Annotated in this window: 86 protein-coding genes, 1 tRNA gene and 2 pseudogenes (1 of these 89 cut by a window edge); 37 read left to right on the plus strand and 52 right to left on the minus strand. The window is 60.1% G+C overall.

Going from position 1 to position 97,891, the window contains the following annotated elements; all coding sequences use genetic code 11:
- A protein-coding gene (gene rlmKL, locus M5B97_RS09595; protein ID WP_134656998.1) for a bifunctional 23S rRNA (guanine(2069)-N(7))-methyltransferase RlmK/23S rRNA (guanine(2445)-N(2))-methyltransferase RlmL crosses the window boundary here: on the minus strand, positions 1-2,203 show its 5' portion. It extends 62 nt beyond the left edge of the window; 2,203 of the gene's 2,265 nt are visible here — the first part of the coding sequence; the start codon lies at positions 2,201-2,203; its stop codon lies off the left edge, out of view.
- Positions 2,204-2,735: 532 nt separating this feature from the next.
- Between rlmKL and M5B97_RS09600 the strand changes: the two genes are divergently transcribed.
- Positions 2,736-2,951 (plus strand): ribosome modulation factor, encoded by a 216-nt coding sequence (locus M5B97_RS09600; protein WP_002553055.1) that lies wholly within the window; start codon positions 2,736-2,738, stop codon positions 2,949-2,951.
- A 132-nt stretch (positions 2,952-3,083) separates the two neighbouring features.
- On the opposite strand, the gene M5B97_RS09605 is transcribed toward M5B97_RS09600, so the two are convergent.
- From M5B97_RS09605 to M5B97_RS09620, 4 genes and pseudogenes are all read right to left on the minus strand, one after another.
- Positions 3,084-4,109 (minus strand): quinone-dependent dihydroorotate dehydrogenase, encoded by a 1,026-nt coding sequence (locus M5B97_RS09605; protein WP_123715420.1) that lies wholly within the window; start codon positions 4,107-4,109, stop codon positions 3,084-3,086.
- Between the two features lie 86 nt (positions 4,110-4,195).
- Positions 4,196-4,657, minus strand: a complete 462-nt coding sequence (locus tag M5B97_RS09610) for a transglycosylase SLT domain-containing protein (protein WP_248731357.1) — start codon at positions 4,655-4,657, stop codon at positions 4,196-4,198.
- Complete coding sequence (locus tag M5B97_RS09615; RefSeq protein ID WP_248731358.1) at positions 4,650-5,036, minus strand: winged helix-turn-helix domain-containing protein; 387 nt, start codon at positions 5,034-5,036, stop codon at positions 4,650-4,652. Before M5B97_RS09615 ends, M5B97_RS09610 begins: the two co-directional genes overlap by 8 nt.
- A 275-nt stretch (positions 5,037-5,311) precedes the next feature.
- A pseudogene (locus tag M5B97_RS09620) lies at positions 5,312-6,091 on the minus strand (secretin N-terminal domain-containing protein); the annotation flags it as partial.
- A 287-nt stretch (positions 6,092-6,378) separates the two neighbouring features.
- On the opposite strand from M5B97_RS09620, the gene M5B97_RS09625 reads away from it, so the two are divergent.
- From M5B97_RS09625 to cobA, 8 genes are all read left to right on the plus strand, one after another.
- Positions 6,379-7,584, plus strand: coding sequence for a CmpA/NrtA family ABC transporter substrate-binding protein (locus tag M5B97_RS09625; protein ID WP_248731359.1), 1,206 nt, complete (start codon positions 6,379-6,381; stop codon positions 7,582-7,584).
- A 13-nt stretch (positions 7,585-7,597) separates the two neighbouring features.
- Complete coding sequence (locus M5B97_RS09630) at positions 7,598-8,173, plus strand: ANTAR domain-containing response regulator (protein ID WP_123715415.1); 576 nt, start codon at positions 7,598-7,600, stop codon at positions 8,171-8,173.
- Positions 8,174-8,382: 209 nt separating this feature from the next.
- The gene (locus M5B97_RS09635) at positions 8,383-9,594 is read left to right on the plus strand and encodes a nitrate/nitrite transporter (RefSeq protein ID WP_248731360.1); all 1,212 of its coding nucleotides are present in this window, start codon (positions 8,383-8,385) and stop codon (positions 9,592-9,594) included.
- The gene (locus M5B97_RS09640; protein ID WP_248731361.1) at positions 9,594-11,264 is read left to right on the plus strand and encodes a bifunctional protein-serine/threonine kinase/phosphatase; all 1,671 of its coding nucleotides are present in this window, start codon (positions 9,594-9,596) and stop codon (positions 11,262-11,264) included. The genes M5B97_RS09635 and M5B97_RS09640 overlap by 1 nt, the downstream gene beginning before the upstream one ends.
- Before the next feature lie 230 nt (positions 11,265-11,494).
- Complete coding sequence (nirB, locus tag M5B97_RS09645) at positions 11,495-13,948, plus strand: nitrite reductase large subunit NirB (protein ID WP_248731362.1); 2,454 nt, start codon at positions 11,495-11,497, stop codon at positions 13,946-13,948.
- Positions 13,945-14,262 carry a nitrite reductase small subunit NirD gene (gene nirD, locus M5B97_RS09650; protein WP_134657005.1) on the plus strand — a complete coding sequence of 106 codons (318 nt, stop codon included), beginning with the start codon at positions 13,945-13,947 and terminating at the stop codon, positions 14,260-14,262. The genes nirB and nirD overlap by 4 nt, the downstream gene beginning before the upstream one ends.
- Positions 14,262-16,970, plus strand: a complete 2,709-nt coding sequence (locus M5B97_RS09655) for a nitrate reductase (protein WP_248731363.1) — start codon at positions 14,262-14,264, stop codon at positions 16,968-16,970. The genes nirD and M5B97_RS09655 overlap by 1 nt, the downstream gene beginning before the upstream one ends.
- 10 nt (positions 16,971-16,980) lie before the next feature.
- A complete protein-coding gene (cobA, locus tag M5B97_RS09660; protein ID WP_248731364.1) occupies positions 16,981-17,724 on the plus strand; it encodes a uroporphyrinogen-III C-methyltransferase in 744 nt (247 codons plus the stop codon).
- A 60-nt stretch (positions 17,725-17,784) separates the two neighbouring features.
- On the opposite strand, the gene M5B97_RS09665 is transcribed toward cobA, so the two are convergent.
- The 8 genes from M5B97_RS09665 to ppsA all read right to left on the minus strand — a co-directional run bounded on the left by M5B97_RS09665 (position 17,785) and on the right by ppsA (position 25,926).
- On the minus strand, positions 17,785-18,768 hold the full coding sequence (locus M5B97_RS09665) for an OmpA family protein (protein ID WP_123715408.1): 984 nt from the start codon (positions 18,766-18,768) through the stop codon (positions 17,785-17,787).
- A gap of 107 nt (positions 18,769-18,875) precedes the next feature.
- Positions 18,876-19,466 (minus strand): RNA polymerase sigma factor SigX, encoded by a 591-nt coding sequence (gene sigX / locus M5B97_RS09670; RefSeq protein ID WP_034120675.1) that lies wholly within the window; start codon positions 19,464-19,466, stop codon positions 18,876-18,878.
- Positions 19,467-19,553: 87 nt separating this feature from the next.
- Positions 19,554-20,378: a mechanosensitive ion channel domain-containing protein gene (locus M5B97_RS09675; protein ID WP_017527459.1), complete on the minus strand. Its 825-nt coding sequence runs from the start codon at positions 20,376-20,378 to the stop codon at positions 19,554-19,556.
- A 2-nt stretch (positions 20,379-20,380) separates the two neighbouring features.
- Positions 20,381-20,626, minus strand: coding sequence for a hypothetical protein (locus tag M5B97_RS09680; RefSeq protein WP_060756224.1), 246 nt, complete (start codon positions 20,624-20,626; stop codon positions 20,381-20,383).
- A gap of 86 nt (positions 20,627-20,712) precedes the next feature.
- On the minus strand, positions 20,713-21,708 hold the full coding sequence (locus tag M5B97_RS09685; protein ID WP_248731365.1) for a zinc transporter ZntB: 996 nt from the start codon (positions 21,706-21,708) through the stop codon (positions 20,713-20,715).
- 24 nt (positions 21,709-21,732) lie between these two features.
- On the minus strand, positions 21,733-22,224 hold the full coding sequence (rraA, locus tag M5B97_RS09690; RefSeq protein ID WP_248731366.1) for a ribonuclease E activity regulator RraA: 492 nt from the start codon (positions 22,222-22,224) through the stop codon (positions 21,733-21,735).
- A 230-nt stretch (positions 22,225-22,454) separates the two neighbouring features.
- The gene (locus tag M5B97_RS09695; protein ID WP_248731367.1) at positions 22,455-23,444 is read right to left on the minus strand and encodes an alpha/beta fold hydrolase; all 990 of its coding nucleotides are present in this window, start codon (positions 23,442-23,444) and stop codon (positions 22,455-22,457) included.
- Between the two features lie 106 nt (positions 23,445-23,550).
- Positions 23,551-25,926 (minus strand): phosphoenolpyruvate synthase, encoded by a 2,376-nt coding sequence (gene ppsA, locus M5B97_RS09700; protein ID WP_123715404.1) that lies wholly within the window; start codon positions 25,924-25,926, stop codon positions 23,551-23,553.
- Positions 25,927-26,105: 179 nt separating this feature from the next.
- Between ppsA and M5B97_RS09705 the strand changes: the two genes are divergently transcribed.
- Entirely contained in the window at positions 26,106-26,924 is an 819-nt protein-coding gene (locus M5B97_RS09705; protein WP_123715403.1) for a pyruvate, water dikinase regulatory protein, read from the plus strand.
- Between the two features lie 95 nt (positions 26,925-27,019).
- On the opposite strand, the gene M5B97_RS09710 is transcribed toward M5B97_RS09705, so the two are convergent.
- A complete protein-coding gene (locus M5B97_RS09710) occupies positions 27,020-28,444 on the minus strand; it encodes a PLP-dependent aminotransferase family protein (protein ID WP_248731368.1) in 1,425 nt (474 codons plus the stop codon).
- 160 nt (positions 28,445-28,604) lie between these two features.
- Here M5B97_RS09710 and M5B97_RS09715 point away from each other — a divergent pair, with 160 nt between their 5' ends.
- From M5B97_RS09715 to M5B97_RS09745, 7 genes are all read left to right on the plus strand, one after another.
- The gene (locus tag M5B97_RS09715) at positions 28,605-29,498 is read left to right on the plus strand and encodes an EamA family transporter (protein WP_167659642.1); all 894 of its coding nucleotides are present in this window, start codon (positions 28,605-28,607) and stop codon (positions 29,496-29,498) included.
- Positions 29,499-29,536: 38 nt separating this feature from the next.
- The gene (moeB, locus tag M5B97_RS09720; protein WP_134657010.1) at positions 29,537-31,399 is read left to right on the plus strand and encodes a molybdopterin-synthase adenylyltransferase MoeB; all 1,863 of its coding nucleotides are present in this window, start codon (positions 29,537-29,539) and stop codon (positions 31,397-31,399) included.
- Positions 31,400-31,413: 14 nt separating this feature from the next.
- Entirely contained in the window at positions 31,414-32,328 is a 915-nt protein-coding gene (locus M5B97_RS09725) for a cysteine synthase family protein (protein ID WP_248731369.1), read from the plus strand.
- A 37-nt stretch (positions 32,329-32,365) separates the two neighbouring features.
- Positions 32,366-33,358, plus strand: a complete 993-nt coding sequence (locus M5B97_RS09730; protein ID WP_123715400.1) for a serine O-acetyltransferase — start codon at positions 32,366-32,368, stop codon at positions 33,356-33,358.
- 2 nt (positions 33,359-33,360) lie between these two features.
- Complete coding sequence (locus tag M5B97_RS09735) at positions 33,361-34,089, plus strand: alanyl-tRNA editing protein (protein ID WP_123715399.1); 729 nt, start codon at positions 33,361-33,363, stop codon at positions 34,087-34,089.
- A 229-nt stretch (positions 34,090-34,318) separates the two neighbouring features.
- Positions 34,319-36,064, plus strand: a complete 1,746-nt coding sequence (locus tag M5B97_RS09740; RefSeq protein ID WP_248731370.1) for an ABC transporter permease subunit — start codon at positions 34,319-34,321, stop codon at positions 36,062-36,064.
- A gap of 14 nt (positions 36,065-36,078) precedes the next feature.
- A complete protein-coding gene (locus M5B97_RS09745; RefSeq protein WP_123715397.1) occupies positions 36,079-37,401 on the plus strand; it encodes a nitrate/sulfonate/bicarbonate ABC transporter ATP-binding protein in 1,323 nt (440 codons plus the stop codon).
- Positions 37,402-37,460: 59 nt separating this feature from the next.
- Here M5B97_RS09745 and prpD read toward each other — a convergent pair whose 3' ends face one another.
- The 6 genes from prpD to M5B97_RS09775 form a co-directional block, all read right to left on the minus strand.
- Positions 37,461-38,945, minus strand: coding sequence for a 2-methylcitrate dehydratase (prpD, locus tag M5B97_RS09750; RefSeq protein WP_248731371.1), 1,485 nt, complete (start codon positions 38,943-38,945; stop codon positions 37,461-37,463).
- A gap of 125 nt (positions 38,946-39,070) precedes the next feature.
- A complete protein-coding gene (gene prpF / locus M5B97_RS09755; protein ID WP_248731372.1) occupies positions 39,071-40,261 on the minus strand; it encodes a 2-methylaconitate cis-trans isomerase PrpF in 1,191 nt (396 codons plus the stop codon).
- 11 nt (positions 40,262-40,272) lie between these two features.
- On the minus strand, positions 40,273-42,867 hold the full coding sequence (gene acnD / locus M5B97_RS09760) for a Fe/S-dependent 2-methylisocitrate dehydratase AcnD (protein ID WP_248731373.1): 2,595 nt from the start codon (positions 42,865-42,867) through the stop codon (positions 40,273-40,275).
- A gap of 95 nt (positions 42,868-42,962) precedes the next feature.
- Positions 42,963-44,090, minus strand: coding sequence for a 2-methylcitrate synthase (gene prpC, locus M5B97_RS09765; RefSeq protein WP_123715393.1), 1,128 nt, complete (start codon positions 44,088-44,090; stop codon positions 42,963-42,965).
- A 42-nt stretch (positions 44,091-44,132) separates the two neighbouring features.
- On the minus strand, positions 44,133-45,026 hold the full coding sequence (prpB, locus tag M5B97_RS09770) for a methylisocitrate lyase (protein ID WP_123715392.1): 894 nt from the start codon (positions 45,024-45,026) through the stop codon (positions 44,133-44,135).
- An 11-nt stretch (positions 45,027-45,037) separates the two neighbouring features.
- Positions 45,038-45,733, minus strand: a complete 696-nt coding sequence (locus M5B97_RS09775; RefSeq protein ID WP_123715391.1) for a GntR family transcriptional regulator — start codon at positions 45,731-45,733, stop codon at positions 45,038-45,040.
- A gap of 272 nt (positions 45,734-46,005) precedes the next feature.
- Between M5B97_RS09775 and M5B97_RS09780 the strand changes: the two genes are divergently transcribed.
- Genes M5B97_RS09780 through pabB form a run of 4 tightly spaced genes read left to right on the plus strand, consistent with a single transcriptional unit; the run spans position 46,006 to position 50,410 of the window.
- On the plus strand, positions 46,006-46,542 hold the full coding sequence (locus M5B97_RS09780; RefSeq protein ID WP_123715390.1) for an ATP-dependent zinc protease: 537 nt from the start codon (positions 46,006-46,008) through the stop codon (positions 46,540-46,542).
- 5 nt (positions 46,543-46,547) lie between these two features.
- Positions 46,548-48,080: an inactive transglutaminase family protein gene (locus M5B97_RS09785; RefSeq protein WP_134657017.1), complete on the plus strand. Its 1,533-nt coding sequence runs from the start codon at positions 46,548-46,550 to the stop codon at positions 48,078-48,080.
- Positions 48,080-49,066: an alpha-L-glutamate ligase-like protein gene (locus tag M5B97_RS09790; protein WP_123715389.1), complete on the plus strand. Its 987-nt coding sequence runs from the start codon at positions 48,080-48,082 to the stop codon at positions 49,064-49,066. Before M5B97_RS09785 ends, M5B97_RS09790 begins: the two co-directional genes overlap by 1 nt.
- Positions 49,067-50,410 (plus strand): aminodeoxychorismate synthase component I, encoded by a 1,344-nt coding sequence (pabB, locus tag M5B97_RS09795; protein ID WP_248731374.1) that lies wholly within the window; start codon positions 49,067-49,069, stop codon positions 50,408-50,410.
- 65 nt (positions 50,411-50,475) lie between these two features.
- Here pabB and thrH read toward each other — a convergent pair whose 3' ends face one another.
- Positions 50,476-51,093, minus strand: a complete 618-nt coding sequence (gene thrH, locus M5B97_RS09800; protein WP_123715387.1) for a bifunctional phosphoserine phosphatase/homoserine phosphotransferase ThrH — start codon at positions 51,091-51,093, stop codon at positions 50,476-50,478.
- Between the two features lie 150 nt (positions 51,094-51,243).
- Here thrH and M5B97_RS09805 point away from each other — a divergent pair, with 150 nt between their 5' ends.
- The 3 genes from M5B97_RS09805 to M5B97_RS09815 all read left to right on the plus strand — a co-directional run bounded on the left by M5B97_RS09805 (position 51,244) and on the right by M5B97_RS09815 (position 54,660).
- On the plus strand, positions 51,244-51,978 hold the full coding sequence (locus M5B97_RS09805; protein WP_123715386.1) for a phosphoadenylyl-sulfate reductase: 735 nt from the start codon (positions 51,244-51,246) through the stop codon (positions 51,976-51,978).
- A 409-nt stretch (positions 51,979-52,387) separates the two neighbouring features.
- Positions 52,388-53,917: an NCS1 family nucleobase:cation symporter-1 gene (locus tag M5B97_RS09810; RefSeq protein WP_248731375.1), complete on the plus strand. Its 1,530-nt coding sequence runs from the start codon at positions 52,388-52,390 to the stop codon at positions 53,915-53,917.
- A 14-nt stretch (positions 53,918-53,931) separates the two neighbouring features.
- Complete coding sequence (locus tag M5B97_RS09815) at positions 53,932-54,660, plus strand: aspartate/glutamate racemase family protein (RefSeq protein WP_123715384.1); 729 nt, start codon at positions 53,932-53,934, stop codon at positions 54,658-54,660.
- A gap of 4 nt (positions 54,661-54,664) precedes the next feature.
- On the opposite strand, the gene M5B97_RS09820 is transcribed toward M5B97_RS09815, so the two are convergent.
- The gene (locus tag M5B97_RS09820; RefSeq protein WP_248731376.1) at positions 54,665-55,594 is read right to left on the minus strand and encodes a LysR family transcriptional regulator; all 930 of its coding nucleotides are present in this window, start codon (positions 55,592-55,594) and stop codon (positions 54,665-54,667) included.
- A 126-nt stretch (positions 55,595-55,720) separates the two neighbouring features.
- On the opposite strand from M5B97_RS09820, the gene M5B97_RS09825 reads away from it, so the two are divergent.
- The gene (locus M5B97_RS09825; protein ID WP_123714292.1) at positions 55,721-56,467 is read left to right on the plus strand and encodes a 3-oxoacyl-ACP reductase family protein; all 747 of its coding nucleotides are present in this window, start codon (positions 55,721-55,723) and stop codon (positions 56,465-56,467) included.
- A 51-nt stretch (positions 56,468-56,518) separates the two neighbouring features.
- Here M5B97_RS09825 and M5B97_RS09830 read toward each other — a convergent pair whose 3' ends face one another.
- Positions 56,519-57,208, minus strand: coding sequence for an HAD-IA family hydrolase (locus tag M5B97_RS09830; RefSeq protein ID WP_123714285.1), 690 nt, complete (start codon positions 57,206-57,208; stop codon positions 56,519-56,521).
- Positions 57,209-57,316: 108 nt separating this feature from the next.
- Here M5B97_RS09830 and M5B97_RS09835 point away from each other — a divergent pair, with 108 nt between their 5' ends.
- Positions 57,317-57,673, plus strand: coding sequence for a DUF2784 domain-containing protein (locus M5B97_RS09835; protein ID WP_134657022.1), 357 nt, complete (start codon positions 57,317-57,319; stop codon positions 57,671-57,673).
- Here the strand turns inward: M5B97_RS09835 and M5B97_RS09840 are convergent.
- Positions 57,660-58,628: an NAD(P)H-binding protein gene (locus tag M5B97_RS09840; RefSeq protein ID WP_134657023.1), complete on the minus strand. Its 969-nt coding sequence runs from the start codon at positions 58,626-58,628 to the stop codon at positions 57,660-57,662. The genes M5B97_RS09835 and M5B97_RS09840 overlap by 14 nt on opposite strands.
- Before the next feature lie 93 nt (positions 58,629-58,721).
- Between M5B97_RS09840 and M5B97_RS09845 the strand changes: the two genes are divergently transcribed.
- From M5B97_RS09845 to M5B97_RS09860, 4 genes are all read left to right on the plus strand, one after another.
- Positions 58,722-59,606, plus strand: a complete 885-nt coding sequence (locus tag M5B97_RS09845) for a LysR family transcriptional regulator (protein ID WP_134657024.1) — start codon at positions 58,722-58,724, stop codon at positions 59,604-59,606.
- Between the two features lie 55 nt (positions 59,607-59,661).
- Complete coding sequence (locus tag M5B97_RS09850; protein WP_060756253.1) at positions 59,662-60,240, plus strand: DUF4337 domain-containing protein; 579 nt, start codon at positions 59,662-59,664, stop codon at positions 60,238-60,240.
- Between the two features lie 146 nt (positions 60,241-60,386).
- On the plus strand, positions 60,387-60,740 hold the full coding sequence (locus M5B97_RS09855; protein WP_134657025.1) for a gamma-glutamylcyclotransferase family protein: 354 nt from the start codon (positions 60,387-60,389) through the stop codon (positions 60,738-60,740).
- 103 nt (positions 60,741-60,843) lie between these two features.
- Complete coding sequence (locus tag M5B97_RS09860) at positions 60,844-61,179, plus strand: hypothetical protein (protein ID WP_010563783.1); 336 nt, start codon at positions 60,844-60,846, stop codon at positions 61,177-61,179.
- A gap of 964 nt (positions 61,180-62,143) precedes the next feature.
- On the opposite strand, the gene M5B97_RS09865 is transcribed toward M5B97_RS09860, so the two are convergent.
- Both M5B97_RS09865 and M5B97_RS09870 read right to left on the minus strand, forming a co-directional pair.
- Entirely contained in the window at positions 62,144-63,511 is a 1,368-nt protein-coding gene (locus M5B97_RS09865) for a GAF domain-containing sensor histidine kinase (protein WP_248731377.1), read from the minus strand.
- A gap of 184 nt (positions 63,512-63,695) precedes the next feature.
- Positions 63,696-63,785 (minus strand) — tRNA-Ser (locus tag M5B97_RS09870).
- A 335-nt stretch (positions 63,786-64,120) separates the two neighbouring features.
- Here M5B97_RS09870 and M5B97_RS09875 point away from each other — a divergent pair.
- From M5B97_RS09875 to M5B97_RS09885, 3 genes are all read left to right on the plus strand, one after another.
- Complete coding sequence (locus M5B97_RS09875; protein ID WP_248731378.1) at positions 64,121-64,813, plus strand: crotonase/enoyl-CoA hydratase family protein; 693 nt, start codon at positions 64,121-64,123, stop codon at positions 64,811-64,813.
- Between the two features lie 212 nt (positions 64,814-65,025).
- Complete coding sequence (locus tag M5B97_RS09880) at positions 65,026-65,748, plus strand: 1-acylglycerol-3-phosphate O-acyltransferase (RefSeq protein ID WP_248731379.1); 723 nt, start codon at positions 65,026-65,028, stop codon at positions 65,746-65,748.
- A gap of 141 nt (positions 65,749-65,889) precedes the next feature.
- Positions 65,890-66,861 (plus strand): magnesium and cobalt transport protein CorA, encoded by a 972-nt coding sequence (locus M5B97_RS09885; RefSeq protein ID WP_123714278.1) that lies wholly within the window; start codon positions 65,890-65,892, stop codon positions 66,859-66,861.
- Here M5B97_RS09885 and M5B97_RS09890 read toward each other — a convergent pair.
- The 3 genes from M5B97_RS09890 to M5B97_RS09900 all read right to left on the minus strand — a co-directional run bounded on the left by M5B97_RS09890 (position 66,858) and on the right by M5B97_RS09900 (position 71,044).
- Complete coding sequence (locus M5B97_RS09890; RefSeq protein ID WP_134657066.1) at positions 66,858-67,583, minus strand: amidotransferase; 726 nt, start codon at positions 67,581-67,583, stop codon at positions 66,858-66,860. The genes M5B97_RS09885 and M5B97_RS09890 overlap by 4 nt on opposite strands.
- Positions 67,584-67,677: 94 nt before the next feature.
- The gene (locus M5B97_RS09895; RefSeq protein ID WP_248731380.1) at positions 67,678-69,822 is read right to left on the minus strand and encodes a 3-hydroxyacyl-CoA dehydrogenase NAD-binding domain-containing protein; all 2,145 of its coding nucleotides are present in this window, start codon (positions 69,820-69,822) and stop codon (positions 67,678-67,680) included.
- 16 nt (positions 69,823-69,838) lie between these two features.
- Positions 69,839-71,044 (minus strand): acetyl-CoA C-acetyltransferase, encoded by a 1,206-nt coding sequence (locus M5B97_RS09900; protein ID WP_248731381.1) that lies wholly within the window; start codon positions 71,042-71,044, stop codon positions 69,839-69,841.
- Positions 71,045-71,686: 642 nt separating this feature from the next.
- On the opposite strand from M5B97_RS09900, the gene M5B97_RS09905 reads away from it, so the two are divergent.
- Positions 71,687-72,493: a cytochrome c gene (locus M5B97_RS09905; RefSeq protein WP_248731382.1), complete on the plus strand. Its 807-nt coding sequence runs from the start codon at positions 71,687-71,689 to the stop codon at positions 72,491-72,493.
- Between the two features lie 135 nt (positions 72,494-72,628).
- On the opposite strand, the gene M5B97_RS09910 is transcribed toward M5B97_RS09905, so the two are convergent.
- The 14 genes from M5B97_RS09910 to M5B97_RS09975 form a co-directional block, all read right to left on the minus strand.
- Positions 72,629-73,432, minus strand: a complete 804-nt coding sequence (locus M5B97_RS09910; RefSeq protein WP_123714273.1) for a transglutaminase family protein — start codon at positions 73,430-73,432, stop codon at positions 72,629-72,631.
- Positions 73,429-74,379 (minus strand): alpha-E domain-containing protein, encoded by a 951-nt coding sequence (locus tag M5B97_RS09915; RefSeq protein WP_123714272.1) that lies wholly within the window; start codon positions 74,377-74,379, stop codon positions 73,429-73,431. Before M5B97_RS09915 ends, M5B97_RS09910 begins: the two co-directional genes overlap by 4 nt.
- 4 nt (positions 74,380-74,383) lie before the next feature.
- Positions 74,384-75,793, minus strand: a complete 1,410-nt coding sequence (locus tag M5B97_RS09920) for a circularly permuted type 2 ATP-grasp protein (RefSeq protein WP_248731383.1) — start codon at positions 75,791-75,793, stop codon at positions 74,384-74,386.
- Positions 75,794-76,188: 395 nt separating this feature from the next.
- Positions 76,189-76,530 (minus strand): ribonuclease E inhibitor RraB, encoded by a 342-nt coding sequence (locus M5B97_RS09925; RefSeq protein ID WP_060756266.1) that lies wholly within the window; start codon positions 76,528-76,530, stop codon positions 76,189-76,191.
- 214 nt (positions 76,531-76,744) lie between these two features.
- Positions 76,745-76,981, minus strand: a complete 237-nt coding sequence (locus tag M5B97_RS09930) for a hypothetical protein (RefSeq protein ID WP_123714270.1) — start codon at positions 76,979-76,981, stop codon at positions 76,745-76,747.
- A 103-nt stretch (positions 76,982-77,084) separates the two neighbouring features.
- Entirely contained in the window at positions 77,085-77,690 is a 606-nt protein-coding gene (locus tag M5B97_RS09935) for an START domain-containing protein (protein WP_123714269.1), read from the minus strand.
- Between the two features lie 41 nt (positions 77,691-77,731).
- Positions 77,732-77,986, minus strand: a complete 255-nt coding sequence (locus tag M5B97_RS09940) for a YkgJ family cysteine cluster protein (RefSeq protein WP_134657072.1) — start codon at positions 77,984-77,986, stop codon at positions 77,732-77,734.
- A 164-nt stretch (positions 77,987-78,150) separates the two neighbouring features.
- Positions 78,151-78,624, minus strand: coding sequence for a translation initiation factor 2 (locus tag M5B97_RS09945; protein WP_248731384.1), 474 nt, complete (start codon positions 78,622-78,624; stop codon positions 78,151-78,153).
- A 104-nt stretch (positions 78,625-78,728) separates the two neighbouring features.
- The gene (locus M5B97_RS09950; protein WP_123714266.1) at positions 78,729-80,168 is read right to left on the minus strand and encodes a PLP-dependent aminotransferase family protein; all 1,440 of its coding nucleotides are present in this window, start codon (positions 80,166-80,168) and stop codon (positions 78,729-78,731) included.
- Between the two features lie 259 nt (positions 80,169-80,427).
- A complete protein-coding gene (locus tag M5B97_RS09955) occupies positions 80,428-81,240 on the minus strand; it encodes an OmpA family protein (RefSeq protein WP_248731385.1) in 813 nt (270 codons plus the stop codon).
- The gene (locus M5B97_RS09960) at positions 81,237-81,599 is read right to left on the minus strand and encodes a DUF4398 domain-containing protein (RefSeq protein ID WP_123714264.1); all 363 of its coding nucleotides are present in this window, start codon (positions 81,597-81,599) and stop codon (positions 81,237-81,239) included. The genes M5B97_RS09955 and M5B97_RS09960 overlap by 4 nt, the downstream gene beginning before the upstream one ends.
- 9 nt (positions 81,600-81,608) lie before the next feature.
- On the minus strand, positions 81,609-82,424 hold the full coding sequence (locus M5B97_RS09965) for a transporter substrate-binding domain-containing protein (protein ID WP_248731386.1): 816 nt from the start codon (positions 82,422-82,424) through the stop codon (positions 81,609-81,611).
- A gap of 73 nt (positions 82,425-82,497) precedes the next feature.
- Positions 82,498-83,427: an FAD-binding protein gene (locus M5B97_RS09970; protein WP_123714263.1), complete on the minus strand. Its 930-nt coding sequence runs from the start codon at positions 83,425-83,427 to the stop codon at positions 82,498-82,500.
- A gap of 2 nt (positions 83,428-83,429) precedes the next feature.
- Positions 83,430-84,179 (minus strand): electron transfer flavoprotein subunit beta/FixA family protein, encoded by a 750-nt coding sequence (locus M5B97_RS09975; RefSeq protein ID WP_014719538.1) that lies wholly within the window; start codon positions 84,177-84,179, stop codon positions 83,430-83,432.
- Positions 84,180-84,684: 505 nt separating this feature from the next.
- Here M5B97_RS09975 and M5B97_RS09980 point away from each other — a divergent pair.
- Complete coding sequence (locus tag M5B97_RS09980; RefSeq protein WP_248731387.1) at positions 84,685-86,349, plus strand: electron transfer flavoprotein-ubiquinone oxidoreductase; 1,665 nt, start codon at positions 84,685-84,687, stop codon at positions 86,347-86,349.
- Positions 86,350-86,397: 48 nt separating this feature from the next.
- Here the strand turns inward: M5B97_RS09980 and glyA are convergent, their stop codons facing one another.
- From glyA to M5B97_RS10005, 5 genes are all read right to left on the minus strand, one after another.
- Positions 86,398-87,636, minus strand: a complete 1,239-nt coding sequence (gene glyA / locus M5B97_RS09985; protein WP_248731388.1) for a serine hydroxymethyltransferase — start codon at positions 87,634-87,636, stop codon at positions 86,398-86,400.
- A gap of 11 nt (positions 87,637-87,647) precedes the next feature.
- Positions 87,648-88,901 carry a threonine synthase gene (locus tag M5B97_RS09990; RefSeq protein WP_123714260.1) on the minus strand — a complete coding sequence of 418 codons (1,254 nt, stop codon included), beginning with the start codon at positions 88,899-88,901 and terminating at the stop codon, positions 87,648-87,650.
- A gap of 88 nt (positions 88,902-88,989) precedes the next feature.
- Positions 88,990-89,421 (minus strand): Rid family detoxifying hydrolase, encoded by a 432-nt coding sequence (locus M5B97_RS09995; protein ID WP_123714259.1) that lies wholly within the window; start codon positions 89,419-89,421, stop codon positions 88,990-88,992.
- 29 nt (positions 89,422-89,450) lie between these two features.
- Positions 89,451-90,623 (minus strand): FAD-dependent oxidoreductase, encoded by a 1,173-nt coding sequence (locus tag M5B97_RS10000; protein WP_123714258.1) that lies wholly within the window; start codon positions 90,621-90,623, stop codon positions 89,451-89,453.
- A complete protein-coding gene (locus M5B97_RS10005; protein ID WP_123714257.1) occupies positions 90,620-91,825 on the minus strand; it encodes a benzoate/H(+) symporter BenE family transporter in 1,206 nt (401 codons plus the stop codon). The genes M5B97_RS10000 and M5B97_RS10005 overlap by 4 nt, the downstream gene beginning before the upstream one ends.
- A 349-nt stretch (positions 91,826-92,174) precedes the next feature.
- On the opposite strand from M5B97_RS10005, the gene M5B97_RS10010 reads away from it, so the two are divergent.
- Positions 92,175-93,563, plus strand: a complete 1,389-nt coding sequence (locus M5B97_RS10010; protein ID WP_123714256.1) for a PLP-dependent aminotransferase family protein — start codon at positions 92,175-92,177, stop codon at positions 93,561-93,563.
- Here M5B97_RS10010 and M5B97_RS10015 read toward each other — a convergent pair.
- Positions 93,560-94,453, minus strand: a complete 894-nt coding sequence (locus tag M5B97_RS10015; protein WP_123714255.1) for an AraC family transcriptional regulator — start codon at positions 94,451-94,453, stop codon at positions 93,560-93,562. The two genes, M5B97_RS10010 and M5B97_RS10015, sit on opposite strands and share 4 nt — an antisense overlap.
- Before the next feature lie 224 nt (positions 94,454-94,677).
- Here M5B97_RS10015 and M5B97_RS10020 point away from each other — a divergent pair, with 224 nt between their 5' ends.
- Positions 94,678-95,730: an NAD(P)-dependent alcohol dehydrogenase gene (locus M5B97_RS10020; protein ID WP_134657078.1), complete on the plus strand. Its 1,053-nt coding sequence runs from the start codon at positions 94,678-94,680 to the stop codon at positions 95,728-95,730.
- Here the strand turns inward: M5B97_RS10020 and M5B97_RS10025 are convergent, their stop codons facing one another.
- From M5B97_RS10025 to araG, 3 genes and pseudogenes are all read right to left on the minus strand, one after another.
- Positions 95,731-96,534: an IclR family transcriptional regulator gene (locus M5B97_RS10025; protein ID WP_123714253.1), complete on the minus strand. Its 804-nt coding sequence runs from the start codon at positions 96,532-96,534 to the stop codon at positions 95,731-95,733.
- Positions 96,535-96,676: 142 nt separating this feature from the next.
- The gene (gene araH / locus M5B97_RS10030) at positions 96,677-97,642 is read right to left on the minus strand and encodes an L-arabinose ABC transporter permease AraH (RefSeq protein WP_123714290.1); all 966 of its coding nucleotides are present in this window, start codon (positions 97,640-97,642) and stop codon (positions 96,677-96,679) included.
- 17 nt (positions 97,643-97,659) lie between these two features.
- Positions 97,660-97,891, minus strand: a pseudogene (gene araG / locus M5B97_RS10035) (L-arabinose ABC transporter ATP-binding protein AraG); the annotation flags it as partial.

A 97,891-nucleotide genomic window follows, 5' to 3' on the forward strand; every position in this document is an offset into this window, starting at 1 on the left:
TGGTCTTGTCGCTGATTTCCTCGACCGCATAGCGTTCGCTGAGGTTGTCCTCCAACTGGAACTTGCGGAAGTTGTTGGAGAAGTACAGCACGCCGCCCGGCGCCAGGCGAGCCATGGCCAGGTCGAGCAACTGCACGTGGTCACGTTGCACGTCGAAGATGCCTTCCATGCGCTTGGAGTTGGAAAAGGTCGGCGGGTCGATGAAGATCAGGTCGAACTCATCGCGGCTGGCTTCCAGCCAGGCCATCACATCACCCTGCTCCAGGCGGTTCTTGTCGGAGAAGCCGTTGAGGGAGAAGTTGCGACGCGCCCAGTCCAGGTAGGTCTTGGACAGGTCGACGCTGGTGGTGCTGCGCGCGCCACCCTTGGCCGCATGCACACTGGCGGTGGCGGTGTAGCAATACAGGTTGAGGAAGCGCTTGCCGGCGGCTTCTTTCTGGATGCGCAGGCGCATCGGACGGTGGTCGAGGAACAGACCGGTGTCCAGGTAATCGGTGAGGTTGACCAGCAGCTTGACGCCGCCCTCGCTGACCTCCGTGAACTTGCCTTGGGCGCTCTGGCGCTCGTACTGCTTGGTGCCACTCTGACGCTCGCGGCGCTTGACCACCACGCGGCTCTTGTCGATGTTCAGCGCCTGTGGAATGGCCGCCAGCGCATCGAACATGCGTGCAGAGGCTTTTTCCGGGTCAATGGATTTCGGTGCGGCGTATTCCTGCACGTGCACCCAGTCGTGGTACAGGTCGATGGCCATGGAGTATTCCGGCATATCGGCATCGTACACACGGTAGCAGTCCACACCTTCGCGCTTGGCCCACTTGCCCAGCAGCTTGAGGTTTTTCTGCAGGCGGTTGGCGAACATCTGCCCGCCTTCGCTCAAGCGCGGCTGTTCGACCACAGGGGCCGGGGCCGGCTTGATCGGATTACCATTCTTGTTGTACTGGCGCTCTTGCGGCTCGGCCGGGGCTTGATCGTAAGCGGCTTGCTCACGTTCGGCCTGGCGCTGCTCGGGCGTACGGCGCTCGCCAGTGACGAACTGGTCCGGGTTGACCTTGATCAGCAGCAACTTGCAAGGCAAGGCGCCGTTCCAGAACGCATACTGCTTGTGGCTGCGGATCCCCATGCGCTTGCCCAGGTCCGGTGCGCCGGTAAAGACCGCCGCCTCCCAGCCCATGCATGCCTGGCGCAGGCGCTCGCCGAGGTTCTGGTAGAGGTACAACAGGCTGGCTTCATCACCCAGACGCTCACCGTAGGGTGGGTTGCAGATCACCAGGCCTTTCTGGTTCTGGTCCGGGCGCGGCTCGAAGGTGCCGACTTCACCCTGGTACACCTTGATCCAATGGCTCAGGCCGGCGCGCTCGATATTATTGCGCGCGGGTTGGATCAGGCGCGGATCGGCCTCGTAGCCGCGCACCCACAACGGTGGCTTGTTCATACCGATGGCGGCACGCTCGACCGCCTCGGCATGCAGTTTCTTCCACAGCGCCGGAACGTGGCCCAGCCAGGTGGTGAAGCCCCACAGTTCGCGATTCAGGTTGGGTGCCATGTCGGCAGCGATCATCGCGCCTTCCACCAGAAACGTGCCCACGCCGCACATCGGGTCCGTCAGCGCGCCGCCTTCGGCAGCAATGCGCGGCCAGCCGGCGCGAATCAGGACCGCAGCCGCCAGGTTTTCCTTCAACGGTGCGGCGCCCTGCTGCAGGCGGTAACCACGCTGGTGCAGGCTATGGCCGGACAGGTCGAGGGACAGGATCGCCTCGCCACGGTCCAGGCGCAGGTGGATACGCAGATCCGGGTTGATCTTGTCGATGGACGGGCGTTCGCCGGTCGGGGTGCGCAGTTTGTCGACGATCGCATCCTTGACCTTCAGCGCGCCGAAGTGGGTGTTGTCGATACCCGAACCATGACCGCTGAACTCAACCGCCAGGGTGCCATCCGGGACCATGTGGTCAGCCCATTCGATATCCAGTACGCCGTGGTAAAGGTCTTCGGCGTCCTTCATGGGAAAACGTTTGAGTACCAGCAGTACACGGTTGGCCAGGCGCGACCAGAGACACAGGCGATAAGCGGTTTCCATATCGGCCATGCCGCGCACGGCCGAGGTGTGCTCGCGGGCGTCCTCAAGGCCAAGCCCGACGGCTTCCTCGATCAGCAGGCCTTCGAGGCCCTTGGGGCAGGTGAGGAAGAGTTCAAAACGGTCCGACATGGGCATTCCAGGCTTTTCAGCAATAAATGAACGGGCGACGCATCGCCGGCTCGGTTTTCAATCAAGCACTTTTCTCGAAGAGTGCTCGCGTGGCACGAATGTGCCGTTCCACCCCGGCTGTCGGGCTTTTGGGCCTTGATTCGACGGGGCAGATAAACAATTAGCCGTAACAAAAAGTAATATTCCGACCCTTCGTCGAATAATAACCGACTGCAACGGGCGGACATTCTCACTAAAGGATTAAACCCATCCTCTTTGTAAGGCACATCATAGCTGGCTTTGCCCTTTAAATGGGGCGAAAAGCCATCCCAGCTTATGGCTATAGCATCGTTATCGTTACGTGCTTATGACAAAACGATCATTGAATCCATGTGACCTATTGGTTAGAACTCAACACAGGTCGGCGCCGTAACGACGCCGACACATTGGCTCGCCACGCCGGCAGCGAGCCCACCAACGGCAGAAAAACTCTGCCCGGCCTCGGACGAGGCCGAAGGATATCTAGACAGTCAACAAGTGAGGGAAACACCCTATGAGAAGACTTAAGCGTGATCCGTTGGAAAGAGCATTTTTACGCGGATATCAATATGGCGTTCATGGAAAATCCCGTGAGCTTTGCCCATTTACTCTACCGTCGGTACGCCAAGCCTGGATTAACGGCTGGCGAGAAGGACGCGGCGACAACTGGGACGGTATGACTGGCACTGCGGGCATCCACAGACTCAACGAACTTCACGCCGTCGGCTAAATCAGGGGCACTTAATTCCGACAAGCCACCTTTGAAGATGTAATGACTTAACCACGCACGCCCCATTCGGGCGGCGGGCTTCGGCCCAGGGGCTCCTTATGGAGCCCTTTTTATTGAAAGGTGTTTAATCGTTCACGCCTTGGGCAACGCTGCAATTGCATCCACCGCCTCGCGGATCAGCGCCGGCCCTTTGTAGATGAACCCGGAGTACAACTGCACCAGGCTGGCGCCGGCAGCAATCTTCTCGGCCGCGTGCTTGCCTTCGGTAATACCGCCCACGGCAATGATCGGCAAACGACCGGCCAACTCAGCCGCCAGCACCTTGACGATATGCGTGCTCTTGTCCCGTACCGGCGCACCCGACAGGCCACCCGCTTCATCTCCATGGGCCAGACCTTCGACACCGACCCGGCTGAGGGTGGTGTTGGTCGCGATCACCGCGTCCATGCCCGAGTCCATCAGGGCCTGAGCCACCAGCACGGTTTCTTCATCAGTCATGTCCGGGGCAATCTTGATCGCCAACGGCACGCGTTTGCCGTGACGCACCGCCAGGTCTTCCTGGCGCTGGCGCAAGGCTTCCAGCAATTGCTTGAGGGAGTCACCGAACTGCAGGCTGCGCAGGCCCGGCGTATTCGGCGAACTGACGTTGACGGTGACATAGCTGGCATGGGCGTAAACCTTGTCCAGGCAGATCAGGTAGTCATCCACCGCCCGCTCCACCGGCGTGTCGAAGTTCTTGCCGATATTGATCCCCAGGATGCCCTTGTATTTCGCCGCCTGCACCCGTGACAGCAGATGATCAACCCCCAGGTTGTTGAAGCCCATGCGGTTGATGATCGCCTCGGCTTCCGGCAGGCGGAAGATACGTGGCTTGGGGTTGCCCGGCTGCGGGCGCGGGGTCACGGTGCCGATTTCGACAAAACCGAAACCCAACTGTGCAAAACCGTCGATGGCCGCGCCATTCTTGTCCAGGCCGGCAGCCAAGCCGACCGGGTTAGGGAAATCGAGCCCCATCACCGACACCGGCATTTTCGCCGGAGCCTTGCATACCAGGCCATTGAGCCCCAGGCGGCCACCGGCACCGATCAAGTCCAGGGACAGATCATGGGAGGTTTCCGGGGAGAGTTTGAACAACAGCTGGCGGGCCAGGGTATACATGGGCGGGCTAGACTCGGATGGCGGCGAAAGGTGGCGGCGATTATAGCCGGGGTCGCAGGCTGCATGCGAGGCGTGATGCCTGATCGTCAGTAGCGATGCGCGACCAGCTCCTCATAGCGCGCCCAGATCTTCTGTGCGTATTGCAGGCGCAATGCATCGCGCTTGGGCCCCGGCCCCACTCCCACGTTGTAGGAGCCGATGGCCGTCCAGTTGTAGCCGAAACGCTGGATAAACTCGGCGAGTATCGAGGCACCCACCTCGACAGACAGGCAAGGCTCATTCAGCAGCCGCTCTTCGGTGATACCCAGCCTGAGCAAGCGCGGCAAATGGATGCTGTTGATCTGCATCAAGCCGATATCACGCGTGCCATTACGGTTGGCGTAGTTCATCGCTCCCGCACGGTAATTCGACTCGACGGCAGCAATGGCCTGGAGCAACTCCGGTTCGAGGTCATAGCGGCCGGCAACCTCCTCCCAGCAGTAAGCCAATGCCTGATGGCTGCCGATCAACAGGTTCAACAACAGGGCTTTGCCCCACCACCTAAACACGGCTGAGCTGACCACAAGCCGGGCACACGTGAGTTACCCGCCCACGATCAACCTCTTCAACCTGCACCGGGCAGGTAAAGCGATACCCCCGGCCATAGATCGTCTTGATAAACCCCTTGTCGTCCCGCAGATGCTTGCGCAGGGCATAGATGCACCGCGTCAGCGACTCTTCAGCCACCTCTCCCCGAGGCCACACCCGCTCCAGCAAATGGTCCTTGGTGATCAGCGTACCGGCAGAGGCCAGCAGCAATCGCAGCACCTGCCCTTCCTTGGGAGGCAACTGAATGTCCGCCTCCCCTCCCGTCAACCGGCCATCAGCGTGCAAGGTCCAGTGAGCAAAGCAGAGGGACGCCGTCGAGTGCTCAATCACGACGGCCATGCACACCTCCGTATCCGACTACTGACATTCAAATTCTTGTTTCCTGTACCGGCGCGTCGCCTACATCACGACTATAAAAACCTGCCTTACGGCCCGCGTTAGGAATAAACCCATTCAAACAACGCTTTTTGGCCACTACCGGTAAGACAATTCGCTACTGAGTGAATAAACCCGCTTGTTCATGGGGGAAGCTCGCGCCCTGATCGTACAAACGCACGCTGCACGCGCTCATATTGCGCCGTAGTCAGGGGAAGTGGCCCGGTCGCCGGCGTGGGCTCGTCCTGCTCAATGTCCACTCGCCACACCGAAACCTCATACGGTCGCTTGGGTACATCCAACTCCGCCACCAACTTTTCGATCAGCCTCACTTGTGCAGGCTTGCCCTTGATCAACAGGCTGTTGGTGTCCGGGTAGGCGGCCAGGGTCAGACTCCCTTCGGCCAGCAATCCCTTCTGCTCGCTGGACAGCAGCGCCTGGATCATGGAGGCCATCCCCGGCGAATGAACCTTGTTGGCACCGCTCCCATACTGGCGATCCTCCACATGGGTGTTGAACACCTGCACCACCGCGAATGAGTACGCCCCCAGGCGTACTTCCCGGCGTGGCCGATCCATCAGTTGGGTGAGCCGCAACACGTGCTCGACATAGTTCGGCGGCCCCGACACATAAAACGTTCGCGCCCCGCTCTCACGCAGCGGATAGCGCGACTCATCCAGCCCCGTACGACGCATCGCGCCGCGCAGCCTGTCGACAGAGATATGTCGCAGCCCCACCGCCGAGCTTCTTGCCTCTGCGGCACCGTAGACGTACAGCCCTTGCCCGTCGCTGTACCAGATCAAGCCTTCCTGCTCGGCCAACGCCTCCAGGGTCTGTTGCGGCGCCGTAAAGTCGAACGTCCCGCTCACACGCCTGCCGGCCACTTCCCGGCTGATCACGACCGGCAAACCCAATGGCACCGACAGCTCGACCAGCAGGCTATGCAGGCTTTCATCCTTTGCCTGAACGGCCTCGGCCCAGACCGCGAAACAGGCCAGCAACAGCACGGCGCACAACAACCAGTTGCGCAGCCAGGGATGGTGCGTCTTTGCAGGGAAATCAGCGTGCACCTTGGGTTTCCTGGGCTGTGCGGCGTGAAGAAGCGGCCATACTGAAAGGCAGGCGTCGCTCAATCTTGATGAAAAGCTGACGGCAGCCCCGTGGCATGTGCCTTGCTATGCACTCTGTATCAGAGCGCGCACCAACGACGGAGCGGGCTTACGGACAAAGGCGTCGTTATCCTGCAATGGCCTGCATCGCCATCTGAAGGAGCGACGCTTTTTTGTGAGAGAAAAGGTAGGTGTTGATGAAGAGTTCAGATCCGCTGGCCTGGGTCAACGGCAGCGACGCCCCGGAAAAAAGCAGCCTTGACCTTGGGTTCATGGCCCTGACCGATTGCGCCTCCCTCGTGGTTGCCGCCACTCAGGGGTTTGCCCAACCCTATGGGCTCACGCTCAACCTCAAGCGCCAGGCATCCTGGGCCAACCTGCGCGACAAACTGGTCAGCGGCGAGCTGGACGCCGCCCATAGCCTGTACGGGCTGATCTATGCCGTACACCTAGGCATCGGCGGCGTAGCGCCTACCGATATGGCCGTGCTGATGGGGCTCAACCAGAACGGCCAGAGCATCAACCTGTCCCACGGGCTGCAGCAGCAAGGCGTGGTCACTCCTGAAGCATTGGAGCGCCACGTGCACCAAAGCCGAACAAAACTGACCTTCGCCCAGACCTTTCCCACAGGCACCCACGCCATGTGGTTGTATTACTGGCTGGCGAGCCAGGGCATTCATCCCCTTCAGGACGTAGACAGCGTGGTCGTGCCGCCGCCGCAAATGGTCGCACACCTGCAGGCCGGGCGAATCGACGGTTTCTGTGTCGGCGAACCCTGGTGCGCCAGCGCGGTGCAGCAGCGCCAGGGCTTTACCCTGGCAACCACCCAGGCAATCTGGCCGGACCACCCGGAAAAAGTGCTCGGCTGCACCCAGGCGTTCGTCGAGCAGTACCCCAACACGGCACGCGTACTGGTGATGGCCATCCTGGAAGCCAGCCGTTTCATCGAAGACAGCCAGGAAAACCGGCGCTCCACCGCACAGTTGCTCAGCGCCCGCGACTACCTCGACGCGCCGCTCGATTGCATAGAACCGCGCCTGCTCGGTGTGTATGACGATGGCCTGGGCAACCGTTGGCAAGATCCCCACGGGTTGCGCTTTTTCGCCGAGGGCGAGGTGAACCTGCCCTACCTGTCCGATGGCATGTGGTTCATGACCCAGTTCCGCCGCTGGGGCCTGCTGCGTGAAGACCCCGACTACCTCGCCACTGCACGCCAGGTGCAGCAACTGGACCTGTATCGCCAAGCCGCCAGCGCCGTAGGCGTCAGCGTGAACGCCCAGGACATGCGCAGTAGCCAGTTGATCGACGGCAAGATCTGGGACGGCTCCGACCCCGCCGCCTACGCCCGCAGCTTCCGCCTGCATGCCATGGCCGAGCCTGTGAACCGCCAGGTTCTGCGTTGACAGGAGGTGCCCGATGTTGCGAATCCTGTTGATCAATGACACCCCGGGCAAGGTCGGCCGACTCAAGGCCGCATTGACCGAGGCCGGTTTCGAAGTCATCGATGAGTCCGGCCTGACCATCGACCTGCCCGCACGCGTCGAAACGGTGCGCCCGGATGTGATCCTGATCGATACCGAGTCGCCCGGCCGCGATGTGATGGAGCAAGTGGTGCTGTTGAGCCGCGACCAGCCGCGGCCGATTGTGATGTTCACCGATGAGCATGACCCGAGCGTGATGCGCCAGGCGATCAAGTCCGGCGTCAGCGCCTACATCGTCGAAGGCATCCAGGCTCAGCGCCTGCAACCGATCCTCGATGTGGCCATGGCTCGCTTTGAGAGCGACCAGGCCCTGCGCGCCCAGCTCCAGGCCCGTGACCAGCAGTTGGCCGAGCGCAAGCGCATCGAACTGGCCAAGGGCATGCTGATGAAAATGAAACACTGCAATGAAGAAGAGGCCTACACCCTGATGCGCCGCCAAGCCATGAGCCGCCAGCAAAAACTGATTCAGGTGGCGGAGCAGATCATCGCCATGAGCGAATTGCTGGGCTGAACTGGCTCAGCTCTTGCTAAGCATTCATCACAGGTAACCAACGGCGGTTGCCCCTCCACGACAAAGACGTCGCACATCCGGTTTGCCCTCGCAAACCCGGTGGCGGCGTTTTTTCGTTTTGGCCCCAGCGCATGGGGCGGGTGGGGCGGCCTCAGTCGGCAGCTCCATCACTCGGCCTTCTTACTGACTCCCAACCGTTGAGGTGCGTGATGAAATCAAGCTTCTGGAAATCCGGGCACACCCCGACTCTGTTTGCCGCGTTCCTGTATTTCGACCTGAGCTTCATGGTGTGGTACCTGCTCGGCCCGTTGGCGGTGCAAATCGCCACCGACCTGCACCTGACCACCCAACAACGCGGCCTGGTGGTGGCCACGCCGATCCTGGCGGGCGCACTGCTGCGCTTTGCAATGGGCATGCTGGCCGACAAGCTGTCGCCCAAAACCGCCGGGCTGATTGGCCAGGTGATTGTGATCGGCGCATTGTTCGCGGCCTGGAAACTTGGCATCCACAGCTACGAGCAAGCCTTGTTGCTGGGCGTGTTCCTTGGCATGGCCGGCGCGTCGTTTGCGGTTGCCCTGCCCCTGGCCTCCCAATGGTACCCAGCGGAACACCAGGGCAAGGCCATGGGCATCGCCGGCGCAGGTAACTCCGGCACGGTGTTCGCCGCCTTGCTGGCACCGGTATTGGCGGCGGCGTTCGGCTGGAGCAACGTGTTCGGATTTGCGCTGATTCCGTTGGTCCTTACCCTGATCGTCTTCGCCTGGCTCGCACGCAATGCCCCGGAACGCCCGAAACCCAAAGCCATGGCCGACTACTTCAAGGCGCTGGGCGATCGCGACAGCTGGTGGTTCATGTTCTTTTACAGCGTGACATTCGGCGGTTTTATCGGCCTGGCCAGCGCCCTCCCCGGCTACTTCAACGACCAGTACGGCCTGAGCCCGGTGACCGCCGGTTACTACACCGCGGCCTGTGTATTCGGCGGCAGCCTGATGCGCCCGCTGGGCGGGGCCATGGCAGACCGGTTCGGCGGGATTCGCACCCTGCTCGGCATGTACAGCGTGGCCGCGATCTGCATCGCAGCGGTGGGTTTCAACCTGCCCAGTTCCTACGCTGCATTGGCCCTTTTCGTCTGCACCATGCTCGGCCTCGGTGCAGGTAACGGCGCGGTGTTCCAGTTGGTGCCCCAGCGCTTTCGCCGTGAGATCGGCGTGATGACCGGCTTGATCGGCATGGCCGGCGGTATCGGAGGCTTTGCCCTGGCGGCGGGCATGGGCGCGATCAAACAAAGCACCGGCAGTTATCAGATGGCGCTGTGGTTGTTCGCCAGCCTCGGCGTGCTGGCCTGGTTCGGCCTGCACGGCGTCAAACGACGCTGGAGAACCACCTGGGGCTCGGCTGCCGTGACCGCCGCACGCGTCTGATGAGCCTGCAATTGAGCGTCGCCCAGGCCAGCGCTATCGGCCCGCGGGCGGAAAACCAGGACGCGCTGCGGGTGGTCACCCCTCTCGCGGAGCTGGCCGCGAGCAAAGGTTATTTATGCGCCATGGCCGACGGTGTCAGCCAATGTGCCGACGGTGGCTTGGCCGCACGCTCGACCTTGCAGGCCCTGGCCATGGACTACTACGCCACGCCGCAAACCTGGGGCGTGGCCCAGGCGCTCGAACGGTTACTGCTCGCGCAGAATCGCTGGCTGCAAGCCAACGGCGGCGGCCAGCCATTGCTGACCACTCTGAGTGCCCTGGTGTTTCGCGGGCAACGTTTCACCCTGGCGCATGTGGGAGACTGCCGGGTGTATCGCTGGCTCGACGACCAATTGTTACGCATCAGCGAAGATCACGTCTGGGAACAACCGGGCATGCAACATGTGCTCAAGCGCGCCCTCGGGCTTGACCAACACCTGGTGCTGGACTTTCTCGACGGCGAACTGCGTGCGGGCGAATGTTTTTTGCTGCTCAGCGATGGCGTATGGGCCACCCTGGGCGACCACAGCATCCGTGCAATCCTGCGCGAGCAAAGCAATCTCGATGCGGCGGTCAACACGCTGGTCAACGCCGCGCACCTGGCCGGCAGCCTGGACAACGCCAGCGCCCTGTTGGTGCGTATCGACCAACTCGGTGCCGCCACCCTCGGCGATGCGTTGGTGCAGTTGCAGCAATGGCCGCTGCCACCGCCGCTGAAAGCCGGGCAACAGTTTGAAGGCTGGCAGGTTGAAGGCGTGTTGGCGCAGAGCCGACAGTCGTTGTTGTACCGGGTGCGCGACGCCCAGCAGCAGCCCTGGTTGCTGAAAACCCTGCCACTTGACTATGACGATGACAACGAAGCGGGCCAGGCCTTGCTGTCGGAAGAGTGGTTTTTGCGCCGGGTGGCGGGGCGTGCCTTTCCTGAAGTTCACACGGCCAACGGGCGTCAGCATTTGTACTACGTGATGCGCGAATACCCGGGGCAAACCCTGGCTGAATTGTTCCGGCGTCGAGGTCCCCTACCGTTGGCGGAGTGGCAGTTCATTGCCGAGCGTCTGTTGCGCGCGGTGGGCCTGTTGCACCGGCGCCAGATCCTGCACCGCGACATCAAACCGGAGAACCTGTTGCTGGGCGACGATGGAGAACTGCGCGTGCTGGATTTCGGGCTGGCCTACTGCCCGGGGCTCTCGGAAGACCGCGCGCAGCTGCTGCCCGGCACCCCAAGCTTTATCGCACCCGAAGCGTTTAACGGCGAGCGCCCTACAGTCCAACAGGATTTGTATAGCGTTGGCGTAAGCCTGTATTACCTGCTGACGGGGCATTATCCCTACGGCGAGATCGAAGCCTTCCAACGCCCTCGCTTCACCCAGGCGATCAGCGCCAGTCGCTACCGCCCCGACCTTCCGGATTGGTTGCCGCTCAGTCTGGAACGGGCCGTGACGGCCTTACCCGCACACCGTTATGAAACCGCCGAAGAATGGTTGCTGGTGCTGGAACAGGCCGAGCGCCGTGAGCTGAGCGTACGGCCACGCCCACTGCTGGAGCGTGAACCGCTGAAAGTCTGGCAAACCCTGGCGGCGGCGTCGCTGCTGATCAATCTGGTGCTGCTGTATTGGTTGTTGCACCACTAGAGGGCGATTTCCCCCGGCATTTCGAAGCCAGCCCCAATAAAACCGGGCACAGGCCAACTTGGCACAAGCACTGCATTATCGATCCCAAGCACATACATATAGCCATCCTTTCAACGACGAAGGGACGAGCTTCCCGAGAGAACGGGACCGGACAAAGGCGTCCTCGCTAGATCACTGGCGGGGGCGCTTTTTTTTTGCGCACGATTTGTCGAGCCATTGCGGAGAACGACATGAAAAAACTCAAATTGGTCATGATCGGTAACGGCATGGCCGGGGTTCGTACCCTGGAAGAATTGCTCAAGCTGAGCAGTGAGCTGTACGACATCACCGTGTTCGGCGCCGAGCCGCACCCCAATTACAACCGCATCCTGCTATCGCCGGTGCTGGCCGGTGAACAGACCTTCGAAGAGATCGTACTCAACGACCTGAGCTGGTACCTGGATAACGACATCAAGCTGCTGCTCAACCGAAAAGTGGTGCAGATCGATCGCGTCAAACGCATCGTCATCGCCGAGGACGGCACCGAGGCCGAGTACGATCGCCTGCTGATCGCCACCGGCTCCATGCCGTTTATCCTGCCGATCCCCGGCAACACCTTGCAGGGCGTCATCGGCTATCGCGATATCGCCGACACCCAAGCCATGATCGACGCCGCCAAGACCCACAGGCACGCGGTGGTCATCGGCGGAGGCCTGCTCGGCCTGGAAGCCGCCAACGGCCTGATGCTGCGCGGCATGCACGTGACCGTGGTGCATATCGGCGAATGGCTGCTGGAGCGGCAACTGGACAAGACCAGCGGCCAGTTGCTGCAAACCGAACTTGAGAACCGTGGCCTGGTATTCCGCCTCTGCGAACAGACCCAGGCCCTGCACGACGCCGGCAACGGTCGGGTCGGCTCGGTGCAGTTCAAGAACGGTGACATCATCCCGGCCGACCTGGTGGTGATGGCTGCCGGCATCCGCCCCAACACCGAACTCGCGGAAAAATCCGGCATCCCGTGCAATCGCGGAATACTGGTCAACGACACCCTGCAAACCTATGACCCGCGCGTCTATGCCATCGGCGAATGCGCCAACCATCGTGGCACCGCTTACGGCCTGGTAGCACCGCTGTTCGAACAGGCCAAGGTCTGCGCCAATCACCTGGCCCAACTCGGCTTTGCCACCTACAAAGGCTCGGTCACGTCGACCAAGCTGAAAGTCACCGGTATCGACCTGTTCTCCGCCGGCGACTTCATGGGCGGCGAAGGCACCGAGACCATCACCCTCTCCGACCCGATTGGCGGCGTGTACAAGAAGCTGGTGATCAAGGACGACATCCTGGTCGGCGCCTGCTTGTACGGCGACACCGCTGACGGTGGTTGGTATTTCCGGCAGATCCGTGAGAACCACGCCATCGGCGAGATTCGCGATCACCTGATGTTCGGAGAAAATGCTTTAGGTGACGTAGGCCATCAAGGCCAGGACAAAGCCATGAGCATGGCCGACACCGCCGAAGTCTGCGGTTGCAACGGGGTGTGCAAGGGCACCATCGTCAAGGCGATTCAGGAACACGGGCTGTTCAGCGTCGACGAGGTGAAAAAACACACCAAGGCCGCCAGTTCCTGCGGTTCCTGCGCCGGGTTGGTGGAACAGATCCTGATCAACACCGTGGGCGGCGCCGCCGATGTCAAACCCAAAAGTGAAAAAGCCATCTGCGGTTGCAGCGACCTCAACCACGGGCAAATCCGCCAGGCCATCCGCGACCAGCACCTGCTGACCATCGCCGGCACCATGAGCTACCTTAACTGGCGCACGCCCAACGGCTGCGCCACCTGCCGCCCGGCGTTGAACTATTACCTGATCTCGACCTGGCCCGGCGAGGCCCGGGACGACCCGCAATCGCGCCTGATCAACGAACGTGCCCACGCCAACATTCAGAAAGACGGCACCTACTCCGTAGTACCGCGGATGTGGGGCGGTGTGACCAATCCGTCGGAGCTGCGCCGTATCGCCGACGTGGCTGACAAGTACAACGTGCCGATGGTCAAGGTCACCGGCGGCCAACGCATCGACTTGCTCGGCATCAAGAAACAGGATTTGCCGGGCGTATGGAAAGACCTCGACATGCCGTCGGGCCACGCCTATGGCAAATCCATCCGCACCGTGAAGACCTGCGTCGGCAGCGAGTTCTGCCGCTTCGGTACGCAGAACTCCACACAGCTGGGCATCGAACTGGAGCATGACCTGTTCAACATGTGGTCGCCGCACAAGGTCAAACTGGCGGTGTCCGGTTGCCCACGCAATTGCTCGGAAGCGGGCATCAAGGACGTAGGCATCATCGGCGTCGATTCCGGCTGGGAGATGTATATCGGCGGCAACGGCGGGATCAAGACCGAAGTCGCGGAGTTCTTCGTCAAGCTGAAAACCGCCGAAGAAGTCCGCGAGTACAACGGCGCCTTCCTGCAGCTGTATCGCGAAGAAGCCTTCTACCTGGAACGCACGGTGCACTACCTGCAACGGGTAGGCATGGAGCACATCAAGAAAGCCGTATTGGAAGACCCGGCCCGACGCCAAGCATTGAATGAGCGCCTGCAATTTTCGCTGTCGTTCGAACAGGACCCGTGGAAGGAACGCCTGGAGCAGCCACAGTTGAAAAAGGAATTCGAGATCATCCCCGTCAAACAGCTGGAGGTGCCGGCATGAACTGGCTGGATATCTGCGCCCTCGATGAAATCAACGCCCTGGGCTCGCGCATCATCCAAGGGCCGAAAGGCGATATCGCGATTTTTCGTACCAGTGACGATGAAGTGTTCGCCCTTGACGACCGTTGCCCGCACAAAGGCGGGCCACTGTCCCAAGGCTTGATCTACGGCAAACGCGTGGCCTGCCCGTTGCACAACTGGCAGATCGACCTGGCGTCCGGCGAAGCCCAGGCGCCGGATGTCGGCTGCGCTCACCATCACCTCGCCCGCGTGGAAAACGGCCGGGTGATGCTGGCCCTGCGGGACGCAGGTTGATGAACCGCCAGGTCACCGCGTCCACCTGCTGTTATTGCGGGGTGGGTTGCGGCGTGCTGATCGAGCATGACGGCATACAGATCCTGGGTGTGCAAGGCGATCCGAGCCACCCGGCCAACTTTGGCAAGTTATGCAGCAAAGGCTCCAGCCTGCACCTGACCGGCGACCTGGCCGCCCGCGCCTTGTACCCCGAACTGCGCCTGGGCAAACACCTGGCCCGTGCGCGCACCGATTGGGACACGGCCCTGGAACACGCCGCCAATGTGTTCGCCGACACGATCGCCGAGCATGGGCCGGACAGCGTAGCGTTCTATATCTCCGGACAATTGCTGACCGAGGACTATTACAGCTTCAACAAGCTGGCCCGGGGGTTGGTGGGCACCCATAACATCGATAGCAACTCGCGGCTGTGCATGTCTTCGGCGGTGGTCGGCTACAAACGCAGCCTGGGCGCCGACGCACCGCCGTGCAGCTATGAAGACCTGGAGAGCAGCGACTGCGTCATGATCGTCGGCAGCAATATGGCCTACGCCCATCCGGTGTTGTTCCGACGCCTGGAAGAAGCCAAGGCGCGACGCCCGCAGATGAAAGTGGTGGTGATCGACCCTCGACGCACAGACACCTGCGACCTGGCCGACCTGCACCTGGCGATTTTGCCGGGTACGGATGTGGCGTTATTCCATGGGATTTTGCATTTATTGCTGTGGGAAGACTGGATCGACCGCGACTTTATCCAGGCACATACCGACGGATTGGCGGAGCTGAAACGGCTGGTGCATGACTACACACCGCAGATGGTCACGCAGTTGTGCGGGATCAGCGTTGAGCAACTGCACCTGTGTGCGCAATGGGTGGGCACCAGCGACAGCTTCCTGTCGCTGTGGTGCATGGGGTTGAACCAATCCACCGCCGGCAGCGCGAAAAACAGCGCATTGATCAACCTGCACCTGGCCACCGGGACGATTGGCCGAGCGGGCTGCGGGCCGTTTTCCCTGACCGGCCAACCCAATGCCATGGGCGGGCGCGAAACCGGCAGCTTGTCGAATTTGCTGCCGGGCCACCGTGAGGCGGCCAACCCGGAGCATCGGGCTGAAGTCGCCGCGTATTGGGGGATTGATTCGTTGCCGCAGCCAACCGGGCTGACCGCGATCGAACTGTTTGAGCAAATCCAGACCGGCAAAATCAAGGCTCTGTGGGTTGCCTGTACCAATCCTGCGCAATCGCTGCCGGACCAGAACCGCGTACGCGCAGCCTTGGCCGCTTGCCCGTTCGTGGTACTGCAGGAGGCCTTTCGCACCACCGAGACGGCCGCCTATACCGATTTACTCCTTCCCGCCGCCAGTTGGGGAGAAAAGGAAGGCACCGTGACCAACTCCGAGCGACGTATTTCCCACGTGCGCCAAGCCATCGCCCCACCGGGAGAAGCGCGACCCGATTGGGCAATCACCGTGGATTTCGCGCAGCGTCTGGAGCAGCGATTACGGCCTGGCTTGAGCAGCCTGTTTGCGTTCGAACAACCGGCACAGATCTTTGACGAATACAAAGGGCTGACGCGCAACCGTGACCTCGACCTGTCGGGTATCAGTCATGCCCTGCTCGACCAGATCGGGCCGCAGCAATGGCCGTTTCCGATGGGCGCGCAATCCGGAACCACGCGTCTGTACAGCAACGGTGTGTTCCCAACCGATAGCGGTCGCGCGCAGTTTGTCGCTGATCCTTATCGCGCGGCCAAGGAGCAACGCGACGCACGCTTCCCTCTGACCCTGATCACCGGCCGCCTGCGGGACCAGTGGCATGGCATGAGCCGCACCGGCACGGCGGCACAGTTATTTGGGCACGTCAGTGAAGCGTTGTTGAGCCTGCACCCGGATGAATTACGCCGCTATCGCCTCAAGGAAGGTGATCTGGTCAGCCTGAAAAGCCGTCGCGGCAGTGTGATCGTCGCTGTCAGCAGCGATGACAGCGTGCGCCCAGGCCAAGCGTTCCTGCCCATGCATTGGGGCGATCGCTTTCTCAAGGGTGGCGTAAACACCCTTACGCAGCCGGCGTTTGATCCTTTATCAAAACAGCCGGAGCTCAAGCACAGTGGCGTGCGCCTGGAGGCTGTACACCTGCCGTGGCAGCTGTTCGCGCTGATCGAAGGAAATGTGCAACAACACTTCGAGGCGCTGCGCCCACTGTGTGAGGACTTTGCCTACGTCAGCTTGAGTTTGGTCGGCCGTGAACGACCGGCGCTGCTGGTGCGTGCGGCACATGGCGAGGCGCCCGGCCTGCCACTGCTGACCCGTATCGACGAACTTCTCGGGCTCAACGACGGCCCCGTCATGGCCTATGACGACCCACGCCGCTCGATCGGCAAACGCGTGAAGATCGAGAAAGGCCGTATTACCGCGCTGCGCCTGGCGGGTGAAACCCTGGCGCGGCACTGGTTGCAAAGCCTGTGGCTGGAAGGCCGCGCCGATGATCAATTACGCCGGTGGCTGCTGGCCCCTTTAAGTGCACCGCCCGGTGGCACGGCGGCCAGCCTCAAGATCCTGTGCAACTGCAAGAACGTCAGCGAAAACGCGGTGTGCGCAGGCATCGACCGCGGCCTCAACCTGGAGGCGCTCAAACAAGAACTGGGCTGCGGTACTCAATGCGGCTCTTGCGTGCCTGAAATCAAACGTCTTTTGGCCGGCCACCCGCAGCCATTCGCCATCAATGTGTGAGGAGAAGAACATGAACGCAAAAGTCTGGTTGGTGGGCGCAGGGCCTGGTGATCCGGAACTGTTGACCCTCAAGGCGGTGCGGGCCTTGCGTGAGGCACATGTGGTACTGATCGATGATCTGGTCAACCCGCAGGTGCTGGAGCATTGCCTCGATGCGCGGGTGATCACCGTCGGCAAGCGCGGCGGCTGCCGGTCGACGCCCCAGGATTTTATTCACAGGCTCATGCTGCGCTATGCGCGCCAGGGAAAATGCGTGGTTCGGCTCAAAGGGGGCGATCCGTGCATTTTTGGCCGGGGTGGTGAAGAGGCGGTGTGGCTGCGCGAGCGCGGTGTTGACGTGGAATTGGTCAACGGAATCACGGCGGGGCTGGCGGGTGCGACGAATTGCGCTATTCCATTGACCTTGCGCGGTGTAAGCCGTGGCGTAACGCTGGTCACGGCGCATACCCAGGACGACAGCAGCCTGAACTGGCGGGCACTGGCCGAGGGAGGGACGACGTTGGTGGTGTACATGGGAGTGGCGAAGCTGGAGGAGATTCGTCAGCAATTGCTCAATGGTGGCATGGCCGCCGATATGCCGGTGGCGATGATTGAAAACGCCTCGCTGCCCCAACAGCGTGAATGCCGCAGCACGCTGGCGCGGATGCAACGGGATGCGCAGGCGTTCGGCCTGAAGAGCCCGGCGATCCTGGTGATAGGCAGTGTTGCCGGCGCTGCGCAGCCGGCCTGCATTGCCGTATCAGCCAGCGCCTGAGGCAAATTCCAGGCGAAAAAAAACCCGGCCTGAGCCGGGTTTTTTTCTACCACTCAGTAATTACTGAGCAGCTTGAGCTTCAACCGAGGCTTCTACGCGACGGTTAACAGCACGGCCAGCTTCAGTTGCGTTGTCAGCAACTGGGCGGGATTTGCCGTAACCAACCGAGCTTACACGGTTAGGAGCAATACCGTCTTTGACCAGAACTTGCTTAACAGCGTCAGCACGACGCTGGGACAGCTTCTGGTTGTAAGCGTCTGGACCTACGGAGTCAGTGTGACCTTCAACCACGGTGGTGGTGTTAGGGTACTGCTTCATGAAGTCAGCCAGGTTTTTCACGTCGGCGTAGCTGTTAGGCTTAACAACGGCCTTGTCGAAGTCGAACTTAACGTCCAGCTCAACACGAACAACCTGAGCAACTGGAGCTTCTGGCTCTGGAGTTGGCTCTGGAGCTGGTGCTGGGGTAGGAGCTGGAGCTACTGCGCCAGCGTTACCGCCGAAGTTCACGCCCAGGCCAACCAGTGCGGAGTAGTCCCACTTGCCGTTGTCCAGTGCGTAGTCAGCTTCAACACCGGCACGAGCGTACAGGTTGTTGGTGAAGTAGTACTTCACGCCAGCGCCAGCGATGGCCAGGGTAGACTGGTCGCGACCGCTGTGGCCGTCAACTTTGACGTTGGTACGGCTCTGGTGACCGAAACCGCCTTCTACGTATGGACGCAGGCTGTCTACGCCAGCTTGACCGAAGTGATACTGGGCAACCAGGCTGCCGGTATCGCCTTTGATCTTCTGGTTACCAGTACCGTCGTTCGAACGGGTGTGGTTGGTAGCGTCGTAGGACAGGTTCAAGGACAGGTCGTCGGTCAGGAAGTAACCGATGCGAGCGCCAGGGTTGAAGCCGTCTTCGATGTGCTTAACGCTATCGTTGTACTGCTTCTTGTAGAACAGCTCGCCTTCAACTGCGCCTTGGCCTTGTGCCAGTGCGCCGAAAGAAGAAGCGGCAATAAGAGTACCAATGGCCAAGCCCAAGGTGTTTTTCAGTTTCATCCGTTAAATCCCCATCTGGTGATTGTAAAGCAGTCCCACAAACCGGGGGACAACTCGGCGACAAGTCTAACAGAACTTGCCTACACGTAAGAGATATTTGCCACGCACTAAGTTTCAGTCTCGCCCGCAAATTTCTCACGTAATTTATCAAGAGCACGTTTGTAACGCATTTTTGTAGCACTCAAACCCATATGCATGATGTCAGCGATTTCCTGAAACTCCAGCTCTGCGACAAATCGTAGCACCAGAATTTCGCGGTCAATCGGGTTCACATGCACCAACCAGCGATCAAGTCCGCCCTTCTCCTCGGGTGCCGGCGCCTTCTCTTCAGACGCTTCCTCAAGGGGGTCAAGACTCAAAGCGTCCATCAACCGACGCTTTCGCCGCTCCTTACGATACTGCGTGATGCATTCGTTATACGTGATGCTGTAGAGCCAGGTTTTGAACTTCGATTTGCCCTCGAAGTTCTTCAGGCCGTACAGCACCTTGAGCATCACTTCCTGACAGACATCATCCGCATCTCTATCGTTCCCCAAATACCTTGAACAAACGTTGAACAGAGTGCGTTGATACCTGCGCATCAATTCTTCGTACGCACGTGTTACGTGAAACAGCTCCGTGTGCGCGCGCGCGACCAACTCCTCATCAGAGAGCTCACGGGGGTCATAGCGCGTGGACAGCGTTTGGGCTTTATTCAAAACAAGTCGTGCCGACAGTCAGGTCAATGTCCGCCGCAATCCGGTCAGCCGGGTTCGCGGCGGCGTACATTAGCAGGATTTGCCGGATTAGCGGCTATTGACCTGCTGTTCCAGGAGAATCCGATTGGACAGCGACACCAGGTCGCCGTCATCGGTCAGCACCGTCGTCTTGACCGTGCCGATCTCCTCGATCTGCCCTTCAACCTCGCCCACACGCACGTGCTGCCCAACCTGATACAGCTCACGTACATAGATTCCCGCAAGAATCTGACCCGCGATTTCCCGGCTTCCCAACCCCATTGCCAACGCAACAGCCAGACCAACGGTAATCAAAACAATCACAATCACGTGGTTTAGCAGGTCAGTCTTGACCTCCAACTGGCTGATCGCGACAGAAATACTGATGATGATCACCAGCCCCTGAGCGATACGCCCCAGGCCCGCCGCATAGTCCAGGCCCACGCCTTCAGCCGCTCCGCGCACCAGCCCATTGGCAAGTTGCGCCAGCAAAACGCCTACTAGCAACACCAGCGCGCCGCCGAAAACCTTCGGCAAATACAGCGCCAGCATGTCGAGCGTAGCTGAAACTCGCTCAAGTCCAAGGGATTGCGCCGCAGAAACCAGAAAAATCAGCAAAACGAACCAATAAACGATCTTGCCGATCAATGTGGAGATCGGCACTTGCAGCCCGGCGCGCCCCAGCAGTTTGGTCAGGCCGGTGCCTGCCATCAATCGGTCCAGCCCCAGTTTAGCGAGCAATTTGGACAGCAGGGTGTCGAGTAACTTGGCCACGACAAAGCCCAGCAGGACCAGAACCAGGGCACCAAACAGGTTGGGAATGAAATTCGCCACCTTGGTCCATAGTGCGGTCATCGCAGTGACCAGGCTCTGGGTCCAGAGATCAAGTTCCATATTCAATCAGCCTTATCAGCAGTGCGAGCAAGAGGTTCACGACGGGAAACCGGCGACACATGGGCCGAACCATTGTTCAGGGCCATCATCAGCGCCGGCAACCAGCGACCCAACAGACCGAACAGGTCACCCGCCCCTACCTGACGGTTGGCGGTTTTCAAAACGCGGCCCAGGCAGGCGTCGTCGTCACGGTTGGACGGCGATGCATTGAGCATGTCACGCAAAGACTGTTCGAACGGATCGTGCATAAAGACCTCTCGCAAGTGTTTTAAAAGACGAGGGTAAAATTCTTGAAGTCACATAAGACCTTTCTTATATTCAGGTCATATTCAGGTTAAACCCAACGTAAACGTCGAAAAAGCCACCATTGTCCCAATGCAACGGCCACCATCATCAGGCAGGCGATCGCGAATCCGTAAGGGTTTCCCGCAAACGGTATGCCGCCCACATTGATCCCCAGCAGGCCGGTCAAAAAACTCATCGGCAGAAAAATTCCGGTGATGATCCCGAAGCGGTACATCGTGCGGTTCATGCGCACGCTCAATCGCCGGTCTTCGGTCTCAAGCACAAGCCCCACGCGCTCTCGGGTCAATTCGAGTTCTTCCAGGTAACGCGTCAGGCTGTTGTGTAATTCGTTCCAGTAGTCAGCGTCGTCGTCACAAAACCAGGGCAATTTGGCGCGCGTCAGCTGCGCGAAAATATCCCGTTGCGGCGCCAGAAAACGCTTGAGCCCGGCTGCGCGTCGGCGAATCTGCAAGACGCTGCCGTGCTCCGGAGTATACCGTTCGTCGGCATCGAGCTTTTCTTCCTCGGAATCGACGACCTCAGAGAGGTCAGTGACCAGATCCTGCACTTTATTGGTCAGGTATTGCGCCATATAAAGGATGAGCTCAGACGCAGTTTTCGGCCCATTGCCCTCAGCCAGCTGCACCAACAGCTCATCGGTGGCGCGCAACGGCCGCAGACGCAGGGAAATGACCCGGTCGGCCGCCGCAAAAATGCGCACCGAGACCATATCTTCCGGCTCGGCACCGGGATTGAGGTTCACCCCACGCAAAAACAGCAGCAATTGGGCATCCGGCAACGGCAACAGGCGCGGACGCGTGTTCTCCTCCAGCAGCAGGTCACAGGCAAACTCGCTCAAACCACTGGATTTACGCAGCCAGGTCTGAGTCTGGGGATGACTGCGATCCCAATGCAGCCACAGGCTTTCCTGGGGCTGCAATTGCAAATCGTCGAGCTCAGTCCGGGCAATCCAACGCGCACCGCCTTTACCGTCCAGCACCAGGGCATGTACCAACCCCCATTGCGCGTTTTCTTCCTCGAACATCCTGACCCCTATGGCTACTGCGGTTTATTCGGGCATTTTCAGTGGGCTGGGCGACACAATCACACCGTTGTTGTCGGCGTAGATGTACTCACCCGGGCGGAAGGTCACACCTGCAAAGGTCACCGCCATATTCAAGTCGCCAATGCCGCGCTTGTCGGTCTTCATCGGATGCGTCGCCAAAGCCTGCACACCCAGGTCGGTCTGGGCGATAACGTCGACGTCACGGATGCAGCCGTAGATCACCAGCCCTTCCCAACCGTTTTTCGAGGCTTTCTCGGCAATCATATCGCCCAGCAACGCCCGACGCAGAGAACCGCCACCGTCGACCACCAGCACCTTGCCGGCACCTGGCAGGTCGGCCTGTTCCTTCACCAGAGAGTTGTCTTCGAAGCATTTGATGGTGACGATTTCGCCGCCAAAGGAGTCTCGCCCGCCGAAGTTGCTGAACATCGGCTCAACCACCTGCACCAATTCCGGGTAGGCGTCACACAGGTCGGGGGTCACATAATGGTTCATCGAGAAACTCCTGTCGGCAAAGTAGAGGTTCAACATCCCACGGTGTACATCAGGAAAACGCGTCACAACAGGCATTCTTTAAGAGCTGCCCGGTTGACGGCGGCCATGATCAGACCCGGCTGGCTGCAACGCAATACCCGTTGCGCGACTGAATATGACCAGAAGCGTTTAATGCGTCATATCTTAGCCGCAACCATTCACAAGTGAAACGCTCTTGGCAGAGCGCTTCGTCAAACCACGGCTTCAACTTCGGACTGTACACCGAACAAAGGTGTCAGCGGATCTCTCAACCAGCGCGCCACCAATGGCCAGACCTCGGCCTGCGCGGGCTTGCTGACCAGCATCTCCACATGCCCGAAATCGCTGGTAAAACCTTGCTGACGCCCCAGGCACAGGTACTGGCGATGCTCGGAGCCCACCTGCTCGAACAGCTTGCGGCAGGCCCAGTCCGGGTCCTGCTGATCGCCCGCAGCGCTCACAGCCAGCAGTGGCACATCAACCTCGGCCAAGCCTTTCCACCAGTCGCGGTCGGCATCGCCAAAGCGGCCGAACAGGCCATGCCAGCGCATGCTTTCAATCATGACACCTACGGGTTCGTCTTCCGGGCCGCGCTTGAGCCTTGGGCCGGACAGCTGACCGAAGCGCTTCAAAATCAGGCGTCCGCCCCACTCCACCACCGGGATTTTCAACGGCCAATACGTGCGGCTGACCTGACAGCCAAACAATGCCACCGAAGCGGCCGCAGGCGCGCCCAAATGCTGGCCGCCAAGGGCCGCTACCAGGGTCGTAGCACCCAGGGAATGCCCGATCCAGTGCGGAATCTGCCCGCTTTGCTCACGCACGAACGCGCCAATGGCCGGCACATCGTAGCGCGCATAATCGGCGACACGGTTCTTGGCATAGTCGTGGTTGCGCTTGGACAGGCCATGACCACGCATTTCCGGAATCCACACATCAAACCCCTGACGTGCCAAATAAGCACCCAGGCCGATACCTTTGGGCGAGTACCAGAAACGCCGATTGGAAAAGCTACCGTGCAACAAAATAATCGGCATGCCCCGGTTTTCCGGGACATCAGCCAGACCCAGGCGGGTCACGGCCAGCTCGACAGTGCCGTCCGGGCTATTGGCGGGCTTGAGGCGGTACACATCTTCACTCAGGTCGCCACGACGCTCGGCGCTGATCAGGGCGACGGGAAATAGATTGCTGCTGCTTTGCATAATGCTCTTGCACAAAAAAGGGCGGCGTCCGCAAGGATTCCCGCCCTGTACAGATAAGAATGCCGGTCACCCTCAACGAGTGACCGGCACTTTTGACGTGTCGACCTTAGACGGGCGCTTGGCCTTCAGCCAGGAAGAACCAGGTTTCCAGCACGGAATCGGGGTTCAGCGAGACACTTTCGATGCCCTGCTCCATCAGCCACTTGGCCAGGTCCGGGTGGTCCGAAGGGCCCTGACCGCAGATGCCGATGTACTTGCCGGCCTTGTTGCAGGCGGCGATGGCATTGGCCAGCAGCTTCTTGACTGCCGGGTTACGTTCGTCGAACAGGTGGGCGATGATCCCGGAGTCACGGTCCAGGCCCAGAGTCAGCTGGGTCAGGTCGTTGGAGCCGATGGAGAAACCGTCGAAGAACTCCAGGAACTCTTCGGCCAGGATGGCGTTGGACGGCAGCTCGCACATCATGATCACGCGCAAGCCGTTTTCGCCACGGGACAGACCGTTTTCAGCCAGCAGGTCGACGACCTGGCTCGCCTCGCCCAGGGTGCGCACGAAAGGCACCATGATCTCGACGTTGGTCAGGCCCATCTCGTTGCGCACGCGCTTGAGGGCGCGGCATTCAAGTTCGAAACAGTCACGGAAGGCTTCGCTGATGTAACGCGAGGCGCCACGGAAGCCCAGCATCGGGTTTTCTTCTTCCGGCTCGTAGAGCTTGCCGCCGATGAGGTTGGCGTATTCGTTGGACTTGAAGTCCGACAGACGCACGATGACCTTTTTCGGGTAGAACGCCGCGGCCAGGGTGCTGATACCTTCGACCAGCTTATCGACGTAGAAGCCCACCGGGTCGTTGTAGCCGGCGATGCGCTTGTCGACGCTTTCCTTGAGTTCCAGCGGCAGGCCGTCGTAGTTCAGCAGGGCCTTGGGGTGCACGCCGATCATGCGGTTGATGATGAACTCCAGGCGGGCCAGGCCCACACCGGCGTTCGGCAGTTGTGCGAAATCGAAGGCGCGATCGGGGTTGCCGACGTTCATCATGATCTTGAACGGCAATTCGGGCATGGCGTCGATGGAGTTTTGCTTGATGTCGAAGCCCAGCTCGCCTTCGAAGATGAAGCCGGTGTCGCCTTCGGCGCAGGATACGGTCACGCCCTGGCCGTCCTTGAGCAACTGGGTGGCGTTGCCACATCCCACCACGGCAGGAATCCCCAGCTCACGGGCGATAATCGCCGCGTGGCAGGTACGCCCGCCACGGTTGGTCACGATGGCGCTGGCGCGCTTCATCACCGGTTCCCAATCCGGGTCGGTCATGTCGGAAACCAGTACGTCGCCTGGCTGGACTTTGTCCATTTCGGACACGTCCTTGATGATCCGTACCTTGCCCGCGCCGATACGCTGGCCGATGGCACGGCCTTCCACCAGCACAGTGCCGGTTTCCTTGAGCAGGTAGCGCTCCATGACATTGGCCGACGTGCGGCTTTTCACGGTCTCCGGGCGGGCCTGCACGATGTACAGCTTGCCGTCGTCACCGTCCTTGGCCCATTCGATGTCCATCGGGCACTTGTAGTGCTTCTCGATGATCATCGCCTGCTTGGCCAGTTCGCTGACTTCTGCGTCGGTCAGGCAGAAACGTGCACGCTCGGCCTTGTCGACTTCAACGGTTTTCACCGAGCGACCGGCTTTAGCCTCGTCGCCATAGATCATCTTGATGGCCTTGCTGCCCAGGTTGCGGCGCAGGATGGCCGGGCGGCCCGCTTCGAGGGTGCCCTTGTGTACGTAGAATTCGTCCGGGTTTACCGCGCCCTGTACGACGGTTTCGCCCAAGCCGTAGGCACCGGTGATGAACACCACGTCACGGAAGCCGGATTCGGTGTCCAGGGTGAACATCACGCCGGCAGTGCCGGTTTCCGAACGCACCATGCGTTGCACACCGGCAGACAGGGCCACCAGCTTGTGGTCGAACCCCTGGTGTACGCGGTAGGAAATGGCGCGATCGTTGAACAACGAGGCAAACACTTCCTTGGCTGCACGAATGACGTTTTCCACGCCACGGATATTCAGGAAGGTTTCCTGCTGGCCGGCAAACGAGGCGTCGGGCAGGTCTTCGGCGGTGGCCGAGGAGCGCACGGCGACCGCCATGTCCGGGTTACCGGCCGACAGGGTGGCAAAGGCGGTGCGGATTTCTTCGTTAAGCTTCTCGGGGAACTCGGCTTCCATGATCCATTGGCGGATCTGGGCACCGGTCTTGGCCAGGGCGTTGACGTCGTCGACGTCCAGGGCATCCAGCGCGGCGTGGATCTGAGCATTGAGGCCGCTCAGTTCGAGGAAATCGCGGTAAGCCTGGGCCGTGGTGGCGAAACCACCGGGCACCGACACACCAGCGCCTGCAAGATTACTGATCATCTCGCCGAGGGATGCGTTCTTGCCCCCTACGTGCTCTACATCATGGACGCCGAGCTTATCGAGGGAAACTACGTACTCTACCAAGGTGATCTCTCCACTAACTGTGTTGGAAAAGCTCAGGACGCCGGCGGCTCATATAAGAGCAAACGCCTGCGCTTGTGGCCTGGACCTGGAAAATAAGTGAGAATGCGGCCCACTGCGGGACGGCAAAATCGCGCCTATCATATCCAAGATTCGCCACCAGCTTAAGGCCCAGGGCTCAAATGAAACGATCTGCTTTCTTTATTTCCGACGGCACGGGTATCACCGCCGAGACACTGGGTCAAAGCCTGCTTGCGCAGTTCGAAAACGTTACCTTCGCCAAATTCACGCGGCCCTATATCGACAGCGTGGATAAAGCGCGGGCCATGGTACAACAAATCAATCTGGCGGCTGAAAAAGACGGTTTCCGTCCGATCATTTTCGACACCATCGTGAATCAGGATATTCGTGAGATCCTGGCGACTTCGAATGGTTTCATGATCGATATCTTCTCGACGTTCCTGGCGCCTCTCGAACAAGAGCTGAGTGAACACTCCTCGTACTCCGTGGGCAAATCCCATTCCATTGGGCACAACTCCAACTATATGGAGCGTATCGAGGCGGTGAACTTCGCCCTCGACAACGACGACGGCGCCCGCACGCACTACTACGACAAGGCCGACCTGATCCTGGTGGGCGTGTCCCGCTGCGGCAAGACCCCAACCTGCCTGTACATGGCGATGCAATTCGGCATCCGCGCGGCCAACTACCCGCTGACCGAAGAGGATATGGAACACCTGACGCTCCCGGCAGCCCTGCGTGCGCACCAGCACAAACTGTTCGGCTTGACCATCGACCCGGACCGCCTCACGGCCATTCGTAACGAGCGCAAGCCTAACAGCCGCTACTCCAGCTATGCCCAGTGTGAGTTCGAGGTGCGCGAAGTGGAAAATCTGTTCCGTCGCGAGAATATTGCGCACATCAATTCCACGCATTTCTCGGTGGAAGAGATTTCCGCGAAGATTCTGGTGGAGAAAGGTGTGGAGCGGCGCTTCAAGTAAGCGTTTTACCGCAAGCGCTTGTAGTGAGCGAGCTTGTCGAGCCGCCGCAGCACCGGCGCTCGGCAAACCCGCTCACCACAGCAACCGCCCCCGGGCTACAACTGAAACCGTCCCCCGCCCTGCCCGAGCGCGGTAGCCAACGCATCAAACCCCGCCCGCAACAATTGATCATCCCCCGACGTATTACAGATACTCGCCCGAATGAACTGCGGTACCGCGGTTTGCCCCACGGCAAATGCCTCGGCGGTGGCGATCAGGTAATTGTTCTGTTTGAGCTCCGCCTCGATTTCCGACGCACGCCAAGGCTCCGGCACTTCGATCCAGAAGTGTGGGCTGTTGAGATGGGTGCGGTATTGCAGCCCAGCCAGCAGGCCTTGCACCAGGGCCTTACGGCGGCTGATCTCATTGATTTGCTGACGCAGCAGGTATTCCGACGTGCCGTTTTCGATCCACTGGGTGGCCAGTTCCAGCGTCACTGGCGTGGCCATCCAGCAGGTGGACCGCAGCGCCGCCGAGATACGGCTGACCAGCGCTGGCGGTGCATGCACATAACCCACACGCAGGCCGGCAGACACGGCCTTGCTCAGGCTGCTGATCAAAATCGTGCGTTCGGGCGCGAATGCACTGAGGGGCGGCGGACGATCTTCCACCAACACACCGTGGGCTTCGTCCTCAAGAATCAACAGATTGTGTTCGCGACAGACTTTGACCAACGCCTCCCGACGCGCTACCGATAACACCGCCGTCGTCGGGTTCTGGATGGTGGGTGTGCAGTACAACGCCGAAACCCGGTGATTTCGACAGACTTCATCCAGCGCGCTCGGCAGCACGCCTTCCTCATCCATTTCCAGGCCAATCAGCCGGATGCCCAACATCCGCGCTGCGGTGATCAGCCCGGGATAAGTCAGTTGCTCCGTGACCACCGTATCACCGGCCCGCAACAGCGCCATCATTGAGCAGAGCAGGCCATGCTGGCCGCCATTCACGCAAATGACCTGCTCGGGAATCGGATGAAAATCGCGCTGCACCAGCCATTGCGCACCAGCCTCGCGATAGCGTGGCAGGCCGGCGTCCGGGGTGTAGGCGCTGATATCCTGGAGGAACTTGGCATTGGTCGACAGGGTTTGGAAGCTCTGGGCAAGAAATACCGTCTCTTGCCCGGGGATATGCATATTGCGGCTCATGTCGAAGTACTGGCGCGGCTCATCGCTGAAGTTGCGAAAGCCTTCATCCCGCTGGCGCTCCATCCCACGCTTGCGTACGAATGTGCCGTCACCGACCCGCGCCACCACCAATCCCAGACGCTCCAGTTCTCCGTAGGCCCGACTGATGGTGCCAATGGTCACCCCCAAGTTGTCGGAGAGCACCCGATGGGGCGGCAGTTTTCTTCCTGGCTCAATCAAGCCTTCAAGGATGCCCCGCTCCATGACGTCGGACAGGCGCTTGTACTTCACCCCCTGACCGTTGGACAACCCCTCGCGCATAATTGACACCATGTCAATATTTGTTTTGACAGCCATCATTCGCCCTAATAGTGTGCTTTTGCGGGTTCAATCACCGGATTGAATCACTCATAACAAGTTCAATATAGAGTTCAATTCCGGCTCAGGGAAGCAATAAACGATGCCAATGTCCGCCGTTCTCGAAAACACTGCAAAAATCAAAAATCAGAAACAGTGGTTGGCTGGACTGGTGACCAGCATCATGTTCCTGATTGTGTGCCTGAGCTGGGGCACCACCTGGCTGGGCATCAAGATCGCCGTGGAGAGCGTGCCACCGCTGACGTCCGCCGGCCTGCGCTTCCTGATCGCCTTCCCACTGTTCCTGTGCTTTGCCCTGGCTCGTCGCGAGCCGATCCTGTTTCCCCGGGAAAGTCGCTGGTTCTTCGTGTTTGTGACCCTTTCCTACTTCAGCGTTCCTTATTACCTGCTCAACTACGGCGAGATGCACGTCTCGTCCGGCCTCACCGCGCTGCTGTTCAGCTGCATGCCGGTATTTATCCTGATCTTCTCCGCGCTGTTCCTGCGTGAGCGCATCTATTTCTCCCAGGTGGTCGGCATCGGCATCGGTTTCGCCAGCCTCTACATGATCATCCGCAGCCAGGGCCTGCACCTGGACCATGCGGAGTTCCTCGGCGTGCTGGCGATCCTGAGCGCCGCGATCATGCACGCGCTGTGCTACGTCATTACCAAGCAAAAAGGCAGCGCCATCAGCGTGATCACCTACAACACCCTGCCCATCGGCATCGCCGGGCTGATGTTGTTCATGGCCGGCTTGTGGTTTGAAACGCCCACCTTCGAACACATCTCCCTGCGTTCCTGGGGTGCGTTGTTCTACCTCGGGCTGGTTGCGTCGGTGGGCGGGTTCATCGTGTACTTCATGCTGCTCAAGCGTTTGAGCCCGATCATCCTGTCGTTCGTGTTCATCATCTTCCCGGTGTTCGCAGTGATCATCGGCGCGTGGTACGAGGGTGTGGCGATTTCCCGGGACCTGATGCTGTACTCGGCCATCCTGCTGGCCGGCTTTGCAATCACCAAGTTGCCGATTGAAAAGTTCCTGGCCAGGAAATCTTGACCCACTCGCCCCATCCACATCAGCAACGCGAGAGAAACATGGACCCCCTGCGCCCAAAAGCCCTGGAACAGATCTACGCCCACGCCAGCCGCAGCTACCCCGAGGAATGCTGTGGTTTCGTCTTCGCCGACGGCAGCGTGTACCTGGGCAGCAATATCCAGAACGAACTGCACCGCAAGAACCCCGAGATGTACCCGCGCAGTGCGGCCAACGGCTACACCTTTTCCGTAGCCGACACCTTGCTGATGAACAAGGCGTTTCGCAGTGACAACCCGGTGGTGGTGATTTACCACTCCCACCCGGATGTCGGCGCCTATTTCAGTGACGAAGACCAGGACAAGGCGCTGTTCCTGGGCGAGCCGATCTACCCCGTCAGCTATCTGGTGGTTGACGTTCGCCAGGGCCGGGCCCTGGGATCAAAGTTGTTTGCCTGGGATGGCAAGCATTTCGCCCTTAACCCTTTCAACGACCTGCACACGGAGTTGTCCATGAACGCTGTCTCTTTCCCCGACATTCTGGTTCGCGTAGCCAAGCTGCCGGGATCGACCCTTGAGGGCGCCGGATCGACATTGCGCGAAGTCATTGAAAATCTCTGCAGCCACCACCCACAGCTGCGCGCGCATCTGTTTCACGAAAAGAACAACCAGCTCAAGGAGCACTTCCTGTTCACTGCCGAAGAAGAACTGATCGGCGCCGATGAACCCTTGCCGGAAAAAGCCAGGATCGAAGTGCTGCTGGCCACGTCCGGCGGCATGGATGTCGATGCCCTGAGCAACGAAGAAGTGCAGCGCTACGTACGCCACATCACCCTGCCCGGCGTCGGGCGCGAGGGCCAACTGAAGTTGAAGAAGGCCAAGGTGCTGATCATCGGTACCGGTGGCCTGGGCTCCCCCATCAGCCTGTACCTGGCGGCAGCCGGCGTCGGTACCCTGGGCCTGGTCGACTTTGACGTGGTGGAAAGCAGCAACCTGCAACGCCAGATCGTCCACGGCCACAGCACGCTGGGCATGCCCAAGGTCGAATCCGCCAGGCAACGCCTGCTGGACCTCAATCGCCATATCCAGATCAACGCCCACGACACCGCCCTGAATGCCGACAACGCCCTGGAGCTGGTGGGCGCCTACGACCTGGTGATCGATGGCACCGACAACTTCGACACGCGCTACCTTGTCAACGACGCCTGCGTGCAGTTGGGCAAACCCCTGGTGTACGGCGCCATCTACCGTTTCGACGGGCAGATCAGCGTACTCAACTATAAGGGTGGGCCGTGCTACCGCTGCCTGTTTCCCTCAGCCCCTCCCGCCGAACTGGCCCCCAACTGCAGCGCCGGCGGCGTGATCGGCGTATTGCCGGGGGTGGTGGGGATGATCCAGGCCACCGAGGCGATCAAGTTGTTGATCGGTATCGGTGAGCCATTGTCCGGCCGCTTGATGCGCTTCGATGCGCTGGCGATGAAATTCAGCGAAATCCGCTTCAAACGGCGCGCCGACTGCCCCTGCTGTTCGGACCTTCGCCATAGCGAAAGCGTCGCGCCGGCCGTCTGCGCCGACGCCGTGCCGAGCCAACCGTCCCTGGCCGAAGAACGCTACATCAAGCCGCGCGTACTCAAACAAGTGCTGGACCACCACAGCAGCGCCGACGTGCTGCTGGATGTGCGCGATGCCAGTGAACTGGAGGTGTGCAAACTGCCGGGCGTGGTGCACATCCCCCTGGCCGAGCTGGACGGGCAACTCGACAGCCTCAGCCGTGATAACACCCACTACCTGATCTGCTACGCCGGGACCCGTGCCGAGCAAGCGGCGAGCACCTTGCTGGCGGCAGGTTTTGCCAACACCAAAGTCCTGCAGGGCGGCATGAAACACTGGGTGCGCGACGTCGAACCCGACATGCCTTTGTATTGATCGGGGATTGACTGATGTTGCATAACTCCATTCTCGACGTCATCGGCCAGACGCCCATCGTGCGCCTGGCGCAGTTTTCCGAAGACCTCGGCATCGAAGTCTACGCCAAGCTCGAATCCCTCAACCCGGGCGGCAGCCACAAGGCGCGCATCGCCCTGGGCATGATCCTCGACGCCGAGCGCCGGGGCGTGCTGATTCGTGACTCCGGGCAAACCATCATCGAGCCCAGCGGCGGCAATACCGGCATTGGCCTGGTGATGGCCGGCAATGTGCTGGGCTACAAAGTCGTGCTGGTGATTCCCGACAACTACAGCCCCGAAAAGCAAAAACTGCTGCGCTTGTACGGTGCCAAAGTGGTGCTGTCGGACAGCCGCCTTGGCAACAACTCCCATGGCGAAAAATGCATGGAGCTGCAGTTGGAAAACCCCAACTACGTGATGCTCAACCAGCAACGCAACGGCGCCAATCCGCAAACCCACCGTGACACCACCGCGCCGGAAATCCTTCGCGCCTTCGGTGAGCGGCGCGTGGATTACTTCGTCAGCGGCATCGGCACCGGCGGCCATATCACCGGTATCGGCGAAACCCTCAAGGCGGCCTGGCCGGCGATCCGCGTCATGGGCGTGGAGCCTGAAGAATGCGACCTGCTCAAGGATCGGCACGCGCCGCACCAGATCCAGGGGCTGTCGATCGGGCTGATCCCGAGCATTCTCAACCTGGAGGTACTGGACGGCATGCTCAAGGTGCAGCACCAGGCGTGCATCGACATGATGAAACGCATCATGCGCACCGACGCCATCAGCCTGGGTTTGTCGTCAGCCGCCAATATGGTCGCCATCGCCCAACTCGCTCCCGAACTACCGCCCGAAACGGTGGTGTTGACCATGGTCTACGACAATGCTGACAGCTACCTGCCCAGTTTCGAATAACCGGTTACCCAACCAACCAGAATGCGGGGGTACCTCCATGGGGGGCTTTATCGACATACAGCAGTTGCACGATGAGTTGCTCACCCATCTCATCAAGACCCTGACGCCTGCGCAGATGAAGCAACTGGAACCGCACCTGGCACCCTTGATCCAGAACGCCGCCCAGGCAGTCGCCGAAGACTTGATCGCCTACGCCTACCGCGATCCGGCGTCCCGTGGGCGCGGCGAGTTGATCCTGGAGTCCTACGCCTCGTTCAAGGCGGTGCTGTTCTACCGGCTCGCACACCTGGTCTGGCACTTCCCCGGCAACACCAACGGCGTGTTTTCACGCATTGCGCTCAAGCTCAGCAACCAGGGCAAGATCCTCTCCGGCGCCGAGATTCACCCGGCGGCGCGTATCGGTCGACGCTTTGTGCTGGACCACGGCTACGGCACGGTGATCGGCGAAACCTGCGAAATCGGCAACGACTGCTACATCCTCTGCGGCGTCACGCTGGGCGCTCGCGGCATCGCCAATAACCCGGACGGCAAGCGCCATCCACGCCTGGGCAACAACGTCGAAGTCGGCGCCGGCGCCCGGGTGCTGGGCTATGTGCTGATCGGCGATAACGTGTTTATCAGCCCTTCGTGCGTGATCACCCAGGACGTTCCAGCAGGCACCCGGGTCAGAGTGGTCAACCAGGTCCAACTGCAAAAAAACGTTGAAACGGACCACACCCATTACCTCGGTGCCTTCGCCCTGGATGAGCGCCTGCATGTGGTCGGCGAGGTCAACGCCAGCTACAACGTCACGGTGCTGGATGCCGACTTTCATCCGTTGCGCGGATTGATGCTGGAACCGACGGTGAAAGAACGCCATCACCTGCAATTTCGCCTGCGCCGCCTCGACATCGGCGAACAACTGCCGCGCCTGCCGCTTAACCTGAAAATCTGCGGGCCGGAATTTGAAATCACCCTGCTCTCCCCCCCTGGCTTGAGCGCAATGGTGCGCCACCTGCTGCAAGCCAGCCCCTTGATCGTTGGAGGATGAACATGTCCGTACACACCATGGAAACCCTGGCGCTGTTCGACAGCGCGCCCTACCAGAACGCCTTCAGCGCCCGGGTAATTGCCGTCAGCGAACAGGGCATCGCCCTGGAGCATACGCTCTTCTACCCCACGGGCGGCGGGCAGCCGGGCGACACCGGGCATCTGACCCTGGCCGATGGCACTCGGGTCGACGTTGTGGGTACCGTGCGCGACCCGGTGCTGCGTTCAATCATCTGGCACCAGGTGGAACACTGCCCCGAGCAATTGACGGCCGGCGTGCAGGTAGACGCCGGCCTCGACTGGGAGCGGCGCTACCAGCACATGAAGATGCACACCTGCCTGCACCTGTTGTGCTCGCTCATCGATGCCCCCGTGACCGGCTGCAGCATCAGCGCGGACAAAGGCCGCCTGGATTTCGACCTGCCGGAAATGACCCTCGACAAAGACACCCTCACGCGCGACCTCAACGCCCTGATCGAAGCAGCCCACGCGGTGAAAACCCTGTCGATGCCCGCCACGGAGTATTCGACCTTGCTGCAGATAACCCGCACCCAGGCGGTGGCGCCCCCGGTGATCCAGGGTTCAGTGCGCGTGATTGAAATTGCCGGCGTCGACATCCAGCCCTGCGGCGGTACCCACGTGATCAACACCGAGGAAATCGGCAAGGTGTTCTGCGAAAAGATCGAGAAAAAGAGCAAGCACAACCGCCGAGTGATCCTGCGGTTTGAATAACGCCCAACTGATAGTTCGTACAGCAAACTGACAGCAAATTTACGCGTTTGTAACATTCAGAAACGTACAATTCCCCCGGCAGCGTACCTCCCCCAGATACGCCGTCCCGACTCATGGAGAAAGAGCGCCCAGCCTTTCTCTGTGGGTGCTTGCAGAGAAGCTACGCTCAAACTCACCACGCCTTCTGAACCTGAACGCTGCAGGAACGACTGCCTATGAGCCACTGCCTATGAACAAAGTGTTCCGTCATTACATCCCTGCGTCCACTTTGCGCCTGCTGCCCAACCGCTGGGATTTGGTTGCGCTGCCACTGGTGATCGGTTTTCTATTGTTTTTCTCCATCACCGCACGGGAGACCTGGGCGCCTATCGCCACCCTGCAAAGCGAAGTCATTTCCCTGGACCCAGCGAACCTGCCGGAATATGCAATGCGCACCACGCTGCGCATGCTCGCGGCAATGGTGGCGTCACTGGTTTTCACCTTGCTCTACGGCACCCTGGCCGCCAAAAGCCGGCGTGCCGAAAAACTGCTGGTGCCGGTGCTCGACATCCTGCAATCGGTGCCGGTCCTCGGTTACATCTCGTTTACGGTGACGTTCTTCCTGCTGCTGTTTCCCGGGCGCGTGCTCGGCGCCGAGTTCGCCGCCATCTTCGCGATCTTCACCAGCCAGGCCTGGAACATGACGTTCAGCTTCTATCAGTCGCTGCGCATGCTGCCCCATGACCTGGTGGAAGTGTCCACCAACCTGCGGCTCTCCGGTTGGCAGAAATTCTGGAAGCTCGACGTACCTTTCGCCATGCCCGGGCTTGTATGGAACATGATGATGAGCATGTCCGGCGGCTGGTTTTTCGTGGTCGCTTCCGAAGCCATCACCGTCGGTGACAAAACCATCACCCTGCCGGGCGTGGGTTCGTACCTGGCCCTGGCCATCGCCCAGAAAGACCTGCACGCCGTGGGCTATGTGATCCTGGCGATGATCGCGGTCATCCTGATCTACGACCAGTTCCTGTTCCGCCCGCTGGTGGCCTGGGCTGACAAGTTCCGCATGGAAACCACCGCCTCCCAGGGCGCCGCTCCGCAATCCTGGGTGCTGAACCTGATCCAGCGTACCCGTGTCGTCCAGCGCATCCTGCGCCCGGTCACCCGCACCTTCAGCCGCCTGGGCAACAAGCGGTTCAGCCCGGTGGGCGGTGCATTCAAGGCATTGCCGACGGAAACCCCCGCCGCGTCCAGACTCATCGACTGGGTCTGGGGCACACTGATCGCTCTGATGGCCGCGTATGCGCTGTACCACATCGTGCAGTACGTCGGCACCGAGGTCACTTTCGCCGAGGTCGGCCACGTGGTGGTGCTGGGCCTGATTACCTTGCTGCGGGTGGCCGGGCTGATCCTGATTGCCTCGCTGATCTGGGTGCCGCTGGGTGTGATGATCGGCCTGCGCCCGAAGCTGGCGGAAAAAATCCAGCCCCTGGCCCAGTTCCTCGCGGCGTTCCCGGCGAATCTTCTGTTCCCGGTGTTCGTCATCGTGATCCTGCATTTCCATCTCAATCCGGACATCTGGTTGAGCCCGCTGATCGTGCTGGGCACCCAGTGGTACATCCTGTTCAACGTGATTGCCGGAGCCAGCGCCCTCCCCAACGACTTCAAGGAGGCCGCCGCCAACTTCCGCATTCGCGGCTGGCTGTGGTGGCGCAAGGTGATGCTGCCGGGGATCTTCCCGTACTACATCACCGGTGCGATTACCGCCTCGGGCGGAGCCTGGAACGCCAGCATCGTGTCCGAGTACGTGTCCTGGGGCCAGGACAACGTGGTCGCCCACGGGTTGGGCGCCTATATCGCACAAACCACCGCCGCCGGTGATTTCCCCAAGATCGCCCTGGGCGTAGTGGTGATGTCGATCTTCGTGGTGGCGTTCAACCGTGCGGTCTGGCGCCCCATGTACGCCATCGCCGAAAACAAACTTCGTCTGAATTAATGGGATTCGCTGTGATGAATACCTATACCGAACACACCGCCGACACCCCCCAAATCTATTCGCTGAAAAACGTGAACCGGGTCTTCGGCAAAGGCAAAGAAGAGCTGCAAGTGCTCAGCGGCGTAGACCTGAGCCTGCACGAAGGCGAAATCGTTGGCATGCTCGGCCGCTCCGGCTCGGGTAAATCGACGTTGCTGCGCATCATCGCCGGCTTGATCCAGCCGTCGTCGGGTGAAGTGAAATACCACGGCAAACCGTTGACCGGCCCGGCCGAAGGCGTCGCCATGGTGTTCCAGACGTTCGCGCTGTTCCCCTGGCTGACCGTACTGGAAAACGTGGAGGCCGGCCTGCAAGCCCTGCAAGTCGAGCGCAAGGAAGCCCGCAAGCGCGCCCTGGCCGCCATCGACCTGATCGGCCTGGACGGGTTCGAAAACGCTTACCCTCGTGAGCTGTCCGGCGGCATGCGCCAGCGCGTAGGCTTTGCCCGCGGCCTGGTGGTCAACCCGACCCTGCTGCTGATGGACGAACCGTTCTCGGCCCTGGACGTGCTCACCGCGGAAACGCTGCGTACCGACCTGCTGGATTTGTGGAGCGGCAAGCAACTGCCGATCAAGTCGATCCTGATCGTGACGCACAACATCGAAGAAGCGGTGCTCATGTGCGACCGCATCCTGGTGCTGTCGTCCAACCCCGGACGCGTGGTCGCGGAGATCAAGGTGCCGTTCCCGCACCCGCGTAACCGGTTGGATCCGACTTTCCGGCAAATGGTCGACGACATCTACGCCCTGATGACCGACCGCCGCAGCGCCGATGCCAGCGTCGGCAAGCCCGAACTGAAGATGAGCAGCCTGCTGCCGGAAGTGTCCACCAACCTCATGGCCGGCCTGATCGAAACCCTCGCCGCCGAGCCCTACAACGGCCACGCCGGCCTGCCCACCGTGGCCGAACGGCGCCTGCTGGAAGTCGACGACCTGTTCCCCGTCGCCGAAATGCTGGAGCACCTGGGCTTCGCCGAACTCAAGGGTGCCGACATCACGCTCACCGACGCCGGCAAGCTCTTCGCCGACTACGGCACCCAGGAACGCAAGACCCTGTTCGCCGAACACTTGATCCAGCACGTACCGCTGGCCGCACGCATTCACCAGGTACTGCTTGAACGCAGCGGGCACCGCGCACCTCGGGTGCGCTTCGAACAAGAGCTGGAAGACTCGATGACCGAAGCGTTCGTGGAGAAAACCCTGGAAACCGTGGTGGCGTGGGGGCGCTATGCGGAAATCTTCTCCTATGACGACCACACCGAGACGTTCAGCCTGGAGGACGTCGAAGGCAGCATGTAGCCCCCTGGAAGCAGCGGGAGGGGGTTTGATCCCCTCCCGCATTAATCCCCGGTGTTTGTTCAGATCATGAACAAATCCAGAAAACGGTTCACTGGCGTGGCCTCAAGCCACGCCTGATCCTTGCACAACGCAAAAATCTCCCCACTGCGCTGCGCGGTAAACCGTGTGGCCAGGTTGGCCTTGAACTTCTCTTCCAGCAACGAAACGCCGTCCACCCGGCGACGGCGATGGCCTATCGGGTATTCCACCGCTACCTGCCTGGTGTGGGTGCCGTCGGTGAAAAACACTTGGACCGCGTTGGCGATGGAGCGTTTATCCGCCTCCAGGTATTCACGGCTGTAGCGTGGGTCTTCGACGATGACCATCTTTTCGCGCAACTGGTCGATGATGGGATGCGCGGCATGGAATTCATCCTCGTACTGCTCCGCTACCAGATTGCCGAAGGCCAGGGGCACGGCGGTCATGTATTGCAGGCAGTGGTCGCGGTCGGCGGCGTTGGCCAGCGGGCCGACCTTGGAGATGATGCGAATCGCCGACTCATGGGTGCTGATCACGATACGCTCGATCTCATGCAGGCGGTCCTTCACTGACGGGTGCAGAATCACGGCGGCTTCGCACGCCGTTTGCGCATGGAACTCGGCGGGAAAGCTGATCTTGAACAACACATTTTCCATCACGTAGGTGCCGTAGGGCTGGGACAGGCTAAAGGTGCGTTTATCCTCCGGCTTGAGAGCCAGATCCTTGTTGGTGTGGCTGAACAGCACGTCGTAAAAGCCCCACTGCGGCGCACTCAATACACCGGGGATACCCATCTCGCCGCGCAGCGCGATATCCGCCAGGCGCACACCACGGCTCGACGCGTCCCCCGCCGCCCAGGACTTGCGCGAACCGGCGTTCGGCGCATGCCGGTACGTACGCAGCGCCTGGCCATCCACAAAGGCATGGGACAAGGCCGCGAGCAACTGCTCACGGTTGGCGCCCATCAGCTTGGCGGTGACGGCCGTGGAAGCGACTTTCACCAGCAACACATGGTCGAGACCCACACGGTTGAAGGCGTTTTCCAGGGCAATCACGCCTTGGATCTCATGGGCCATGATCATCGCTTCCAGCACCGCACGCAGGGTCAACGGCGCGTCCCCGTTGGCCACGCGCTTTTGCGACAGATGGTCGGCTACGGCGAGAATGCCGCCCAGGTTATCCGAAGGGTGCCCCCATTCGGCGGCGAGCCAGGTGTCGTTGTAATCGAGCCAACGCACGATACAGCCGATATCCCACGCGGCCTTGACCGGGTCCAAGCGGAATGACGTACCCGGCACACGCGCGCCGAACGGTACCACCGTGCCTTCGACGAGTGGCCCCAGGTGCTTGGTGCACTCGGGGAAGCGCAAAGCCAGCAGGCCACAGCCCAACGTGTCCATCAGGCAGTTGCGGGCGGTGTCCAGCGCGTCCGTGGAATCGATACGGTAATTGAGGACATAGTCAGCAATATCCTGCAGGACCTGATCGTAGTCGGGACGGTTGTTCTGGTCGACGTTGGCACTCATGGCAGTTCTCCAAAAGGGGTGGGGGTGGGTCCTCGGGCTTACGGTGGAAGGAAGCAGATCTTGAATGTCTGCCTTGAATCGTGGGAGGGGGCTTGCCCCTCTCACATTGGAACTGTGCAGGGGCTTTAGAAGGCGTCGCCGGGAATACGCACGAAGCCTTCCATCAACACCCGCGCACTGCGGCTCATGATGGCTTTCTTGACGACCCACTCGCCGTTCACCTGGCTGGCTTCGGCGCCAACGCGCAAGGTGCCGGACGGGTGCCCGAAGCGCACGGCGCTGCGCTCCACGCCACCGGCCGCCAGGTTGACCAGGGTGCCGGAAATCGCCGCCGCCGTACCAATTGCCACCGCTGCCGTGCCCATCATCGCGTGGTGCAACTTGCCCATGGACAGCGCGCGCACCAGCAGGTCCACATCCGCAGCCTTGATCGCCTTGCCGCTGGATGCCACGTAATCGGCAGGCTTGGCCACAAACGCAACCTTCGGTGTGTGCTGGCGCCGGGCAGCTTCATCGACATGCTGGATCAGGCCCATGCGCAGCGCGCCATAGGCTCGCACGGTCTCGAACATCGCCAGGGCTTTCGGGTCGCTGTTGATCGCACCTTGCAGCTCGGTGCCGGTGTAGCCGAGGTCTTCGGCGTTGATGAAAATCGTCGGGATACCGGCATTGATCAACGTCGCCTTGAAGGTGCCGACACCCGGCACTTCCAGGTCGTCGACGAGGTTGCCGGTGGGGAACATCGAACCACCGCCACCCTCTTCTTCCGCTGCCGGGTCCATGAACTCAAGCTGCACTTCAGCGGCCGGAAAGGTCACGCCGTCGAGTTCGAAGTCACCGGTCTCCTGCACGGCGCCATCGGTGATGGGTACGTGGGCAATGATGGTCTTGCCGATATTGGCCTGCCACACCCGCACCACGGCCACGCCGTTGTGCGGCACGCGGGCCGGGTCGACCAGCCCGGCGCTGATGGCGAACGAGCCCACCGCCGCCGACAGGTTGCCGCAGTTGCCGCTCCAATCGACAAAGGGTTTGTCGATGGAGACCTGGCCGAACAGGTAGTCCACGTCGTGCCCGGCGCGGGTGCTTTTCGCCAGGATGACCGTCTTGCTGGTGCTCGATGTGGCGCCGCCCATGCCGTCGATCTGTTTGTCGTACGGGTCGGGGCTGCCGATCACCCGCAACAGCAAGGCGTCGCGCGCGGCGCCCGGCACCTGTGCCGCTTCGGGCAGGTCCTTGAGGCTGAAAAATACGCCCTTGCTGGTACCGCCACGCATGTAAGTGGCCGGGATCTTGATTTGCGCTGCGTGTGCCATGGTTATCCTCTTCAGGCGGTGGCCGCCGATTCCAGGAAGTCCTGGGCAAAACGCTGCAACACGCCGCCCGCCTCGTAGATCGACACTTCTTCGGCGGTGTCCAGGCGGCAAGTCACCGGCACTTCGACACGCTCGCCATTCTTGCGGTTGATCACCAGGGTCAGTTGCGCACGCGGGGTGCGTGCGCCGACCACGTCATAGGTTTCGCTGCCATCGATCTTCAACGTGTGACGGTCGGTACCCGGCAGGAACTCCAACGGCAGTACGCCCATACCCACCAGGTTGGTACGGTGGATGCGCTCGAAACCTTCAGCCGCAATCGCTTCCACACCGGCCAGGCGCACGCCCTTGGCCGCCCAGTCACGGGATGAACCCTGGCCGTAGTCGGCACCGGCAATGATGATCAGCGATTGCTTGCGCTCCATATAGGTTTCGATGGCTTCCCACATCCGCGTGACCTGGCCTTCGGGCTCGATGCGCGCCAGGGAACCCTGCTTGACCTTGCCGTTTTCAACCACCATTTCGTTGAACAGTTTCGGGTTGGCAAAGGTGGCACGTTGTGCGGTCAGGTGGTCGCCCCTGTGAGTCGCGTAGGAGTTGAAGTCGACTTCCGGCAGGCCCATTTTCGCCAGGTATTCACCCGCGGCGCTGTCGAGCATGATCGCGTTGGAGGGCGACAGGTGGTCGGTGGTGATGTTGTCCGGCAGCACCGCCAGCGGGCGCATGCCCTTGAGCGGTCGCGCACCGGCCAGCGCGCCTTCCCAGTATGGTGGGCGGCGGATATAGGTGCTCTGCGGGCGCCAGTCATACAGCGGCGCGACTTTCGGGCCGGTGTCTTCGTGCACGGCAAACATCGGGATGTAGACTTTGCGGAACTGTTCCGGCTTGACGGACGCCTTGACCACCGCGTCGATCTCTTCATCGCTCGGCCAGATGTCTTGCAGGCGGATTTCCTTGCCGCCGGCGTCCAGGCCCAGCACGTCCTTCTCGATATCGAAACGGATGGTGCCGGCAATCGCGTAGGCCACCACCAACGGCGGCGAAGCAAGGAAGGCTTGCTTGGCGTACGGGTGAATACGCCCGTCGAAGTTGCGGTTACCCGAGAGCACGGCGGTGGCGTACAGGTCGCGGTCGATGATTTCCTGCTGGATCACCGGGTCGAGCGCGCCGGACATGCCGTTGCAGGTGGTGCAGGCAAACGCCACCACGCCGAAGCCGAGCTTCTCCAGCTCGTGGTCCAGGCCGGCTTCTTCCAGGTACATGGCCACGGTTTTCGAGCCCGGCGCCAACGAGGATTTGACCCACGGTTTACGGGTCAGCCCCAGCTTGTTGGCGTTGCGCGCCAGCAGGCCGGCAGCGATCACGTTGCGCGGGTTACTGGTGTTGGTGCAGCTGGTAATGGCCGCGATGATCACCGCGCCGTCGGGCATTTGGCCGGGGACTTCTTCCCACGGGCCGCAAATGCCTTTGGACGCCAGGTCGCGGGTCGCCACGCGAGCATGCGGGTTGCTCGGGCCCGCCATGTTGCGCACGACACTGGACAGGTCGAAGGTCAGGCCGCGCTCGTATTGCGCACTCTTGAGGTCATCGGCCCAGAGGCCGGTATGGCGGGCGTATTGCTCGACCAGGGCGACTTGCTCGTCTTCGCGGCCGGTGAGCTTCAGGTAGGCAATGGTCTGTTGGTCGATATAGAACATCGCCGCCGTGGCGCCGTATTCCGGTGCCATGTTGGAGATAGTCGCACGGTCGCCCAGGGTAAGTGCCGAAGCCCCTTCGCCGAAGAACTCCAGCCATGCGCCCACGACTTTTTGTTTACGCAGAAACTCGGTCAGCGCCAGCACCATGTCGGTGGCGGTGATGCCCGGTTGCAGCTTGCCCGTCAGCTCCACGCCGACGCTTTCCGGCAGGCGCATCCATGAGGCGCGGCCGAGCATCACGCTCTCTGCTTCCAGGCCGCCGACGCCGATGGCGATCACGCCCAGGGCGTCCACGTGCGGGGTATGACTGTCGGTGCCGACACAGGTATCAGGGAAGGCAACACCGTCGCGCACCTGGATCACCGGGGACATTTTCTCCAGGTTGATCTGGTGCATGATGCCGTTGCCTGGCGGGATCACGTCGACGTTCTTGAACGCCTTTTTGGTCCACTCGATAAAGTGGAAACGGTCTTCATTGCGACGGTCTTCGATGGCGCGGTTTTTCTCGAACGCCTGCGGATCGAAACCACCGGCTTCGACGGCCAGCGAGTGGTCGACGATCAATTGGGTCGGCACCACCGGGTTAACCTGGGCCGGGTCGCCGCCTTGCTGGGCAATGGCATCGCGCAGGCCGGCAAGGTCTACCAGGGCGGTCTGGCCGAGGATGTCATGGCACACCACGCGCGCGGGGAACCACGGGAAGTCGAGGTCGCGCTTGCGTTCGATCAACTGGCCGAGGGACGCGTTGAGGGTAGCCGGGTCGCAGCGGCGCACCAGGTTCTCGGCGAGTACGCGAGAAGTGTAAGGCAAGGTGGCGTAGGCGCCGGGCTTGATTGCATCGACCGCCGCACGGGCATCGAAGTAATCCAGGCGACTGCCGGGCAGCGGTTTGCGAAATTCTGTGTTCATCGTCAGGACTCGGTCACGGTAAGGTTACGGCGGGAACCCGGCCCCTGTAGGCGCGAGCTGGCTCGCTCCTACAGGAAACCGATTGAGCCAGCCATTCAGCGACGTTCGATTGGCACGAACTTGCGCTGCTCGACGCCGATGTATTCGGCGCTTGGACGGATGATGCGGTTGTTGGCGCGCTGCTCGAACACATGTGCCGCCCAGCCGGTGAGGCGCGAGCAGACGAAGATCGGGGTGAACAGCTTGGTCGGGATACCCATGAAGTGGTACGCCGAGGCATGGTAGAAGTCGGCGTTGGGGAACAGTTTCTTCTGCTCCCACATGGTCTTGTCGATGGCTTCGGACACCGGGAACAACACGGTGTCGCCCACTTCGTCAGCGAGCTTCTTCGACCAGCCCTTGATCACTTCATTACGCGGGTCGCTGTCTTTGTAGATCGCGTGGCCGAAGCCCATGATCTTGTCCTTGCGCGCCAACATGCCGAGGGTGCCTTCGACGGCGTCCTGCGCTGACGAGAAACGCTCGATCATTTCCATCGCCGCTTCGTTGGCGCCGCCGTGCAGCGGGCCACGCAACGAGCCGATGGCCGCCGTAACGCAGGAATACAGGTCGGACAGGGTCGACGCACACACCCGGGCGGTGAAGGTCGAGGCGTTGAATTCATGCTCTGCATACAGGATCAGCGACACGTTCATCACTTTGACGTGCAGGTCGCTGGGCTTTTTGTCGTGCAACAGGTGCAGGAAGTGGCCACCGATGCTCGGCTCGTCCGTCACGCAATTGATACGTTTGCCGTCGTGGCTGAAGCGATACCAGTAGCACATGATCGCCGGGAAAGCCGCGAGCAGACGGTCGGTGACATCGCGCTGCACGCTGAAGTCTTTCTCCGGCTCGATATTGCCCAGGAACGAGCAACCGGTGCGCATCACGTCCATCGGGTGGGCGTCGGCGGGGATGCGTTCCAGCACTTCCTTGAGTGCTTGCGGCAGGTCGCGCAGCTTGCTCAGCCTGGCGCTGTAGGCGGCCAGTTCGGCTTGGGTCGGCAGCTCGCCGTACAGCAGCAGGTAGGCGACTTCTTCAAACTGCGCATCGGCGGCCAGTTCGCGCACGTCGTAGCCGCGATAGGTCAGGCCGGCACCGGCCTGGCCCACGGTGGACAGTGCGGTCTGCCCGGCGACCTGGCCACGCAGGCCGGCACCACTCAGTACTTTTGCTTCAGCCATGTTCGTTCTCCAATCTTGAATTTATTAGGGAGGCGTGCCGCGTTACTTTTTCGCGGCAAACAACGCGTCGAGCTTCTGCTCGAAGGTGTGGTAGTCGATGCGATCGTAAAGCTCCATGCGGGTTTGCATGGTGTCGATCACGTTCTGTTGGGTGCCGTCGCGACGGATCGCGGTGTAGACGTTCTCGGCGGCCTTGTTCATGGCGCGAAAAGCCGAAAGCGGGTACAGCACGATGGAAACATCGGCAGATTTCAACTGTTCGGTGGTGTACAGCGGCGTCGCGCCGAACTCGGTAATGTTAGCCAGGATCGGCGCCTTCACACGGGAGGCGAACAGCTTGTACATCTCAAGCTCGGTGATGGCCTCCGGGAACACCATATCGGCGCCGGCCTCGATGCAGGCGGCGGCACGCTCCAGGGCGGACTCCAGACCTTCCACCGCCAGGGCGTCGGTACGCGCCATGATCACGAAACTGTCATCGGTGCGCGCATCCACGGCCGCCTTGATGCGGTCGACCATCTCCTGCTGGGACACGATTTCCTTATTCGGGCGATGACCACAACGCTTGGCGCCGACCTGGTCTTCGATATGGATGGCCGCTGCGCCGAACTTGATCATCGACTTGACGGTGCGCGCCACGTTGAACGCCGAGGAGCCAAAACCGGTGTCCACGTCCACCAGCAGCGGCAGGTCGCACACGTCGGTGATGCGGCGTACGTCGGTCAGCACGTCATCCAGGCCGGTGATCCCCAGGTCCGGCACGCCCAGGGAACCTGCAGCCACCCCGCCACCCGACAGGTAGATCGCCTTGAAGCCGGCGCGCTTGGCCAGCAGGGCGTGGTTGGCGTTGATCGCGCCGACCACCTGCAAAGGGTGTTCGCTGGCGACCGCGTCACGGAAACGTTGGCCTGGAGTGCTGTTGTTGTTGGAACTCATGACTCACCTCGTTAGGGGGCAGTGTCTGGAAAGTGACGGGCGATGTTGCGTTTGGATGCGCCGATATGGCGCCGCATCAACAACTCCGCCAGTTCACCGTCGCGATCGGCAATCGCGTCAAGAATGCGGTGATGTTCGGCAAAAGCTTGGCGTGGACGATTGGGTGTCGCGGAGAACTGGATGCGGTACATGCGCACCAGTTGGTACAGCTCGCCGCAGAGCATTTGGGTGAGGGTGCGGTTGCCGGCGCCCTGGATGATCCGGTAATGAAAGTCGAAGTCGCCTTCCTGCTGGTAATAACCGAGGCCGGCCTGGAACGCTTCGTCGCGCTCATGGGTGTGCAGTACCTGGCGCAGTTCCTCGATTTCCGCGTCGGTCATGCGCTCGGCGGCCAGGCGACAGGCCATGCCTTCGAGGGATTCACGGATTTCGTAGAGTTCGATCAGTTCAGCGTGGCTCAGGGACACCACCCGCGCGCCGACATGCGGCACCCGCACCAGCAGGCGCTGGCCTTCCAGGCGGTGGATCGCTTCACGCAGCGGGCCACGACTGATGCCGTAAGTGCGGGCCAGTTCCGGCTCGGAAATCTTGCTGCCGGGGGCGATCTCACCCTTGACGATGGCGGCCTGGATACGCCGGAAGACGTTCTCGGACATGGTCTGGGAATCGTCTTGCGCTACCACTGGGGTTTCCAGCTGCTCCAGCATATTGTCGACACCTTTAAAAGCAATGCCGCAAAAACTAGCCAATCAGACCCTGATAGTCAAAGAATAAATACATATTGTCGACAATCGTCTAATAACCCCTGCCACACCTTCCAAGGGCATGGCCGCCTGCCAGCGCTGGCGCCGGAAAAGCATCATGTTAGAATGCCCGCCGCTTTCGCCTGACATCACCTGATGAAACGGCGCACGAGGGAGTTTGCGCAGCAATGCCAGTCGCCTTGAATTGAACATCGCACGGCACCGCCTCAGGATTTATGAGACTCAAGCCCTTCCTTCTATTGATTTGCCTAGTGTGCGTACCGGGTCTTGGCGTAGGCGCCGAGAAGACCGTGTATGGCCTGAACGAATACGCCAAGCTGACCGGCATCGACCTGGAAGTGGCGGCCAAACTCGATACCGGTGCCAAGACCGCTTCGCTCAGTGCCCGCGATATCAAGCGCTTCAAGCGCAATGGCGAATCCTGGGTGCGCTTTTACCTCGCCATCGACACCGCCCATGCCCACCCCATCGAACTGCCCCTGGCCCGCGTCAGCAAGATCAAGCGCCGCGCCGGTGACTACGACCCGGATGAGAACAAGCACTACACCGCCCGCCCGGTGATTGCCCTGGATATCTGCATGGGCGCCGCTTTACGCAGCATCGAAGTGAACTTGACTGACCGCAGCGCATTCCAATACCCGCTGCTGATCGGCTCCGAAGCCTTGAAACGCTTTGATGCGCTGGTCGACCCCAGTCTCAAATATGCAGCGGGCAAACCTGCCTGCGCCGCCGACGCTTATACCGCCGAGTAAACCGAATGCGCTCTCTGACCCTGCACCTGAAAATCCTGATCACCATTCTGGTGGTGCTGGGCATTTCGGTTACCGCCTACCAGATTTTCGTGTTGGGTATCCCCGTGACCGAGGACGCCACCGACGACCTGTGGAACATCGACGCCAAGGTCGAGTTCGTCGCCAGCCCCAAGGACCCGGTGAAAATCTCGATGTTCGTGCCGCCGCTGAGCCGCGACTTCGTCAGCCTCAATGAAAGCTTCATCTCGAACAACTATGGGGTGAGCGTCAACCGCACCGACGGCAACCGCAAGGTGACCTGGTCGGCACGCCGGGCCAAGGGCAAGCAGACCCTGTATTACCGCCTGGTGCTGACCAAGCGTTACAGCGGCGAAAAGGTCAAGGTCAAGGGCCCGACCTTCCGCGACAGCATTGCCGTGGACGGCCCGGAAAAAATCGCCGCCGAAGCCTTGCTGGCGCCGATCCGACAGCACTCGGCCGATGTTGAGACATTTATCGGCGAGGCCATCAAACGCACCAACAACCTCAACGACGATAACGTGAAACTGCTGCTGGCCGGCGATCCGTCGACACCGCACAAGGCCCGGATCGTCGAACTGCTGCTGTCGATTGCCCATGTGCCGATCGAAAAGGTGCACACCATCCGCCTGGTGGCTGACCAACCGCAAACGCCTGAGCTGTGGCTGCGCAGCTTCAATGGCAACGACTGGCTGTACTTCAACCCGGAAACAGGTGAACAGGGCCTGCCGGCCGACCGCCTACTGTGGTGGACCGGCGATGAAAACCTGATCACGGTAGAGGGCGGCAAGAAAGCGGCCGTGACCTTCAGCCTGAACAACAGCGAAATGAACGCTATTCGCCTGGCCAAGCTGACCGATGAGAACACCGACGCCAACTTCCTCGAATACTCGCTGTACGGCCTGCCGCTGCAAACCCAGCAGACCTTCATGATCATGGTGATGATCCCGATCGGCGTGCTGGTGATCCTGATCCTGCGCAACCTGATCGGCCTGCAGACCCTGGGCACCTTCACCCCGGTGCTGATCGCCCTGGCGTTCCGCGAGACGCAACTGGGCTTCGGCATTGTGCTGTTCACGATCATCACGGCGCTGGGCCTGTCCCTCAGGTCGTACCTGGAACACTTGAAATTGCAGATGCTGCCGAGGCTGTCGGTGGTGCTGACCTTCGTCGTGGTGCTGATTGCGGCCATCAGCCTGTTCAGTCACAAGCTGGGGCTGGAGCGCGGGCTGTCGGTCGCGCTGTTCCCGATGGTGATTCTGACCATGACCATCGAGCGGCTGTCGATCACCTGGGAAGAACGCGGCGCCAACCATGCGTTTAAAGTGGCGATCGGCACGCTGTTCGCCGCGACCCTGGCGCACCTGATCATGAGCGTGCCGGAACTGATCTATTTCGTGTTCACCTTCCCGGCGATCCTGTTGATCCTGGTGGGTTTCATGCTGGCCATGGGGCGTTATCGCGGTTATCGCCTGACCGAACTGGTGCGTTTCAAGGCATTCCTCAAGGCTGATTCATAATGTTCGGCCTCTGGAAAACCTGGAAGGCCCTGGAAGCACGGGGAATCATGGGCATCAACCGGCGTAACGCCGACTACGTGCTCAAGTACAACAAGCGCAGTCTGTATCCGGTTGTGGATGACAAGATCCTCACCAAGGAACGCGCCATCGCTGCCGGCATCCATGTGCCGGAAATGTACGGGATCATTTCCACCGAGAAGGAAATCGACAAACTCGACGAGATCCTCGATGGGCGCAGCGACTTCGTGATCAAGCCGGCCCAGGGCGCCGGCGGAGACGGCATCCTGGTGGTGGCCGACCGCTTTGAAGGGCGCTACCGCACGGTATCCGGCAAGTTGCTCAGCCATGAGGAAATCGAACATCAGATTTCCAGCATCCTCACCGGCCTGTACTCCCTGGGCGGCCACCGCGACCGCGCCCTGATCGAATACCGCGTAGTGCCCGACCAGATCTTCAAAAGCATCAGCTACGAAGGCGTGCCGGATATCCGCATCATCGTGCTGATGGGCTACCCGGTCATGGCCATGCTGCGCTTGCCGACTCGCCAGTCGGGCGGCAAGGCCAACCTGCACCAGGGCGCGATCGGCGTGGGTGTCGACCTGGCGACCGGCGTGACCCTGCGCGGCACCTGGCTGAACAACATCATCACCAAACATCCCGATACCACGAATGCAGTGGACGGCGTACAACTGCCCTACTGGGACGGCTTCATGTCACTGGCCGCCAGTTGCTATGAGTTGTGTGGGCTGGGTTACATCGGTGTGGACATGGTGCTGGACCAGGAAAAAGGCCCGCTGATCCTTGAACTCAATGCCCGGCCTGGGCTGAATATCCAGATCGCCAACGACTGCGGGCTGACCCTGCGTACCCATGCGGTAGAAGCGCGGCTGGAAGCATTGAAGTCAGCCGGCGTGGTGGAAACCCCGCAGGAGCGGGTGCAGTTCGTGCAGGAAATGTTTGGGCATATTCCACCGGTTGAAGGCTAAATGCTGACTTGCTCCGTACACCCTCTTCCCTATCGGGCCAACCCCGCCGAGTATTTTGCGGCGATTCGCCACGCGCCAGGCGCCGTGCTGCTGGACAGCGGCCGACCGGCGGCCGAGCGTGGGCGGTATGACCTGCTCAGCGCGTGGCCCCAAGCAACGTTGACGGTATTACCTGACGAACGTGGTGACGGTTTCCTGCAGCGCTTGCGGGAAAACCTCGGCCAATTGGGTCGCGCAGAGCTGCCTGCCGGTTATGAGCTGCCCTTTACCGGTGGGCTGATCGGCTACCTGAGCTATGACTTTGGTCGGCATCTCGAGCAAATGCCACACCTTGCGGCGGATGATTTGCACCTGCCGGACGCGCGCTTCGGCCTGTATGCCTGGGCGTTGATCAGTGATCATCAGGTGCAAACCAGCCAGCTTGTGTTTCATCCGACCCTGGCCGACAACGAGCGACAACGCTTGATCAGCTTGTTCGGTCAGCCGGTGGCCGAGAAACCGGCGACCTTCACACTGCATGGCCCCATGGCGCCCGACCTCACCGCCGAGGCTTACCGGCAGGCCATCGTGCGCATTCAGGATTACATCCAGGCCGGCGACTGCTACCAGGTCAACTTTGCCCAGCGCTTCCGGGCGTCGTGCGCAGGCGATCCGTGGGCCGCTTACTGCGCGCTGCGCGAAGCCTGCCCGACCCCGTTCTCCGGTTTCCAGAGCCTGCCGGACGACGGCGCGGTACTGAGCCTGTCGCCCGAACGCTTCGTGCACATCAGTGAACGCCGGGTCGAAACCCGCCCGATCAAAGGCACTCGCCCGCGTGGCTTGACGCCCGAAGAGGACGCCGCCAACGCTGCCGAGTTGCTGGCCAGCCCCAAGGATCGCGCCGAAAACCTGATGATCGTCGACCTGCTGCGCAACGACCTCGGCCGCACCTGCCGCACCGGCTCGGTGAAAGTGCCGGAGTTGTTCAGCCTGGAAAGCTACCCCAACGTGCACCACTTGGTGAGCAGCGTCACGGGTGTGTTGGCCGACGACAAAGATCCCCTCGACCTGATCGCCGGCAGCTTCCCCGGCGGTTCCATCACCGGTGCCCCGAAGATCCGCGCCATGCAGATCATCGACGAGCTGGAGCCGACGCGCCGCGGCTTGTACTGCGGCTCGCTGGTGTACCTGGACGTGCGTGGCGAGATGGACAGCTCCATCGCCATTCGTAGCCTGCTGGTCAAGGATGGGCAGGTGTGCTGCTGGGGTGGCGGTGGGATTGTGGCCGACTCGCAGTGGGAAGCGGAGTATCAGGAGTCGCTGACGAAGGTGCGCGTGCTGCTGCAGACGTTGGAAGCGTTGTAACGACTGGACCGGCCCTATCGGGAACAAGCTCGCTCCCGATAGAACCCTTGGCCGCGCTGAATAACCTACAGGCTCAACGCCCGATTAGACGCCTTGATAAACGCTTTCTTCAAATCCTCAAACGTATGCACTGCCGGGAACTGCGGGAACTCACGCATCACGTTTTCCGGCGCGTGGAACAGGATCCCGCAGTCCGCTTCGCCCAGCATGGTGGTGTCGTTGTAGGAATCACCCGCGGCAATCACGCGGTAGTACAAGCTCTTGAAGGCCAGTACCGACTGACGCTTGGGGTCTTTCTGGCGCAGTTGGTAGCTCACCACCCGGTCGTTTTCATCGGTGATCAGGCGGTGGCACAGCAAGGTCGGGAAGCCCAGCTGGCGCATCAGCGGCTGGGAGAATTCGTAGAAGGTGTCCGACAGGATCACCACCTGGAAACGCTCGCGCAGCCAGTTGACGAACTCGATGGCGCCGTCCAGCGGCTTGAGCGTGGCGATCACTTCCTGGATGTCGGCGAGCTTGAGCCCATGTTCGTCGAGGATACGCAGGCGCTGCTTCATCAGCACGTCGTAGTCGGGAATGTCGCGGGTGGTGGCCCGCAGGGATTCAATACCGGTTTTTTCGGCGAAGGCGATCCAGATTTCCGGAACCAGCACCCCTTCCAGGTCAAGACAGGCAATTTCCACAAGACACTCCCATTGGATGTTATTGGTTGAGCGAGCAAAAGGACTGCCGAACTCTAGCGATTCAAGCTCGTCGCCGCAACGCAGGGTGGATTTGATACCATCACCCCCCTATAGAGCGCTCAGCGCCACTGACCTGTAGGAACCGTCCTGATGAACCCAGCCTTCGACGTCGCCGAACTCGCCGCGACTTATGCCAACAAATCCGCCCAGGATATTCTCAAGCTGGCGTTCAGCCAGTTCGGTGATGACCTGTGGATCTCCTTCAGCGGTGCCGAGGATGTGGTGCTGGTCGATATGGCTTGGAAGCTGAACAAGAACGTCAAGGTGTTCAGCCTCGACACGGGCCGCCTGCACCCGGAGACCTACCGCTTCATCGAGCAGGTGCGCGAGTTCTACAAGATCGACATCGAATTGATTTCGCCGGACCAGAGCAAGCTTGAGCCCTTCGTCAAGGAAAAGGGTCTGTTCAGCTTCTACAAGGACGGCCATGGCGAGTGCTGCGGCGTGCGCAAGATCGAGCCGCTGCGCCGCAAACTCGCAGGCGTGCGGGCATGGGCCACCGGCCAACGCCGCGACCAGAGCCCCGGCACCCGTAGCCAGGTGGCCGCGCTGGAAATCGATAGCGCGTTTTCCACGCCGGAGCGCACCCTGTACAAGTTCAACCCGCTGGCACAGATGACCAGCGAGGAGGTCTGGGGTTACATCCGCATGTTGGAATTGCCTTACAACAGCCTGCATGAGCGCGGTTTTATCAGCATCGGCTGCGAGCCCTGCACCCGTCCCGTATTGCCTAACCAGCACGAGCGCGAAGGCCGCTGGTGGTGGGAGGAAGCCACGCAGAAGGAATGCGGGCTGCATGCCGGGAATATCATCAGCAAGGCCTGAGGGCCGGTACGATCAATTCGGTGGGGAGTGGGCCTGCTCGCTCCCACATTGGTTTCGTGTTGGCTGCCGAATGTGTACACACAGATGTAACCATCGGTGCCATTTATGTGTGCAGCATTTCTTGATCCGCACCATAACGTAACACCTCTATCCATTCGCCATTTCCCGTCTCGTACCAAACCTCTCCCACAGAAAAATAAATAGCTGTTCAAACGGTCAATTTATATCGCTTTGAATTCAGCTAGTTATTCCATGAACCTGCAAAAAAGAAATTATCCGCCGTTTTCATAGAGCGAAAACTGGCACGCATGTGGCTTAAGGTGAAATAGGTTTTGTATACAATAAATACAAAATATACATACACTTTGCCATCCGCGGCTCGCTCGCAGATGCGCTGGAGCCTGCCGGAATGCGTACAAGTCTTTCCAACAACATCGCACTGGATCTGCCCTCCTCCGCCCTGAACCCCGAGGCGATCAGCCGCGGTCCCTTGGTACTCAGCCCGCGCCTGCACAACAAGGACCTGGCGCCCACCAAGGCCGAAGGACGACGTTGGGGGCGCTACAGCATCTTTGCGCTGTGGACCAACGACGTGCACAACATCGCCAACTATTCGTTTGCCATCGGTTTGTATGCGTTGGGGCTCGGTGGTTGGCAGATCCTGTTGTCCCTGGGCATTGGCGCGGCGCTGGTGTACTTCTTCATGAACCTGTCGGGGTTTATGGGCCAGAAGACAGGTGTGCCGTTTCCGGTGATCAGCCGTATCAGCTTCGGCATCCATGGCGCACAGATTCCCGCGCTGATTCGGGCCGTTATTGCGATTGCCTGGTTTGGTATCCAGACCTACCTGGCGTCGGTGGTTTTCCGCGTACTGTTGTCGGCGATTCATCCAGGGTTTGCCGACTATGACCACAACTCGATCCTCGGCCTGTCGACCCTGGGCTGGGTGTGTTTTGTGACCATCTGGTTCGTGCAACTGGCGATCCTGGCGTATGGCATGGAAATGGTGCGCCGTTATGAAGCCTTCGCCGGGCCGGTGATTCTGGTGACGATGGCCTCGTTGGCCGGCTGGATGTACTTCCAGGTCGGCGGCAGCATCGCCTGGTCGATCCGCGAGCCGCTGAGCGGCGGCGAGATGTGGCGCAATATCTTTGCCGGTGGCGCGTTGTGGCTGGCCATCTACGGCACGCTGATCCTCAATTTCTGCGACTTCGCCCGTTCCTCCCCCTGCCGCAAGACCATCCTGGTGGGCAACTTCTGGGGCTTGCCGGTAAACATCCTGGTGTTTGCCGCGATCACCGTGCTGCTGTGCGGCGGCCAGTTCCAGCTCAATGGCCGGGTGATCGAAAGCCCCACCGAAATCATCGCCGCCATTCCCAATACGTTCTTCCTGGTGCTGGGCTGCCTGGCTTTCCTGATCGTCACCGTGGCGGTGAACATCATGGCCAACTTCGTCGCTCCGGCCTTCGTGTTGAGCAACCTGGCCCCCAAGTACCTGAACTTCCGTCGCGCCGGGCTGATCGCCGCCACCGTGGCGGTGCTGATCCTGCCGTGGAACCTCTACAACAGCCCGCTGGTGATCGTGTATTTCCTCTCGGGCCTGGGCGCGCTGTTGGGACCGTTGTACGGGGTGATCATGGTCGATTACTGGCTGATCCGTAAAAGCCAGGTGGATGTGCTGCAGCTGTACAGCGAAGATCCGAACGGCGCTTATTACTACAGCCATGGGGTCAATTTGCGCGCAGTAGCGGCGTTCATTCCTGCGGCAGTGATCGCGATTGTGCTGGCGCTGTTACCCGGCTTTTCCGGCGTCGCCCCCTTTTCCTGGTTGTTTGGCGCCGGTATTGCAGGGCTGCTGTACCTGCTGATCGCCAAGCGCCAACCGTTCTACGCCGATGTCAGCGGCGAGAGCATTGCAGTCGATAACGTCAGTCACTAATGCAAGGACATTCCATGCGTATCCTCGTGGTCAACGTCAACACCACCGAATCCATCACCGACACCATCGCTCAACAAGCGCGAGCCGTGGCTTCGCCCGGCACCGAGATCGTCGGGCTCACGCCCTACTTCGGAGCAGAGTCAGTGGAAGGCAATTTTGAAAGTTACCTGGCGGCCATTGCCGTGATGGATCGGGTAATGGCCTACGACCAGCCGTTCGACGCGGTGATTCAGGCCGGTTACGGCGAGCACGGCCGCGAGGGCTTGCAGGAGTTGCTGAATGTGCCCGTGGTGGACATCACCGAAGCGGCCGCCAGCACCGCGATGTTCCTCGGCCACGCTTATTCGGTGGTGACCACCCTGGACCGCACCGTGCCACTGATCGAAGACCGCCTGAAACTCGCAGGCTTGTACCAGCGTTGCGCCTCGGTGCGGGCCAGTGGCATGGCGGTGTTGGAGCTGGAGGAAAACCCGCTGGCTGCGATGGAAGCCATCGTGCGTCAATCGGAACTGGCCATCAGCCAGGACAAGGCCGAAGTGATCTGCCTGGGCTGCGGCGGCATGGCCGGGCTGGATGAACAGATTCGCCAGCGCACCGGCGTGCCAGTGGTGGATGGCGTAACGGCGGCGGTGACGATCGCCGAATCGCTGGTGCGACTCGGTTTGTCGACGTCGAAGATCAGGACCTATGCAACGCCGCGGCCGAAGAAGGTGATCGGCTGGCCAGGCAGGTCCGGACGCTGAAGGTCTACTGTGGGAACGCGCTGAACTGCCGTGCCAAGCCCTGCTCGGCAAACTGTTCGATGATGAAATCCACGAATGCCCGGGTCTTGCCGGGCAGCAGTTTGTGTTCGGCGTAGTAGAGGGAGATGTTGCCGTCGTCAACGTACCAATCGGGCAATACCCGCACCACTTCACCGCTGTCGAGGAACGGCAACGCCATCGGCATGCTCACCAGCGCAATGCCTAAACCCTGGGCACTGGCGCAACAGGCCGCTTCGGAGTCGCTCATGGTCATGCCGGGCTTGAGCACCAGTGGGCGATGCTCGCGCTCCAGGCTGGTGAGTTGCCAGGAGCGCACGCGGCCAGTTTGCGGTGAACGGATCAAGATGCCGCTGCACCACGCCAAATCCTCGGGAAGCAACACTGGCGGACGTTGTGCCAGGTAGCCCGGCGCAGCCACCAGCACCCGATGAGCCGGCGTCAGCTTGCGCGCGACCACCCCTTGGGGCAGTTCGAATCCACCCCCGATAGCCGCGTCAAAACCCTGGCCAATCAGATCGACCTGGCGATTATCAAAATGCCAGTCCGGGCTGATATCCGGAAAGCGCTGCATGAATTGGCCCAACAACGGCACGATGTACCGATTACCGAACACCGTGCCCATGCTGACCTTGAGCGTACCCACCGGGCGCCCTTCTGCACTGGCCAGGTTGGCCACGGCGTTTTGAATGGTGGTGAGGCTGGCGCTGACTTCCTCGAGAAACCGCTGGCCGGCTTCGGTCAGGGTCAGGCGCCGCGTGCTGCGCTGGAACAAGCGCCCCCCCAGGCGCGCCTCCAGCTTGGCAACACTTTTCCCCACCGCGGCCGGGGTCAGGCTCAGGTGCCGGGCGGCTTCGGCAAAACTGCCGCCTTCGGCGCTGCGCACGAAGCATTCGATACTGCCAAAGCTCTCCATATCGACCCACTCTAAACTTTTGGTTTACACAGACTATAGCAATCACGGTCTATCGGGCTGGATGGCTGAGGTCGATACTCGGCTCCAACACCAAGGCATCCCGCCTTGAACAGCTTGGAGATCGACATGACCACTCAAAACCTCAGCGGCAAAGTCGCCTTGATTCAAGGCGGTTCCCGCGGCATCGGCGCCGCCATCGTCAAGCGCCTCGCCGCGCAAGGTGCAGCCGTCGCCTTTACCTACGTCAGTTCGGCCGCCAAGGCACAAGCCTTGCAGAACAGTGTGATCAGCGAAGGCGGCAAAGCCTTGGCGATTCATGCCGACAGCGCTGACGCCACGGCGATACGCCAGGCGGTCAACACCACCGTCGAAGCCTTCGGCGGCCTGGACATCCTGGTGAACAACGCTGGCGTGCTGGCCATCGGGGCGCTGGAGGATTTCACCCTGGAAGATTTCGACCAAACCCTGGCAATCAACGTGCGCAGCGTATTTATCGCGACTCAGGAAGCGGCCAAACACATGAAAGAAGGCGGCCGGGTGATCAACATCGGCAGCACCAATGCCGATCGCATGCCGTTTGGCGGCGGCGGGCCGTATGCCATGAGCAAATCAGCGCTGGTGGGGCTGACCAAAGGGTTGGCGCGGGACCTGGGACCGCGTGGCATCACCATCAACAACGTACAGCCTGGGCCGGTGGACACCGATATGAACCCGGCGGACAGTGATTTTGCGGAAAGTCTGATGGGGCTGATGGCAGTGGGACGGTATGGGCATGTGGAAGAAATCGCCAGCTTTGTGGCTTATCTTGCAGGGCCGGAGGCTGGGTATATCACCGGTGCCAGCCTGAGCATCGATGGTGGTTTCAGCGCCTAAGCAACTGCGGGAGGAGCACCGCTCCTCCCCTATTGTTTTGACTGTGCTTATTCAAGACATGGGTGGCAAACCATAAGCCGCCAAATCAAAGTCCGCGAGTTTGCGAATGATCTGGTCGGCATGCTGGTACTTGCTGTCGGCCATGGCTTCATCCGGCACGGCGATGGCGGTCATGTTGGCGGCTTTGGCGGCCGTGACACCGAACGGCGAATCTTCGAACACCAGGCAATCCCCGGGCGCGACGCCCAGGCGGCGGGCGGCGGTGAGGAAGATGTCCGGTGCGGGTTTGGCGGCGCCGACTTCCGGGTCATCGGCCGTGACGATGGTGTCGAACAAACCGAACCACTCGCGGTGCAGCGTGGTCTTGTGGCCAAACGAATTGCGTGACGAACTGGTGCCCACCGCGATCGGGATATTGTGTGCTTTCAAATGCCGTACCAGCGCTTCGGCACCGGGCATGCCCAAAGCCTTGGGGAACCGCTCGCTCATCAACGGTTCGCGGATGGTCAGAAATTCAGCCGGTGTGATCGGCAAGTCCAGTGCCTTGACCACGTAATCGGCCAGGTCCTGGGCACCGCGACCGATAATGTGCTGCTTGATGCCCCAATCATAGGTACGCCCGTAGCGTTCGGCGATGATCTGCGTCACTTCGGTGTAGATGCCTTCAGTGTCCAGCAACAACCCGTCCATATCGAATATCACGGCCTTGATCGGACCGACAGCGGTATGCGGTGCATTCATCACAACAGAACCTGGGGGGAAGGACTAAAAGGATTCAGCACAATAACGGCCACGCTTGCCGGCAGGCAACCCTTTAGACTGTGCGCCTTTTCTTTGGAAGTGCCTGCAATGCTCTACCGTCTGGCTGCCGACAGCCTTGTGCTGTTCCATCTGAGCTTTATTCTGTTCGTGCTGTTCGGTGGCCTGCTCGCCCTCAAATGGCGCTGGGTAATGTGGCTGCACCTGCCCGCCGTAGCCTGGGGAATCGCAGTGGAGGTGTTGCACATGCCCTGCCCGCTGACCCGCTGGGAAAACCTGTTTCGCCACCTCGCCGGGCAAGAGGGCTATGGCGCCGGCTTCATCGAGCACTACCTGCTCACGCTGATCTATCCCGCGGGCCTGACAGCGAACATTCAATGGGTACTGGGTGCGGTCGTGGTGCTGATCAACCTCACCGTGTACGCGCGCTTGATCAGGCGCGCTTAGGCAGGCAGCCCAAGTCGTCCAATGTGGCCTCCACCGCCTGTTCCAACGGCGTGTGAGGTTCCTTGCCCAGAACCTCGACCAGGCGCTGGTTGTCCATGCGCAGCGGCGTGCGCCAGAGGTAACGCATCTCCTGCATCTCGCGGAAGGTGACGACGAAGGGCGCCGCCAACGTCAACAACCACCATGGGAACGCTCTCACGCGGGGCAGGCGCCCCGTCCTGCGTAACACCACGCGTTGGATGGCCGCGCTCATCTGCGTGCCGTCGGTATCGACATGGCCGGCCATGTGAAAACTGGCGAACGCCTCCAGGGTGGCGCGGCGCTCAAGCAACTTGACCATCGTGCACGCTACGTCCGGCAGATAGGCCCACTGATGCAGCAGGCCACGTGCGCCCGGATAACTTACTTTGGTAACCGGTTGCCCCGGTTTGAGCAGCCCCATGGAAAACCAGCTGTTGGCCGCGCGGGCACCGAAAAAATCCCCGGCACGCACGACCAGCACCCGCGCGCCCTGTTGGGAGGCCTCCAGCAAACGTTGCTCCAATTGCACACGAATCGCGCCCTTGCGCGTCTGCGGGTGCTGGGGCGAATCCTCGTGCAACACCGGAAACGCATCCGGCCCGAAGTTATACACCGTGCCCGGCAACACGATGGTCGCGCCCTCGGCGATAGCCGCCGCGATGGTGTTATCGATCATCGGCAGCACCAGCCCGGCCCAATTACGATAGCCCGGCGGGTTGACCGCATGGACGATCACCTCACAACCACGCGCCGCCGCCAGCACTTCCTGGCGATTGAGTGCGTCACCCTTGAGCCAGGTGAGGCCAGGGTTTTGACGTCGGGCCTTGTCGACATCCCGGGTCAACGCACGCACGTCCCAACCCGCCGCCGCCAGTTGCCGCGCCACTTCGCCACCAATGCCGCCGGTTGCACCCATTACCAGAACCTTGCTCATCACACGCTCCCACGTTGGTTGTTGAGCGCATTCTGTTACCGGCCCTGCTATAGAGGAATTGTCGAAGGCCCACCAGTCGCTATACATTTATGCATGGCATCAACTATTGGCTGGGAGCTTTACCGGTCGTTCCTGGGTGTACTCAAGGAAGGATCGTTGTCGGGGGCCGCGCGGCTGCTCGGCATCACGCAGCCTACGGTGGGTCGGCATATCGCTGCGCTGGAGACGGCGTTGGACGTGGTGCTGTTCACGCGTTCACCGGCAGGACTGCTGCCGACGGCGGTCGCTCACACCTTGCGCGCCCACGCCGAAACCATGGAACGCACCGCAGCTGCCCTTGAGCGCGCCGCCTCTTCCCACGGCGACGAGGTGCGCGGTGTCGTGCGGATTTCCGCGAGTGAGGTCGTCGGTGTGGAGGTGCTGCCGCCGATCATCACCCAGTTACGCCATGAGCATCCACACCTGCGGGTTGAACTGGTACTGACCAACCGCCTCAGCGACCTGCTGCAACTGGAAGCCGACATCGCCGTGCGCATGGTCCGGCCCAGTCAGGAGCAACTGCTGGCAAGGCGCGTGGGGTTGATAGAAGTGGGCCTGCACGCACGCGATGATTATCTGCAACAACATGGCGTCCCCCTTCACATGCAAGACCTGGCCAACCATTCGGTGATCGGCTTCGACCAGGAAAACGCCTTTATCCGCAGCCTGGCCATCAAGGGCTTCGAACGCACGGCCTTCGCCCTCAGCAGCGACAGCGACCTGGCACAACTGGCCCTGATCCGGGCCGGTGCCGGTATCGGTGGCTGCCAGGTACAACTGGCCAAGCGCGATCCGCGCCTGCGCCGAGTGCTGCCGCAGGTTTTCGCGCTCAAACTGGACACCTGGGTGACCATGCATGAGGACCTGCGCAACAGCCCACGCTGCCGGGTAATGTTTGATGCCTTGGTGACCGGTTTGCAGCGTTACGTACAGGTTTGAGACAGCTTCGCTGGTGAAGAATCAAGCTTCCCTCATTCCGTGCGCAGGAGCCCCCATGTCCGAAGCCTTCGAAGTCCCCAGCCCCCACGAAAAACACATTGAACACACCACCGAACATGCCCACGGCCGCGGTGACAATTTCGCCAGCCGCATTGCCGTGATGACCGCGCTGATGGCCACCCTCGGCGCCATGCTCAGCTACCAGGCCGGCTCCACCGAAAGCGAAGCGGCGATGGACAAGAACAACGCCGCCATCATCAAGACCGAAGCCGCCAACCAGTGGAATTACTACCAGGCCAAATCCAGCCGGCAAAACCTCGCCGAACTGGCCGCACACATCCCCGGCGTCGATGCGGCGCACTACAACGACGAAGTGCAGCGCTACAAAAGCCAGAAGGAAGAAGTGCGCAAACAAGCCGAAAAGCTCGAGGCCACTTCACGGGAATGGGATCAGAAATCCGAAGAAGCACTGCACCAGCATCACCGCTGGGCCCAGGCGATGACGGCGATCCAGATTGCGATTTCGTTGGCGGCGATTACCTTGTTGACGCGGCGGGAGTGGTTGAAGCGCATGTCCTATGCGGCGGCGGGTGTGGCGGTGGTGCTGGGCAGCCTGGCGTGGCTGCATATCTGATCTGAGGCGGGCGGTACGACTCTATAGCCAACAGCCCTCCTGCAAAACTTTGTAGAATCGCGCTGAAAAACCCATAGGATCGCGGAAGAGCGGCCCTACAGCCACGTCTACGAAAACTTGCTCGCCTGAGCCGTTAAGGATAATCAATGGAACACTCTACCGAATTTCCCGTACTGCTTTTTTCCTACGGCACCCTGCAAGACAAAGCCGTACAACTGGCCAACTTTGGCCGGGAACTCGCCGGACAGCACGACGCTATGCTGGGCTACTCCCAAAGCTGGGTAGAAATCACCGATCCCGCTGTGTTGGCGGCCAGCGGCAAGACCCACCACCCCATCGTCGCTCCCACCACGGAAAACGGCCGCAGCGTAGAAGGCATGGTCTTTCAGATCAGTGAGCAGGAACTGGCAGCCGCGGATGCCTATGAAGTGTCGGACTACAAGCGTGTCTCGGTGCCGTTGGTATCCGGCCTGACAGCCTGGGTATACGTGCAGGCGTGAAAGCGAAACCTTTGGTTGGCGGATTTCAATCTGCCATCTGAGCGATTAGAGTATCGCGCCCCTGGGAAATTGGATCCCGGGATTGAGTTCATGGAGTTATTGAGTGAAGTACGTCAGTAAAGTGGTTGCAGCAGCAGTTCTGGGTTTCGCCCTTGCAGGTTGCACCGGTACCGCGATCAAATCCCCGCAATACGACAGCAGCCAATACACCGTTTTGGGTCACAGTGAAGCCAGCGCCACCGGCATCATGCTGTTCGGCGTTATCCCGATCGGCCAGAACAGCCGTTTCGTGCGCGCGCAGGACGCTGCTATCAAGGCCAAGGGCGGCGATGCGTTGATCAACACCCAAGTGCAAGAAAACTGGTTCTGGGCCTGGGTACTCAGCGGTTACACCACCAAGATCTCGGGTGATGTGATCAAGCTGAAAACTGCGCAATAAATGATTGTGAAATAGTCAAAATCGCCAGGGCTCAGGCCCGAGCGCGATGGATCATGGGCCATACCTCGAGGGTGGCCCCATGAACCTCAGTATCCCCATGAGCATCTGCATGAAGCGACCGAACACGGGCATCGCCATGGGCAAGATGCACGGCTTTGAGTGGAACCCGGCGGTGCCGCATCCATGCGCATTTTCCGGATGTGCATCATTGGCATAGGCATTGAGGGTAGGTTTTCACGGAATTATCAAGGCCGCTTCATGGCCGCCCTGAAAACACAGTTCGTTTAAGCGTGGTCGCCCCTGTGACCTTTACGCTCGTACTCCGAGCCCTTGCACGCCAATCCCAAATGCTTGGGAGTCAAGGCAGAGTCCTACACTCCGTTCAGAAACATCAGCCTCCCTCCTTGAAAATCGCCCAACCTATAGTCGCCCGGTCGCTCGCATGGCGATCGGGTTTGGCGACTCGACAATAATCGACAGAGACGTCCTGGCCTATTTGCGAGATGCCTCTGTACGCAATGAGCTGCTCAACGGTAGCTGTGCGCGGGAGACCTTCGGGTCTGCCGGTTTTCCGATTGTCCCGGTTCGCCAACCTGCGCACAGCTGCCACCCTTTTTGTTTGGCGACAAATGTGTGGTTGCTACCCTCGGGCAACCGGAGTTTCACCCATCCATGAGCCAGTATATGGCTCTTGCCCCCGCCCTTTTTGTAGATACGGCTGCACCTCTGTGGCGTAGTTCTCAGCGCGCTCAATGCAACCCAAATGCTTCTCCACGCGTTGGCGCGCTAGCGTAGGAAGATTGATGCCGTGCAATTGCGTAGCCGCCAATGGGGCGCCTCCTTTCCGAATGGGTTTCAATGCGTAAAACCACTGTAGGGGGTGGTGGTTTCCACCGGCACAAAAAAAGCCCCCACGCCTAGCTTAGGTGCGGGGACCTTTTGAACATAAGCGGTGTTATTAGAATTAGAGATGGGCTGATATGTGCTCACCTACCTCTAACTGGGCAGGAAAGCGTGCGACGAAACAAGTGCCAGTTTCAACGTTAGATACCACACTCAAACGCCCGCTGTGTGCTGCCGCGATCTCAGAAGCGATGTATAGCCCAAGCCCTAATCCTTCTCCCCTGGCCGCAATTTCAGAGCGAGTGAAGGGGTGAAATAATAAGGGTATCAACGCTTCGCTAATTGGCGGCCCCAGATTCGCAACAGATATAACAATTTCAGGCCCTTCTGAGAATGCTACAACCGTTATGGGTGCAGAGAGCGAACCATGGCTAATAGCGTTAACTACAAGATTCGAAAGCATCTGGTTGATACGTAAAACGTCACAGTAGACTCCGGCAGGAATGTCTAACGAGGTAACTAAATTGGCGCTGGGATGTGAAAGCTTAATTTCATCAAGCGTCATCTCTAACGTGTATTTCAAATCATCTACAAGTGTGCGTCGCACCGGTATACCGCCACCCAGTCTTCCCCTGGACATGTCAAGAACGTTCTCGATCAGCATGCCCATTTTCACTGAGCTGGTGCGTATTGCAGAGATCAGCCTTAAAAGGCTCACATCGCTCGTTTTGCTCTGTAACAAATCTGCGCTCATCCGAATAGCGCTCAAAGGAACTCGCAGATCGTGGCCCAATACTGCAACAAACTGCTCGTGCAATTTTTTATCAGTCTGAGCGTGTGTCAGTTCTAATTTCGATTCTTCCAACAAGCGCTGAACATCAAGGCTCGCTGCGATTAGCTTCGCGAACGAGGATAAAGTTTGCGTGATCGCCGGGTCATCAAGATCTGCAGGTATAGAATCAATAGCGCAAAGCGTTCCAAAAAACTCACCATTCGACGTGATAATTGGAATCGAGACGTAGCTCTCTAGACCATAAGTCCGGGGCGTATGATGTTGAGACCAAATCGTATGTGCACTAGCTCTCCCGAAAATGACAGGTTTTCTGTGCTGCCTAATCTCATGGCAAATCGTAGAGTCAAGCACTAGCTCTCCACCTGGCATTAAACCGAAGTCGATAGAGTCGTCTACTGCGCAAGCGATCCATTTTTTGTCTGTGACCCTGGCAACGGCCGAAAACCGCATGCCGGTGAGATTTTTAACCATGCTCAGGATCATGGGTACGGCTTCAATGCGCTGGATTGCTACCACTGAGGACATGTGTTCTGCGTGGATCATAAAGCCGCCCGTATACCAAGGTCCGAGTTGACGCGCTGCCCTGTTGTGCAGCGACGACGTGTAGCAAGGGTTTAAACGAATGCCAGCTATACGTGATGCGTTGATTTTATTCTTGCGGGTAGCGCTTCCCTTGCGTTTTTGAACGCCGGTCACAACCAATGGCCTGGTCTTCGCTTACCAAGTTATCTCGATGATAGCCCGCATCCGGCAGACACAGACTTTGCACCAGAAGGAAGCGCCCGTCCCATGCTGGTCCCATGGCGCTATTTTTTGAACGTAAAAAACCACAAACCCCCGACTTTCTCTAGGAAAATCAGGGGTTTGCGTTTACTTAATGTGGCGGTGAAGGAGAGATTCGAACTCTCGATACAATTTCTTGTATACACACTTTCCAGGCGTGCTCCTTAAGCCACTCGGACACTTCACCGTATCTCGGCAAACCAGTTCAGTCTGTCGAGGCGCGCTAATGTAGTCGAAAGCCTTTCTGATGGCAAAGGTTTTTTTCAGAATTTTCATGCGGTTAGACGGTTATGTCAGTACCCGCCCGGTCAGGGCGGTGATTCTGCCATTCTTGGGCATGGGTAACGTGAGCCTGGGACAGCCGATGCACCCTGCTCCGGGGCGTCTACCCTTGGGTGTGGAGCAAAAGTCTGACTGGGTAGTCAGTCACGACGCTTTACCGGGGCGGGCGTGGTGGGTAACGTCTGCGCACGCATTTCTATGAATAGTCTCTCTATAACAAATCCTACAAGGAACCGCGTCATGAGTGAGTTGATTGCCTACCACCTCGAAGACGGTATCGCGACCCTGACCTTGAGCAACGGCAAGGTGAATGCCATTTCTCCGGCGGTGGTCAGTGAGTTTAATGCGGCGCTGGATCAGGCCGAGAAAGACCGGGCCGTGGTGGTGATCACCGGGACGCCGGGGATGCTATCAGGTGGTTATGATTTGAAGGTGATGACTGCCGGCCCCAAAGAGGCGATCAGCCTGGTGACGTCCGGCTCGACGTTAGCGCGTCGCCTGCTGTCCCATCCGTTCCCGGTCATCGTCGCTTGCTCAGGGCATGCGGTGGCCAAGGGCGCTTTCCTGCTGTTGTCGGCGGATTATCGGATTGGTGTGGAAGGCCCGTTCAGCATCGGCCTGAACGAAGTGGCGATCGGCATGACCATGCACCACGCCGGGATCGAGCTGGCCCGGGATCGTCTGCGCAAGTCGGCCTTTCACCGTTCGGTGATCAATGCCGAAATGTTTGATCCGCAAGGTGCGTTGGCTGCCGGCTTCCTGGACAAGGTTGTCGCCCCCGAAGAATTGCAAGCGGCGACCCTGGAGGCGGCGCGTCAGTTGAAGAAGATCAATATGAACGCGCACAAACACACCAAGTTGAAAGTGCGCAAAGAGCTGCTGGAAGCGTTGGACGACGCCATCATCCAGGATCAGGGCCATATCCTGAACTAAGTCCTTACAACTGCGGCACCAAAGCCCGACCTTGAGTCGGGCTTTTTCTTGCAAACAAATCAGAATCGTCTCTAGCCGCTCTAATCGGGCGGTATCAGCACATATTGAAACATGTGCTCAAACATCGCCTATCTCCTACGTCTGTAGGGGCAATTGCCGAATACAGTGCACATCCGTACACTGCGCCACCTTTGTCCCGATAGGCCGTGTCGATGCTATTTCTGTTACGTATGTTGTTGATGGGCCTGCACTTTATAGTCGCCGGCGTGTTGGGCGTGGCGCTGGGTATTTGCCGACCGTTCAACCCGGACAACAGCCGCCTGTGCGCTCGCCTGTACGCCCTGCCCGCCATGTGGATCCTGCGCCTGAACGTGAAGGCGGATGTCGACTCGTTGCGCAACAAGCCCGGCACGTGCGTGATCATCGCTAACCACCAGTCCAACTATGACCTGTTTGTGTTCGGCACCGTGGTGCCGCACCGCACGGTGTGCATCGCCAAGAAGAGCCTGAAATGGGTGCCGCTGTTCGGCCAGTTGTTCTGGCTGGCGGGCAATGTATTGATCGACCGAGGCAACGCACATAAGGCGCGCCGTGCGATGCTCACCACCACCCATACATTGCAGCATGAGAACACGTCGATCTGGGTGTTCCCGGAAGGCACCCGCAACCTGGGCAAAGGTCTGTTGCCATTCAAAAAAGGCGCATTCCATATGGCGATTGCGGCCGGAGTGCCTATCGTGCAGGTGTGCGTGAGCAATTACGTCACGCATATGCAGCTCAATCGCTGGAACAGCGGCGATGTGCTCATACGTTCGTTGCCGCCGATTCCTACGATTGGGCTGACTTCGGATGACATCCCTCAGTTGATGCAGGCTTGCCAGAAGCAAATGGATGAATGCATCGCGCAGATGGATCGTGAGCTGCAGGCTGCTTGAACACCGCCTGGGGGCGCTTCGCACCCCAGCGCGAGCAAGCTCGCTCACCACAAAAAGCTCGTCGCAATGACCGCTACGAAGGAACGTCATTCAGGCTAAGCTGCCCAACATCTGTCATCCCAATAAGAAGCGATCAGCACCATGGGTAGAGTTGTTGCGGCCGCCGTCTACAGCGCCGGTAAAAAAGTCACCGATATCACCCTCGACGAAGGCGCGGCCTGGGCCGCCAAACCCGACCACTTTGTATGGATCGGCCTTGAAGAACCCAACGCTCAGGAGCTGGCCAATCTGCAACGCCAGTTCAACCTGCATGAACTGGCCATCGAAGATGCCCTGGAAAAACACAGCCGCCCGAAGCTGGAAACCTTCGGCGATGCGCTGTTTATCGTCACTTATTCACCCGTGCGCGAAAACGGCAAGCTGCTGTTTATCGAAACCCATATCTTCGCCGGCAACGGCTACATCATTACCGCCCGCAATGGTCATTCGGCATCCTACGGCTATGTACGCCAGCGTTGTGAGGCACGGCCACTGTTGCTGGAGCATGGGGAAGATTTCGTACTCTATGCACTGCTGGATTTCGTCACCGAGAATTACCAACCGGTGAGCGAAGCGATCCATGCCGAGATCGATGAGCTGGAACGCAACGTACTGTGCAGTTCGCTGAGTGAGCGTGATATCCAGAATTTGCATGGCTTGCGCCGCGACGTGCTGCGGCTCAAGCGCTACGTCGCCCCGATGGTGGAGATCAGCCAGGAGTTGCAGAAGCTGAGCTTCCCGTTTATCGACAAGAACATGCGCCCGTATTTCCGCGACGTGCAGATCCACGTGACACGCCAAATGGAAGACCTCACCACCTTGCGCGATATCGCCAGCCAGACCATCGAGATCGGTGTGTTGCTGGAGGCCTCGCGTCAAAGCGTAGTGCAACGCAAGTTCGCCGCGTGGGCAGCGATCCTCGCGTTCCCCACGGCGGTGGCGGGGATTTATGGGATGAACTTCCAGAATATGCCCGAGCTGCAATGGCACTACGGCTATTTTGCAGTGCTCGGGTTTATCGCGGTGGGCTGTACAGGTTTGTGGGCCAGCTTCAAGCGTTCGGGCTGGCTTTAAACCTTGGCCTCGGATTTGTGCGCCACAAAACGCATCATCCATTCCGCCACGGTGACGCCGTGGTGGTCGCGTTCCAGGCTGGCGACGCCATGGGTGTAGACCTTCTCACCCAAGGTTGTCTGAAGAATCTCCAGCAGCTCGCGGGAATAGTCATGGACGAATTCCGGGTGCCCCTGGAAGCACAGCACCTGATCGCCAATGTGATACGCCGCAAACGGGCAAAACGCGCTGGACGCAATGACCGTGGCGTTTTCCGGCAGCGTGGTCACTTGGTCCTGGTGGCTGATCAATAGCGTCAACTCTTCCACTTCAGGGCTCATCCACGGCGCCTTGGCATCGAGCTTGTAGTCGTGGATGCCCATGCCCCAGCCCTGCCCGGCGCGCTCGGTCTTGCCGCCAAGCAGCAGCGCCAGCAACTGGTGACCGAAGCAGATACCCAGCAGCTTGTCGCCACGCTCGTAACGTTCGAGCAGGTAGGTCTTGAGGGTCTGGATCCAAGGGTCGGTACCGAAGGAGTCGGCCTTGCTGCCAGTGACCAGGTAGGCATCAAATACTTCATCTTCCGGCGGGTATTCGCCCTGCACGACGTTGTAGATGACAAATTCGGCGGCAATCGGCTGCTTGGAGAACAGGCGCTTGAACATCTGCCCGTACCCTTGGTATTGATCGATCAAGCCTGGACGCAGGATATCGGTTTCCAGGATACAGACGCGTAGCGACATAAAAAATACCTGACACGGTGATGGGAATAATGCACACCCCAGAGCCTGCCTTGAAACCCCTCCACAAGGCAAGCCCCGCACATGCCCAAAACCGTCAGAAGGTCGCGTTCCGTGCCGCTTTCTCCAACAATAACGCCGGCGGCAGGAACCGCTCCCCATATTGCTCCGCCAGGTAGCGCGCCCGGGCGATGAAGTCGTTCAACCCGTACTGGTTGATAAATTGCAACGCACCGCCACTCCACGCGGCAAAGCCAATGCCGAAGATCGAACCCACGTTGGCATCCGCCGTGTACATCAACACCCCCTCTTCCACGCAGCGCACGGTTTCGATGGCCTGGATAAACAGCAGGCGGTCACGCACATCCTGCGGCGAAATCTGTTTGCCGGGCTGTTCGAATCGGGCCTTCAGTTCGGGCCACAGGTGCTTCTGTCCACTGGCCGGATAGTCATAGAAGCCGCCACCCGCCGCCTTGCCGGCGCGTTTGTACTCATTCACCAGCAGCTCGATCACCCGCGTCGCCGGATGCGTCGGCACGTCCTTACCTTCCGCCTGCAGGTCCTTGGCCGTCTGCTGTCGGATTTGGCTCATCAAACTGAGCGACACTTCATCGGACACCGCCAACGGCCCCACCGGCATGCCGGCCTTGCGCGCTTCGGTCTCGATCATCGGCGCGGCCACGCCTTCACCGAGCATAGCAATGCCTTCGTTGGTGAAAGTGCCGAACACCCGCGAGGTGAAGAACCCGCGGCTATCGTTGACCACGATCGGGGTTTTCTTGATTTGCAGTACGAAGTCAAAACCTCTGGCCAGGGTTTCGTCGCTGGTTTGCGCGCCCTTGATGATTTCCACCAACGGCATCTTGTCCACCGGGCTGAAGAAATGCAGGCCGAGGAACTTGCCTGGATCGGCTACGGCCTTGGCCAGGCCGCTGATGGGCAAGGTCGAGGTATTAGAGGCGATCACCGCCTCGGCGCCAACCACGCTTTGGGCAGCCGCCGAAACCTGAGCCTTGAGCTCGCGGTTTTCAAATACGGCTTCGATGATCAGGTCGCAACCGGCCAAGTCGGCATCAAGGGCCGTAGGATGAATGCGCGCCAGGGTGGCGTCGCGCTGTTCGGCGGTCAATTGCCCACGACCGACCTTCTTATCCAACAGCGTGGCCGAGTGAGCCTTGCCTTTTTCGGCGGCGGCGATATTGATGTCCTTGAGCACCACGTCGATGCCCGCACAGGCACTGACATACGCGATACCCGCGCCCATCATCCCGGCGCCGAGCACACCGACTTTGCGCGTCACGTAAGGCGCATACCCTTGGGGTCGCGAGCTGCCGGCATTGATTTCGTTGAGCTGGAACCAGAAGGTGCCGATCATGTTTTTCGCCACCTGGCCGGTGACCAGCTCGGTGAAGTAGCGGGTTTCGATCAGGTGTGCGGTGTCGAAATCTACCTGTGCGCCTTCCACGGCGGCGCACAGGATCTTCTCCGGCGCCGGAAAGCAGCCGTGGGTTTTGCTGCGCAACATCGACGGCGCAATCGCCAGCATCTGCGCCACCTTGGGGTTCGACGGCGTCCCCCCGGGGATTTGATACGCCTTGTTGTCCCAAGGCTGCCTGGCCTCGGGGTTGGCGAGAATCCAGGCGCGGGATTTGGCCAGCAGTTCATCGCGGTTCACGGCCAGTTCATTGATCAAGCCGGCTTGCAGCGCCTGCTGCGGCCGTACTTTTTTGCCTTCCAGCAAATACGGCAGGGCCTTTTCCAGCCCCAGCATACGTACCATGCGCACGACCCCGCCGCCGCCTGGCAACAGGCCCAGAGTGACTTCCGGCAAACCGAGTTGAGTGGATTTATCTTCCAGCGCGACGCGGTAATGGCAAGCCAGGCAGATCTCCCAGCCACCGCCCAGGGCCGCGCCATTGATCGCGGCCACCACCGGTTTGCCGAGGGTTTCCAGGCGGCGCAACTGCGCCTTGAGCACCCGCACACCGTCGTAGAATGCCTTGGCGTGGAGCTTGTCGACCTTGATCAACTCATTGAGGTCGCCACCGGCAAAAAACGTTTTCTTGGCCGAGGTGATGATCACACCGGCAATGCTGTCCTTCTCCGCTTCCAGGCGCGTGACGGTGGCCGCCATGGCCTCGCGGTACGCGGCGTTCATGGTGTTGGCAGTCTGGCCAGGCATGTCGAGGGTCAGTACCACAATCTGGTCCTGGCCTTTTTCGTAACGAATAGCGTCAGTCATGACAGTTTCCTTCGGCTCAGAGGCGTTCGATGATGGTAGCGATGCCCATGCCACCGCCGACACACAGGGTGGCCAGGCCATAGCGCTGCCGGCGCACCTCCAGCTCGTCGAGCAGGGTGCCGAGGATCGCGCAGCCGGTGGCGCCCAACGGGTGGCCCATGGCGATGGAGCCGCCGTTGACATTGACCCGTGCGGCGTCGATGCGCATGTCCTTGATGAACTTGAGCACCACCGAAGCGAAGGCTTCGTTGACCTCGAACAAATCGATGTCTTCTACGCGCAACCCGGCTTTGGCCAGTGCCTTACGCGTGGCCGGCGCCGGACCGGTGAGCATGATGGTCGGGTCGGTGCTGGTGACCGCCGTCGCGACGATGCGAGCTCGCGGCTGCAGCCCCAGTTCGCGGCCCTTGGCCTCGGAGCCGATCAACATCAACGCAGCACCGTCGACAATCCCGGAGCTGTTGCCCGGCGTGTGTACATGGTTGATGCGCTCCACATGGCTGTAGACCCGCAACGCGGTGGCATCGAAGCCCATCTGCCCCATCATTTCGAAGCTGGGCTTGAGTTTACCCAGGCCGTCGAGCGTGGAATCGCCGCGGATGAATTCGTCATGGTCCAGCAGCACGATGCCATTCTGGTCCTGCACCGGGATCAGGGATTTGCTGAAGGAACCGTCTGCACGCGCCCTGGCCGCTTTCTGCTGGGACTGCAGGGCGAAGGTATCGACATCCTCGCGACTGAAGCCTTCCAGGGTGGCGATCAAATCGGCACCAATGCCCTGGGGCGTGAAATGACTGTGCATATTGGTGTGCGGGTCGAGTACCCAGGCCCCGCCATCGCTACCCATAGGCACCCGCGACATGGACTCGACGCCGCCGACCACCACCAGGTCCTCGAAGCCTGAGCGCACTTTCATCGCGCCAAGGTTCACCGCTTCCAGGCCCGAGGCGCAAAAGCGGTTGACCTGTACGCCTGCGACGCTGACATCCCAATCCGCTACCAGCGCGGCCGTCTTGGCGATGTCGGCGCCCTGATCGCCCACCGGGGTCACGCAGCCGAGGACGATATCATCCACCTGCTGCGTATCGAGGTCGCCGCGTTGCGCCAGTGCGGTGAGCAAACCGGCCACCAGGTTCACCGGCTTGATGCTGTGCAAGGCGCCATCGGCCTTGCCTTTGCCGCGGGGCGTACGTATTGCGTCAAAGATCAAAGCTTGGGTCATGACATCCTCGAACCGCTGTGCGTGTGCTCCTACCTTAGGCCCGATTGACACGGTTTCAATGACGGATGCGCTCATTGCTTTTGACACCCTCGCTCGGACGAACGGTAGGCAGCTAAGCGAAACCGCTGATTAATCGTTTTAGCTGTCTAGCCCTAGGGCTGGCGCCAAGATGGCGAATAGCCTCATGCCGTTTTTAGCTCAAAAGCTGATGAGGTGATATGAAATGGATCTAAGCCGCGCAGAACAGGGGCTCTAAGGTTGAATCTGTAAGAGGCTGCTGCCGGGTTTTGCTGGAGCAGCTGTAAGAAAAGCGACACGTCATTTCGTCATAGTGAAATTCAACGGCACGCATTTGACGCTCAGGAATAACAACAAAAGGCAGTCAGCCATGTTCAAACAATCGAAAGTACGCCAGGCGGGACTCATTCTTTTCGCCACCACACTGATTCTGATCTTGCCCAATCTGACCAAGATTATCGGGTGACGGCTTAACACTCACATTCGGTGCACACAGCATCAGGCCTGCAGTTTTGGCAGCACCTGTCGGGACATTGCGAATAGCGGCCCTGTGCAGGCGCTGCCGTTTTGCGTGCCAATTTCCGTTATCGTGAGTGCCATTGCCATTCATATCGGGCCCTTCTCTTGAAAACGATCCTCGCCCTGCTCATCGCGTTACTGACTCTGCCTGTTTCTGCCGCGCAATTGACCATCGAACTGGAGCACACCACCAAGACCTGGCAGACCGCCGACTTGCTCAAGCGGCCGGATATACAAACGGTGCAGATCGTCGATGACGTTTCCTACAAGCGCACTATGACCTATCGCGCAGTGCCACTCGCCGCCCTGCTCCCGGGGCTGAAACCGGATAGCCACCTGCAAGCCGTCGCCCTCGATGGCTTCGCCGCCGAACTGGCTGCCGCGCCGCTGCTGCAAAACCACGGCGCCCGCGCCTGGCTGGCGGTGGAGGATCCCGCCCACCCATGGCCGGCGCTGGCGGAAGGTAAACCGAGCGCAGGGCCGTTTTATCTGGTGTGGACCGACCCGCAAGTCGGCCATATCAGCCCTGAGCAGTGGCCGTTCCAGATCTCCGGGATCAAGCAACTGAAGACAGTCGCCGAACGGTTTCCAGCCTTGCTGCCCGACCCGAAGCTGGCGACGAATGACCCCATCAACCAAGGCTTTGCGTTGTTCCAGAAAAACTGCCTGGCCTGTCATCGCCTCAATGGCGCCGGCGATGCGCAAATGGGACCGGATCTGAATATTCCCTACAACCCCACCGAATATTTCAGCGGGGATTTCCTCAAGCGTTATATCCGCGATCCTCAGAGCCTGCGCCATTGGCCACAGGCGAAGATGCCGGCGTTTACGGCCAGTGTGTTGCCCGATACCGAACTGGATTTGCTGGTGGGGTATTTGAGGCATATGGCGGGGCGTAAACAACAACCCTGATCGTCGCGGCGAACTCCCTCACCCTATAGAGGGAGGCTTGCGCCACGATAGCAGCGTGTCAGTCAGGCATTTTCAGCTGACGCACCGCTATCGGGAGCAAGCCCCTTCCCGCCTTCGACCGCATCTGTTTTCCGATCATTGCTGATGGACGGAGATGACCGGGGTCTGGGCCACGTAGACTTTGGCATGCATCTGCTCATGCCCGCCGCCCCGGCGCATGCCGCGTACCGGGCAGGCATCCAGGTAATCCAGGCCCACGGCCAGTTTCAAATGCCGCTCCGGTCGCGCCAGTTGGTTGGTCACGTCAAAGCTGTACCAGGCGTCATCCAGCCAGGCTTCAGCCCAAGCGTGGCTGGCCAGGTGCGTACTGTCTTCGGTGTACAGGTACCCCGACACATAACGCGCCGGGATCCCCAGGCTACGTGCACAGGCCAGGAACGCGTGAGTGTGGTCCTGGCATACGCCCGCCTGCCCGGCAAAAGCCTCGGCGGCGCTGGTGTCGATGGCGGTTACGCCAGGCGTGTAGACCATCGTCTGGTTGAGCGCGTGCATCAGGTCGATCAATGCGCTGCGGTCACGACGTTGCCGGCAGTGCTGCTCGGCAAAGCTGCGCAACGCCTCGTCAGGCTCGGTCAGGCGCGTGCTGCGCAGGAATGGGAAGGCCGACTGGCTCTCGTGTTCAGCCTCGCGTAACTCATCGATGTCCACCTGGCCACGGGCGCCGATGATGATAGCGTCGTGGGGTTCGTCCAGGGTCAATACATGCAGGATATTGCCGAACGGGTCGATCTGCGCCCGCACCGGCCGTGGCAGGTCGAGCTTCCAGCTGATGACGTGCTGGCGCTCGCTGTCGTGGGGCGTAAGCCGCAGGTACTGGATGCTGGCGCGCACCTGGTCTTCATAGTGGTAGGTGGTTTCGTGGCTGAGAGAGAGTCTCATGCGGCCTCCAGGTAGGAACTGTAGATGGCGTCGCCCAGCTGGCGGACCAGAGGGATAAAGTCGGTCAGCCAGGCGTGCAGGCCTTCCTCAAGGATTTCGTCGATGGCGGTAAAGCGCAGGCGTGCGTCCATTTCGGCGGCCAGGCGCTGGGCCGGGCGGCCGTTGAGGCCGGGCAGGCTGGCAAGGATCTGGTCGATCTCCTCGCTGCAGGCGCGCAGCGAGCGTGGGACATCAGCGCGCAACAGCAGCAGCTCAGCCACTTGCCGGGCACCAGGCGCGTCGCGATAGATCTCGGTGTAGGCCTCGAACGACGATAACGCGCGCAACAAGGCGCTCCACTGATAGTAGGCGTGGGCTGTGCCGTCGGTGACGGCGGCGGCCTGGTCGCCGGCCATTTCATAACGTGCGTCCAGCAGGCGCAAGGTGTTGTCGGCGCGCTCGATGAAGGTGCCCAGGCGGATAAAACGAAAGGCGTCGTTACGCATGATGGTGCCATAGGTCGCGCCCCGGAACAGGTGCGAGCGCTCCTTGACCCACTCGCAAAACCGGCTCATGCCGTAATGGCTCAAGCCTTGTTGGGCAATGTCACGGATGTCCAGCCAAGTGGCGTTAATGTTTTCCCACATATCGGCGGTAATTCGCCCACGCACCGCATGGGCGCTGGCCCGCGCTGAGCCGAGACAGCTGTAGATGCTGGCCGGGTTGGCTGCATCCAGCGCAAAGAAGTGCAGCAGGCGTTCGGCATGCAATTCACCGTGGCGCTCACGGTAATCATCCAGGGTGCCGGTGATCAGCAACGGCATGGCCAGTTCATGCAGACCGTCACCGTGCCCGTCTTGCGGCATCAGGGACAGCGAATAACTGACATCAAGCATGCGCGCGAGGTTTTCCGCGCGCTCCAGGTAGCGCGACATCCAGTACAAATCCGAGGCAGTTCTACTCAACATGGCATCAGTCCTCGACCACCCAAGTGTCTTTGGTGCCGCCGCCCTGGGACGAGTTGACCACCAGCGAGCCTTCACGCAGCGCCACGCGGGTCAGGCCGCCGGGCACCACGCGGGTTTCCTTGCCGGACAACACAAAGGGACGCAGGTCGATATGACGCGGTGCAATGCCGTTTTCGACGAAGGTCGGGCACGTGGATAAACACAATGTCGGCTGGGCGATATAAGCGTGGGGTTTGGCTTTGATGCGGGCGCGAAAGGCTTCGATTTCCGCCGCCGTGGACGCCGGGCCCACCAGCATGCCGTAGCCGCCGGAGCCTTGGGTTTCCTTCACCACCAAGTCCGGCAGGTTGGCCAGTACGTGGGACAGTTCGTCAGGCTTACGACATTGGAACGTCGGAACATTCTTCAGGATAGGTTCTTCATCCAGATAGAAACGGATCATCTCGGTGACGAAGGGGTACACCGACTTGTCATCCGCCACCCCGGTGCCGATGGCATTGGCCAGCACCACGTTGCCCGAACGGTAGGCGGCGAGCAGGCCGGGCACGCCGAGCATGGAGGCCGGATTGAAGGCCAGCGGGTCGAGGAACGCGTCATCGAGTCGACGATAGATCACATCCACGGCCTTGGGGCCATCGGTGGTGCGCATGAACACGCGGTCATCGCGCACGAACAGGTCGGCTCCTTCCACCAGTTCCACGCCCATTTCCCGGGCCAGGAACGCATGTTCGAAGAATGCACTGTTGAAGCGCCCCGGCGTCAGCACTACCACGCTTGGGTTATCCAGGGGGCTTGAGCTTTTGAGGGTATCGAGCAACAGGTTGGGGTAATGATCGATCGGTGCAATGCGCTGGGCGGCGAACAGTTCGGGGAACAGGCGCATCATCATCTTGCGATCTTCGAGCATGTAGCTGACACCGCTCGGTGTACGCAGATTATCTTCCAGCACGTAGTAGGTCCCGTCGCCATCCCGTACGAGGTCGACGCCGGAGATGTGGGAATACAGGTCGCGGTGTAGATTCAGACCTTGCATAGCCAGCTGGTACTGCTCGTTGGCCAGCACCTGTTCAGCGGGAATGATCCCGGCCTTGATGATGCGTTGGTCGTGATACAGGTCGGCGAGGAACATGTTCAGCGCCTTGACCCGCTGGACGCAGCCGCGTTCGACAATGCGCCACTCGCTCGCCGGTATGCTGCGCGGGATCGTATCGAAGGGGATCAGGCGCTCGGTGCCCTGCTCGTCCCCATACAGGGTGAACGTGATCCCGGCCCGGTGGAACAGCAAATCGGCTTCACGCCGGCGTTGGGCGAGCAGCTCGGCAGGGGTTTCGGCCAACCAGCGGGCGAATTCGCGGTAATGGGGGCGGACCTGGCCGGCCCCATCGTACATCTCGTCGTAATAAGTGCGGATCATGCCGTACTCCTTGTCACCCGGACGCAAGAACCATCGCAAGGCCCGTGCCATCGGCATAAACACTTATAAATCAGTCTTTTGGATAACCAGCGAAATCCAGCCGCACCGTCCTGGTGCGAAGAATGCCCGCCGTCTTGCTTCACGCTTCATCCCAATGCGGGCTTTGACTATCAACAGCATAGACAGAGTTGATTTCATTGCCCGGCAGCCTCCAGGGATAATCACTCCATCTGCTGAACTGCCTTCAGCGCTCCGCTCTTCCCTTTAGGCCACCCTCATTGGGTGGCTTTTTTTTGAGGCCGAAAAAGTGCAGCGCAAGTTCAGAACATTTTCAGACGACACAAACAAAATCGGCCGACCCGAAGGTCAGCCGATACGTTGAGGCCCTACACAAACTACATGGGCAAGCCGCGCACCTCCTGCTTCACGCCCCAACCCTCGATGATCCCGCCCAGCGGCTCGACCACCGCTTCAAAGTCTTGCTCGAAGTCTCCTATACCGTCGTAGGTCGCGGACATGATTTTGCTCAGTTCCAAGTACCACGCGCCATCGTCGCGCGCGCTGACCTGGGCATTCAGCGATTCCCCACGAAATCGACCCGCAGCCCTGCGCGCCCGCTCTTCATCGGGGAAAATGGCGTAGAACTCAATGGGGTGAAAACGCGAGAAGTCGAAGCCGCCTTCTTTCATGCGGCGCAGAACATGGGTGCTGATATCTTCTTGATAGGCTGTGCTCATGAAACGTCCTCCTCAAACCGATGGATAGACTTTCCGTGCTTCCCGAAGCCTGCGCCGTACTGGCGCAGGAGCTACGGCAATAACAACACCGCTGGAAAACAAGCATGTAGCTGACAAGACCAGACCTTAGCGATTCATTCGCTGATCTCGTTTGCAGAGTAGCGCGAAGCTATCACCTCCACCAGAGGTGGTTTGGATGACTTACAGGGATTGTTCAGGCAGCAGGTGAGATGTCGAGAATCTGGATACTGTTCTGGTCCTTGAGGATCTTGACCGTAGGCTCAGGCTGGCGTCCCTCAAGGTCATTGAGGTCGAGTTCGGCGGCCACGGGCACCAGCTTGCTGCGGATCATGTGCGCCGCATCTTCGAGGCTGGGCTTTTGCGCGCAATCGAATTGCTCCACGGACTTCACGCCGTGGTCATCAACAAAGGTAATCTGCCACTTTTGCATCGGTGCCTCCTCGATAAAACCCAAGTGTGGGCTCACATCTATCTTGACCTTGGGGGCTCGGCAAATGTTCCACCCAAGGTCGGAGGCACCTGATCAACCACGTTTATTTTTCAGCGTGTTCTTTCAAGGCTTTCAAGGTGTTGAACGGGGCGTCCACCACGAACTTGTTGGCCAGCCACGACGGCACGCTGCCGCCTGGCTCGGTGTGCACCTGGTAAGTCACTTCGGTCTGGTTGTCGCCTTTGGGCACGAGCTTCCAGAAACCCTCAACCTGGGCCACACGAACATAGCCTTTGACTTCCGGCTGGTAGGTCGGCACTTCCAGCAACTTGCGGGTCACGGTGCCGTCGGCAGCCTTGGAGGTGGTGATTTCGAGGATGGAGTCGCGGTCGGTCACCGGGAACGGTGCCTTGAACTGGGTGTAGGTCCAGCTCTTGTCGCCTTCCTGCTTGAGCAGCTTTTGCGATTTGCATTCGTGAATCCAGGAACAGGCACCGGCCACGTCTTCCTGCAAGGCCTGGATCTTGGCAACCGGGGCCTTGATCACTGTGACGCCGCGATAAGCCTTGTACTTGGAGCCGGCGATTTCGCTCAAGGACACCTTGATACCGTCCTCGTCCTTGGCAACCTGCCAATCTTCCGCCTGGGCAGTGGCAGCGAACAACACTGTAAAACCGCACAATACCGCCATTCGTTTCAGCGAACCCATTGTTGTATTCCTTATTGTTGAAGTTCCGATAGTAAAGCCCATCAAGCCGCCGTCATCTGCTCCCACCAGCCAATCAGCCGGATCGCGTCGGCCTGGTCGTTGCCGCAGACCTCGATATCCGCCTTGAAGTCGCTGCACACCGCCGGTCGCTCCGGACGGCCAAACAGCTGGCACAGCTGTTCGACCGACAAGTGCACGCAGCGTTCTCCCGCGGGTTTGCCGTTGGGCATTCCCGGCAGCGGTGAACTGATGGAGGGGGCGATGCAGCAAGCGCCACAGCCTTCACGGCATTTCATGACCAGCAGTCCTCGACGACGGCTCAATAGAGATGGCCGGACTAGAGTACGCTCTAAAACAGCCGTTTTAAAATGGTCTAACAGGGGTTTTTCGCACAAAACAAAAATGACTGACCAGTCTGCGACAGATGGTCAAAGGCGAGCGTCACGTTGCAGGGAAAAGTTTACTGCTTGAATTCGAAATCCAGCGCGGCGCCTTCCACTTCACGCCGTTCTTCGTTACGCAGTTGTAGCTTCATCTCATTACTGAGCAAGCGGCCGTTGATCTGGAATGCGCTGTTATCAGATGGCTTTTCGCCAAACATCGGCGGCAACAACGGCACGCTCTTGGGCTTGGGCATGGTGCCGATTGGCTGCAAGTGCCTCACCATGTCCGTGGGCAAAGACAGGTCCAACTGCGCCGGCGGCAGCTTGGTCTGTGCCACTTCATGGGCCGACTTGGATTTGCTGGCAACCGGTGCACGTTTCTTCGCCGGCGCGGCTTTCTTTTTGGCGGGGGCCGTTTTTTTCGCTGGAGTCTTCTGCTGAGCCTGGGCGGCGGGCTTGGTCTCACTCACGGGCGCCGCGGCCAGCACAGTGCCGACGTTACACAGGGTTAACAGGCCAACCATCCAGACAGCGCGAAAAATAGAGGTCATATCGCCAACAGCATTAACGGCAGAAAGCCATATGCTCGCTTGTTGTGCGCGGCATGACAAGCGCGGTGATCAGCCATGCGGGCGAACTGTCCCCTTTCTACACCTCAAAAGCCTGCCGCCGTTTCCTGGCACAACTGGTTGGCGAGCATGCCAAGGGTCATCAATGCCCGCTCTGCCTCGCGGTTCCACGGCGTCCCACAGTTCAGGCGAATACAGTGGTTGAACTGTTCCGTATTACTGAAGATCACCCCAGGCGCAATACTGATGCCTTGTTGCAAGGCGCGCACGTGCAGTTCCTGAGTATTGACCCGCCCCGGCAAACTGACCCACAGGATAAAGCCGCCGGTTGGCCGGGTCATTTGCGTGCCTTCAGGAAAATACTGCTGCACGGCCAGTTGGAACGCGCTGAGATTCTTCCGGTACTCCTGGCGGATGTAGCGCAAGTGTCGGTCGTAACCACCGTTCTCCAGGTAAGCCGCAACGCCCATCTGGGTGACGCTGCAGGCAGAGTGGGTGCTGAACATCTGCAAGCGCTGGATTTCCTGCTGGTACTTGCCGGCGATCATCCAGCCGATTCGCACACCGGGCGACAATGTCTTGGAAAAGCTTGAGCAGTAGATCACTCGATCCAGGCGGTCATAGGCTTTGAGGGCCTTGGTGCGACCGACTTCGAACATCAGTTCGCCATAGATATCGTCTTCAACGATCTGGATATCGAAATCCGACGCCAGGCGCAGCAACTGTTTCTGTCGCTCTTCCGGCATGGTCGCACCCAACGGGTTGCTCAGGCGCGTGGTCAACACCAGCGCCTTGATCGACCACTGGTTCGCCGCCAGTTGCAGGGCTTCCAGGCTCATGCCGGTGGCGGGATCGCTGGGGATCTCGATGACCTTCAGCCCCAGCAGATCGGCCAGTTGCAGCAGCCCATAATAGGTGGGTGATTCGGCGGCGATCAGGTCGCCGGGACGGGTGAGCACTCGCAGTGACATCTGCAACGCATCCACGCAACCGTGGGTGATCACCACTTCGGACGGGTCCACCACCACGCCGGCGTCGCGCATGCGAATCGCCACCTGGCGGCGCAGCGGTTCGAAACCGGGGCTGAACATGTAGCTGAACGCCCGTGGGCTCTGGAAGCGCGTGACTTTGGCCAACTGTTGATGCAGTGCGCGTACCGGGAGGTAGTCGACACTCGGCACCGCAGCGCCCAATGGGAAGACGCCTTCGCGGCGCGACTCGACCAGTACCTGCTGGATGATGCTGCTGCGGGTGACCAACCCAGGGCGCTCGACCCGCGCGATGTCCGGCGTGGGTGCCGTCAGCGCAGGTGTCTGGTGCACGTAATAGCCCGACTGCGGCCGCGCCCGAATCAGCCCCTGGTCTTCCAGGTTGGCGTAGGCCTGTAACACCGTGGCATGGCTGACGTTGAGCTGGGAACTCATCTTGCGCACCGACGGCACGCGCTCCCCCGGCTGATAGACACCGCGCCGGATGTCCTCAGCCAGTTGCTGGGCAATGCGCTGGTAAAGCAACAGATTGGTCATGACGCAGCACTCGATTTCACGGGTATTTTATTTTTGTGTGAAACATACCGGCACAGTTTAGAAGTGTACGGGGACAGTTGCCACAATAGTCGAGCGCGGGCGGGAGTGACAGCAAAAACTGTGGGAGGAGTTGCCCCGGTACCGTGCAGGAGCGAGCCTGCTTGCGAAAAACCCACAGGCGCCGCATTCATTCAGGCAGCGCGCGTGATCGCTGAGGTTTTTCGCAAGCTCGCTCCTACAGTTGATGTAAGGCGAGTTTTCAGCGAGCGGCGCCCAGTTGGCCCTTTTCGTCAGAAAATACGATTTCCACCCGGCGATTCTGCGCGCGGCCACGCTCGGAGGCATTGGCTTCTACCGGGTACTGGTCGCCGTAACCCTCGACCTCGATACGCTTGTCATCGATACCCAGGTCCATCAACAGGTCCGCCACCGATTGGGCACGGTCGCGGGACAGCTTCAGGTTCTCCTGCTCGCCCCCGGTGTTGTCGGTGTAGCCCTCGACGCGCACACGACGCTTGGGGTTCAGTTGCAGGAACTGCACAATCTTCAGCACTGTACGGTTGGCCGAGTTCTGCAGTTCAGCTTCGCCGGTATCAAACAGCACATCTCCCAGGGTCATCACCAGGCCCCGGTCGGTCTGGGTGGTGAGGCTGGCGATTTGTGCTTCGACCCACTTGCCCTGCTGCTGAACACTGGCCAGTTTGTTTTCGCGCAGGGCCAATTGCAGGCGCTGGCGTTCCAGTTCGAGCTTGGTGCCGCGCTCGGCGTTGAGGCCCTGCTCGGCATGCTCACGGGCGATCGCGCTGTAGCGCTGGCTCAGGTAGGCGTAATGCACCACGTCGCCACCGCTGCCCCAATAGCTGGACAAGCGGTCTGCACGGGCCAGGGACTCGCCCGCGCGAATCACGTCTTTAGGCGCGAAACGCAACACGTTGGCGTCTTCCTTGACCTTCTGGAAGTCACTGCCGGCCTGCTGCAATGCCTGCTCGCTGTTGGGCTGGCTGGCGCAACCACCCAGGGCGGCACTGCTCAGCAACAGGACACAACTCAAACCACGCATGATCGGGCTCATTGGGCGTCTCCCAACTGCAACTGCTTGCGCAGGCGAGTGATGCGGGTGTTGAGCACGTTCAGTTGTTCCTGGCTTTTGCGGGTCAGAATCCGCGCTTCGGCGAGGCGCGCGTCCAGCTCGGCCTGTTCAGCCTGCATACGCGCGTCCTTGTAGGACTGGCCAGCCATATCCGCCTTGGCCTTGGCGAACTTGTCTTCAGCCAGTTTCAGTTCAGGCGATTCGTCGGTGTTGGCACCCACGGCGCTGGCTTGTTCCAAGGCTTGCTGGGTGAGGCGCATTTGTTCATTCGGCGCAGGATCAGCTGCACATCCCGCCAAAGCGACAACGGCGAGGGCCGCGAGAAAAGGTCGAAGAGTCACGGTAAATCCTTACTTTGCTGAGGTGCCGACCGGTTGCTGCAGTTGCGCTTTCCAGCGCTCAAGATTGCGCTGCAGCGCGGTGTTCGCGACGTCGGACGTGGGCAATTCTGTCATCTTTTTGGCCAACTGTCCGCGTAGCCACGGGTCATTGCAGGCCGAGTTGTGGGAAACCGCCAAGTACAATCCGGGCTGGTCGACAGGCGTTTCGCGCGCAATCAGATCATTGCTCATGCCCAGGCTCTGGGCCATGGCCATCCCGGAATAGCGTCCGGCAAGTACGTAGTCCACTTCCCCGAGCAGCAACTTCTGGAAGGCCTGTGTCAGGCCAGGCAAGCGTTGCAGGCTCAACTGCTGGCCCGCAAAGGTTTCAAAGCCTGCGCTCAAGCGGGCACGCTCCGACACCGCACCTTCATGCCCATGCAGGTCGGCGGCCGTGGCGTAGATCAGGGGCGAATCCTTGCGGGTCCAGACCAGGTAATCGATCTGCACCAACGCGGGGTGGATGTAATCGAGGGTTTCCAACTCGCCCAGGTTCAGCGGCGCATCGGCGAGTATGTCCATGCGCCCGCTGCGCACTTCATCCAGGGCCAGGGAGCGCTTGCCGCCGTAGAGCAGGTCGATTTTCAGCCCAAGGTCCTTGCCTACTTGTTGCAGCACGTCGGCGGTAGCACCTATCAAATGCGTCGGGTCTTGGGGATCGCGCCACAGCAAGGGCGGTGCGTCCGGGCTGCCGGTGATCACCAGGCGCTCACACTTGCCGGCGGCCAGCGCCAGGTCTGGCAGCAGCGTGAAGCCCAGCAGTACCGCCCAGGGGCGCAATTCCATGGCGAAGCTCTCCGAGTAGTCAAAAAAAAGCCCGGTCACAAGGACCGGGCTCTTTATAAGTGAAGCCGCTGGATTAGACCAGCTTCTCCAGCTCAGGTACGGCTTCGAACAAGTCCGCCACCAGGCCGTAATCAGCCACCTGGAAGATCGGTGCTTCTTCGTCCTTGTTGATCGCAACGATCACTTTGGAGTCTTTCATACCGGCCAAGTGCTGGATCGCACCGGAGATACCGACAGCGATGTACAGCTGTGGCGCAACGATCTTGCCGGTCTGGCCGACCTGCATGTCGTTGGGTACGAAACCTGCGTCGACCGCGGCGCGGGAAGCGCCGACCGCAGCGCCCAGCTTGTCGGCCAGGGCGTACAGGTGTTTGAAGTTGTCACCGTTCTGCATGCCACGACCGCCCGAAACGACGATCTTGGCAGCGGTCAGCTCAGGACGATCCGATTTGGCCAGCTCTTCGCCAACAAAGCTGGAAGTACCAGCGTCGTGGGCGGCAGCAACGGCTTCAACGGCAGCCGAACCACCCTCGGCTGCAACCGGGTCGAAACCGGTGGCGCGTACGGTGATGACTTTTACCGAAGCGTTGGACTGTACGGTCGCGATGGCGTTACCGGCGTAGATCGGGCGCTTGAAGGTGTCGGCGCTTTCGACCGAGATGATCTCGGAGATCTGATCAACGTCCAGCTGCGCGGCAACGCGTGGCAGGATGTTTTTACCGTTGGAGGTCGCGGCAGCCAGGATGTGGCTGTAACCAGCGCCCAGCTCTGCAACCAGCGGGGCAACGTTTTCCGGCAACTGGTGAGCGTAGGCCGCGTTGTCGGCGACCAGTACTTTGCTCACACCAGCGATTTTTGCAGCGGCTTCAGCCACGGCGCCAACGCTTTGGCCGGCGACCAGAACGTGGATATCACCACCGATTTTGGCGGCGGCGGCGACAGTGTTCAGGGTGGCCGGAGCCACTACCTTGTTGTCGTGTTCTGCGATTACCAAGATAGTCATGGTTAGATTACCTTCGCTTCGTTTTTCAGTTTCTCGACCAGTTCGGCCACCGACTTGACCTTGATGCCCGCGCTGCGTGCAGCCGGTGCTTCAACCTTGACGGTCTTGTTGGTGGAGGCGGTGGAAACGCCCAAAGCATCTGGAGTCAGCGTCTCAAGCGGCTTCTTCTTGGCTTTCATGATGTTTGGCAGCGACGCGTAGCGTGGCTCGTTCAAACGCAGGTCGGTGGTGACGATGGCCGGCAGTTTCAGGGAAACCGTCTGTGCACCGCCATCGATTTCACGGGTAACAGCAACGCTGTCGCCGCTCACTTCGACTTTGGAGGCGAAGGTACCCTGGCCGTAACCGGTCAGTGCAGCCAGCATCTGGCCAGTCTGGTTGTTGTCGCTGTCGATCGCCTGTTTGCCGAGGATCACCAGTTGAGGCTGTTCCTTGTCGACCACGGCTTTGAGCAACTTGGCAACGGCCAGGGAGGTCAGCTCTTCAGCGGACTCGACCAGGATGGCACGGTCGGCGCCCAGGGCCAGGGCAGTACGCAACTGCTCTTGAGCAGTGGTCGGGCCGATGGAAACCACCACGATTTCAGTCGCCACGCCTTTCTCTTTCAGGCGCACAGCTTCTTCCACGGCGATTTCGCAGAAAGGGTTCATCGACATCTTGACGTTGGCGAGGTCGACGCCGGAATTGTCCGCCTTGACGCGAACTTTCACGTTGTAATCGACAACGCGTTTGACAGCTACAAGAACCTTCATGGATTCCTCGTTACTCTCCGGTGAAAAGAAAGTCGCCTAGGCGAACCTGGCGGTTGATGCTCATCGGCACACAAGGGCACCTCCAAAAACCGCAGAGATGGCGCAGCAATGGGATAGCGATGACCGTTCGTCAGTGGTGACCGGGAGGTCATTCCTTATCGCAGTGTGTAAACTGCGCGCCATCGTTCAGGCTAGCGTGACCTGTCTTGCTTTTGGACGTGCTCTTGAAACCTGCAGTCTGCCTACGGTAAGCGCAAAACCGACCGTATATTGACCGGAACGCCTATTCTGGTCAATACGCCAAAATAGCCAGTCATAAGCCGCGTTGCTTTGATTTACCTAGCTTCCAAGGGATTCAAACAAACGTTTGTATTGGACGCTGACAGTGGTCTATATATAATGCGCCACCTAGAGAGCAAGGTGGGTCGGCCTAGACGCCAGACGACACCGAAACCTCCACCCATTAGAAAAAAAAGCCTGTTGAGCCTTGAGTAGGAGATAGCCTGTGGAACGCGAATACATGGAATTCGACGTGGTCATCGTCGGCGCCGGCCCGGCGGGGCTGTCTGCCGCCTGCCGACTGAAGCAGAAGGCCACCGAAGCCGGTAAAGAAATCAGCGTCTGCGTGGTCGAGAAAGGCTCCGAAGTCGGCGCCCACATCCTCTCCGGTGCCGTGTTCGAACCACGCGCCCTGAACGAACTGTTCCCGGACTGGAAAGACCTCGGCGCCCCGCTCAACACGCCTGTGGTGCGCGATGACATCTATGTACTGCGCAGCCCCGAAACCTCTACCAAGGTGCCTGACTTCTTTGTGCCCAAGACCATGCACAACGAAGGCAACTACATCATCTCCCTCGGCAACCTGTGCCGCTGGCTGGCCCAGCAGGCCGAGAACCTGGGCGTGGAAGTCTATCCGGGCTTCGCTGCCCAGGAAGCGCTGTTCGACGAAAACGGCGTAGTCCGCGGGATCATCACCGGCGACCTCGGTGTCGACCGCGAAGGCCATCCAAAAGAAGGCGTCTACACCCCAGGCATGGAACTGCGTGGCAAGTACACGCTGTTTGCAGAAGGTTGCCGTGGCCACATCGGCAAGCAACTCATCCAGCGTTTCAACCTGGACAGCGAGGCCGACGCCCAGCACTACGGCATCGGCTTGAAGGAAATCTGGGAAATCGATCCGGCCAAACACCAGCCTGGCCTGGTGGTGCACACCGCCGGTTGGCCGCTGGACATCATGAGCGCCGAAAACACCGGCGGCTCGTTCCTCTATCACCTGGAAAACAATCAGGTGGTGTTGGGGCTGATCGTCGATTTGTCCTATAGCAACACCTTCCTGTCGCCCTTCGATGAGTTCCAGCGCCTCAAGCACCACCCGGTGCTGGCCCAGTACCTCGAAGGCGGCAAGCGCATCAGCTACGGCGCCCGCGCCATCTGCAAAGGCGGCCTTAACTCGTTGCCGAAGATGGTCTTCAAAGGTGGCGCACTGATCGGTTGCGATCTCGGCACCCTGAACTTCGCCAAGATCAAGGGCAGCCACACCGCGATGAAGTCCGGCATGCTCGCCGCCGACGCCGTGGCCGACCGTTTGTTTGCCGAATCCGAAGGCGGCGACGAACTGACCGCTTACGTCGACAACTTCAAGTCCAGCTGGCTCTACGAAGAATTGTTCGCCAGCCGCAACTTCGGCCCGGCGATGCACAAGTTCGGACCGATCCTCGGCGCAGGCTTCAACTGGTTCGACCAGAACATCCTCGGCGGCAAGATGCCGTTCACCCTGCACGACACCAAGCCGGACTACGCCTGCCTCAAGCTGGCCAAGGACAGCCAGAAGATCGACTACCCCAAACCCGACGGCAAGCTGAGCTTCGACAAGCTGAGCTCGGTGTTCATCTCCGGTACCAACCACGAAGAAGAACAGCCGTGCCACCTGAAGTTGAAAGACCCAAGCATCCCGATCGGCACCAACCTGCCGCTCTACGATGAACCGGCACAGCGCTACTGCCCGGCGGGCGTGTATGAAGTGATCACCCAGGAAGACGGCGAGAAGCGCTTCCAGATCAACGCCCAGAACTGCGTGCACTGTAAGACCTGTGACATCAAGGACCCTTCGCAGAACATCACGTGGGTCACCCCGGAAGGTGCGGGTGGGCCGACTTACCCGAATATGTAAGCCAGCCGCATAAAAAAGCCAACGCCCTTCGGCGTTGGCTTTTTTGTATCAGCGCAACAAATACACCGGAAAACATTCACACAAGTGCATCACCCGGCGTCGCGTCTTATCCAGCAGCGCCGCGTTGTTCGGCTGCTCCAGCAAGTCAGCGATAAGGTTCGCCACTTCGGCGCACTCCGCTTCGCCAAAGCCCCGAGTGGTCAGCGCCGGCGTACCGATGCGAATGCCGCTGGTGACCGCCGGTTTCTGCGGATCATCAGGGATCGCATTCTTGTTCAGTGTGATGTGGGCGCTCTCCAGCAACGCCTCGGCATCTTTGCCGGCGATGTTCATTGAGCGCAGATCGAGCAGGAACATATGGCAATCCGTGCCACCGGACACCACACGCAAACCACGGCGAGTGAGAATGTCGGCCATGGTGCGGGCGTTGTCGATCACCCGTTGCTGGTAGTGCCTGAACCCATCGCTCAGCGCCTCATTGAACGCCACGGCTTTGGCGGCGATGACATGCATCAGCGGCCCGCCCTGATAAACGGGAAAAATGGTCTTGTCGAGCAGCGCCGCGTATTGCGTCTTGGCCAGGATCAAGCCACCGCGCGGGCCACGCAAGGTTTTGTGGGTGGTGGAGGTGATGAAATCGGCGATACCGACCGGCGATGGGTACACGCCGGCTGCGATCAAGCCGGCGTAATGCGCCATATCCACCATCAAGTAGGCGCCGACTTCATCGCAGATCTTGCGGAAACGCTGGAAATCGATGGTTCGCGAATAGGCAGAAGCCCCGGCGATGATCAACTTCGGCTTGTGCTCTCGGGCCAGCGCTTCCATCTCGGCGTAGTCGAGAGTCTCGGTTTCACGCTCCAAGCCGTAGGAAAACGCCTGGTAGAACTTGCCCGAAAAATTCACCGAGGCGCCGTGCGTCAAGTGACCGCCATGAGCCAGGGACATCCCCAGGATAGCGTCGCCCGGTTCAAGCACCGCCAGAAACACCGCCTGGTTCGCCTGGGACCCGGAGTGCGGCTGGACATTGACGTACTCGCAATTGAACAGTTTGCGGGCACGTTCTATGGCCAGGTTTTCGATCTCGTCGACAACGCTGCACCCGCCGTAATAGCGCCTGCCCGGATAGCCCTCGGCGTATTTGTTGGTGAGCACCGAGCCCTGGGCCTCGAGCACTTCGTCGCTGACGTAGTTTTCTGACGCAATCAATTCCAGGTGAGTTTCCTGACGGTTGCGCTCACGATCAATCAGGCGGGCAACGGCGGGGTCAAAATTCTGCAGGCTCATGCTGTGATTCCTCAGGTGAACTCGTCGGCCAGTGCCGCAGGCACAGGATGCGATTGCACCCGTGAAGGGTTTCTGGCCGAGTCGGATAGAAAAATGGAGGTGTCTTTCAAGCCGCTGCCGGTGATCAGGATCACGGCAGTTTGCGCAGTGCCGGGATTCTCCTCGGCATATTTAAGCAGGCCGGCGAAAGCGCTGGCGGCGCCCGCTTCGGGAAACACCCCAGTACTGGTGGCTAGCCGGGAAGCGGCGGCGACAATGCTCGGGTCACTGACGCAAATGAACTCGCCCCCACTGGCGGTCACCGCACGCAGGGCCTTGAGACGGTCGCGCGGCAGGGCTACATTGATGCTGCTGGCCAGGCTGGTGGGGGCAATGCGTTCTACCTGCTGCATTGGCAGGTCACTGCGCCAGGCTCGGTACATAAAATTGCTGTGCTCGGCCTGCACACCGATCAGGCGCGGAATACGCTCAATCCACCCCAACTGCAGCAAGTCGAAAAAACCCTTGTACACCGAGCCGAGAATGCAGCCATTACCCACCGGCACAAACACCAGGTCCGGTACTTGCCAGTTGAGCTGTTCGCACAGCTCGAACGCTACGGTTTTCTTCCCTTCGCTCATGTACGAATTGATTCCGGTGGTGCGGTTGTACCAGCCGTGGGTTTCGCAGGCGTCAAGGCATTGTTCGAAGGCTTCGTCGTATTGGCCGTCCACCAGCACAATCTCGGCGCCGTAGCCTTGCATCTGCGCGAGCTTTTCCCGGGGTGCGCTCTTGGGCAGGTAAATCACATTGCGCAGCCCCAAGCTGGCACTCATCCCGGCCAGAGCCGAAGCGGCGTTGCCGGTGCTTGCCACCGCGATGGTGCGCGCGCCGCATTGCATGGCATGGGCCACTGCCAGGGCACTGGCACGATCCTTCAGCGACCCGGTGGGCTGACGGGATTCATCCTTGATAAAGACTTTGATCCGCGCCCCCTTGCCGAGCAGTTCCGGGCGCGAATACAGCGGCGTGTTCCCCACCAGCAACGGCGGAATGAATTGCGTCGAACTCAACGGCATCAACCGGTCATAGCGCCACATGCCACGGGCATGCTCGTGGGCCAGACTGCCCCTGGACCATTCGCGTTTGAGCGTCGGGTAATCGTAAAGCGCATCGAGCGCACCCTCAGTCTTGCAATGAGGGCAGTAATAGCTGACCTCATGCGGCTGGTAGCTGCGATCACAAACCAGGCACTGCAACACATACTCTCTATACGAATGATTCATAGCCCCCTCCTGAAAGTATGGTGTGCGGGTGGTTCCCGCCGAAGCCGGCCCCTTTGGGCCGGCGGGCACTTCACGGACGGAAGGTGTTTCAGACCACCATGATCGCGTCGATCGCAACCAGGGTGTTGCGTGCCAGGGCACTGGCGCCGGCAGTCGTACGGGCTGGATACGGTTTGGTGAAGTACTCCTCCATCACCCGGTTGAGCGTCGGAAATTCGCTCAGGTCAGTGATGAACGCCGTGACCTTGACCACATTCGCCAATGTGCCACCCGCCGCTTCGGCCATTTGCTGCAAGTTGTCCAGGGTCTGCCGCAACTGGCCTTCGAAGTCCTTGGCCAGCACCTCATTGCTCAACGCCGAGACTGGAGTCTGCGCCGAGAGGTAAATAGTTTGCCCGTGACTGACCTTGATTCCCTGGGAATACGTACCCAGGGGCAGCGGCGCCTTGTCAGTGAAAATCACGTTGTCTTCGCCCAGGAAAGGCTTGGCGACAGGCTGGAGCTGAGCATTTGTCTGCATGGTGACGTTCCTTGTTAAGCGGGTTGGGGTTAGTGCAAATCGGCAACCTGTGTGACGGCCAGGCCTGAAAAATCCTCGTCACGGCAACGGGACGGGGAAAAATGCTGATAGTTGAGTTTCAGCGCCGCGAGGTCCGCTGGCATGGCGATGCCCAGCGCTGCGTGGCTGCACAACCGGGCAATGGCCGGCGCCGCCTGAATGCCGTAGCCACCCAGCGCGGCCAGCCAAATAAAGCTTTCTTGCTGTGGATCTTGGCCGAGTACCGGGGAACGGTCAGCGACGAAAGTGCGCAGGCCCGCCCACTTGTTGATGATCGAGCGTGGGCGTAAACGCGTCGTGCTTTGCAGACGGTCCATCGTGATGGCCAGATCCAGTTCTTCCGGCAGCGCATCGCAAGGCAGCGAGGGGCTTTCATCACAGGGTGAAACGATCAGACGCCCGGCTTCGGGCTTGATGAAAATATCTTCGTCAATGGTGCCCAGGTAAGGCGTGTGGTGCACGTCACAGTGCGGGTCAACGGCCAGCACCGTGCGACGCAGCGGCCGCACACCGACCTTTTCCATACCGCAGCGCTCGGCGAGTTCATCCGACCAGGCACCGGCGGCGTTGACCACGACGGCCGTTTCCAACCGTTGGCCGTCAGCGGTATGCAAGGCCCAGTGACTCTTACGATGTTCGCCGCGAACAACCTCGGCCTCACGTTTGATCACACCGCCGCGGGCCCGAAAACCGCCGAGGTAGGCGCCGTGAATGCCATGCACATCCAGATCGAAAGCGCTGGGTTCGTAGATACCCGCGCTCCAGACCCCTTCGGCCAGGTACGGCGCCAGCTCCAGTACCTGCTTATCGTCAAGGAGCCTGGCGGTCGGAACCTGCTCGAGCACGGCATGCAAACGCGCCGCCAGTGCCTCCACTCGCGAGGCCTGCGCCACGATCAATGCACCGCGTGGCGACCATAATGGGTGTTCGGCCAGGCCTTCGGGCGGGCTCTCGAAAAAGCTCCTGGAAGCACAGGTCAGCGAGCGGATCTGCTGGTTGCCATAGCTTTCCATGGAAATGGCCGCCGAGCGGCCGGTGGTGTGGTAGGCCAACTGCTGTTCCCGCTCGAGCAGGCAGACACTGCCATGGGCCGCCAGCTCATACGCCGCAGACACACCGGCGATGCCACCGCCCACCACAATAAAGTCATAACAGGCACTCATGGTCGGCTGCCCTCGGCCAATGCGGCAGCTTTGCTTTCCCGGGTGTACGTCAGCACAAAGTGCGCCACCAGGCCAAAAATCAGGCCCCAGAAAGCAGCGGCCAGACCGAGGAAACTCATGCCCGAGGCCGTCACCAGAAAGGTAATCAATGCCGCCTCCCGTTGTTTCTCGTCCGCCATAGCACCGGTGAGCCCGGCACTGATTGCACCGAACAGCGCCAGACCGGCCAGGGAGGCAATCAATTCTTTGGGCAATGCGGAAAACACGGAGGCCAGGGTCGCGCCAAAGGTTCCCATCAGGATGTAGAACACCCCGCATGCGATCCCCGCGATGTAGCGTTTATCGCGGTTTTCATGGGCTTCGCGACCGGTGCAGATGGCGGCTGTGATCGCGGCGAGGTTGAAGCCGTGGGAGCCGAACGGCGCCATCAGGACCGAACCGATTGCCGTGACCGAGATGATCGAACGCGCCGCAGTGTTGTAGCCCGAAGTACGCAACACGGCCATGCCCGGCACGTATTGGCCGGTCAATGTCACCAGCGCCAGCGGCAGGCCAATGTTGATGATCGCGTGCCAGTTCCACTCCGGCGCGATAAACACCGGATGAGCCACGGCGATGGTGATTGCACCGCTGTTGAGCTCACCAAACGAGGCGGCCACCGCACACCCGATAATCAGCACTGACAGAATTGCGTAGCGCGGCGAAAAGCGTTTGAACATCAAGTAGGCCGCGATCATCGACAGCACCAGCGCCGGCTGCAGCTTGATCGAGGTAAACAGTTCAGCGCCAAAGCGAAACAGAATGCCCGCCAGCATGGCGGCGGCGATCGCTTTGGGCAGACGACTCATCAGCTTGTCGAACGCGCCGGACAAACCGACTAGCGCAATGATCACCGACGCCACGACGTAAGCACCGATAGCCTGCGGCAGGGTCACAGTGGGCAGCATCGACACCAGCAGCGCCGCCCCCGGTGTTGACCATGCCGTAATGACCGGTACCCGCAGGCGCCAGCTCAGGAACAGACCGGTGATGCCGCTACCGATGGAAATCGCCCAGATCCATGAAGACACCACGTCATTGGTCAGGTGCGCTTCCTTGGCAGCCTGAAACACGATGATCAAGGGGCCGGCATACGAAATGATCACGGCGATAAAGCCCGCGATGACGGCTGACAGGGATAGATCCTTTCTGAGTGTGTCCATGATGTCTCGACTTGGCGCGGCGGAGTCGCGCAGTGACCAGTGGATTGATTGAGTCGATTGATTCGATTCAAGACGAGTGTATTTGAATAAATTGAGTTGATTCAATAGCCAATGAGATTGTTACGAGATGTTTTTTTGCCAGCAGCTCTGAATTTGGCGCAATTAATCAAATAATTTATTGATTTATATAACCTTTTTTATTTTAAAAAATATCGTGATCGTCTAATTATCTTCGACCCAACTACGATATCAATCGACTCAATTATCAGATTGACTCGATTTATCAGTTGTCTAACCTCCATGTGATATGCTCGGATATTCATCATTTCTACGATGGCAGTGATCATTCATGTGGGTTCCCCAGCTAAGCGAGTTCAACCAGCCGATGTATTTGTCGATTGCCGATGCGTTGGCGCGCGATATCAATAACGGCGTGTTGAGCGAGGGTGACCGTCTTCCGACCTTGCGAGAACTGGCCACGACGCTGAATGTCACCCCGGGCACCATCAGCCGGGCGTATAGCGAAGCCCATCGGCGTCGACTGGTGCAGGGGGAAGTGGGGCGCGGTACGTATGTGCTTAATCAAAAACAGCTGGAGCTGCCCGCCAGTAACAGCGCTGCAACACTGAACCTGGGTCAGTCCGAACTGCTCGATCTTTCGATCATCAAGCCCTACAGCGAAACCCTGGAGTACTGGCTGCGCGACGCACTCGTGGGCTTGGCCAAGAGCACCGATTTCGCCCGAGCTCTGGATTACGCGCCAGACGGCGGGCACCCGGCACACCGTGAGGCGGGGGCGCAGTGGCTGCGGCATTCGTTGCCCGACGCACAATGGCAGCAGGTGATCATCACCGCCGGCGCGCAGCACGGCTTGATGGTCGCAATGAGCGCCCTGACCAACGCCGGTGACTTGGTACTGTGCGAAGAACTCTGCTATCCCGGCATCATTTCCCTGGCCCACGGCCTTGAACGCCGCCTGCGTGGCGTGCCGATGGACGATGAAGGCATCATTCCCGAGGCGTTGCGCGAGCTGTGCCTGCGGGAAAAACCAGCCATGCTGGTGTGCGTGGCGACCTGTCAGAACCCGACGGCGGCGATCATGTCGCAAAGGCGCCGGGCACAAATCGCGGCGCTGGCGGAGGAGTTCGACTTCATCATTCTCGACGATGACATCTATGGTTTCCTGGCCACCGACCCCTCAATCAAACCCCTGTCGGCGTTTGCCCCGGATCGCTCGGTGTACCTCACCAGCCTGTCGAAGTCGGTGATGCCCGCGCTGCGCATCGGCTATCTCTATAGCCCGCCAAAACTACTCTCACGTCTCACTTCGATGGTGCGCAGCAGCGTATGGATGCCATCGCCGCTGACCGCGCAACTGGCCAGCAACGTCATCACCGAAGGCCTGGACAAAAAACTGATTCGCATCCAGCGCAACGAAGCCGCCGGAAGGCAGGCCATTGCTCAGGAGATCTTCGCCAACTTCGAACTCAAGACCCAGCCGTATTCCTACCATGTCTGGCTGACACTGCCGGAGCCTTGGACCAGCGACGAATTCACCATGCTGGCGCGCGCCAATGGCGTCCTGGTACTCAGTGGCACGCAGTTCCAGGCTGAACGTTCCGGGGCCACGCGCAGCGTGCGACTGGTGCTGATGTCGCCCACCAGCCAGGACGAATTGCGCTTTGCCCTGACCAAATTGGCCAGCCTGATCGAGTCCGACCCGCGACGTTATTACTAGGCCGCTCGCTCTTCGCCCGGATTGCGCAAAAAGTAGCGTTTGTATTCCCGGCTGAACTGCGACGTGCTCTGATACCCCACGCTGTGCGCCGCCTGTGCCACGCCCATGCCTTCCACCAACAATAACTGCTGGGCCTTGAGCAAACGCAGACGCTTCAGGTACTGCACCGGCGACAACAAGGTGCAGCGCTTGAAATGCTCATGAAACGTCGACGCGCTCATATGCGCATACCCCGCCAGGGTCTCGATATTCAGCGGCTCGGCATAATGGGCGTGCAGGTGATTCAACGATGTGGCAATCCGTGAAAACTGCCCCTGCTGTTCCACCAATGCGCGCAGGACATCAGCCTGAGGCCCGCGCAACGCGGTGAACAACAACTCGCGCACCCGCGCCGGCCCCATGATCCGGCTCTCCAGCGGATCATGCAGGCATTGCAGCAGCCGTTCGACACACCCGCGCATCGCATCATCGAGCACCACCGAACTCATCGACTCCAGCGTCTGCGCCGTCGGCGGCGGCCCGGCCTGAATGCCCATGGCCATCACCAACTCACCCAGCACGACACGATCAATGCCCACCGTCACGCCCAGCAACGGCGCATCCGACGCCATGGCAAACGTCTCGCACTCGAACGGCACCGGCATCGCCTGGATCAGGTAGTGCCCGGCGCCGTACTCCAACGTGCGCGGGCCCAGGTAGGCAACCTTGCTGCCTTGGGCCACGAACATCAGGCTCGGCTCATAGATCTGCGGCCCGCGCGCCACGTCACAGCTGGCGCGCAGTACTTGCACGCCGGGCAGATGAGTGGGCGAAAAACCGTCGCGGGGCGCAAGCCCTTCAATCAAAGCAACCAGCGGAGCATTGGCATCGAGATGGCGGGTCAACAACATAAAAGCAGTTCTCGGAAAAAACACGTCTTGGTGCAGGCTAGCTAGCTTCAAGCCACAAGCTGCAAGAAAGTACGCAGTTTATAGCTTGCCGCTGGCAGCTTGCCGCTTTTAGCTGCTCCTCCGGAGCTTTAGGCATGAGACTCGGAGCATTTGCCATGTTCGCTCCCAGGGTCGGCGCGCAAAATGCGCCACCTCACTTGTCCAAGCTTTTGCGAGGTTTCCCCATGTACACCGCCATCGGTTATGCCGCCCAGTCGGCCACCACTCCCCTCGCCCCCATGTCCTTCCAGCGCCGCAGCCCACGCGCCGATGACGTGGCCATCGAGATCCTTTACTGCGGCGTCTGCCACTCCGACATCCACCAGGCCCGCAACGAATGGGGCATCGCCGTGTACCCGCTGATGCCGGGCCACGAGATCGTCGGCAAGGTCACCGCCGTCGGCGCCAAGGTCACCCAGCATAAAGTCGGTGACCTGGTCGGTGTGGGCTGCATGGTTGACTCGTGCCGTCACTGTGAGGCGTGCAAGTCAGACCTGGAACAATATTGCCTCGAAGGTCCGACCATGACCTACGCCACCCCGGACCGCGTAGACGGCAGCAACACCATGGGCGGCTACTCGGACAGCATCGTGGTCAGCGAGCACTTCGTGGTGAAGATCCCGGCCAAGCTCGACCCGGCCAGCGCCGCGCCAATCCTCTGCGCCGGCATCACCACCTACTCGCCGCTCAAGCATTACGGCGTGAAGGCCGGCGATAAAGTCGGCGTACTCGGCATGGGCGGCCTGGGCCATATGGGCATCAAGTTCGCCAAGGCCATGGGCGCGGAAGTGACCTTGTTCACCCGCTCCGCGAGCAAAGCCGAGGAAGGCCGTCGTCAGGGCGCCGACCATGTCATCGTATCCACCGACGCCGAGCAGATGAAAGCCGCTGCCGGGCACTTCGATTTCCTGCTCGACACCATCCCCGTGCAGCACGATCTGAACCCCTACCTCGACGTACTGCGCTTTGACGGCGTACACATCCTGGTCGGCCTGATCGAGCCGGTTGACCCACCGGTGCATGCCGCCAAGCTGGTGCTGGGCCGCAAAGTGTTGGCTGGATCGCTGATCGGCGGCATTGCAGAAACCCAGGAAGTGCTGGATTTCTGCGCCGAGCACAACATCACGTGCGACATCGAAATGCTCGACATCCGTCAGATCAACGAGGCCTACACCCGCATGATCGCCGGTGATGTGAAGTACCGCTTTGTTATCGACATGGCGACCCTGAAAGCCTGATCAGGCTTTCGCGCCTAACTCCGCTGACAGCCGGGCTGCGACCTGTTTGACCACAGGGATCAGCTCGGCCATTTTCTCCAGCGGCATGTAGGGCACGGTACTGGCGATGCTGATGCCGGCGACGATTCGCCGGCTGGCGTCGCGCACCGGTGCCGCCACACAACGGATCGATGGTTCGTTGTCTTCCAGATCGAACGCATACCCGCCCACCACGTATTCACGCATGCGCTGTTCGAACTGTGCCCAGGACTGCTCCGGGTGCTGCGGCCATGCCTGGCTTTTGCCACTGGCCGGCAAGCTGACTTCGTACAGGCGCTGCCACTCCTCCACACTGTCATCCAGCAGGAGCGCCTTGCCGATACCGGTACGCGCCAACGGCATGCGATGGCCAACTCGCGAGCGCATTTCCGGGCCATTGCGGCCGGGGTTCTTGTGCAGGTAGAGCACGTCGTCGTACTCACGAATCGCCAGGTGAATGGTGTCTCCGGTCAGTGCCGACAATTCATCCAGATACGGTACGGCCAAGCTCACCAACGGCAGCTCTTCGCGGGCCTGAAACCCCAGTTCGATCAACTTCGGCCCCAGCAGATAACCGACTTGCGGCACCACGCGCAGGTAACGCTCCTCCACCAGGCAGCTGGCCAGGCGGTGGGTGGTACTGCGGGTAGTGCCGATGCGCTTGGCAATCTCTTTCAAGTCGCGCGCACCGGCCGCTACCGCCTGTACCACGCCCAGGCCACGCAGCAGGGTCTGGGTGCCGGTGGGGGCGGCGTCTTTGACGGGGGTGTGGGCGTTTTCCTGCATATCGGGCCTATAAGTATGAAAGCGGGGGCATTATGGCAAATGATGAACGCGAACACAGCGCACATAAAAATGTATGTAGAAGGAGGCGAGCTCCCGACGGCTGTGTATGGCCGCTATCGGGAGCAGGCCCCTTTGCACACGTTCAGCGTTGCTTCATGCGATCAATGATGACCGCCAAAAGCAGGATCGAACCACGGATCACGTACTGGTAGAACGTGTCGATGTTTTTCAGGTTCATCGCATTCTCAATGATCGCCAGAATCAACACCCCGGCAATCACATGCCGAATCATGCCGATCCCACCGCTCAACGACACCCCGCCCAATACGCAGGCGGAAATTACCGTCAGCTCAAACCCCTGGCCGATCATCGGCTGGCCCGAGGTCATGCGCGAGGCGAGGATCACTCCGGCCAAGGCGCCGATCAAACCGTGCACGGCGAAGATGATGATCTTGGTGCGATCGACGTTTACCCCGGCCAGCAACGCCGCCTCCTGGTTGCCACCGATGGCCATGGTATTGCGCCCATACGTGGTGTAGTTGAGCAGCCAGCCGAAGAACACAAAACACAGCACGGTAATAATGATCGGCACCGGCACGCCCATCAGTTGACCGTTACCGAACACGAAGAAGCTTTCATCCATCACCCCCACCGCCTTGCCGTTGGAGAAGATGTAGGCCAGGCCGCGCACGATCTGCATGGTCGCCAGCGTCGTGATCAACGCGTTGATGCGCAACTTGGCAATGACGATACCGTTGATCAGCCCCACCACCAGGCCCATGGCCAACGCCACCGACACACCGAGCACCACGCTGTCGGTGTCGCGGATCACAATCCCCGCCACCACGCCGGCGCAGGCAATCACCGAGCCCACCGACAGGTCGAAATGCCCCGATGCCAGGCAGAACAACATGGTGCACGCCGCAATGCCAACGGTGGAAATCGCCAGGCCCAGGCCACGCATGTTCAGGGGCGAGAGGAAGTTGTCGATAAACAGTGCGCTGAGCACAAAGATGGCCAGCGCCGCCAACAGCATCACCCAATCATCAAGAAACTTGCGCTGGTTGAAGCCCGGCCAGAAGCCTTTTGCAGTTTTTACCTCGGACATCATTCACCTCGCATTCTTCAAGCCCGCGAACGCGGGAGAGCCAGTTGCAACAGCCGTGCTTCATCCGCCTGTTCGCGAGCCAACTCGCCGGCCAGGGCGCCTTCGCTCATCACCAGGATGCGGTCGCTGATGCCCATCACTTCCATCAGGTCGCTGGACACCACAATCACCGCAATACCGCTCGCCGCCAGGTTGTGGATGATCTGGTAGATCTCCGACTTGGCGCCGATGTCGATACCGCGCGTGGGC

This window comes from Pseudomonas sp. MWU13-2517, from assembly GCF_023242545.1.
Lineage (GTDB): Bacteria > Pseudomonadota > Gammaproteobacteria > Pseudomonadales > Pseudomonadaceae > Aquipseudomonas.

Coding starts and splice junctions, on each gene's coding strand:
- M5B97_RS09600 (WP_002553055.1), top strand. CDS start 2,736: ATGAGAAGACTTAAGCGTGATCCGTTGGAAAGAGCATTTTTACGCGGA.
- M5B97_RS09605 (WP_123715420.1), bottom strand. CDS start 4,109: ATGTATACCCTGGCCCGCCAGCTGTTGTTCAAACTCTCCCCGGAAACC.
- M5B97_RS09615 (WP_248731358.1), bottom strand. CDS start 5,036: ATGGCCGTCGTGATTGAGCACTCGACGGCGTCCCTCTGCTTTGCTCAC.
- M5B97_RS09625 (WP_248731359.1), top strand. CDS start 6,379: ATGAAGAGTTCAGATCCGCTGGCCTGGGTCAACGGCAGCGACGCCCCG.
- M5B97_RS09630 (WP_123715415.1), top strand. CDS start 7,598: ATGTTGCGAATCCTGTTGATCAATGACACCCCGGGCAAGGTCGGCCGA.
- M5B97_RS09635 (WP_248731360.1), top strand. CDS start 8,383: ATGAAATCAAGCTTCTGGAAATCCGGGCACACCCCGACTCTGTTTGCC.
- M5B97_RS09640 (WP_248731361.1), top strand. CDS start 9,594: ATGAGCCTGCAATTGAGCGTCGCCCAGGCCAGCGCTATCGGCCCGCGG.
- nirB (WP_248731362.1), top strand. CDS start 11,495: ATGAAAAAACTCAAATTGGTCATGATCGGTAACGGCATGGCCGGGGTT.
- nirD (WP_134657005.1), top strand. CDS start 13,945: ATGAACTGGCTGGATATCTGCGCCCTCGATGAAATCAACGCCCTGGGC.
- M5B97_RS09655 (WP_248731363.1), top strand. CDS start 14,262: ATGAACCGCCAGGTCACCGCGTCCACCTGCTGTTATTGCGGGGTGGGT.
- cobA (WP_248731364.1), top strand. CDS start 16,981: ATGAACGCAAAAGTCTGGTTGGTGGGCGCAGGGCCTGGTGATCCGGAA.
- M5B97_RS09665 (WP_123715408.1), bottom strand. CDS start 18,768: ATGAAACTGAAAAACACCTTGGGCTTGGCCATTGGTACTCTTATTGCC.
- M5B97_RS09675 (WP_017527459.1), bottom strand. CDS start 20,378: ATGGAACTTGATCTCTGGACCCAGAGCCTGGTCACTGCGATGACCGCA.
- M5B97_RS09680 (WP_060756224.1), bottom strand. CDS start 20,626: ATGCACGATCCGTTCGAACAGTCTTTGCGTGACATGCTCAATGCATCG.
- M5B97_RS09685 (WP_248731365.1), bottom strand. CDS start 21,708: ATGTTCGAGGAAGAAAACGCGCAATGGGGGTTGGTACATGCCCTGGTG.
- rraA (WP_248731366.1), bottom strand. CDS start 22,224: ATGAACCATTATGTGACCCCCGACCTGTGTGACGCCTACCCGGAATTG.
- M5B97_RS09695 (WP_248731367.1), bottom strand. CDS start 23,444: ATGCAAAGCAGCAGCAATCTATTTCCCGTCGCCCTGATCAGCGCCGAG.
- M5B97_RS09705 (WP_123715403.1), top strand. CDS start 26,106: ATGAAACGATCTGCTTTCTTTATTTCCGACGGCACGGGTATCACCGCC.
- M5B97_RS09710 (WP_248731368.1), bottom strand. CDS start 28,444: ATGGCTGTCAAAACAAATATTGACATGGTGTCAATTATGCGCGAGGGG.
- moeB (WP_134657010.1), top strand. CDS start 29,537: ATGGACCCCCTGCGCCCAAAAGCCCTGGAACAGATCTACGCCCACGCC.
- M5B97_RS09725 (WP_248731369.1), top strand. CDS start 31,414: ATGTTGCATAACTCCATTCTCGACGTCATCGGCCAGACGCCCATCGTG.
- M5B97_RS09730 (WP_123715400.1), top strand. CDS start 32,366: ATGGGGGGCTTTATCGACATACAGCAGTTGCACGATGAGTTGCTCACC.
- M5B97_RS09735 (WP_123715399.1), top strand. CDS start 33,361: ATGTCCGTACACACCATGGAAACCCTGGCGCTGTTCGACAGCGCGCCC.
- M5B97_RS09740 (WP_248731370.1), top strand. CDS start 34,319: ATGAACAAAGTGTTCCGTCATTACATCCCTGCGTCCACTTTGCGCCTG.
- M5B97_RS09745 (WP_123715397.1), top strand. CDS start 36,079: ATGAATACCTATACCGAACACACCGCCGACACCCCCCAAATCTATTCG.
- prpD (WP_248731371.1), bottom strand. CDS start 38,945: ATGAGTGCCAACGTCGACCAGAACAACCGTCCCGACTACGATCAGGTC.
- prpF (WP_248731372.1), bottom strand. CDS start 40,261: ATGGCACACGCAGCGCAAATCAAGATCCCGGCCACTTACATGCGTGGC.
- acnD (WP_248731373.1), bottom strand. CDS start 42,867: ATGAACACAGAATTTCGCAAACCGCTGCCCGGCAGTCGCCTGGATTAC.
- prpC (WP_123715393.1), bottom strand. CDS start 44,090: ATGGCTGAAGCAAAAGTACTGAGTGGTGCCGGCCTGCGTGGCCAGGTC.
- prpB (WP_123715392.1), bottom strand. CDS start 45,026: ATGAGTTCCAACAACAACAGCACTCCAGGCCAACGTTTCCGTGACGCG.
- M5B97_RS09775 (WP_123715391.1), bottom strand. CDS start 45,733: ATGCTGGAGCAGCTGGAAACCCCAGTGGTAGCGCAAGACGATTCCCAG.
- M5B97_RS09780 (WP_123715390.1), top strand. CDS start 46,006: ATGAGACTCAAGCCCTTCCTTCTATTGATTTGCCTAGTGTGCGTACCG.
- M5B97_RS09785 (WP_134657017.1), top strand. CDS start 46,548: ATGCGCTCTCTGACCCTGCACCTGAAAATCCTGATCACCATTCTGGTG.
- M5B97_RS09790 (WP_123715389.1), top strand. CDS start 48,080: ATGTTCGGCCTCTGGAAAACCTGGAAGGCCCTGGAAGCACGGGGAATC.
- pabB (WP_248731374.1), top strand. CDS start 49,067: ATGCTGACTTGCTCCGTACACCCTCTTCCCTATCGGGCCAACCCCGCC.
- M5B97_RS09805 (WP_123715386.1), top strand. CDS start 51,244: ATGAACCCAGCCTTCGACGTCGCCGAACTCGCCGCGACTTATGCCAAC.
- M5B97_RS09810 (WP_248731375.1), top strand. CDS start 52,388: ATGCGTACAAGTCTTTCCAACAACATCGCACTGGATCTGCCCTCCTCC.
- M5B97_RS09815 (WP_123715384.1), top strand. CDS start 53,932: ATGCGTATCCTCGTGGTCAACGTCAACACCACCGAATCCATCACCGAC.
- M5B97_RS09820 (WP_248731376.1), bottom strand. CDS start 55,594: ATGGAGAGCTTTGGCAGTATCGAATGCTTCGTGCGCAGCGCCGAAGGC.
- M5B97_RS09825 (WP_123714292.1), top strand. CDS start 55,721: ATGACCACTCAAAACCTCAGCGGCAAAGTCGCCTTGATTCAAGGCGGT.
- M5B97_RS09830 (WP_123714285.1), bottom strand. CDS start 57,208: ATGAATGCACCGCATACCGCTGTCGGTCCGATCAAGGCCGTGATATTC.
- M5B97_RS09835 (WP_134657022.1), top strand. CDS start 57,317: ATGCTCTACCGTCTGGCTGCCGACAGCCTTGTGCTGTTCCATCTGAGC.
- M5B97_RS09840 (WP_134657023.1), bottom strand. CDS start 58,628: ATGAGCAAGGTTCTGGTAATGGGTGCAACCGGCGGCATTGGTGGCGAA.
- M5B97_RS09845 (WP_134657024.1), top strand. CDS start 58,722: ATGGCATCAACTATTGGCTGGGAGCTTTACCGGTCGTTCCTGGGTGTA.
- M5B97_RS09850 (WP_060756253.1), top strand. CDS start 59,662: ATGTCCGAAGCCTTCGAAGTCCCCAGCCCCCACGAAAAACACATTGAA.
- M5B97_RS09855 (WP_134657025.1), top strand. CDS start 60,387: ATGGAACACTCTACCGAATTTCCCGTACTGCTTTTTTCCTACGGCACC.
- M5B97_RS09875 (WP_248731378.1), top strand. CDS start 64,121: ATGAGTGAGTTGATTGCCTACCACCTCGAAGACGGTATCGCGACCCTG.
- M5B97_RS09880 (WP_248731379.1), top strand. CDS start 65,026: ATGCTATTTCTGTTACGTATGTTGTTGATGGGCCTGCACTTTATAGTC.
- M5B97_RS09885 (WP_123714278.1), top strand. CDS start 65,890: ATGGGTAGAGTTGTTGCGGCCGCCGTCTACAGCGCCGGTAAAAAAGTC.
- M5B97_RS09890 (WP_134657066.1), bottom strand. CDS start 67,583: ATGTCGCTACGCGTCTGTATCCTGGAAACCGATATCCTGCGTCCAGGC.
- M5B97_RS09895 (WP_248731380.1), bottom strand. CDS start 69,822: ATGACTGACGCTATTCGTTACGAAAAAGGCCAGGACCAGATTGTGGTA.
- M5B97_RS09900 (WP_248731381.1), bottom strand. CDS start 71,044: ATGACCCAAGCTTTGATCTTTGACGCAATACGTACGCCCCGCGGCAAA.
- M5B97_RS09910 (WP_123714273.1), bottom strand. CDS start 73,432: ATGAGACTCTCTCTCAGCCACGAAACCACCTACCACTATGAAGACCAG.
- M5B97_RS09915 (WP_123714272.1), bottom strand. CDS start 74,379: ATGTTGAGTAGAACTGCCTCGGATTTGTACTGGATGTCGCGCTACCTG.
- M5B97_RS09920 (WP_248731383.1), bottom strand. CDS start 75,793: ATGATCCGCACTTATTACGACGAGATGTACGATGGGGCCGGCCAGGTC.
- M5B97_RS09925 (WP_060756266.1), bottom strand. CDS start 76,530: ATGAGCACAGCCTATCAAGAAGATATCAGCACCCATGTTCTGCGCCGC.
- M5B97_RS09930 (WP_123714270.1), bottom strand. CDS start 76,981: ATGCAAAAGTGGCAGATTACCTTTGTTGATGACCACGGCGTGAAGTCC.
- M5B97_RS09935 (WP_123714269.1), bottom strand. CDS start 77,690: ATGGGTTCGCTGAAACGAATGGCGGTATTGTGCGGTTTTACAGTGTTG.
- M5B97_RS09940 (WP_134657072.1), bottom strand. CDS start 77,986: ATGAAATGCCGTGAAGGCTGTGGCGCTTGCTGCATCGCCCCCTCCATC.
- M5B97_RS09945 (WP_248731384.1), bottom strand. CDS start 78,624: ATGACCTCTATTTTTCGCGCTGTCTGGATGGTTGGCCTGTTAACCCTG.
- M5B97_RS09950 (WP_123714266.1), bottom strand. CDS start 80,168: ATGACCAATCTGTTGCTTTACCAGCGCATTGCCCAGCAACTGGCTGAG.
- M5B97_RS09955 (WP_248731385.1), bottom strand. CDS start 81,240: ATGAGCCCGATCATGCGTGGTTTGAGTTGTGTCCTGTTGCTGAGCAGT.
- M5B97_RS09965 (WP_248731386.1), bottom strand. CDS start 82,424: ATGGAATTGCGCCCCTGGGCGGTACTGCTGGGCTTCACGCTGCTGCCA.
- M5B97_RS09970 (WP_123714263.1), bottom strand. CDS start 83,427: ATGACTATCTTGGTAATCGCAGAACACGACAACAAGGTAGTGGCTCCG.
- M5B97_RS09975 (WP_014719538.1), bottom strand. CDS start 84,179: ATGAAGGTTCTTGTAGCTGTCAAACGCGTTGTCGATTACAACGTGAAA.
- glyA (WP_248731388.1), bottom strand. CDS start 87,636: ATGAGCCTGCAGAATTTTGACCCCGCCGTTGCCCGCCTGATTGATCGT.
- M5B97_RS09990 (WP_123714260.1), bottom strand. CDS start 88,901: ATGAATCATTCGTATAGAGAGTATGTGTTGCAGTGCCTGGTTTGTGAT.
- M5B97_RS09995 (WP_123714259.1), bottom strand. CDS start 89,421: ATGCAGACAAATGCTCAGCTCCAGCCTGTCGCCAAGCCTTTCCTGGGC.
- M5B97_RS10000 (WP_123714258.1), bottom strand. CDS start 90,623: ATGAGTGCCTGTTATGACTTTATTGTGGTGGGCGGTGGCATCGCCGGT.
- M5B97_RS10005 (WP_123714257.1), bottom strand. CDS start 91,825: ATGGACACACTCAGAAAGGATCTATCCCTGTCAGCCGTCATCGCGGGC.
- M5B97_RS10010 (WP_123714256.1), top strand. CDS start 92,175: ATGTGGGTTCCCCAGCTAAGCGAGTTCAACCAGCCGATGTATTTGTCG.
- M5B97_RS10015 (WP_123714255.1), bottom strand. CDS start 94,453: ATGTTGTTGACCCGCCATCTCGATGCCAATGCTCCGCTGGTTGCTTTG.
- M5B97_RS10020 (WP_134657078.1), top strand. CDS start 94,678: ATGTACACCGCCATCGGTTATGCCGCCCAGTCGGCCACCACTCCCCTC.
- M5B97_RS10025 (WP_123714253.1), bottom strand. CDS start 96,534: ATGCAGGAAAACGCCCACACCCCCGTCAAAGACGCCGCCCCCACCGGC.
- araH (WP_123714290.1), bottom strand. CDS start 97,642: ATGTCCGAGGTAAAAACTGCAAAAGGCTTCTGGCCGGGCTTCAACCAG.